This is a genomic window from Zwartia lucis (assembly GCF_965234455.1).
Classification (GTDB): domain Bacteria; phylum Pseudomonadota; class Gammaproteobacteria; order Burkholderiales; family Burkholderiaceae_B; genus Zwartia; species Zwartia lucis.
This window is the reverse complement of the sequence record NZ_OZ248472.1, coordinates 1,264,181-1,346,872: the sequence shown is the minus strand read 5'-3', so window position 1 is coordinate 1,346,872 and position 82,692 is coordinate 1,264,181. Positions and strand designations below refer to the sequence as shown.

Here is an 82,692-nt window from a genome sequence, read left to right as displayed (position 1 = left end):
GAAACTGATCCAAGCAGGTAAAGTCCTTGACCTTGTGATCGCCTCGATGCGCGGCGACGCAACGCCGAAAAGTTGTCAGTGGCAGATGCATCATGATCTGCGAGAAAACGAGTTTGCCTTGGTGCATGAGGGTTCCCCGCGAGAAGTCGCGAACAACCCTCAGTCTGCTCGAAATCAAAGTTGAAATCGAGACCAGACAAAATGACCGAATTAGGCAATAAAATCATTAACTTACAAGCTCTTGGCGTGCAAACGTTGGGACACTACTGAAAAAATATAAATAATTTACCTTGAGGAGACAACATCATGAAGCTCACTAAGCTTTTAGTCGGCGCTCTCGCCATCTTTTCCGCACTCCACACCTCCATCGCACTCGCTCAGGACTATCCCAACAAGCCGATCAGACTGATTGTCCCCTTCGCCCCAGGCGGAGGTGCTGACAATACGGCACGAATCATCAGCGATCCCTTGTCCAAACGTCTTGGTCAACCCGTCGTCATTGAATACAAACCTGGAGCCGGCGGTGTAATAGGCGCGGCGTTTGTCGCAACCTCCCCAAAAGATGGATACACACTTCTTTACGCTACACCGGGCCAGCAAATGACTGCACCCTATTTAATGGACAAGATGCCGTACGATGCTGCGACTGCGTTCTCCTCGGTAATCCAGCTGATCGACGGGAGCAATGTTTTAGTCGTCAATAAAGATCTACCTGTCAACTCCGTCAATGAACTGATCGCCTACGCAAAGGCAAATCCAAACAAAGTGAACTTTGCGAGTTCGGGCATTGGCTCCTCTAGCCATCTCGCGGGAGAACTCTTTAAAAGTATGGCGGGAATCAATATCGAACATGTTCCCTATAAAGGATCAGGCGCCGCCGTCACTGAAGTCGTAGGAGGCTCTGTACAGATGTCGATTGACTCACTGTCAGTCTACCAGGCCCATATCAAAGCGGGCACAGTCAAGGCACTGGGCGTGTCGACCCTGTCTAGAAATCCGGCGCTGCCCGATCTTGCACCCATCGCAGATACCTTGAAAGGCTACTCTGCCTCACCGATCAACTACATCACCGCACCTGCAGGCACTCCACCAGCGATCATCGCAAAACTCAATAAAGAACTCAATGAAGTTTTAAAAATGCCGGACGTGCGTCAACGATTAATTTCGACGGGGCTCGAAATCAAGGGTGGCTCACCTGCAGAAATGGATGAAATTATTCGTACGGAATCTGCGAAATGGAAAAAAGTCATCGAGCAATCTAAAGCATCCACAAAAAAATAAGCCCTGAAGGAGATTAAATAATGCGTACCCTCAACACATCCTTTAAAAAAATCATCCTTGCTGGACTGATTGCAACGTGTGCCGCTTCGGCTCAAGCCAAGTTCCCCGATAGACAAGTCACCATCGTTGTGCCCTATCCACCAGGCGGAGTCACTGACGTATACGGCCGCTCAATCGCTGCCGAACTTTCAAAACAATGGGGACAACCTGTTGTCGTCGATAACAAGCCTGGAGGTGGGACGATCATTGGCACTCAATTGGTTGCACGTGCGCCTGCCAATGGCTACACCATCCTGTTAACCAGCTATGGATTTACCTCCAACCCTGTCCTTAAAAAGTCTCTACCCTACGACCCAAAAGGACTCAGTCCTTTATTTTTACTTGGACGCTCAACCAGTCTTTTAGTCGTGAATCCAAAGGTACCCTTTAAAAACGTCAAAGAAATGATTGAGTTCGGCAAAAGTAATCCCGGCGGTCTATTATTTGGCTCTTCGGGTAACGCCTCAAGCCCACATATCGCCGCTGAACTCTTTGCAGCCGAAGCTAAGGTTCGCATCACACATGTTCCTTATAAAGGGACCAGCCCAGCGATGAACGATTTGCTTAGCGGTCAAATCATGGGGATTTTTGATGGTCCGTCTGCGATGCCTCGCGTGAACTCCGGCACTTTAAATGCGATCGCGATTTCTTCTGAAAAGAGACACCCTGCCGCGCCTAATGTGCCAACATTTAAAGAGCTTGGCGTTGATCTTGTTTTTGGAAGCTGGTTTGGATTCTTGATGCCTACGGGAACACCCCTTTCCGTTCAAAATGAATTGCTCGAGGGTATAGAAACCGCCATGAAAACGACGAATGTTTTGAATGCCATCAATCAAACAGGACTCTTCATTGAAGGGCTTAAAACCGAGGCCTTTGGGAAATTTCTTGCTAATGAAGAACAACGGCTTAGAAATCTCATGAAAGTCGAGGGCGTCAGTATTTCAGTTGAATAAACCATTATCAAAAGGTAGCCATCATGGATTTGCAAACTCTTGAACTCGACATCGCGAACGGTGTCGCGACCGTCACCCTGAACCGCCCTCCGCACAACGCTCAAAATGCACAGATGCGTAGCGAAATCATCCAGGTCTTCGATTATTTCAACGACACCCCAGAGGTCAAAGTCGCCGTTATTACGGGTAAAGGGAAAATTTTCTGCGCAGGCGCAGACCTAAACGAGCGCCCAGGTCTAAATGAAAAACCAGGTGCCTATTGGCACCACAATCGCTTGGTCCGAGAAGCAGGCAATTCGATCATCGAATGCAGCAAACCCGTCATCGCGGCAGTGAACGGACCCGCGATGGGCGCGGGCTTCGGGCTCATGACGCAGTGTGATATTTGGGTAGCCTCCAACACCGCTGTGTTTTCGATGCCTGAAATCAATGTTGGTCTCGCAGGCGGGACAGCCATGCTGCAAAGTATTTTCGGCAAATCACGTGCGCGTCGCATGTTTTTCACGGGTATGAAAATCGATGCCGATGAAATGTATCGACTCGGCCTGGTCGAAGCGAGCCTTCCCCCGGAAGAACTCATGCCCTATGTTATGGAAATCGCCAATGACATCGCCAGCAAAGCACCGATCGCACTGAGTTATGCCAAGCAAGCCGCGCAAGTGACGCTCGTCATGCCGCGCCGAGAGGGCTATCGCTTTGAGCAAAATATGACGGTCGCGCTCGGTAAAACAGAAGACACTAAAGAAGCATTGCTCGCATTTAAAGAAAAACGCAAGCCAGTCTACAAAGGTCGCTAATCGCACCGGGATATCAACAACAATGAACACAGATGTAAAAGCCTCGATTGACTACGACGCATTCAGAGCGGAAATTCATGCTTTTGTCAGTACGCAATGTCCGCCCGATATCAAACAAATCATGGCGCTCAATCGCAAGCTCTCGCGCGAGCCCTGGAGCCGCTGGCAAAAGATTCTGTTCGCTCGTGGCTGGGGCGCACCAAACTGGCCTGTGGAATATGGCGGCACAGGATGGAATACCAGGCAACAAGCTATTTTTGGCGAGGTTCTTGCTGAAAATGACTGTCCACCCCAATATCATCATGGTTTGAGACACATTGGTCCCGTTCTGATCGAGTTTGGCTCAGAAAGCCAAAAGGCACGCTATCTGCCCCCAATCTTAGATGGGTCGGAGTGGTGGTGTCAGGGGTATTCAGAACCCAATGCGGGCTCTGACCTAGCTTCACTGAAGACCCATGCGCGCATAGAGGGCGATGTGTTCATCGTCAATGGACAGAAAACCTGGACCTCGCATGCCCAAGAGTCCGACCTAATGTACACGCTTGTCAGGACGTCAGATGAGACACGCAAACAAGAAGGGATCAGTCTACTGATTATTCCCGTCCGCTCAACAGGCATTACGATCAGACCCATCCGAACGATCGACGGCTGGCATCATGTGAATGAAGTTTTTCTAGACAACGTCGAAGTTCCTTTGTCTGACTGTATTGGAGAAATCGGCGACGGATGGAAATACGGAAAATTTTTGCTGGCGAGGGAAAGACTAAACTCAGCCAATACCGCGCCTTTGTTTCAATACCTTAAACGCACACGTGCACTTATTAACGAGCGGTTTTTCAAGCCAGAACAGCTGCAGCGCAAACAAGCGCTTGAGTTTCGTCTCCTGAACGCCGAAGCAGAACTCAGGGCTCTTCAGGAACTTGGCTTGGAAGCCATCGATGCTGTGATGAATAAAAAACCAATTCGACTACAGCCCTCCGTGCTAAAACTCAACAGCGCAGGACTCTTCCAAACGATTACAGAAATCGGTATGGAAATCATGGGTCCAGAATATGCGGCAAGTATGCCTGCTGACGAACAGTCGGTCTTTGATGGCAATGCCCAAGCCGCGCTCTGGTTACAAAATTATTTCTATTCAAGAGTACGCACTATTTATGGCGGCAGCAACGAAGTTCAAAAAAACATGATCGCCCGCGAAATTTTTGGACACTAACTCCCATGACGTTTACCGTAACACCCTTATTTGGTTCCGAATTTCAGGAGTCGGCTTCTCGCTTTGCCAAAGACGCAGAAATCGAGAGTAGCGGTCTTCTTAATGCGGATCAGAAACGACAGCATCGCGATCAAAAGTGGAAGGAAATGATCGCGCTGGGTTGGTCTGCTTGCCTCATTCCGGAGGCCGATGGCGGACTTGATGGCTCCCTGCTTGATTTTTGTGCGCTCCTGGAGGGCATGGCGACGCATGCGCTACCACTACCGCTGAGTTCGGGTATGGGTTTGCCCGCGATTCTGCTCGCACCTCTGAGCTTCAAAGAAAAATCATCGCTCTTGTCTTCAATGGCCGACGGTTCGATACGACTGCAACTGATTTATCAACCTCTTGATCCATTTTTAAAACAAATGTCACATGAGATGACATTAAAAATCATCCAGCTTGCAGGTACATGCGTTTTAGAGGGTAAAGTCGCCGGCGTTGAGCGCGTGCCTGAGGCAACTCACCTCCTACTCTGTTGCCAGAATCAGGATGGCGATCCCTCTCTCTGGTTAATCCCGAGTAATGAAATCTCGCCAACAGTCAGTCATGAAATTCGTATTGATTCGCGCGATAGCCTCTCGTTCACTTTCAATACTCAAAAGCTTCAAAACGATTGGTGCATCGCCTCTGGATCATCATTAGAAACGTCCTTTGCACGCATGTTTAACTATGGCGCGCTTTTATCGTCCGTCGAAGCCGTAGCAAGCATGGGTGCCGCGCTCGAACAAACGATCCGCTATTTAAGCGAGCGACAGCAGTTCGGTGTCACCCTTTCTAGCTTTCAAGTGCTCAGGCACTATCTTGCGGATGTTTACGCGAAATACGACAGTATTCGCGCCTTTGTCAGCGCTTTTACCCGTAAAGTCAGCGACACGGGCGAAATACAAAATCGTGAACTCTCTTTACTCAAGCTTTATCTTTCTCAAGTCGGTCCAAAACTCGCGCACACCGTGATTCAAGTGCATGGAGGCATGGGGATGACCGAGGAGCTTTGGGCCACAAGACTTAATAAGCGGCTTCTCATGACAAACCTAGAGTTTGGCGATGGTCAATTCCATGCAGAACGCGCGTACATCACAACAAAGGCAGACTAAAAAAATGCACGATCTAGACGCACTTTTTAATCCCCAATCACTTGCGATTGTTGGAGCCTCAAGCGACCCTAAAAAACTAAGTGGTCGCGCCATTCACTACATGAAAACCTATGGTTTCAAAGGCAAACTCTATCCGGTAAACCCGTCGTCGCCAGAGATTCAAGGTTTACCTGCTTATCCTTCCGTGTCGGAAATCCCAGGCTCTGTTGATCAAGCCGTCATTATTGTTCCATCATCACGCGTTGAGGAGTCTCTCAGGGACTGCGCAAAAAAAGGAGTCAAAGTCGTTCAAGTTCTAAGCTCCGGTTTTGGCGAAATGGGTCCTGAAGGCAAACTTGCGCAAGACAAATTGGTCGACATCGCGCGACAAGCAGGCATGCGTATGGTGGGGCCGAACTCGCTAGGCGCACTGAGCCCTTCGAATGGTCTCTTCGCGACTTTCTCAACCTCTTTTGCGAGAGGCTCTGCGCCCAAGTCCGGCAAAGTCGCCTTTGTCACGCAAAGTGGAGCGTTCGGTTCCTGCACTTATGTCATGGCGGATCTTAGAGGTGTGGGCATGAGTCGCACACTTGCAACGGGTAATGAAGCCGATGTGGATGTTGCAAGCTGCATCGACTATTTAGCCGAGGATCCATTAACGGAGGTCATCTGCGCATCGATGGAGAGCTGTCGCAACGGAGATCAATTACGTGCGGCTATCCATAAAGCATCCCGCGCCGGTAAGGCGGTCATCATGATGAAAGTCGGAACGTCGGAGGCGGGAGCCGCTGCAGCCGCAACCCACACCGGCTCACTCGCAGGTGACGATCGCGTCTATGACACCATCTTGCGTGAAACGGGCGCCTGGCGTGCGCGTTCAATCGAAGAAATGGTCGATATCGCTTATTTACTTGTGAACGGTCAAATGCCCGTCAATAACCGTGTCTCGCTTGTGACCGTATCGGGTGGAATTGGTATCTTAATGGCGGACGATGGCGCGCGAATGGGCTTGGAGATCAAACCTTTTTCCAAAGCCTTGATGGAGGCCTTAGCTGTTGTACTTCCATACGGTGCCGGCCACAACCCCTACGACACAACAGCGCAAGTCGCCACGACACCTCAAATTGTTGTCGATGTCGGTCAATGTATTTTGCAGCATACGCAGGAGGACTCTTTAATTTTCTATCTCGCGAACAATGGACTGGCGCCACTTGTTTTCAAGGATACGCTGAATGCCTTGCTTCGCCTCAAAGAGTCTTGCAAAGATCGACTCATTGTCGTGATTATGCCAAGTGAAGCAGGCGTAAGAGCCGAACTTGAACAGGCAGGTATTCCTGTTTTCGAAGATCCCACAAGAGCTGTTGCCGCAATCAGCGCTGCGTGTGAAATTCGTCAACGCCGAAATGCGATGCCCGCTCTTGGCGTGGCCAAGCAAGCATCTCGATTAGCCATTCAACCATCGGACGAATCCAAAGCTAAACAATTACTTCGGCAAGAAGGTATTCCAGTCATCGAGGAACGTGTTTGTCTCACGGCGAAAGAGGCTATACAGGCTGCCAATGATTTCGGATACCCAATCGTTGCGAAAATCCTTTCTCCGGATATTCAACATAAAACAGAAATTGGCGGGGTATTGCTCGGTCTCGCTCATGCCGCGGAGGTGCAAGCGGGCTTCGACACTCTGATTCAACGCGCGAAATCAGCTAGACCTGATGCCCGTCTTGAGGGTGTGCTCATTTCCCGCATGGTATCCAAAGGAGTTGAGACACTCGTTGGCATGCATCGCGACCCTGTATTCGGACCCATGATTATGTTTGGACTGGGTGGCGTCATGGTCGAGCTATTCAAAGACGTTTCGATGGCGAGCGCCCCTCTTGATCAGGCGGGTGCCCACCAATTGATTAACTCTGTCAAAAGTGCCGTCCTGCTAAAAGGTTGGCGTGGCAGTGAGCCTTTGGATTGCGATGCCTTGGCCGAAGTTCTATGTAAGATCAGTACGATGGCCTGTAAGTATCCTGAAATTCAAAGTATCGATATCAATCCTTTATTGGTTCAAGCCTCTGGAGTCGTCGCACTGGATGCCGTTGTTTCGACCTAAGCTTAAAATGATTTTTTTTGTCATTTTCTAATATAAAAATGAGTGCGCCATGTTGAAGACTTTCAAGCTTAATGTTCATCAGACAGTTGTGTGTGTTCTGTTACTACTCACCAGTGCCTGCGTCTTTGCTCAAAGCAATCCCATTAGGCTCATGGTGGGCTTTCCTGCGGGAGGCGGCACAGACGCCATTGCGCGCATTCTGGGCGAGCACTTAAGTCAAAAACTAGGCACACCCGTCATCATCGAAAATCGGGCTGGCGCGGGTGGTCAGATCGCAGCCCTTGCCCTTAAGACCGCGACTCCAGACGGTTCAGTACTCTTTCTTTCCCACGATCACACGATTTCGATCTTGCCTTTGATCAATAAAAAAGCGGGCTATGAGCCGGCGACAGACTTCGTACCTGTGGCTGGGTTTGCCACCTTTGCGAACGGAATCGCCTTAGCGGGAGATTTAGCTGAAACAACACTTGACCAATTTGTGCGTTCAGTTCGCACACAACATCAAGGAAAAGCCGCTGTCGGCGTGCCTGCACCTCAATCAGTTCCAGAGTTTCTTGTCAGAATACTCGCTGCGCATTACAAGCTTGATCTCATCGCGGTTCCTTACAAAGGCAGCTCGCCCATGATCGCCGACATGCTTGGCAAGCAAATCCCTGCCGGAGTGGCTTCCGTAGCCGACTTTATTGAGTTTCAAAAAGCGGGAAAGCTACGTATGGTCGCCGTCATAGGCAATAAGAGACAAGAGATCTTGCCTGAAACTCCAACCTTCGCGGAGCTCGGTATCAAAGGTTTTGAAGACCTGCCCTATTATGGGATTTTCGCTCCCAAAGGGACGCCTGCAGCCATACTTGAACGCTATAGCGAAGCCTTGAAAAAAGTATTGGAAATGCCCAACGTGCAACAAAGACTTGTCGCACTTGGTTTAACTGTGGACTACATGAGTGGACAGACACTCTCGGAGCGCGAACGCACTTACTCAAAAAACTGGGCAAAGATCATTGCCGAGAGCGGCTTTATATTAGAGTGAGTATCAAACGTAGCCGCTAAATTTTTAAAGAAAAAATTTCCGTAAGCTTGCTTTCTGAACCTTACCGTTTGCGGTCCTCGGTAACTCATCCACAATTTCCAGGCGTTCTGGCCAATACTGTGTGGCGAGTTCACGCGAAGATAAAAATACTTGCATGTCGTGAAGAGAAAGTGTCGCACCTTTTTTTAATATCACGAAGGCACAGCAACGTTCGCCTAGACGCTCATCAGGCATCCCGACAATACTGACTTCCGCAATGCGGGCGTCTTCAAACAACACATTCTCCACATAATGAATGGGAATATTTTCGCCACCGCGTATAACGATATCTTTTAATCTACCCGTGATTTTGATGTAGCCTCGTGTATCAATCGTAGCCAGGTCGCCCGTGTCAAACCAGCCATCAAAATAAAACGTCTTCATTAGATCTGGTGAGTTCGCATAGCCGGGACTCATAAAAGCACCTTGAACCTGCAAACTTCCCTCCACACCAGTCCCTAGCTCCTGTTGATTGACATTCACAATGCGTAAGGCCATGCCTGGCTGAACACGTCCGTCTGTTTGGGCTCGCGTTTCAAGATCGTCATCCAACCTTGTGAGCGTCACCACCCCATTTTCAGTCTGTCCCCAACCGCGAAGCACCTTTAGATTTGGCAAACGAGACTCAGCCTCTTTGACCAACGCAACTGGAATGGGCCCCCCGCCAGCACGAAATACCCTAAGTGATGACACATCAAACGCCTCAAGGTTACTTGCTTTGAGAATATCCATCAAAAATGTCGCACTCCCACTCGACACTTCAATTTTATATTGAGCGACTAATTCAACGAAGGCCTCTGGCTTCCAAGTATCTTGAAGGACAACAGCGCCCCCGACCTGAATAGGCAAACGAATTCCATTTAGAAACCCAGTTTGATGACCTAGAGTTGATGCCATGTGCAATACGCTCCCCCTTCGCAAATCCAATGATTTGGACATCGCAACTTGAGGTGCGTAAAGAGTATTGTTAGTGTGCATCACCCCTTTGGGGTCACCCGTGGTGCCCGAAGTAAACACGATCTCAGTGACCTCATCTGGATGTGGTCGCATTTGATTAATTGTTTCGCGAAGATCGCGATCGCATGGCGTTTGGAGAATTGAATTCCATGGATAGACTTTGTCATATTCATCCAGAGTTTCTCCCTGCCCCGGATCTTCATCGACAAGAATCAAACCCAGATCTGCATGAGTTGAACGGAGCTGTAGCCCCATGCTCAAATAGTCAAAGTTTTTGAATGTCCCAGGAATGACAAGCCACTTGCATTGCGCAACACGAAGCATTCCTGATACGTCGCGCGCCCGACTCATCGGCGTGATCAAGCATGTCACCGCGCCAATACGAACAAGTGCACAGTGCAATACAACATACTCTGACCAGTTCGGTAGCTGGATTGCCACGCGATCATTTGGCTTGACACCCAGACTGAGTAAGCCAGCAGCAACCCGGTATGAACTATCTTGCAGTTGCGCATAGGTCATAGACTGCCGAGAGTCAATGACGACAACATGACCGGATCTGGATTTCGCATACGCATCCAGATCATCAGTGATCAGCCTATCCGGCCAGATACCGCTTGAGCGGTACTGTGACGCAAGCGACACCTCAGTGAGCGCCCCAGCCGGATTCATACGGGTCTTAATTACCTTCGAATACGGGAGTTTGTTTAGCAACAAAAGCGTTGTAAGCCCGCTCATAATCCTTGGTCTGCATACATATAGCCTGCGCTTGAGCTTCGGCCTCAATGGCCTCATCAATCCCCATGCTCCATTCCTGATGAATGCAGCGCTTGGTCATAGCATGTGCAAAGGTTGGACCATCCGCTATTTTTTTAGCCATTTCCTGCGTTTCAGCCAAGAGAGTTTCTGGTTGACAGACTCGGTTATAAAACCCCCAACGCTCAGCCTCTAGACCATCCATCGAGCGTCCGGTGTATAGCAACTCTGATGCGCGGCCTGCACCGATAATTCTTGGAAGCATATTGCAAGCGCCCATGTCAGCACCGGCCAATCCGACTTTCACAAAGAGGAAAGCGACTTTACTGGTCGCGGTACCAAAACGCATATCGGAAGCCATCGCAATGATGGCTCCTGCTCCAGCACAAATACCGTCAATCGCCGAAAAAATTGGCTGAGGACAGTTTCGCATTGCCTTCACCAAATCGCCTGTCATCCTCGTAAACGCCAACAAGCCACTCATATCATCCTGCTTTTGCATTTGAACTAGAGGACCGATGATTTCATGCACATCACCTCCAGAGCAAAAGTTGCCACCTGCACCAACTACGACGACAGTCTTTACTGACTTAACATACGTCAAATTAATAAATAAATCACGTAGTTCAGCATAGGACTCAAACGTTAACGGATTCTTTCTCTCGGGTCTGTTGAGGGTAATCGTCATGACCTTACCGACAACATCCATTTTGAAATGTTTAGGCTGATAGTGATCAAAGTCAAAAGTGGCGGGTTGAAATTTTGAAATTAAGTCAGACATAAATATTCTCAATAAAATTAAATAGGCTGCAATATAAAACTGTTTACTTCTCGCGCTAGCCGACCATTGTCAGTCCACCGCTCACACTCAAAATTTGAGCCGTCACGTAATTTGAATCCTCTGAAGCAAAAAACAGAATTGCGCTTGCTGTTTCCTCTGGCATCGCAAGTCGCTTAAAAGGAATCGCTTTGATGAGTGCTTCCTTGAGCTTGTCCGGCTGCGCATGAAACAACGGTGTATCTGTTGGCCCGGGACATACACAATTCACATAAATTTGGTAGCGTGCCATTTCTCGTGCAAGTGATTTAGTAAATGCGATCATTCCGCCTTTCGCAGCGGCGTAAACGGTTTCACCCATACTGCCAACTCGGCCAGCATCACTCGCTACATTCACGATCTTCCCTGATCCTGCTTGAATCATTGTTGGCAACAATGCCTGAGTCAAGGTAATGGGTCCCATTAAGTTGATTTGCATCACCTTATTCATAAACTCAGGAGTATTGTTTACGAAGGGCTCAATACGATCCCATCCTGCTGCATTCACGATTGCATCGACAGCCGGTACCTGTGCCAACATGCGCTCACAGGCACTAAGGATGGACGCCCTGTCACCAAGATCCACTTTGATATACGTGAATGAGCCAGCGCCATTTTTTTGATTGATCTCGGACTCAATATTGACACCGCCTACGGTATCAATATCCAAGCCAAAAACATGGTATCCCTTGTTCACAAATGCGATGGCTGTTGCTTTTCCGATACCAGAGGCTGCACCTGTCACAACCGCATTCTTTTTTACTGTTGTCATAGCTATTCCTTTGAGAGTAATGATTTATTTTCTTTTATTTTTTTCTAAAAATGATCGTACGCGCTCTTTTGTATCATTGGCCTTGTAGAGTTTCCTCGTTGCCTCAAGCTCCATTGAGAAACCACTCGGGCCCAATTGTGCTGCCGCCGCGATACACGCTTTACTTTCAGAAAGCGCCATTCGCGAGAGCCCCGCTAGACGCACTGCAATCTCTTGAGCGCGAACATTTAACTCCTCTCTCGGCACCGACCATTGCGCGATTCCAAATTGCTCGGCAGACTGACCGTCGATCACCTCTGCAGTCAGTATCAAGCGATTCGCAATACCTTGTCCACACAGACGAGTCAGCCGCTGCGTCCCACCCGCTCCCGGTATCACGCCGAGACTGGCTTCAGGCAACCCTAACTTGGCTTCATGAGCCACGATGCGCAAGTCACAGGCCAACGCGAGTTCTAGCCCGCCGCCAAGAGCGGCTCCGCTGATGACTGACAGCGTCACACCCGGTAGATTTTCAATACGAGAAAAAAGCGTCTGAAACTGGGTAATACTCTGCACCATTTTATCGGCGCCCTCTTCAGTCTCTATACATTCGCTCATTTGAGCGAGATCTGCCCCCGCACAAAAGACCTTCAGTGATGAATCAATCATCAACACATTCCAATCATCACGGCGCAATAATTCATCAATGGCGGCATGAAACTGCGTTAACAGTTCATCATTGATCGCATTGACCGGGGCGCGCGAAAGCGTTATTCGTGCAATACGATCAGAGACATTTAGCACTAACAAATCATTCCTCCACTTCCCAGCAGATGCTTAGAGAGATCAAGCGAAAGCAATACCCGCTTGTTAGTACTTTACAGAATGAATGATCGTTCAGTCAATAGCTAAAACTATTTGCTTAATTTTTCGTATGCACGCTTACCTTTTAAAGTGAGCGCAGCAGGCAGGATCAAACTCAGTCCTCGTTGAATATATTCTTCGACATCCATCTCCGGACGAAAGCGCCAAGACTTCAGCGCCCAAGCATGTGCGAACATCACAATTTGATAAGTCAGCATCTCTACATCAAGATCAGCTTTCATCGTCCCATCCTTGATGCACTGCGCAATACATTCCGTAATCAAGGCATTGGACTCAAGCTCTTTTTGCTGAATGATGACACGTCGCTCTTTAGGTAACGATTTTGTCTCCCTATAAGCCAAAACAGTCGCATTGACGTTCTTATCAATGATATTGATATACGCTCGGACAGCAGCATCAATTTTTTCGACTGGACTTGTTGGCTGCGCCAACACTGGGGGAATCTCCTGTATGTATTGGTCAAGAACTTTCATGAGAGCCAAAAACAAGATGTCTTCTTTGTCTTCGACATACTGATAGATGAGACCAATACTGACCCCGGCAGCTTGTGCAATATCCCGGATAGTGGTCACGTGATAGCCACGCTGACCGAACAAATCGATCGCGGAGTCTATGAACTGGGCCCGACGCTTTTCAACGAGTCCGGGCACATCCACTTTGCTTCTGACATGCGCAAGTGCGTTATTTTTAGATTGGGGCATGGAGCAAAAAAGGACACTAAGATATTAATTGTTTATTCATCAGCGATTTGATCGTACCATAGGATCACAAAGTCATTAGAGTGCATCAATGCAACGCACAAGGAGACATTATGGATTTGGGTATCCGAGGTAAAACAGCAATGATTACGGCATGCAGCTCTGGCTTAGGGCTCTCCATCGCCCAGCGTCTTGCCGCTGAAGGCTGCAATCTTGTATTGTTTGCCCGCTCAGCAGACAAGCTTGAAAACCTGGCCAGCACCCTGACAAAGGAACACGGAATTAAAGTGATCGCAGTCCCGGGAGACATGACGATTGAACAAGACATCGTTAGACTCACCAAAGAGACGGAGGATATCTTTGGGGGACCAGATATTTTAGTGTTGAATACAGGTCGTCCCCCTCTAAAGATGACGACTGTTCTGGGTGAAACCGATTCCAACAGGTGGGACTCTGCCTACAACACTCAACTTTTAGCAGCAACAATGGTTGTTAGAATCGTTGTACCAAAAATGATCGGTCGTGGATGGGGCCGAATTGTGGGTGTGACCTCAGCTTCCGTCAAGACCCCAATGCCCAATCACGCTCTTTCAACCGTCTACCGCGCCGGAGTCACTGCCTTACTTAAACATTTGGCCAACGAGGTTGCACAGCACCAAATCACCGTCAACACGGTTCAACCCGCATCCATCGGAACCGAAGCACTCACCTCCTCTTATGACATGAAGGAAAGGATCAAACGCGTTCCACTAGGTAGGCTTGGAACTCCAGACGAACTCGCTGCTGCGGTGGCTTTTTATGCATCGCAACATGCCGGTTTTATTACAGGGACTAGTCTAGCTGTTGATGGCGGGATGGCAGGAAACTTACAGTAACTTCTCTATTGACTTAAAAATCAATCGCGCAAATAATGTAAACATCTAACTGAACGATCGTTCATTCAACAATATCTGTACTTTAAACAGAAATTCATTAAGGGACGTCAGATCAAACTGGCGGGGCTAAAAGATGCAAGATGAGTTTTCAGCAGAACAGCAACAGCTTAGGAATATGTTGCGTCGCGTTGCGAGTGAGAAAGTAGCGCCTCGTGCCAATGACATCGATCGAAGTGGAGAGTATCCACAAGACATGTTTGAATTGCTGTGCGAGCTCGGACTGTTCGCCTTACCTTTCCCCGAAGAGCATGGTGGTACCGGCAGTCTTGTCAGTGCGTGTATCGCCATCGAAGAACTCGGTGCAGTCTGCTATAACACTGCATATTTGCTCGCTGTTCAATGGACGCCCTTTGGTGCAGTGCTAGCCGGTGGAACAGACACTCAAAAAAATACCTTATTGCCCGAATTGGCTTCGGGGAAAGTCCGCGCATCGATCTCGATTACTGAATCTCAAAGCGGCTCCGACGTCCGCGGGATCAAGACCAGAGCTAAACGCGTCAAAGGCGGCTATAGCATTTCCGGCAATAAAGCCTGGTGTACCGGCGCTTCCATATCCGATTACATCTTTGTGGCAGCCAAAACTGGGGATGACGATACCGCTGCAGGGATCAATTTTTTTAAAGTCCCTCGCAATGCGAAAGGTCTTGAAATTGGACGAAAAGAAGAAAAAACAGGCGCGAGAGGCATACCATCGCACCCATTATTTTTAGACGAAGTCTTTGTTCCGACCGATGACTGTCTGGGTGCAGAACAGTCCGGTGGCTTTAAGTTAGTCATGGAAGCAATGAATACCGCACGGCCTTTACATGCGATGAGAGGTGTGGGACTTGCACAGGGTGCGATAAACCATGCAATTGATTTTGTCAAAAGTCGGAAAGCTTTCAATGAACCTGTTGAGAACTTTCAAGGCATTCGTTGGATGCTCGCAGATATGGAAATGCAAACACAGGCCGCAAGAAGCCTTGTGTATCGGGTCGCACATATGGTGGACTGCGGCCTCTCGGGAAAGGCACTTGCACCGATGGCTGCTACAGCCAAATGCTTTGCGACAGATGTCGCGATGAAGGTCGCCATCGATGCCGTTCAAATTTGTGGTGCAGCAGGCGTGACCTCAGACTTTGCTATCAATCGTTACATGCGCGATGCGAAAGTCCTTCAGATTATCGAAGGTACGAATCAAATCCAACGCAATATCGTCGCCAATAGCCTACTAGGACCTGTCAGAAAGTCCACCTAAGATTGATCATTTATCAAATATGCGCTCGAAAGAGCGCCGCGCGGTTGGAGAGAGAAAAAAATGGAAATCGTTGGACTAGGCTTTTATTTCGAAGATCTTCCCCAAGGGAGAAAATATCAGACTATTGGTAGGACGATCACTGAAACTGACGTCATGAACTACGTCAACTGTCTCGGTTTGGTGGAGGTGCTATTCACTAATCAAGAGTTTCGTGAACATGGCTCGGATATCAAAGGTCGTATCGCACCTGGCATGCTCGCGCACGGTTTTATAGAGGGCTTGCTGATTCAGGCAACCATGCAAAACACGGCACTTGCTCTAATCAATATGGAAATCACGATGAAATCACCCGTTTTTGTGGGCGACACCATTCATGCCGAAGTCGAAGTCCTGGAGGCGCGCGTCTCAAAGAGTCGCCCTGGTCGAGGACTCGTCCGCTCAAGAGTCAGCATTGTCAAACAAGATGGAACCGTTGCTATTACCTACACGCCACTTCGTATGGTTAAGTGTCGTGAGGCCGCTTAATCATGAGTGACAAAGCGCTTCCCTCCGGTCCTCTTTCACGCATTCGTGTGCTGGACATGAGTCAGTTCATTCTTGGCCCGGTCGCCACCCAAATCATGGGAGATATGGGTGCTGATATCATCAAAGTTGAATCACCTGAGGGAGACGCCAATCGCTATATCGGCCCAAGACAGTATGAAGGAATGGCCGCACTGTTTCTAGGCATGAATAGAAATAAGCGCAGTATCGTTTTAGATTTACATCGGCCCGAAGCGCTTGAAGCGCTACTCCAGATGGCAGAAAAATGTGATGTTTTCCTTCACAGCATGCGTCCGGATTCAGCCAAACGCCTTGGAATCGGTTACGAAGCACTTCGTCAACGCAACCCAAGACTCATTTACGCCAGCGCACCAGGCTATCGTTCAGACGGCCCTAAACATAACGATCCTGCGTATGATGATGTCATTCAAGGTGAAAGTGGTATTGCCGGAATCAATATGCTGGCATACGGAGAGCCTAGATATTTTCCAACAGTCATCGCTGACAAATTTTGTGGACATGTCTTGGCCACACATATCAGTATGGCTTTGCTTGAACGAGAGCACAGCGGTCTCGGGCAATGTGTCGAAGTTCCCATGTTTGAAAGCATGCTGGCGTTCAATATGATCGAGCACATGTGGACCGCGCAGCTAGATGATCCAAATGGAACAATAGGTTATCCGCGCGCTCTCATGCCAGAACGCAGACCATTTAAAACACTGGATGGCTATATCTGTTTGATGGCGACTACTGACCAACAATACGTCAATCTATTTAAAGCGTTTGAGCGATCCGATCTGATTGGCGATCCAAGATTTGACAGTGTCACAGTCAGATCACAAAGATTTGCGGAACTCTATGGCTTGATCGGCGAAGAACTTGCCAAACAAACAAACGAGACCTGGAAAGAGCGACTCAAAATCGCGAAAATCCCCCATGCTTCGGCACGCATGCTCAGTGACCTGCAAAACGACCCTTATTTAATAGAAACAAAATTTTTCCAAACCCTCGAGCACCCGTTGGCGGGAAAGATGCATACGCCTTCGATTCCTACTCGTTATTCTAGAACGCCAGGACAATTGCGCATGCCTGCTCCTACGCTTGGAGAACACACCGCCACCATCCTGCGTGAATTTGGATTTACGGACGACCTCGTCCATCAATTATCAAAATAGCTTGCTTGTTAGCAGAGACGGATACAACATGTCACCCCAGCCCACTTCTCAACAATCGAACGGTCCCCTTAAGGGGCTGAAAATCGTTGAAATCGCCGGCTTAGGACCGGCTCCGATGACAGCCATGATGCTGGCCGACATGGGCGCGACCGTGATTCGTATCGATCGAAAAGTGGCAGTTGATCTGGGTGTCAAGCGGCCAAGAAAATATGATTTGCTTTTGAGAAACCGGGATGTCATCGGCGTCGATCTAAAAGATCCTCACGCGATTGAGCTCGTGCTGGAACTCATCGACGGTGCAGATGGTCTCATTGAGGGCTTTAGGCCAGGCGTCATGGAACGTCTAGGCCTTGGACCCGATCTTTGCCTGCAACGGAATCCAAAGTTAGTCTATGGACGGGTCACGGGGTGGGGCCAAGAGGGACCGCTTGCTCACTCCGCTGGTCACGATCTGAATTATGTTGCGATGACGGGTGCAATACATGCCTTGGGTAGAAAAAATGAGCCCCCTGTCGTTCCACTCTCCCTCATTGGAGACTTTGGTGGTGGTGGCATGTATCTCGCATTTGGCATGCTGGCAGCCATCATTCATGCTCGAACCACCGGGATCGGTCAGGTCGTTGATGCGGCGATGGTGGACGGCGTCATATCACTTCAAACCATTTTTCTTGGTATGCATGCGGCTGGCCTATGGAATCCAGAGCGGGGAACAAATCCGATCGACTCAGGATCTCATTTCTACAATGTGTATGAATGCTCAGACGGCAAATGGATTAGTGTTGCCGCCTTAGAAAAACGTTTTTATGATGAACTGCTCACGCTATTAGAAATTAATCCTAATGATATCGGAGATCATCTCGCACCTGCAAACTGGGATTTAGGTAAAAGAATATTTACTCAAAAGTTTTCTCAGCACCCGAGACAATACTGGAGTGAAAAACTAGAAGGTCGTGACGCATGCTATGCGCCCATTCTTTCTTGGAATGAAGCGATGGAACATCCTCATATCAAGGCAAGGAATAGCTTTTGCACTATTGATGGTGTCACTCAACCTGCTCCAGCGCCCAGGTTTAGCCATAGCACACCAAGTCTGCCGAGCTTACCCAAGGAAATCAACGCGGAAAACAATACCCTCGCCTTGTCTAGTTGGTTGAGTACAGATCGAATCGCTACGTTACGCAACAAGGGAATCATCGCCTAGGATTGATATCAATGATCACCTACAACACTTTGCGCAACTGGAGGTTCGGCGTCATCACACATCAATACAGAGAAACAGATGTGATGCGTTATGCGCTTGGGTGTGGCCTTGGCGCAGATCCTATGGATTTCAGACAACTTCAATTTGTATACGAACAAGATTTAAAAGTACTCCCCAGTATGGCTGCTGTGATAGGAAGTCCTGGTTCGTGGTGGCGGATCCCCGAAACAAAAGTATCTTGGCAACATGTTTTACATGCACAACAAGATGTCATTTTTCACCAAACGCTTCCTGTGCGTGCGACGATGCAAGCACATAATCAAGTTACTCATCTTCATGATCGCGGTGTTGGCAAAGGAGCCGTTGCAGGCTTGAAAAGAGAAATTTATGACGAAAATGGACGGCATATTGCGACCGCATCACGGATAGAAGTTCTCAGAGCAGATGGTGGTTTTTCAGAGCATGACGGAATCAATGATGACGCACCTGAACGGCTTTCGAACGTCCCAGAAAACTTAAGCAATGTTATAGAAATCGACTTGCCCATTCTCCCTCAAGGGGCGCTACTGTATCGACTCAATGGTGATCCGAATCCACTGCATGCAGATCCTGTTGTTGCAAAACAGGCAGGCTTTGAGCAACCGATTTTTCATGGTCTGGGAAGCTTTGGTTATGCAGCACACGCGATCTTGAAGAGCTGCTGTCAATTTGAACCTGACGCCCTTAAGCGCTTGGCACTGCGCTTTACCTCTCCGGTTTATCCTGGAGAAACATTGAGATTTTTAATATGGCGACGAAATGCTCGACTCGTGAATTTTCAAGCTTATAGTAAAGAAAGAGGAGTACTCCTACTGGACTGTGGTCTAGCGGAGTTAGGGTGAAATGTAGGATCTAACAGTCATCGCATCAGCGATACCCAATAAACCAAGGAGACGAAAATGAAAAGTAGCAAAATAATTAATAGCTTAATTGCAGCAACCCTCGTAACCTCAGCGATGATCGGCGGCGCGGTTCAAGCTCAATCCTATCCCAATAAGCCCATTCGATTTCTGATTGGATTCGGTGCGGGAGGATCAACGGATGTAACCGCTCGCATTCTCGGAAATGCGATGTCTAAAATTCTGGGACAACCTATCGTCATCGAAAATAGGCCTGGTGCGGATAGTTTGATTGCGACCCAGGCTGTCGCGCGCTCGGCTCCCGATGGATACACTATTCTTGTTGCTTCTGGCAGTCACTCCATTAATGCCAGCCTTTATCCAGAAACTAAAGTCGATCCAGTCAAAGACTTTACGCACATCGGCATGATTGGCGATGCCGCAAACTTTTTAGTTGTTCATCCTAGCGTTCCGGCCAACACTGCTGAAGAATTTTTAAAACTTTTACGCGACAATCCCGGTAAATACAATAGCGGAACAACTGCCAGCACAACGCTATTAGCGACCCAACTTTTTCAGACAATGTCTGGTGTGAATACTGAAAATATTCCTTATAAAGGTGCCGGCCCAGGAACACTTGCACTTGTTGGCGGTGAAATTCAGATGTCTATCACGAGCTTGGTAGGCATGTTGCCACAAGTCAAAGCTGGAAAAGTGAAGGCCTTAGCAGTCACCAGCGCTGTCAGATCCCCACTTGTTCCACAGGTACCAACACTCACGGAGAAAGCGCTTCCTGGCTACGTTGCAAGCACATGGTACGCAATGTTTGCGCCTGCTGGCACCCCTACCCCGATTGTTGATCTGCTCAACAAAACGCTCAACACTGTTCTGAAAGATCCACAGGTCAATCAGCAATTAGTAGAGCAAGGCATGGTGACTGAAGTCATGACGCCCGCTCAACTTGAAAAATTTGTTGCACAGGATCAAGTGAAATGGGCAAAAGTTGTAGCGGAAAGCAAAAAATAATGACGGCTGCACAAAAAGATACCAATTCCACATCGTCTGATCTAAAAGTTGCCCTCGTGACAGGGGCAACGACTGGACTCGGGTACGACATTGCAAAACGACTCGCAAGAGATGGATTCTTTATTGTTGCGACCGCTACAACAGAAGCGAATTGCAAAAAAATTATTGAGAGTTTTCATGAGGAGGGGCTCACTCAGATTCGTGCTCTTGCTCTAAATGTCACTCAAGAGGAAAGCGTCATCAATGTCATGGCAAAAATCGATCAAGAATTTGGTCGACTCGATGTGCTCATCAACAATGCGGGTGTGGCTTTGCGCGTGAATGGCAAAAAATCACTTGTCGTTGATACGCCCCTTAAAGACTGGCAACAAACAATCGACATTAATTTGACTGGTACGTTTCTTGTCAGCAAGCATGCCATCCGTCTCATGCAGCGACATAAATGGGGCAGGATTATTAACATGAGCTCTCGGGCTGGCCGAACCAGAACGATTTTGGCCGGCGCTCATTATGCTGCATCCAAAGCTGGCATTATTGGTTTTACGCGTATTTTGGCTGATGAATTAGCACCACACGGCATTACCGTTAACGCCGTTGCACCCACACGCATTTCAACCCCCATGGCGAAAACTGTGAGTAATCCAGCTGAGATGGATGCACGTTTTATCGCTGAGACTCCAGTTGGGCGACTTGGACTACCCAGAGATGTCAGCGCTGTAGTCGGATTTCTAGTATCCGATGAAGCTGACTTTTTAACTGGTATTACGATCGATATTTGCGGTGGTCAATTCATGCCCTAAGGATATAAAAATGGCTCTTCTTGGCCGTGCTATTGTTTTCATTCTCTTCGATCGTGCCCCTGGGACGGTTGAAGACTTTTATATCTGGCACGATGGCGAGCATATGCCCGAACGTGTAGCCATACCAGGCTTTCTTCGAGGGCGAAGGTTTCATATCGTCGGTGATGGTCCACAATTTATGACGCTTTATGAAGCGGCAGACATCGATGTCTTTACAGGTCCCGACTATCTCCAGCGTCTGAACAATCCAACGCCCTTATCCAGAAAAGTGGGTCCGCTCGCGAGAAACAACTCACGAGGCGTCTGTTCCGTGATCAAGAGCATCACGAACCAGGGAACTGGTTCGGCATTTGTTTTGATCCGCTTCGCAAGCCACGACTTGCATGCACTTGAGCACCAACTCAGTGACTTAGAAACCATCCTACACAACAAAATCGGTTTCTACGGGCTCCACTTGTGCTCAACAAGTCATGCTGCCAGTACGATTGAAGTTGAAGAGAAAAAGAATAGAGAGATCTCTATTCCCGATTCATTTCTTCTGATTGAGGGCAATCAAATCGACAATGTCCTAAGCATCTCAGATCAGATCATTGAAATAATCAATTCAAAATATCCCGATACGCTTACTAATATTGAAAAATTGACTTATTTACTTGAGGTGACTCACTTACCTCCAAGCATAATCAATCATTGATTTAATACACCGTTGTCAGTCGACGAATCGTCAAGGTGCAGCGTTGCGCTATCAGTGCATTGATTCGCTCTACCAAAACGCTATTTGAAAAACAATATTGCGCATCAGACTGTAAGGAACGTGCTTTCAATGGAAGCAACTCTGCTATTTCCAAAATTCTTTTTTTTGCTTGCGCTTTGGCAAGTCCGACACTTTCTGCCAACTGTTCCCAGTGTCTCGCTTGAACTTCACTGAACTTATATTTGCTTCCTATTTTCATCGCCATCTTTGGTGTCAGCGTTGGATAGACTGCTGTCGACAGGGCATCATACAGTGGTGCTAAAGCAGGTGAACGACCCGAATACAATAATTTACCGATCGGTAAATTATTGATCAAAACCGCATTTAATGTAAGGATTATTCCCGAACAGGAATAAAAAAGATTACTCATACTCTTTTACAATACATATCCCGATCGGGGTATTTAATGTAAACCGTTGCGAGAAAGCCCCACTCGATCAATGATCCAGTGGATTGCCCATCGCGGCATTCGCCTCTTGGGCCTTGGCAGGACCACGTAAAAACCTCGCAATCCCTACAGCGGCCAACACACCTATCAGTGATCCACAGGGATAGATCCAATACGTAGAAAAATCACCACGTGCAAAATCTGGCCCAAACGCTCTAGCCGGATTAAAGGCCGCGCCATCAAACGGTCCGCCCATCGTGCCCATTGCCATAACGTACGCCCCCACGGCAAGTGGTACTGAAGGGCCGAGTAGCTTGGGACCATTCGTCATGGACAAGATCAACAAGACCATACCGAACGTCAAGATCGCTTCGAAGATCACCGCCTGAAGATGCATGTCTGGCTGCGGCACAGTGGCGGCAAGATTTCCGCCTGTGCCAAAGAGTGCGGCAGCGGTTACAGAACCCGCCGTAGCCGCAATAAATTGCACCACCATGTAGCAAAGCGCCATGGGAAAACCCATGTCGCCTCGCAACGCAAAACCAAGCGTCATTGCAGGATTGAAGTGGGAGGAAATATCGCCCAAAAAATACACCGCAACCGTCAACCATAAAGCAGAAATAGCTGACAAAATAAAGGCATATTGATAAGGGGCTAAATCCCCACCACCATGTGCTGCAAGAATAGCTGCCCCACCCGACAAAACAAAGGTCAAACCCGAGGTACCAATAAACTCAGAAACGAGTCTCCTGGCACGATGATCATTGCTTTTCCAGTCAGCATAAGCACGATCACCGACTTGTTCTCTTAAAGCCTGATTACCGGCAAGGCTAGCCTGAGATTTCGAGTCCAAGATTAAGCCTTCTTTGCAGGAATATCAGCTGAACCAGGTTTTGTCATGTTAATCGGCACCACAACGCGGTCATACAGCTCCTCGTCCACACCGCAGGCCAAGGCCGCAGCCTTGAGTGAGGTGTTGTGATCAATCGCGTAATGTGCAATGACCGAAGCTTTGTCGTAACCAATCACGGGCGACAACGCTGTCACCATCATGACAGAGTTGTCGATGTTGGATTTCAACTGCTCTTCGTTGACGACCGCACCTTCAATCATGAACTCACGGAAGTGATCCGACATATCGGCCATGATCAAGGCAGAGTGCAAGTAGTTGCTGATAATGATCGGACGGAAAGCGTTGAGTTCGAAATTACCCTCTGAACCGCCCATCTGCACCGCTACGTCAGAACCCATGATTTGAATACAGACCATCAACATGGCTTCGGCTTGGGTCGGATTGACCTTGCCTGGCATGATCGATGAGCCAGGCTCATTGGATGGGAACGTCATTTCCATCAGACCGGTGCGTGGACCGGAACCCAACCAACGCATATCGTTGGCGATCTTGAATAAGGTGACAGCAGCAGTCTTGAGTGCAGCGTGCGCACGCACCATACGATCGAGCGTGCCCTGCGCAGTGAATTTATTATCCGCGGTCTTGATCGCAAAGCCAGTCAACGCAGTCAGCTCTGCAGCGACGTCATCACCGAAACCAACCGGAGAGTTCAAGCCGGTACCGACCGCCGTGCCGCCCATCGCAACCTGCAATAAACCTTGCGTCGCATACTCAACATCAACAATCGCGTCATTCAACGCACCCACATAACCCGACCACTCTTGACCAACCGTCAAAGGCGTCGCATCCTCGAGGTGGGTGCGACCGATCTTGACGATAGTGGCCCACTGCTTTGACTTCGCATCCAACGCATCGCGTAAACGCTTCAAGGCAGGAATTGTTTTTTCCGTTGCCATCTTGTAGGCAGCGATATGCATCGCGGTTGGAAACGTGTCGTTACTCGATTGACCCATGTTGACATGGTCGTTGGGGTGAATGGGCTCTTGCGCACCCAACGTGCCACCGACCAATTGAATACAACGGTTAGAAATCACTTCGTTAAGGTTCATGTTGGACTGTGTGCCCGAACCTGTTTGCCACACATACAACGGAAACTCAGCGTCCAGTTGACCGCTGATGACTTCATCGGCCACCTTTTGAATCAGCTGACCCTTCCAGGCGGGCAGGCGCCCAGCTTTTGTGTTCACAATCGCGGCTGCTTTTTTAACAAAGCCATACGCGTGATAAACCTCTTTGGGCATCTTGTCATGACCAATATTGAAGTGAATCAAGCTACGCTGTGTCTGCGCACCCCAATAATGATCGGCCGGCACTTGCACCTTGCCGATACTATCGAACTCTTGGCGCAAGCCTGTTGCGGATAAGCCAATTGGCAAATTCAGGATAACTGGGGTGGTATCTGTAGGCATGGTGATGTCCAAAATTTGGGTGGGTATAAATATTGAGCGACTGCGGCGAAATCGACGAAAAGCTATACGCCTTTGGTATTAGTCGCATGTTGTATTTTCACACACAAAAACTACAACTAGACACAATCATTTTGCTCTTTTCCTAATAATACCTTTAGGCCTAATCCGCACGAGGTCTTGTATGAGGTCTTTTGAGAGCAGGTGCGTTCTCAGCTAGACTATGAGCTCTGAACATAGGATCTCGCTCGCCATGGATGGCATTTATTACATCGTCGCCTATCTTTGCTTTGTCGCCTGGTTCAGCTGGCTGCCTGTCAAAACAACGTATCACTATCATCCGCCCTTCTTCTGGCGCTGGACGACCTTGCTGACCTCAAGCGGCCCTGTGCTTTCAATATTGATTTTGATTGGTTTTCTACTTTCGGCGACCTCTGACGAAGCCTACGGCAGCTTTATGGCAACGGGTTTCTTTATGCTGGTGGCGCTCTTGCCGTTTCAAATACTCATTGCAGTCACTGCCTATTTGTTTATCTGTAGCTCACTCAAAGAACGTCAACTCTTGCTCGATCACGAATCTGCCTCCAGCGATGGCTAAGTACCCTTCTTCATGCAAGCACAATTATTTGAGCGTGATCCTTCACATCTAGCACACAATCTTCTTGGTAAAGAAGGCGATGTGCGTTACTACCCCGCCGTCATGAAAGCAGAGGAATGCTCAGTAATCTTTACTGCGCTATTGGACTCACTGAATTGGCAGGTCGATCAACTATTTATGTTTGGCAAACTAATCACAACCAAAAGAAAAGTTGCATGGGTGGGAGATAAAGGCTGCGCTTATACCTATTCAGGTGTCAAAAAAGAACCCCAACCTTGGACGCCCGAATTACTACAAATCAAAAGCAAACTAGAACAAATCGCGCAATGGAAATTTAACTCCTGCTTGCTAAACCTCTATCACGATGGCAGCGAGGGAATGGGCTGGCATAGCGATGATGAGCCTGAGCTCGTTCAGACCGCCCCCATTGCGTCCATGAGCCTCGGCGCAGCACGTAAATTTTCTTTTAAACACAAAGCCGACAAAACAAATGCTTCGTTGATGTTGGAAAACGGCAGCGTGTTACTCATGCATGCACCGACGCAGACTTTCTGGAATCACAGCCTTGTGAAAACGACACGTCCGGTCGGTCCTCGCATCAATTTGACGTTTCGAGCGATTCAATTCTAGTCTCGCTAAACAGCGTATTAAATATTCACATTTTAAAAATAAATTGACCAAATCTAGTCAGGATTTTTTCTAAGTCCGGTTGTCCACTGTAGTACAGCGCTGAAGTCTTACGATACTCACTTTCAAACAAGGCTTTCTCCTGAGGATCATTCAAAAAAAATGCTGGATTTTTTGAAATATTTAGCTCGTCACTACCTCTAAAGCGCCGCACTTTGCGCGATTGATATTCCGATGTGCCAATAAAAGATTGGATCTCCTGTAAATCTAATAAACAATACAGATCGTAGTAATGGCGCATAAAGTTGCGCGGAAAAGACCGACTGATCTTTCGCAATCGATACTTCGTAGATATTGTTTGCAGTTTCTCAACAAACGTGTAAGTGGGTAAGTAGCACGGAATATTGACAGCTCGATTATCGTAAGCCGTCACTCCCGCTGAAACAGCTGTCTCATAGGCCCATGACGAAATAGTCACTTGGCGATTCGGCGCAGTGTCATCAAAGCCTAGCTCTAGCAAAATTCCGTCTTTTATCCCAGTTTGTTGTGCTGCTCTATTTGAGTAACGTAAACGAATTCCAGCACTACGCATTTTTTCTTCATCGAATGCAGTATCTCTCTCAACTGCACTGATACCGGGAATACTAATTTTCTTTGAGAGCCATTCGTAGTATGTACGTCGAGATTCGACATGAACATGCTTGTCGTGATTGCGCCCTACTTTTACATTCATAGCCAGTGGTGGATCAATTCGGATATCAATATCCTCCGAAAAACGATGAATCACGCCAAAGCCCTTAGATAAAGAAGTACCCCCCTTAAGCTCAAAGTGAAATCCCGCAGCCTTTAACCCCCAAAGGCAATGCATGATCCAGTAGTCTTTTTCAACCAATATTGGATCAATGCCGCGCTGCTCAGCAACAACGGCTAATAGTTCTTTGAAGTCGCGTCTGTCATGCAAAAAATCAAGCATTCAGCCAACGCTTGAAACGTTTACGCGTTGCAACTGACCCAAAATCCTCAATGGCACGACATAACTTCACTTGATCATAATCGACAAGCTTTTGCTCTACTCTTTTTAAAATACTATCTTTGTCTTCGGCCAACGAATCAATGTTGTTGAGTGCATCAACCATCAAGAACTCAGGCGTCAGTCTCTTGGGAAAACGAGGCTTAACCCTAAAGTCAAATTCGCGATTACCAAAAGAAAACAAACCATGACGCTTATGGTTATAAACAATGGTTTTGTTATAGAGCTGTGTAGTTCCAAAACCTAGCGTGTTGTAGCTCGAAGGAGAAAACACTAAAAAATCTTGATCATTTAGAAATTTTTTAACTAATGCTTGATCTGCGGGGGGGACGATACCGAATGCAGATTTTTTAGGGGCGTAGTAGAGTCCTTGGGCAAGTTTTTGTAGTAGGCCAGCCTTGACCAACATACCGAGGTGCCTGTCCACCGCATTGGAAACTTGTACCAAATCCTCACGCCGATAAACACACCCCGATTGCAACGTTTTCGCGACCAGTTCCAAGGAGCTCTCCTTGACCGGTGGAGGTGCGTTTAGGTTAGGCTCAGAATAATGTTTCATTGCATGAATATTAATTGACATTTCATGCAATTATAGCAAAAAAATTAACTCGATTTTTTCAATAAAACCCGACCGACTGGATCCAGAGATCCGCCTCATAGTCCTTGCCGAAAGCCACGATACCTAAGGAGCGCACAGAAGTCGGGCTGGGGGTTTGCCACAACATGCTGCCGGAGGCCTTAAAGTCTGACCAAGGTAATTGGATCGTCTGCCACTCACCAGTCGTATCAAAACCCGCTTGGTAATACTGCCAGGGCAACAAGGTCCAAGACGTGCGCAGATGCACAAAATATCGCTCGCCGTTGCCCTTGACCGTGATCTGCACACCAGTAGCACTCTGAGATAAAGATTCTTTGAGTGCTGTACGAAACTGAATAAAGCCCCCGCGATTGGCCGTACTCACGGTCCCTGACAAGTGGGCGACAGGACGACCATCCATGGTTTCAAAGCGCATCTGGCCCGTCGACACCCCTCCCATCACCTGATCCGTCAGAAACTCCCAGCGGGCTTCAGGTTTCCCGGAAAAGTCATCCATCATTGGGTTTGCTCCCGCCACCAGCGTGACATTCAGGAATAATAATAAGGCTGTGATCATTGCTTTCATGACGTCCACTCTTGCACCAGGGTTGGCTGAGCACCCAAGATAGCACCGATCAATCAGTTAGCGGGCATTCGATCATCGAACATTTGTTGATGCAGGATAAAATATACGTATATTAATATACGTATATATTTATGCGTATATTATCTGCACACGGAGAGAAAAATGCCTGCAGTTCAGTCCGAGCAACGCCCGCGATCCGCCGTCCCAGGCAAACGCGCAACCAATCTGACGCTCAGCACTGACGTCCTTGATGCGGCACGGGAGATGAAAATCAATATTTCAAAACTGTGTGATGCGTACCTCAGAGAGGTCGTTCGCCAAGAACAAGCGCGACGGTGGCGTCAAGATCATGCAGACTTCATCACCGCCTACAACGCAACGATTGAAAATGAAGGCTTGCCCTTAGATGAGTGGAGAAGCTTTTAATGGCGCGTTTTGACGTGTATGCCAACCCCGGCAACCAATCCGCATCCACCCCTTACCTGCTTGATGTTCAAAGCGATTTACTAGACGGGCTTGACAGCCGAGTGGTGATCCCCTTGCGACGCCTCAAAGACTTTCCCGACGTCAAAATTTCCAATCGACTCACGCCCATCATCAGAATCGGGCGTGAAGACTATTTGTTAGAAACACCAAAGATGGGGGCTATTCCAATGCGCCTGTTGAAAACACCCTTGCAATCAATCGCACACAAGCAAACAGAGATCATCTCGGCTCTTGATTTCTTGTTTCATGGTTTCTAAATAAAAGGGACTTTATTCAGCACCAAATGCTCTATCAATGCCCTTCCACCTTTTGGACAAACAAACATCTCCCTAATGTGTAATATGAAACATTGTTCAAACACCGAACACCCTCAGTACGGAGACAATCATGAAAAAAATAATATCGCTTGCGGTGACTATCGCCTCTTTGATGACTGCACCCTTAGTTGGCGCACAGTCCGCAGCTCAATCCTTTCCTAACAAACCCATCCGCTTTGTCGTACCCTTTCCACCCGGTGGCGGAAACGACATCCTTGCCCGTGCGCTTGCTCCAAAAATGTCTGAGATCCTTGGCCAACAAGTCGTCGTCGACAATCGTGCCGGTGCCGGCGGTAACATCGGCGCAGACTTTGTTGCGAAGTCTCCCGCAGATGGATACAACATTGTGATCGCCTCTAATCAAGTCACGATGAATCCATGGATCTATTCAAAGCTGCCTTTTGATATCGCCAAGGATTTCTCGCCAATCGCACAAATTGCCTCTGTCCCCATGCTGTTGGCCATTCACCCCGAAGTTCCAGCAAAAAATCTTCAAGAATTTATCGCGCTTGCAAAAGCCAAACCAGGTTCACTCAATTACAGTACTCCAGGCTTGGGCACACCTCAACACATTGCTTTCGAAGTCTTTAATTTCGATGCTGGCGTCAAAGTCACCCACGTTCCTTACAAAGGCACTTCGCCCTCCATTGTTGATTTGATTGGTGGTCAGGTCCAAGCGACGATTGGCACCATGGCTTCACTGGAACAACATGTCAAAACAGGTAAGGTGCGTGCGATTGCGGTCTCAACCCCGCAGCGCTCACCCACCATGCCAGATGTTCCAACCATCGAAGAGGGTGGACTCAAAGGGTATAACGTTCCACTCTGGTACTCCGTCCTCGCGCCCGCTAATACACCCAAAGAAATTGTCGCCAAAATTTCTGCCTCTATTCGCGATGCATTACAAGATCCGCAAACCAAAGCACAATTAGCGAAACAAGGCTTTGTAGAAAGCTATCTTGATCCCGCGCAAATGACCGCACTGATCAAGCAAGATCTGACGTACTGGCAAAAAGCCATTAACAATATCGGCCTCAAACTCGACTAATTAGAGATCACTATGTCTAAACAAATGCCCACGATTAACAAGGCATTAGAGGGCATACGTGTCCTCGACTTTACACAGATCGGTGCGGGCCCCCTGGCCGGTATGCAAATGGGCGATATGGGCGCCGAGGTCATCAAGGTCGAAGCGCCCAGCGGAGACATCGGTCGAAAGCTCGGCCCCCCTTGGCAAAACGGCGAGTCCGTGGTGTCAATGTCTTTTAACCGCAATAAACGTTCACTGATTATTGATTTAAAAAAGCCCGGAGGCGCTGCTTTAATTTTGCAATTGGCCAAGACCACGGATGTCGTGCTTGAGAGCTTTAGACCGGGCGTCATGGCGCGCCTCGGCATTGGCTACGAAGCACTCCGCGCAGTCAATCCGAAAATTATTTTTACCTCTGTCTCTGCCTATGGTCAAACAGGTCCTTGGCGTGACAAACCAGGCGTAGACGGGATCGTGCAGGCCGTCTCTGGTTTGATGAGCAACATCGGTAATGAAGACTCACCACCGATGAAAGTCCTCGTGCCCGCAGTCGATATGGTGACAGGCTTTTTAACGACAAGTACGGTGATGGCGGCCCTACGTGTTGTCGAAGCGACGGGTCAGGGACAGCATCTAGATATGTCGCTCTACAACAGTGCGATTATGTTTCAACAGTCTGCGATCGCATCGTATTTGTCGAGCGGTGAAAAACCCATCCGGATTGGTACCGCTGCGCCCTACTCTGCTCCGAATGAAGCCTATCCAACAAAAGATGGCTGGCTCATGATTGCGGCCTACCATGATGATCGTTGGCCCGCACTTTGTCAGTTACTCAACAAACCAGAGTTAGCATCGCACCCAGACTTTGCCACGATTGCCCTACGCGTGACCAATCGTAAAAAGCTCATGACAGAACTGACCGTCTTGCTTGCGTCAAAAACCTCTACAGCGTGGCAGACGCTCATGGAAGCGCAAGACATCATTTGCGGTCCAATCGCTGATTACGACATGGTAATGGACTCACCACAACTCAAACACAATGGGCTGATCGTCGACACAGCAAACGCGATCGCAGGCAGTGTCAAGATGCCAGGACTCGCCGTTGGGGACAGAAACGCGCAGTCCCGCGTGCGCTACGGTCCGCCTGCCTTGGGCGAACACAGCTGCGAAGTCCTTGCTGAGTACGGCTTGGATCAAGCTCAAATCGATGCTTTGTTGGCTGATGGTGTCATCGTGCAAAGACCAACATAAAATATTTCGGAAGAAAGAAGATGACGTTCAAAGCGATCAGACAATATCTTGAGGGCGATAAAAAAATTAGTCGCCTCGTGGAGCAAACGATTGACGATCTTGATCCAGGAGAGGTCGTGATCAAGACGCAATATGCAGCAGTGAACTACAAAGATGCGCGAGGCGTCATGGGTGTGGGAAATGTCATCGGACGATTTCCTTGCATTCCAGGTATCGAAATGTCGGGCACTGTTGTCGAATCCAGTCACCCTGACTTCCTGACAGGAGATATAGTCACTGTTCAAGGCGGACGCGACTTCGGGATGAAACGTGATGGTGCCTACAGTGAGTATGTTCGCGTACCTGCCAAATGGGTTGGGCGCATTCCTGCCGGAATGGATGCCTTTGACAGCGTTGCAATGGGACTTGCCGCCTATACGTCCGCTGTCGCCGTTGTTGAGATTGAACGTCGCGTCAAAACGACGGATGGTCCGATCATTGTCACAGGTGGCACAGGAGGAAGCTCTTCCTTTGCAATCGATATGTTGACGGGTTTAGGTTATGAAGTCGTCGCCAGCACGGGCAAAAAATCTGAAGAAGACTATTTAAAGTCTATTGGGGCGAGTCGTGTCATTGGACGAGAGGAAATCGCTGGCGGTGATAAACCGCTAGAAGAACAACGCTGGGCAGGCGCGATCGATGCCGTAGGAGGCGCGCCTCTCGATGCCGTGCTCCGCTCCGCCAAGAAACACGCTGTGATTTGCGCCTTTGGCAATGCCGCTAGTGAAACCTTGACGACGTCCATCTATCCCTTCATCTTAAGATCCGTTTCCTTAGTCGGTATCAACGGCAATCATCCTGTTCCAGAGCGCGGTGAGATTTGGGCGCGTATGGCCAAGGGTGGTGATTTACACCCCAAGCATCTGCATCAGATTGCCTATCCAATCAAATTTGAAAACTTACTCGACCATTGCGCTAAAGTCATGCAAGCGGGGATTCGAGGTCGTGCAGTCGTCACTTTTGAGTGATGACTATTGCGATAAAGGTTATATTTAAACGGTGTTGTTGTTTGTGTTAGATTGAAATGCAGCCAATCAGTATTTGGGCTGATTTCTAAAGGGAAGTCATGGATAGCAAACTTAAAGAGCTCGATCGACTCGGCAATCTCTGTGTTGGCATTTTTCACAGATTTGCGTTGTTCGCTATCGGTGCAGCCACATTTTGGGCTGCTGGATGGACATTTTTTGATTTGTTTCAAAAACATCACGCAACGATTCCAGATCTTTTGTTGCTGTTTATTTACCTTGAGATCGGCGCGATGGTGGGGATTTACTTTAAAACCAATCACATGCCCGTGCGATTTTTACTCTATATCGCTATCACGGCCCTGACCCGACACATGGTGGACATCATGAGTCATGTTCCCATCAACATCACAGAAATGCTTGCTGTGGGCGGCACGACTCTCGCAATTGCCTTATCTATTTTGGTTGTTCGCTTTACCAGCACGCGCTACCCAAGCGATAAAAACAGCGATATGAGTTAGGATCACTTCACTTTTCTGAGGGAAACAACGCCTGGGAAAGCAGAAACATCACTGCCGTACTCCAGCCAAACGAGAAAAACCCGGAGCAAGCCATAATGACGGTGATGAGTTGCCAGTGGTCTGATAGAGGATCCGTCACAAAGCCGACTGTGGTGTAGGTGCTACCGGCAAACACCATCGCCTGATGTTGATTGGGAATAATATCGAATAGGTTGAGCGATAAACCCCATATATAAATTTGCACTAAATGTGAAATCAACAGCAACAGAATTCCAGCAAAAAATACGCTTTGCGCCATCACCCAACGGCCTTCGTTCACGAGCTTACTCACACCATTTTTAAATTTAGTGGTGACAAGCATCACAAAAAGAGCCTGTACGATCAAGCACAACACGATCGTGACGCAACCGAGTATCAGCGCATCAAAATTAAAAACATAATTGGTTGCTATCACATTCATACTTGAAAAACTTTTTATTGTTTGTAGGCTGACCAAGCATCAACAGCGAAACCAGATGTTTTCTTCCATTGTTGTAATGCTTTGGACTGTATTGGAAAAACTAAAGGCGATGCCAGATCGGCCCGACGTCCGCCGATCAGTTTGCTTTGATTCATCCAAAAGGCATTGCCAAGAGTCGTGAACTTCAGTGACACCACCTCCTCGTTATCGATCGATCCCACCACGGGGATTTCGAGCGAATCAATGGGATTGATCGTAAACACCCCGCTCGATCCCATACAGCCATTTCCAACTGAGTTGGCCACCACGGTGTAGGCTTGCGACGTTTTAGCGGCCGCATACCAAAACACCATGGTATTGGCGGCATAAGGATGGTCGAATAATCCCGCAGCATCCTGCAAACGACCGCCATATTGACCTGACCAACTCACAGGCGCAGCAATGATGTCCGCGCGACGCAAAGACAACATGCCAGACGCTTCTGGAAAACGGAAATCATCGTTAAGCAAGAGTCCGATCTTGCCAATCGACGTTTCAAACACGGGCAAGTCATCGCCAGCGCTTAAAAACACGGCATTAACGGGATCAAGATGCGTTTGACGATAATGACCGAGCACCTTTCCATCAGGCGCGAGCAAAACCGCCGTATGGAAATAGCGATCCCCATCCTTTTCAATAAAGCTAGCGACTAGATGCGATTTCAAACGCACAGCAAAATCACTGGCAGCCTGCGTAGATTTTCCAAGCGCTTTTTCGGAGATACGATCAACGTTGTCCTTAGATACAGGACCGCTAAATGAAAACGCAGGCAAGACTACTAAATTAAATTCGGTAGAGCCGTTCTGCATGTCTTGAATCAAGGTCGTACAACGATCTAAATTACCCTCGAAATCATTGGCGTCTAAACGATATTGAACGGCCGCCGCCGTGACTTCGTGAGGCTTTTTTGAAGCAGCCGAATCTGTCGGTGCACGATAAAACGCAAGCTCTTTATAAAGCTCGGGTCGACGTCGCTCAAGGGTTTGCTTTTGTTCGTTATCAAAACGGGCTGGATCGATCATGCCGTAAATGATCGAAGGCTTGTTTGTCATTGTTTTACTGTAGTCCGTTGCAGACGCATGCGCAATCCGCTCGCCATCGGCCTGCCAAATCGAAGCCGAGCCACCATAGGTCACGGTCACGCCGGTTGTTGGGTTGCTCTCCGCATTGTTACGATCCGCCGCAATCATAGCCAAACCATTCCAGGCGCTCTGATGCTGAACCGCGGCGATCGTCGAGTGTTTTCCAGCAGCCTGCTCACCGAGCTGCGGCAACAAGCGATCTGATGAGCAAATATAGGCGATCAAGTCACAGCCCTTGAGAGCCGCCACGCGTGCAGGCTCCCAATAGGTATCGTCGTAACAAATAATCATCGTGATGCGACCGAGCTCGGTCTCAAACACAGGATAGCCAGTATTGCCAGGCACGAACCACAACACATCGGATGGGTTCAAACCATTTTTACGATATTTACCGACCAGACCATTAGGGCCCACCAGCGCTCCGGTGTTGTAGGTCAAGCCCGTGTCACGATCGATTTCTGCGATGCCGATCGCAATGTAGCAGTTGTATTGTTTTGTCACCCGTAACAGCGAATCGGTGGTCTTGCCTGGCACCGTGTCCATGTAAGGCAAAAACTGTTCGAGATCACGGTAGATGTAGCCCGAGACAGCCGCTTCAGGCATCACAATCAAACGGGCACCATTTTTAGCCGCATCTTCAGCAATGGCCGTCGCAGCCACAATATTTTTATCCAACTCCATAAACTCAGGGTTGAACTCAATCGCAGCAACTTTAAAAGCTTCTTTTACAGCAGTCATATTTTTTTCCTAACAAATCAAATCAGGCGGACATATCGGTGTCTTCTTTAGGCCACGTAGGGGATGGCCAGTCTCGGAGCACGCTGGTGACATACAGCACAGCAGCGGTAAGCGCGGCACCCACTGTCGCGATATAAAAATTAGTGCTGATTGTGAGTCCGTAAAACACAAGACTTCCAATAATGAGCGCGGTGGCAAACCAATGCGCCTGACTAAAGACCGCAGCACGATGCCGCGTCAAGGTATCAATCGCCATCCCACCCACGGTCGCCGTGAGAACTCCACAAAGAATAATTGACACAAACGGCACCTGGTGGATGAGTGCTTTTTGGCATCCAATCGAAATCAACAAACCAATCGCAACGCCTTTCAACACAAGGTATGGGATTTTTGAAGAAATAAATTTATAAAAAAAGAAGGCGCCAAAAACAGCTGCCAGCAGAATCCAGGGGAAGTAATACGGACCTGTAATCGCAATGGGCTCAAGTCCAAGTAGCAAGTCTCTGACAATGCCACCCGCCGCACCGCCCAAAATCCCCGCGAACAAGGTTCCTGCTATGGGAACGTTTCGACTACGGGCTGTCGCAGCGCCGTACATAGCCGTTGTCGACATCGCGGTGACATCGACCCATAACGGCAGCGTCGGTAACGTCTCAACCATTGTTTATCTCTATAAAAGAATTTTTTAATCAGTGCGAAAGTTTGAAGCACACCGAAACTTTACAAATTTTAACAAATCCCCTTGTCGTAGAGAGAATTAAATATTGCAACCGATTGACAACATGACCTATGCTTTGTATTCTTACTAAAATACAATCGATATGGATTAAACCAGAAATGTCCAACACAGCCACTCTATCAAGCAAGTTTCAAATTTCTATTCCCAAGGCGATCAGAGAAACGATGCACTGGTCTGCCGGACAGGAGTTTGTCTTTCTACCCAAAGGTGACGGCCTGTTGGTGATGCCCGTGCCCGAACTGAATCAGCTCCGTGGGATTGCCAAAGGTGCCAACCCCGACAATTACCGAGATCGCAAGGATCGTTATTAATGGCATCCAAGCAGCTTTATGTCGTAGACACCTCAGCTTGGATCGAATGGCTCACAGATAGTCAGCACGGCAAAAAACTCAGTAGCAAATTTCCATCCAAAGAATTTTGTATCGTCCCTACTATTGTTCAACTTGAACTGTCGAAATGGCTCACCAGAGAGCTTGGAGAGGAGCGTTCCGATTCTGTGATTGCTTACACACAAAAATGTATCGTGACTCCGCTCGACACTGATATCGCATTAATGGCATCAGAGTGCCACCGCAAGCACAAGCTTGCGACAGTCGATGCCATTGTGTATGCCACAGCTCAATATCATCGAGCTCAGCTAATGACGTTTGATGCGCATTTTGCCAAGCTAGCCTCTGTGACTTATTTAGCGAAATAATATTGATTCAAGCTCAGCTGAGCTGGTTTCTCAATTCTTCTGGAGTCAAATGTTGAAAATCTACGTCGCAGGCTATCAGCACGAAACCAACACCTTTGCGCCCACAAAAGCTGATTGGGCTGCGTTTAACCGTGGCGAATCCTTTCCGGCCTTCATTACTGGCCAGCCCATGTTGGACAGCTTGCGCGATGTCAATATCCCTATCGGCGGATTTATAGAGGCGGCGCGTCTCGAGAGATGGCAGCTCGTACCCGGTTCCTGGTGTGGTGCGATTCCATCTGCGCACGTCACGCGCGACGCGTTCGAACGCATCAGTGAGGCGATCTTGGTTGATATTCGTCGTGGCGGTTTTGATGCGGTATATCTCGATTTACATGGTGCCGCGGTTGCCGAGCATATCGATGACACTGAGGGCGAGCTCATTGCCCGCATCCGTGCAATCGTCGGTCCCAAGATGCCCATCGTCGCGAGCTTGGATCTGCATGCCAACGTCACGCACCGCATGTTGGCCGAGGCCGACGCCCTCGTTTCCTACCGCACCTATCCCCACGTGGATATGGCCAAGACTGGCGAGCTGGCAGCAAAGCTTTTAAAACGGCGCATCAAGCGCGGAGCGAAAGAGCCCATGGCGTTCCGTCGTCTGCCTTATCTGATTCCACTGAATGCACAGAGCACTTGGCTCGAACCCGCACAGTCACGCTACGCCGAGCTCGCTGATCTGGATCGCGAGTTCGACACCTGTCTGAGTTTTTGTATGGCGTTTCCAGCCTCGGATATCGAAGAATGCGCGCCAATGGTCTGGGGCTATGGTGACCGCGCCGAGGCTGCGGTGCAGCGACTGTACGCAAACGTAAGCGAACCTACGCAGTGGGCACTCGACATGTTTTCCGCACGCGATGCGGTCGAGCGTGCCTGTCTGCTTGGCGAGACTAACGAAAAGCCTGTAGTGATCGCTGACACGCAAGACAACCCAGGTGCCGGCGGTGACAGCAATACAACAGGTCTGTTGCGTGCCTTGCTTGAAAAAGGCGCAGGCAAAAGGCTGCCTGGCAAAGTTGCGCTCGGACTGTTGTTTGATCCGAAGACAGCCACCCTAGCTCATGAAGCCGGTCTTGGCGCGTCCATCACAACGTCGATCGGCACAGCCGTACCGACCTTTACAGGACAACTCAGCGACCCCCCTGTACAGGGTACCTATAAAGTCAAAGCACTCTCGGATGGCAAGGTGACACTAAAAGGCCCCATGATGACGGGCTCACGGATTGCGCTTGGGCCCTGCGCCTTGCTAGAAATCGAAGGTGTCCTTGTTGCGGTAGCGAGCGGTAAAAAACAACTCTTGGATCGCGAACTTTTCAGAATGTTGGGCGTACATCCCGAGACGATGAAAGTGCTGGTTGTAAAAAGCTCCAACCATTTCCGGGCGGATTTCACACCCATTGCCTCCCATATTTTGGTGGCGAAAGCGGCGGGTCCGATGGCTGCCGATCCAGCGGATTTGCCTTGGACGAAGCTGGCGAAAACGACGCGGACGAGGCCTTGATTCACCGCATTTAAAGCGGTGAATAATTGACTTTGCGGTGAATAAAGCCTATAATCACCGCATGAAAAGCGGCGATTATATTTATGTCTGGCAACTTCCAGACTGGCCTCAGTGGCGCTACAACGCAAGCGCGTTGGCACCTCTGCTCGCTCAAGTTCACCAAGCATTAGGTCAACTGCTCGGTCGCATGCGCGATCAAGGTGTCAGCGCCAAGTCCCATGCCACGCTTGAGGCCTTGACAGAGGATGTACTCAAAACAAGTGAAATCGAAGGCGAGCATCTCAGTCCGGACTCTGTTCGCTCCTCAATCGCCACCAGACTCGGAGTTGATATCGGTGCAATCGCGCCTGCGGATCGACACGTCGATGGCGTAGTAGAAATGATTCTTGACGCCACGCGCGCTCACCACACGCCTCTCACGGCTCAGAGACTCACCGACTGGCACACTGCTTTATTTCCCACAGAACAACGAAGCCAGTCAGAGATCAATGTGGGCGTATGGCGCAATGATGTCCAAGGCCCCATGCAAGTTGTTTCAGGCGCTACATACAAACGACGCGTGCACTTTGAGGCGCCACCCGCCGCTCGATTGCCCTCCGAGATCGCTGATTTTTTGCTATGGTTTGAAACTTATCAAGAGCTTGATCCCTTGATCAAGGCCGGTCTGGCGCATCTTTGGTTTGTGACGGTCCATCCCTTTGACGATGGAAACGGTCGTATCGCACGCGCTATCGGCGATCTCTCTCTGGCTCGAGCGGATCAGAGCGAACAACGTTTTTACAGCCTCTCCGCCCAGATTCAAAAGGAACGTAAAGACTATTACGCCCTACTTGAGAAGACGCAAAAGGGAAACCTAGAGGCAACCGAGTGGCTCAGTTGGTTTCTCGCCTGTCTGTTACGTGCGCTACAAGAAGCTGACAGTGTCCTATCCAACGTATTGAGCAAAGCAAACTTCTGGACGCGCTGGGCAAGCACGCCCCTCAATGCGCGACAAATCAAAGTGCTCAATCGTATGCTCGATGGTTTTGAAGGAAAACTGAGCAACAAAAAATGGGCTGCGATCAGCAAATGCTCTTCCGATACAGCGCTGCGAGATATTAATGATTTGGTGGAGCGCGGTATTTTACGTCGGACAGAGACAGGAGGACGCAGTACCAGTTACGCCTTAACCTAACACGAAAAAAATTCAGTCAACGCAAAAAAAAGCATTCGTCATTTAAATGGGTCATTCGTTTATTTCAATGAGCGCTTTAAGTCCGCGCAATAGTCTTTAAATGGCACAGGAGGTGTTTGCCAAACAATATCCGCTACCGAGGATCCATCAGATCCAATTGGGCCAGCGTGCATCCAGACAACCAGAACTTGAGTTAATGCGTCTGCAGACATCATCAGCGGGACGCCGCGATCTTTTTTGACATGCTCAGCACCTGCAAGTAACACAACCGTTTTATCCCTCTGTATCAAGCGATTAACTGTTTGAGCCATGCGTTCATTACGCGCAATTTGAATGCGCGCCATCCCGGGTACCTGAGCCTCAGGCAAAAGACCGCAATGGCTTGAGATCATGCTTTCCCGCGTTTCTTTTAGAACAGCTTCAGGTACTGATGAGTCCCATCGTGTATCTTTCATGACTTCACTCATTTCAGAACGGGGTAGGTTTGCGCCCATCACAGGGACACCTGCGCGCACAGCTAACATCACGATAGAGCCGTAACGCTGCCATGGCCATCCCGAGTCATTCCACTTTAAGGCATGGCGCACCATCGCTTCATCCGCCTGTGGAGAAATATCTCGGGTACTGAAACCCTCATCTACCATTTCCAATGCCAAGGCAGCAAGGCGCTGCGAGCTCACGAGTAAAGCTAGATTGAGCTTAGCAAGCGTTTGATGCTCGGAAGCATCGTGTTGCTCGCCTAGCAAAACAACGTGAGACGCGGGTAGCGTCAAGACGTGGGAACGCCAATCAGCCTGACCCCATGCAGGTGAGAGAAAAAAAAGTAATGTCAGAAATTTAAAAATCAATACATTCACTATTTTTTTCATGCGCTCATAATTCAAGCGTACTTAACCAAAATTAAAACGGTCAATACATTGGACTACGGATTTTGTAATACACCACAGCAATCCTCATCATCACTCCACCCACAATCACAATAGCCACCGCGAGCGTCAAATGAAACAACTCATACTTGGGTTGTAAAGAATACCAGTTTAAAAACAGCGACAGAATCAATCCCCAAATCAGGGCGACCTCAGCATAGAAAGAACCCTTAAGCCCTGGATTGTTCGCATCGGCGCGAATCACATCGCGTAATATGCCGCCCCCAGCTCCGGTCAACGCAGCCATTAAGGGCCCCCACATCCACAGAGGCTGAACCTTGGCTTCGACTGCAACGATCACGCCCACCACCGCAAAAGTCGACAATCCCAGAGCGTCGAAAAACTCAATCGCCGCATGATTAGAAATTCGTCCGATAAACATGTTTTTTTGACCATAGGTCGTTTTTGTTTTTCGGCGATACCGATCTTCTATATGGAACACCAAATAGAAAAACATCACCGTCGCAAAAATAGTCGCTAAATAAACAGGGGATCTCACAACAGAGAGCGTCTCGCGATTAATTAAAATATCGCGCATGATACCGCCACCAATCGATGGGAGTGCTGCAAGAACAAGTGCGCCAAACAGGCTGTAATTGCCCTGACGCGCGAGCAATAAGCCTGAGATTGCAAACGCAATCGTACCAATGATATCGATAATAAAAAACCAAGTTTGTCCTGCGGTTTGCCCAAGTAAAATAGGCAACAGATAATCTCGTATCACCTTGTTGTATTCACCGCTCTTTTGCATCTGAAGCAGCGTTTGATTAAACTGCTCGACCAACTCGGGACTCATCGTTTTCTTACTAAACAACACATGAATTGAGTCTTCGAACACTGGGTTTGGCATTTCCACTACCTGATTTTGCCACCCATGCCGCCATCCTAAGGTCCCTCCGACGAGATGATCAATCGGAAACGCATCAATCTTATGCTCCAACAAATTGGTGAAATTCGCCAGATCGTCTTTGGCCTTAATGATCCTGTTAGCGTAGCGAGGATCATTGATGTATTGCATCAACGTGGTACCGTAAAAAAATCCGTCAATCACACCTAGCTTATACGTGCCAGACTCAAGGATCTTGACGAGCTCCTCAGCAGAATTGAAGTTAAACTTTTTCTGCTCGCCCTTTCGTACGAACAACACATCTTTTTCAGAGCGATACGGGATCGAATAATAGGCATATTCCTCGCGCTCTTTGCTTCTGAAGGCGCCACCCGCAATATCGCGTGTCCCGACTTTAATATCCTGCTGATGTTGACGCCAGCTCACCGGATCAATCTGCAGTTCGATACCCATTTTGCCAAAAACGGTCCTGAGCAACTGCACGTCCAAACCCGTCAAATACTTGAGTTGGTATTTAACAGCTTCGTACTGATAAGGGTCCCACTGGTACCATCCACTTCGCAAGACCTTGGACTCTTGCTGGGACAGTGCAGGATACGCCATCAAGACCAATAGAAGACCTAGCAAGAAACGCCAAAATTGCGTTAAGGGGGTAGCGCTTTGGGCGTAGATTGTCATGTCATTTTCTGGTAATTGAGCCAACTAGACAAATGCATCATATTTTAGTCATGATGAATAAAGCAAGCTTTTGCGAGAAAAGTGCATTTACATTGGATACATTGATGATTAGCCAATACTATGTTTATCTAGGGGCTTTCGAATACTTTTAATTACAACGAGATACCATTTACTAAGGATCGAAATGAAACGTTTTTTATCACTAGTTGTTGTCACCTTTGCTCTAGCTGCACCAGTCGCGGCTCAGCAATCCCTAACAATCAATCACGGACCTGTCCCCACCCCAACCTTCATTGACCTTGGAGTGCCGGGTGACTCAGTAGGTGATCAGCGCATTTGGCAATTTAACGGGCAAACAACCGACCAACAAAAAGTGGTGATGGATTGGGTGATGACGACCGTTGGCCAAGGCAATTCGGCCTCAAGCATTGAAAGACGTATCACCATGGCTGTATTTTCAATCGGCCCTGACGAAAAAGATACCATTCTGATTCAAGGTGTCGGACTTTACCCAAAGGCCGATTCGACACTGAAGGGTAGCGCAGTGTTGCAAAGGGCAGTCATTGGCGGCACAGGCAAATATGCGGGCGCAATGGGTACGGTTACCTCGACACATCTGTCAGATAACTCATGGCAGCACGCGATTAACCTGAAATGATATTTTAGTGAGGAGGCACAAGGTTCGAACTTGTGACCCCAGCCCTCTCATCCACCCTAATTTAATGCCAGTCTTTTAGAGGATTTGCTCATGCAATCACGTACCTACCATTTTTCATTTCTGAGTGTCGCTACGACGACCCTAGTCCTCTTTGCAGCCCCAGCATGGGCTCAGCTCAAAATGGGTTTCAACGTCCCTTTAACTGGTCTCGCTGCTGCCGATGGCAAATCAGCACTAGAGGGTGCCAAGCTGGCAGTCGAACAGGCCAATGCAAAGGGTGGCGTGGCAGGTCAAAAAATCGAACTGATGGTCTACGATGATCAAGCATCGCCCAAGGAGGCCGTCACTTCGGCCACCAAGATGGTTGAAAATGATCGGGTGGTCGTCGCCGTTTCTGGCTCTTACTCCGCATCCACGCAAGCTGCAGCACCAATCTTTCAGCGTGCACAGGTGCCCTATGTCGTAGCCTACGCCATTGACCCTGACATTACCTTGACTGGAGACTACATGTTTCGAGTCTCGGCCATGGGAGAAGTTCTAGGTCGAGGAGGTGCTCAGTTGGTGCAAAACCTGGGTAAAAAGAAGGTTGTCCTAGTGACGTTGAAGAATGACTTTGGTCGGGCTTTGGCTGATGGTTTCAAAGACGCCGCCCCTAAATTGGGTATCAACATCGTCACTGAATATGAATACGAAATGTCCGATCGCCAGTTTGAGTCGCTGGTGCACAAGATTAAATCCGATAATCCAGAGGTGATCTATGCCACAGGCTACTTTTTTACTGCCGGTCCGTTGGTCAAACAGTTGCGCGCTGCAGGAGTGACAGCGCAAATCATCGGTCAGGTAGGTTATGACTCCGACAAGTTCATCGAAATTGCCGGGCCAGCGTCCGAGGGTACCTTGGTGACGACCTCGCTAGACCGAGACTCTAATGCGCCTGCAACCAAGGCGTTTCTGGCTGATTATCGCAAGGCAACAAATGCAAATGCCGTCCTGGTGGCTGCCGCGTCTTTTACAGCGACAGCAGTGGCGATTGAAGGCTTGAAGAAAACCGGCGGAAAAGGTGGCTCTGCATTGCGAGATGCCATTGCCGCAGGCAACTACGACATGCCGATTGGCAAACTATCGTTCAATGATCTGCACGAAGTGAAAAAAGATATTCAGGTGCAGATCGTAAAGGATAAGGCCTTCCGACACCATTCGGTCATTTCTGATCCAATTCTGCTGGCCCCGCCTAGCAAGGCTAAGTAAGTACGTAACGTCAGTAAGAAGGCCATGGTGTAACTATTCACAACAACATTAATGATCACTTTTACTTCAAAGTAAAAAAGGCGCCTAATGTCCGCATTCAAGTCCGCTTGCCGCCTCGCCCTCTTCATTTTCTGTGTTGTTCAATTAGCGAGTTGTAGTGACGGAGGTGGCACGACTAGCGCCGTCACACCAAGAATTTCTGTCGATCCAAAGATCGTCGCGATAGAAGTTGAATGCATGAAGCAATACGCCGCAGTTTCGACAAATAACTATGTCAACTATGCGGCTGCGATAGGCGCACCAGAACATACTGACTCAATCCACAGCGGCGTTCAACCGTGCGCAACTTTTACTGGCTCGTTTAACGGTTCAAATCAAGCAGCTCAGTCGAAATCAGAAAGCACATGGAGTTCAATTCAGTTTATTGTAAATGATGGCCCCACAGGAAGTTATCTTTTAGGTGGAGGGTTAGCATCAGACACAGCGGGTCAATTCGTCTCTAAATTCAACCCCTTAACGGGGCAACAAATTTGGCTGACATACATCAATGCAGTGAATCCGCTACCCGCGGATCAGTGGAATGCATTCGGTAGCATTGGCGTGATTGCAGATGGGACGATTATTGCCGTCGCAGGCACAACAATTGTGAAGCTTGATCCATCAACGGGGTCAATCTTAAAGTCGGTTCAGTTGGGAGTATCGTCCACTCTCTCAAGTCCAATCAATGCGAATTTTGATGGCTTCTTAATCGCTCCTAACGCATCCGGCGTAATTTTATTAAAAAGTCAAAATCGACCTATTGGCTGTACGACCCAAGGAAATGCTGCGATGACTTCCTGTCAAGCAGACTATGGGTTACCGCCAAATTCAACAGCGGTGGCGCTTGATTCCCGCACACTCAAATTGATTGATTCGATTGAACTCAATCAAATGGTAGCAACGCGAGGAGTCGTGACAGAGCACAATAATCGCACTTATTGGTATCTTGCCGGCCTGAATAATTTACAACGCATCATTGTTGATTCCCTCACGGGTCAATTAAAAGTTGATGCAGACTGGCTTCCCGAACCATATTTGCTGCCTGGCCAAACTGCCGGAGATGCTGTCGCAGTATTGGGAAACTGGGTGATTGCAAACCAAAATAGTTTAGGTTCAAAAGTCACGCCGATCACTCCTTTGGCAGTAAGCCAAGATATTAATTTGAATGGTTCTGTTACGTCTGTGCGCGCAACGCCATGGGGCAATACTCTTGCGTCAGGAGGTTATAGCGGATCGCTAGCGAGTTTTGGAACAGATTCGCAAAATAATATGATTTACGCTCAAGATACTTACCATGGAGTATTGGGTATGAGCTTAAATCAAACAACGGGTGTAATGACGACTGTTTGGAACAGATCAGATTGGCGTACAACGGATTATTTTTCTTTAGTTGGCCCAGCTAACCAGAGGGTATTGATTTCTCAATACCTTAATCCTGACATCACATCTTCGGCGGGTGCGTTGCAAACTGCACTTAACAGTGGCAAATATACCGAAACGGTAGAGTGGGCAAATGCAAGCACCGGAGCAACTATTCTTCGTCCCGAATCTAGCGCTTACACGGAATCAACTGCGCTAGGATCGCTGCCAAATCTTGGATATGGTGGATTAATTTATATGATGGGGAATTCGGGGACCGTTTACTTCTATAAACCTGAAGTAATCACTGATTAGCACCCTTTCACTATAAATCTAAGGGGTCGTCGCCGTCGCTGCCAGACGAAAACCAACGTTGATTGCGGTCGAATAAGGAACCGTTCCTAAATAATAAGACTTGGCTAAATACGATTCCAATGAAGTCCAAGCTCCACCACGGATACCAACATTTTTAGATCCAGCACCTGTTAAGGAATTTAACTCCCAAACGTTACCGTTCATATCAAATGCACCGTAAGGGCTGGTGACGCTGGAGAATGTTCCTACCGGGACGAGGTAATACTGAGTCGTAACAATTTCTGCCGCCTGAGTCACTGAGTAAAGATAGTTAGCACCATAAATATAATTGGCTTGATTTGTAACGGGCTCCGTAGAGAAGGTACTGCTCCCTGGGATTGCGTTTCCTGGAGGATTATTGTGCATGGTGGCGTACTTGTAATAACCACCCGCACCGCCATTTAGACCCTGATCGTGAAAAGCAGCTTTGTACCACTCATTTTCAGTAGGCAAATAAAAAGTAGGCGCGCTACCTGTATTTGGGTTGATTGTGTTCTTACCAGGTGCTGCGCCCTTTGTGTTTGCGCCACTTACTTTATAAGCACCGTCCTCGGTAGTGGTCGCATCTTGTGCACCCACAGGCTGACCATTCGCCATCCAATTCGCAAATCTTGCGGCATTAAACCAACTGACATACGTAATTGGGTAATTCGCGCTATCTTGTCCTAGCACCGTTCTAAAGGGTGGCGTTCCGGTCGGACTGTATGCATCCGTTCCTGATTCTTTTGCCATCGCCGCATAAACATAACTTCCCTGCGAACCTGACCGAGTAATTCCGGCAATATTAGCCGAGGCTTGCATCGCATTATTCCAAAGCCCATACGTATCTGTTTTTGCCACAGCATTCAAGAATGCGGCATAGTTCGCAACTGTTACCTCATACTTGCCGATTTTATAGACATAGGGTACGGATCCAAATCCTGTTGTATCACTTGCATTGTTGGCGTTGCCGACATCGACTAGTGAATACGTCACGCTTTGCGCCTGGGCAAAATGCATGGCTACAAAAACGACAATACCTAAGAGCAATCTATGCATCACTGGTTTCAAATATGGTTTAAACATCATTTCGTTAACGGACTCTATGGCTAGTTATTCAAAACGCTCATTTGAGTGTTGCTGCCAATCTAAATCCAATGTCATTCCCCGCAAAGGTGGGTGCAGTCGCTGCATAAGTAATGGATTGTGCGGCTTGTGCACCGGCGAACCAAAAACTACCTCGTATTCCACGGTAAGCCCCTTGTGTTCCGTCTAAATCATTCCACTGATACAAGGCGCCATTTTGGTCGAAAGTTCCGTAATAACTGGGGCTTCCGGTGTATGCACCAACATCAGTTAAATAATTTTGACTCAGTTCAAGAGTAGCCGCCTGTGTGACAGAAAATAGTAAGTTGATAATGACATTCATTTGGTTGCTGGTATTACCAACCAAATTACCTGGAGAGGCGTCACTTTGCGTAGAGTATAGGTAATAACCTGAAGAGCTTGTGTTGTTATAGCTAGGGCTAAAGTAAGCAGCCTTGTACCATTCGTTTTCTGTAGGAATCCAATACGCCACTGACTTGCCGGTGTTGGGGTTACAAATATTCTTGGCTACAGCCTTTTCGTTAATGGTTTTACTTAAGTCATAAGCCCCATTTTCAGTCGTCGTCGATGATTGAGGTCCGACAGGCTGATTATTGGACATCCAATTTGCAAAACGCGCGGCATTAAACCAACTCACATAAGCAATAGGCCTGTTTGAACTATCTCCCGAGTTATTCATCGCGGTGTAAACATAACCAGAAGTCCCTGGACCTATAGACCTGGTAATACCGGCAACATTTAAATCAGTAGCCATCCTAGGGTCATAGAGCCCATTAGGATCTGTTTTGGCAACAGCATTTAAAAACGCAGTGTATTGCGCAATGGTGACGTTATATTTACCCATATTAAAGGTGTAAGACACAGCGCCAAAACCATTAGCGTCATCGGCATTCCCAGAGTTACCAACTGAGACTACGCTGTAACTCACTAAGCTACCAGAGGGCGTCGCCACACCACCAACGCAGTTGACTGCATTGCCGTCGTTACTAGACGAGCTCGACTCAGAGCTGCAACTAGCCAAGACAGCAATGGCACCCACGCCAATCATATAGATCAGCCCTTGCCTAAAGAAATGGAAGACTTTAAAAAACAAGGCTGTGTCCTATATTGAAAAAAGTAGAATGTGTGTAACACGAGAAATCGTGAAAAGTCCATCACAACTGTAATTCGATTTTTTATTCAACAATTTGAATCTGTTTTTTTTGGTGGGCGGTACAAGTTTCGAACTTGTGACCCCTGCCGTGTGAACAGTAATCAGACACTTCACCTCAACCTGCATCGACGGTGTTCTCCGAGATTTTTCAGCTCAAAGTAGCCAAGCAGTAGTCGCCAACTGTTTTGCCATACAAATTCAGCACGAAAAAACCTGCTGGTCGCTGTCCGAACGTGTAGGTCCGTAGACTTCATTTTTGAACTCAACCGGCGTCAACATCTTACATCTCAGAATTAATCAAATCTATATTCAATACCAGCAGTCACTAAGTTGTAGGCCTGTCGGCCTACATTCACGTTCCAATTGGTAGTAGGCAGATGGACACCCGGATAGCTTGTCGCTCCAAATGTGTAACTGGAAGACTGAATTGAAAGATACCTATATTCCATAAATATTGCCAAATTTCTATTAATTTGTCCGCGTATGCCAGCCTTAGCTTGCATCGCTAGGGCAGAAGTCGATGCATTTGGATTGGAATTAAAGTGATTAATTCCAGGCTCTGTGGGATTAGTAGAGTTTGAGCCTCTCACAGAGAGCCAAGCACCACCTACTCCGCCACCAATATAGGGAATAAAAATATCTGAAAAAGGGGTTTTTATACTCAACAACGCATTAGCAAGCACAATTTTTGCGCTCAATGGCAGCGATACATACTGCGTGCCTAGAGCGTACGGCGTAATGTCTAAAACACTATCAGAAGTGCTATTTAGGTAGATGCCTTCTAGTTCTGCGGCCGGCCTTAAAATCCACTTAGAATTCATCGAGCTCCAGCCACTCCATTCATAGCCTAACTTCAAGCCGGCAACAGAAGCTCCAGCAGACCCATTGAAGCCATTGGCATTGACATTGATGTCAGGAACTCTTGGGGAGGGAGTGATGACAGTTCCAACTTGCTGAACGCTAGAACCCATAGAAGAACCGGTGCCACCAAATACACCAAAGTAAGTCCCTCTAGTATTAAAAGTATCGCTAGCAAGACAGTTACCACCAAAAAAAAGGAAGCTAGCCATCATTAAAGATAAGATAATATTTTTTTTTATAACTACCATGTCTATTACCCCAGACGTTAACAGGATCACAACATAAGAGTAAATCAAAAAATCAAGCGAATACTTACCAAGTCTATTGATATCTCAACCGTGATATTTTAAATGCCCAGCATGACATAAAGTAACCCTCAAATGACACAACCTCGTCTTGTATCTCCAAAACTTTCTAGAGCTTAATTATAATTTTTCATCTAATGAGGTAGGTTTAATAATTATGTCAAAAACACTCCGATTCATCATCGTTCCTAAAGTTGCAAATCATCCCTGGTTTAATGAAATTGACAAAGGTGCAAAAGCACAGGCAAATTTACTTAGCCGGGAGCTCAACATTGAAATACTAGTGGAATCCATAGCACCAGCTATTTGTGACGTCAATGAGCAAAACATTATCTTAGATCAAATTCTCAAGCTTAAACCTACTGGCATCGCAATAGATCCCGTTGATGCATTAAGCCATATATCTGCAATTAATCGCATCAGAGCAGCAGGAATCCCAGTTGTTCTTTTTGATTCCCCATCTGAGGATAGCTCTATAACAAGTATTGGTAACAATTTCGAAGAGCAGGGAACAATAGCGGCTGAACGTCTTGCAAAACTCATTGGTCATACCGGCAAGGTAGCTGTGATGCAAGGCTTTCCACTCGCGCCAAATCATAAAGCTAGATATGAGGCTCAATTAGCCGCATTAAGTAAGTACTCTGAGATTTGCGTTGTAGACGGAGGAGTTGATAACGATGATATTGAAACTGCTCATCAACAATGCGCAATGATTCTAAAAGCACATCCAGACCTTCGAGGTTACCTGTGCTGTGATGCCTCCGGACCGATAGGCATTGCTAAAGCTATCAAAGAAGCCGGAAAAATTGGGGAAGTAGCCGTTGTCAGTATGGATGGAATTAAACCAATCCTTGATGCAATCAAAGGGGGAATAATTGAATCGTCTTCAGCCACAAAACCACGAATGCAAGGTTCTATGTCTGTTCTGATGTTATGGCAAGCATCTCTGGGGATCCCGATACCCCAATCGATTGATACGGGAATTGATGTCATCACTCAAGATAACGTTGATCAATACCTATCGGATTTGCATTAGAAAAGCTTATCTGTATGCGTCTGGGAAAGTCGCCTAGACTATGGGAGTCAGGGTATTTCACAGCATCGTGACCGATGATTTCACGAAAGCGTGACCGTTTCGGATAAGATTAATCGTTAATTGTGCAACCTAACCGCAGCGGTAACGCTTTCGCGAAACCACCGGTCACGTTCAGCGAAATACGCAATTTATCGCCCGTTTTAGATCTTTATAACGGAGAAATCGTCGCCTTCGAAACCTCGAGGAGACCAGTGTTTGAGATGGTTGGTTCAATGCTTCAACAGGCGATGACCAAGCTTGGCCCTCAGGACAAACCGATCATTCACTCAGACCAAGGCTGGCAATACCAAATGCCTGCCTTTAAGAAAATGCTTAAGCAGCGCCAAATCACCCAGAGGATGTCTAGAAAAGGTAATTGTTTGGATAATGCCACGATGGATAGCTTCTTCGGTACGCTTAAAAGCGAATTCTTTTACTTGAATAAGTTCAGTAGTTATGAAGAGCTGAAAGCAGGTCTAAAAGAATATATTCATTATTACAACAACCATCGTATTAAGCTAAAACTAAAAGGACTGAGTCCCGTTCAATACAGGAATCAGTCCATTAGTACACTAGCAACTTAAACTGTCCAACTTTATGGGGTCAGTTCAGTTGGGGGTGCGGCCGAAAAATTGGATCAACGTCAACAGATTAGCGTAGACAAATGGGCAAACACCAGATCTTTTCAGCTGCCCGAAGGATGGCTGTCGTCACCAAACTGGTCTGACGACTTTGAAGATAAATCAACTGCAGCATCGTTGTTGCACGCCCTTTTTCCCAGATTACTAACTCGCCCGATACACTTGCGGCCGCGGCAACCTCCTCTCGAACGAGGCTAATGCCGACGCCTGATTGCACAAGACTAATGATCGTGGACTCCTGATCAGCCTCCACTACAGTCTTGGGTTGTTGACCTTGCTGCCTAAGCATGCTCTGGACAAGCTGGTAAAAGGATCCTTCCCGCGAGGTCGTCACCCAAGGCATTGCAGCAATTGTGTCCCAACTCGCATCGCTGATGCGGTCAGCCCATGAGCGTGCCGCAACCACGACGTACTGAAGTGGACGCAATTTCAAGGACAACAGGTCTACCGGGACTTCATCACCGAGCCAAAACCCAGCATCCAGTTCATGCTGACGAATTCCCTGTAAGACCTTATACGAGTTGCGGTGGCTGATGTCGATTTCTAAAGATGGGTGCTTTAGAAGAATTTCATTGATCATCTCACCTAGTCGGATAACTGATGGGTTGAGGATCGTGCCGATCGAGATACGTCCGACAACTTTACCTGTCAGTGTCCTAGCCACTGTGGTCATTTCGTCAACGGAGGCGAGCACCGACGCGGCATACTGCAGCAGCATTGCGCCCGCTGCTGTCAATTCCATCCCGCCGTGGTGTCTCTCAAAAAGTGTCAAGCCGAGCTCTGTTTCAAGGCTCTTGATTTGTCCACTCACGGCGGGCTGACTGACATGGAGACGCTCTGCAGCGCGCGTCAAATGCCGCTCGCGCGAAACGGTGATAAATGCACGCAGTTGATAGATCTCCATAGAGTCATCTTAGCAGCATCAATTCATTTTCCTGATATTTTCGATCGGAAAATATGATTTGACTTGACTTCTCCCTTTCAAGATGATGGGCCATAAGTTTGGATCTTGTCACGCCAATGGCGCTTGCTATAGCCACCAAGGGATTACCCCAGGCGTTTTTTGCATGGTTTGGAGTGCTATTTTGAAAATTCTCGATTTTCGCCTTCGTCCACCGATAAAGTCGTTTCTAAAATGCGGATTCTTTAATGAGGAGTCCAACCCATTTGCTTGGCACAGTCCATGGCCAAAATCCGCACTCAAACGTTCGATGCCTCTGCTGCTCAAAGAAGTCAAGAGCGCCGGCGTAGGCAGCGCTGTCGTTTGGGGGCGCACGACCCTTGATCCTGAGCGTAGCACCAGCAACGATGACGTTGCAGAGATTGTGCGAGAACATGGAGATCTTTTCTTGGCGGGCTTTGGCGGCATTTGCCCTGTTAGCGGAAAGATCGGAGAAAGTGTTCGCGAGGTCGAACGTTGCGCAAAAACGCTCGGGCTAAAAGGAATCACGCTTGAACCTAGCTTCGGCATGCGCCCACTCGCCTTTGCAGATGACCCAATCCTATATCCCATCTATGAACTTATGCAGGATCTTGGGTTAATTCTAGCACTCACCATCAGCCGCGGCAGCCCACCGGGACAAACGTTGCGACACTCAAACCCGGAAGCAATTGACCGCATGGCCGGCGAATTCCCACGCATGAAAATCGTGATTTCGCACGCATGTTGGCCGTGGGTTGAACAATCGTGCGGGCTGGCATTTCGTCGACAGAACGTTTATCTTCAACCCGACCTTTATGGGATGGGAATGCCTGGGACGACAGAGTGGGTCGAAGCCGCTAACAGCCACCTTCAGGATCGAATGATCTTTGGTAGTGCCTACCCCTATCAAGGAGTGCCGGAAATGGTCAATGCATACCTCAACTTGCCTTATCGACCAGAAGTGATGGAAAAAGTCATGTACAAAAATGCGGCGCGCTTACTTGAAATCGAGGACTAGATAATGCGACGTCGCTCATTCGTTGCAGCAGCAGCATGCTCACTTGCCTTCCCGGCAGTCTTCGCGCAATCGTCGAGCGCACGTTCTGTACGGATCGTCGTTCCCTTCGCCCCTGGTGGTGCGACTGATACATTAGCACGTGCAATTGCGCAACGCTTTACTGAGTTAACAGGCCAAACTGCGTTTGTCGAGAACCGTGCAGGCGCAAGCGGTAACATCGGCACTGAATTCGTTGCGCACGCAAAACCGGACGGACTCACGCTACTACTAACAATCAACTCCCATGTGGTCAATCCCAGTCTCTACAAAACGCTACCCTTTGACTCGATAAGGGACTTTCAGCCACTGACCCTAGTTGCCACCGCACCGAACGTTTTGATTGCACGGCCAACATTTCCAGCAGACTCCATATCTGCTCTCATTACGCTGGCCAAACAGAAACGCGGCCAATTGACTTACGCCTCGGCAGGGATCGGATCCGGCTCGCACTTGGCGGGGGTGCTCTTTGACAGCATGGCTGACGTGAAGATGATTCATGTGCCTTACAAAGGCGTAGCAGTCGCTATGACGGACATCATGGGCGGGCAAGTCGACCTGTGTTTTTCAGTGCTCTCCGTCATTTATCCGCTCGTTACAGCGAACAAAGTTAAGCCCATTGCAATCGCGGCCTTAAAGCGGTCTGCTCTATTACCCAACCTACCGACTGTTGATGAAAGCGGTTTGCCTGGGTTTGATGTTTCTTCTTGGTTCGGCCTATTTCTTCCGGCAAATCCTCCATCCGATGTACTGAATCGGTTACAGCAAACGCTTGAAAAAATCACACAAGCTAGTGAATTTCAGCAGAGTTTCGCCAAACAGGGTTTAAATATTATTGGTAGCACGCCGCAAGAGTTTGCGGCGTTTTTACGCAAAGACCAAGCTCTATGGACAAGAATCATTAAGGACAACGACATTCGAATCGATTAAAGAATGTCAAATACACCCTGTGTCAAACTACATAACGTGTAGTCTGACACAGGGTGTGATCGAGCACGATTGAATACTTAATTGACTACATTACAGTCACCCCATTTTATACCTACGCATGATTTGATTCTTAGTGCGGCGACGGCCTCCTTTTAAAGAATCTATATGTATCCGAAGTCAGTACGTGTGCGCGTAGTGATTTTAAAAAAACGACAAGACTCAATAGGTTCGTATTCCAAAAGACCTCTCTATAAAACTGGCTACTTCTGTTTTTAATTAGTTGGTTGATACTTAGGTCGGTGTCAGCCGTTCTGTGGAGGAGAAACAAGATGCTAGACAGTCATGCCTTGAAAAACTGGCCATTCAAAGAGGCATTGCAGACTTATACCGAGGCCGATACGATGCACTACGCACTTTCGGTAGGCTATGGTGCCGATCCAATGGATACGCAGCAACTAAAGTTTGTCTATGAGAATGGCCTGATCGCAGTCCCGACGATGGCAGTCGTGCTGAGCTACCCGGGGCTTTGGATCTCTGATCCCCGCACAGGAATCGACTGGCTTAAGACCGTACATGGCGAACAGTCAGTGCGGTTTCATCGACCCCTACCAAGCTCGGGTGCGGTGACTGGGTTAACCAGCGTGAGCGCAGTCACTGATAAGGGTGAGGGCAAAGGTGCAATATTCGTACAACGCCGAACACTAAAAGATGCCAACACTGGCGACGAACTTGCCACCTTAGAACAAGTTAATTTTTGTCGAGGGGATGGCGGCTATAGCCTGAAGGGCGGAGCTGACGAAAGACAAGTGTCTGATCCACCACCTGCAGCGCCGCATACTCTTCCTGAAGGCCCGCCTGACTGGGTGCACGACATACCGACCCTTTCACAACAAGCGTTGCTATATAGATTGTGTGCCGATCGACATCCGATTCATGCAGATCCGGCGGCGGCGGCGCGCGCGGGATTTCCTCGCCCTATCCTTCATGGCTTAGGCACTTATGGCATTGTCGGACATGCGATTTTGCGAACGTGTTGTGATTACAACCCAGAGCGACTAAAGTTTTTGCGTACTCGCTTCTCTGCGCCGTTTTTTCCGGGTGAGACCTTGCGCACTGAAATCTGGCGCAATGGAAATGTTGTTTCGTTTCGCAGTCGCAGTGTCGAGCGCGACGTGGTCGTGCTCAATAACGGCTATGCCGAAATCACCTCTTAGCCCTCCTTCAGGAGCCAAGCATATGGGACCAACCCCAACAACATCCTACACAGACGTTGGACCAGAAAAAAAATGGTTCGAGTATTTGGCTCAGGGTGATTTTATGATTCAGCGCTGTGGCGCTTGCGATGCCCATGTGTTTTACCCTCGCCTATTTTGCACGCACTGTAGCTCTCGGACACTGCACTGGATGGCACCAAGCGGGCAAGGAACAGTCTATGCAACGACCGTTGTTAGACGTTCTCTCGAAGAAGGGGGGGATTACAACATCGCGCTGATTGATCTGGCAGAAGGTCCGCGAATGATGAGTCGAGTAGTGGGGTTGGCACCAGACGCAATAAAAATTGGTCTGAAAGTTTCGGCTCGCATTGAACGTGAAGGTGAACAGAATCTTGTCGTGTGGCAATTGCATGAGGGCTCAGTGCCATGAATCAATCCCCGCTCCGTGGTTCGACAGCGCTCGTCGGTGTTGGCCTGGCGGGTTGCGGCGAAGCGCCTGGGTGCACAGCTCTTGAGCTGGCGGCTGAAGCTGTCGGCAATGCCATCGAAGATGCAGGCCTGAAGATCAGTGACATCGATGGCATCCTCACTGCCTCGGCCTTTAGCACTTCGCCATCGTTGCAGATGGCAGAGTATCTCGGTATCAGACCCACTTTCATGGATACGACCCGCCTTGGTGGCGCCTCATTCGTTGATCATCTGACCCACGCGGCCTTAGCACTTGAGTTTGGTCTGTGTAATGTCGCAGTGATCTGTTACGGTAGCAACCAACGCACGGCGCACGGTAAGCTCAAGTCGATGTCTGAACTGAGTCGATTTGAAGCCCTGTACCGACCTCGTTATCCTGTTGCGATGTACGCACTTGCGGCGAGTCGACACATGCATGAGTTTGGTACCACTGCCGAACAACTGGCGCAAGTTGCGGTATCGGCGCGGGGTTGGGCACAACTTAATCCAGAGGCTTTTTCTCGCAACGCACTAACAGTCGAACAGGTTTTAACCGCCAGACGTATATGCGATCCGCTCGGCGTACGCGACTGCTGTCTCGTGACAGACGGAGCAGGCGCTGTGGTGATGGTGCGCGCCAATCGCGCTCCGAGTCTGCGTCAAAAACCCGTGTATCTCTTGGGCAGTGCTAGCGCGACGACGCATCTGTCTATTTCTGCAATGCCAGATCTCACGGTAACCGGTGCGGCGCAGTCGGGCGAGCGCACCTTCACGATGGCGGGTGTCACACCTTCAGAAATTGACGTGATTGAACTCTACGACGCCTTCACGATTAATACCATTTTGTTTCTAGAAGACCTTGGGTTTTGCGCTAAAGGCGAGGGCGGTCCGCTGGTAGAGAGTGGAGCGATCGCCCCTGGGGGTCGTCTGCCTGTTAATACGAATGGTGGCGGTCTTTCTTGTGTGCATCCGGGCATGTATGGCGTGTTCACAATGATCGAGGCCACGCGTCAACTGCGCGGAACCTGCCAAGAACGACAAGTCGCCAAGGCCGAACTCGCGCTCTGTCACGGCAATGGCGGCGTGCTATCGGCCCAGGTGACGGCCATCTTGGGCAGCGAAGCGACGTTACATTAAGAGGATTCACGAAGTCTTGGTATTTCGCGCTTACCTGTTCGCTCTGTACAACCAGGTGTTACGCGCCGTTTGATCAACAAAAGGATAACAATGAGCGATGCTGAAACTGAGGTGCTGCAAGAGATCGAACAGGCGGTAACTGCTTTTGCAAGCAGAGAATTAGGCGCTGGGCGTGCGCGCAAGGTTCGCGACATGCCCGGAGGGTTTGACCGCAATCTCTGGAAGCAAATGGCAGAACTTGGTTGGGTCGGTGTACTCGTACCAGATAGGTATGGTGGAATGGGTCTGGGCCTGACCGAAATGACACTCATTTGCAGACACCTTGCCTCGGGTCTGCTGACTGAGCCTATGACAGGTTGCGGTGTTCTGGCGGTCGGGGCGTTGCTGCTTGCCGAGACAGAAACACTCAAGACCTCTTTTTTGTCAAAGCTATGTACCGGAGATTTTCTGCCCACCTTGGCGTGGCAAGAGACCGTCGGAGAAATTGAAATCACGGGTGCGACAGTTCAGGCTAAATCAACCCCTACAGGCATGGTCGTGTCCGGTACAAAGTGCTGCGTGCCCTATGGGGACGTCGCAGACGGTTTCATCGTCACCGCCACCACCTCGCAAGGGGTGGGTCTATTCTGGGTCGAAGGTGGTGCGCGCGTCACCATCAATGCCGTTCGCCTCGCCGATTCGAGCACCCAGGCTTTTGTAATATTCGACGACGCCCCGGCCCAGCAGTTATGCGCACCCACTCGGGATCTGAATGCGCTAAATGAGGTGCTTGATTCGGGCCGTATGGTCACCGCGGCTGAGTTACTAGGCGTTTCTTCAGCTTGCCTGGACCGGACGCTGGCCTACCTGCGCACCCGCGTGCAGTTTGGTAAACCCATCGGTAGCTTTCAAGCTTTGCAGCACCGCGCGGTCGATTTGTATATACAGAAAGAACTCAGCCTGTCAGCGCTCACTGACACTCTGTCCAAATGGCCCTTGGTTGCCAGCACAACAGCCCGCTGCTCCCTCGCGAGTCGCGCAAAGGCGCGCTGTTCGCAAGCAGCGCTAGAAATCGCGCGTGAGTCAATTCAGATGCATGGCGCGATCGCTTGGACCGACGAGTGTGATATCGGTCTGTATGTAAAAAGAGCATTGCTTCTATCAGCATGGTTAGGCAACGCGACGCTCAACCGGCGACGTTATTTGCAACTTGCACCCAATGCTTCACGCCAATCGGGGACAAAATGATGATCGACTGGAATGCGATGAACGATGACCTCTTTCGCATAGAGGTACGTGAGTTTTATCAAAAAAATTATCCACCAAGATTACGCAATATCTGGAAGTATCTTGACTGGGACGATACCGCCGAGTGGTGGAAGCGACTGTACGAAAAAGGTTGGGCAGCGCCAGCGTGGCCGATACAGTATGGCGGCATGGGTTTAGGCGCGAACAAGCAACTTATTTTTCATGAAGAACGACTAGATGTTTCACGAGGGCCAGACTTTGGTGGCATCACGATGCTTGGCCCCGTGCTGATTGAGTTTGGCACCGAACAGCAAAAACGCGAGCATCTACCTAAGATGCTAAGCGGCGAACAGCGTTGGGCACAAGGCTATTCTGAGCCAGGGTCTGGCTCAGACTTGGCCAGTCTGCGCACCGAAGCCGTGCTCGAAGCAGATCACTTCATTGTAAACGGACAAAAAATCTGGACAAGCTGGGCTTTAGGATGCACCCATATCTTTGCGCTCGTTCGTACCGACAAGACGGTCAAGAAACAAGAAGGTATCAGCATGCTGCTGATCGATCTGAAAGAGCCAGGCGTAACCGTGCGCGGGATTCGTAATCTTGCAGGGCATCAATCTTTCTGCGAAATATTTTTTGATAATGTCAAAGTGCCCGTAACGGCACTTGTTGGCAAGATGAATAGTGGTTGGACAGTCTCCAAAGCACTTGTGGGCTTTGAACGCTTAATCGTAGGCAACCCAAGACACTGTCTCTTCGCACTGGAGCGTTTACGCGCGATTGGAACTGCCAACGGCTTGATGGAGGACCCTGTCTTTATTGACCGTTATGCGTCCTTGTGTCTGGATGTCGAAGATCTCGGCGCGTTATATGAGCGCTTTTGCGAAATCGTGCGCCGTGGCGAATCACTGCCCCCAGAGATTTCGATGCTCAAGCTCTGGGCAACAGAGACTGTCAAGCGCCTCAGTGAAGCGATGCTCGAGGCCGCGCAGGGACTCGGTGGAACACAAGGTATGCACGAATTTGATGGGATTCCGATCGATCTCTTAGGCGTCTATTATCTAGCGCGCCCAACCACTATCGGGGGCGGCTCAAGCGAGGTCCAACGTAACATTTTATCGAAGCAGGTGCTCGAACTCCCCTCTGGCTGACTGCTATCGTGGAAGGTGCTCGGACTAACTGCCTGAGGATTGTTAGAGCATCTATCTCGATAAACGGTCACTTTAACAAGTAGTTTTTTCAATGAGTCCCACACCAACCATAAATAAGGCGGCCCACTATGAATGATACTTCGCAACGATTGACCGCACATGACCTGTTACGCCGTCGTTTAGTCGGTGGTGCACTTCTGACTGGTTTTAGTTCTGGCGTTCTTGCTCAGTCAAGCACTCCGTTTCCGAACCGTCTTGTCAAACTGATCGTACCCTACTCCCCGGGCGGCCCAGTCGATAACTTTGCGCGACCGTTTGCCCAACGGTTGACTGAAGTCTGGGGACAGCCCGCGATTGTTGAAAACAAAGCGGGGGCTTCTGCAACCATTGGTAGTTTGCTAGTATCCAGGGCAACGCCCGATGGCTACACCCTCTTGGTATGTAACGCGAGCGAAATCGTCATCTTGCCAGTGACAACCACGAATCTGCCTTATGATCCGCTCGAAGATTTTTCGCCCATCACCCAACTTTTGTCAGGCCCAATGGTGCTGGTAACCCCTGCGAGCAGTCCGTTCACGTCGCTTCAAGATTTGATTACTGCAGCCAAGCGTCGTCCCAAGGTTTTGACCTATGGGTCGGTTGGTCAGGGCAGTATCTCGCATGTCGCGGGCGAACTGCTCAACTCTCTAGCCGCCATCCAACTTCTGCACATCCCATACAAAGGTGCGGGCCCGGTCATTACAGACTTGTTAGGTAATCACATAGATGTCGCTTTCGTCGGCGTATCGGTAGCCGCGAACCTGATTACGACAGGTAAGCTTAGAGCGCTAGGGGTCACGACCACAAAGCGGTCTATGCTTTTTCCTAAGGTGCCAGCGCTTAGCGAGCAATTACCGGGGTTCGAGGTGAACTCTTGGTACGGTATCATGGCGCCCCCCGCTACGCCAAAAAACATCATTCAAAAAGTATATGAAAGTGTCGTCACGGTGATGAAACAGCCCGACTTTGCCGAGATGCTACGCGGCCGTGGCAGTGAGATCGAGGCCTCCACACCGGAACAGTTTTCCGCAACCATAAAAGCCGATATCGCACGGTTTGCCGCCACGATCAAAGCGGCTGGAATAAAACCTGAGCCAATCAACTGACATGCTGACTTCTTCGCTTCTTACGCTTTTAACACCACGCTCAATCGCTATTGTCGGGGCGTCTTCTGATCCGTCTAAGTTTAGTGGGCGAGTGTTAGGTGCACTGGTGCGTCACGGCTTTACTGGAAAAATTTATCCAATTAATTCAAAACAAGACAGTATCGCTGGCTTGCGTGCCTACACAAGTCTGGATGACATTACTGAGCCGATTGATTGCGTACTATATTCGATTGCGGCTTCATCCATCAGCGAGGTACTAAGCGCCTGTGAACGCAAGGGTCACGTCAAGTTACTGGTGGTGACGAGCGCGGGCTTCGCCGAACGTAATGACGAACAGGGACACGCTTTACAGGCCTCTTTAAGCGCGTTTGCCGCGCGCACCGGTACGCGCGTAATGGGGCCAAATTGTCTCGGCTTTTTGAATACGATTGATGCGACCGCTCTTGCAGCAGGCGCGGTTCTCGAAGTACCTGATTTGGGTGTCGGTCGTATCGGCGTGGTGAGCCAGAGTGGGGGCTTAGCTTTTGGAACCATCCTGATCGGCGGTCATCAACGCGGCATTGCCTACAGCAGAATGATCACGACTGGTAACGAGGCCGATCTGGATCTTGTGGACTGGTTTGCGACCTTGCTCGACGATGACGACACCGATGCGATCGCGCTCACGATTGAAGGGGTGCGCGACGGCAATCGCTTCTTAGCCTGCCTCGCTAAGGCGCAACACCTAAACAAACCCGTGGTAATTCTGAAGACCGGGCGCACTTCGCTTGGCGAAACGATGGCAATGTCCCATACCGGTTCAATCGCCGGCTCTCAGGCCGTTTTTGCGTCAGTCTGCGCGCAGTATGGCGCAACTTTGGTCAATGACTTAGAAGCGCTGATAGAAATTTCTGCCATGTTTGCAAAACTGCGTAAAAGCGGCAAACTAGTAGCCGGTGCTCCAAGGGCCAATCGTTCGGCAGGTTGTGCCGCCTTATCGATTTCGGGTGGTCACATTGGTCTCTTTGCCGATCTCGGCAGCGAGGCGGGTCTGCGCTTTCCTGTCCTGTCACTGGATACACAACAAAAGCTTGCGGCTGAACTCAAGGTGACTGTACCCGTCATCAATCCTGTCGATCTGTCTGGTGGCAGTGTCGCCAACCCTGGCCTGTGGGGGCACTGTGCGCAAGCACTGCTAGGTGACGAGCAGGTGGATATTGTTCTGCCCATCATGACGATTGCACGTAATTACGACTCAGTTTCTAACGATCTATTGCGTACCGACGCGAGCAGTCGAAAAATCGTCATGGCGGTCTGGCCGGGCAGTTGGCTTGAAGGGGAAGGCAAAGCACTGCTGCGTAACAGCGTGATGCCAATCTTTGATTCACAGACGGTTGCCGCGGCGGGAGCGGCCGCACTTGTTTCATATTGGCGCGTGGCTGCACAAGCGTCCCGAGAGTCTTACGCTAACGCGCAAGCTCAGGCCAACACCACCACCGACGTTCAAACTCAACTTCGCACTGACGCGCACACCCAAACACAGCTGACTGCGAGCAATTCAAATATGCGTGAAGATCTGCTTGCTTTGGCACGCAAGTCTCGCATCGCGAGTGAACGTGAAAGCAAGCAGCTACTAGCTCGTATCGGCCTGCCTGTTGTAGGCGATATCTTAGTGACAAGCTTGCAGGATGCCGTCGCAGCAGCGCACAAAGTCGGTTTTCCAGTTGTACTCAAGGGACTGCATCCCGACATCACACACAAGTCTGATGCAGGTCTAGTCTGGTTGAAACTTTCCTCCTCTGAGCAGGTGCAAGAAGCCTTCGAGGCCATCACGACCGCCTTGACGCGACTAGGCACTAAAGACTTGGCAAAGACCAGTGTACTCGTGCAAGAGATGATTCCCGAAGGGATCGAAGTGTTGCTCGGTGTGCGACGCGATTCGACCTTTGGGCCCTGCGTTGTCTTTGGACTCGGAGGAATCTACGTCGAAGTCTTGAAAGACTTTGCAGTGCGCAAGGCGCCGTTAATGCAAGAAGAGGCGCTTGAGATGATCAACGAGATAAAGGGGATTGCTTTACTCAAGGGTGCCCGAGGACGTGAACCGGCTGATCTGAACGCGATCGCGGCCCTACTGGTAGCGTTGGGCGACTTTGCCGTTACCTATCAGGATATTGTTTCTGAAGTCGAAATCAACCCACTCATTATCGTGAATGGTAAACAAACGATGTTGCGAGCCGTCGATGCCTTGCTTGTGTTCAAAGACGATACTGCTTAAGCAGTGGTTGAGGCTAGCGACAAGAGGCTCGCCACTTGAGGATGACAGCTAGGCACCCACTCAGCAGCCCGCTACCCTTAGCCACTCCGTTTTCTCAAGGCAAATCATGCAATCAGTAAATCAAGGTACTAAGCCGCAACCGCTTTCACCCATCATGCAGAGTCACAATACTTTTGCATATTTAAACTATTTTTTCGCGCCGCGTAGTCAGTCTGTGAGCGCAGGTCAGTGCCAGGCGCTCGAATTGTCAATACTTTGGTGATCCCCTAATGTTGAATAATGTCTTAATAAACGGCGTACTCACGCTGACTATCAATCGTGCCTTAGCCGCTAATGCCTTAAACCTAGCTGTGTACGAGGCGATGCATGAAGCCCTGACACGCGCAGCTTCGCAAGACGAGGTCAAGGTCCTTGTTATCACCGGCGTGGGCACACGTGCCTTTTGTTCTGGTGTTGATCTTAAAGAGGTTACCGAACTTTCGGCCTCTCAAGCCTCGCAGCACCGACTTGAGCTATTGCTGCGATGTTTCTTAGAGCTTCTAGATTTCTCAAAACCTGTGATTGCGGTGGTTCAAGCGCCTGCTGTCGGCGCAGGCCTGATGCTTGCAGCTATTTGCGATGAAGTATTGATGGCCGATCACGCCTGGGTCTCGTTACCCGAGGTTAAGTTGGATATGCCAACACCAATCGGTGCGGCCTTAATCTCTGCGCGTGCCAATCGCTCACTCTGTCACAAGCTGGTGCAACTAGGCGAACGGGTGAGCGCACTTGAATGCTTGCAAAGCGGTTTGGCCGAACGCATAGTGCCCGCAGTAGGTCTTTCAGAACTATGTCTGCAACGCGCGCAAGTACTGGCTGAAATCCCAGCTTATGGTTATGCAGTGAATAAAAAATGGATGAATCGAGATGTTCGAACGACACTCTTAGAAGCAGGACAAGTCGCCGCCGAGGCGCATCGTCGGCACGATAAAGACTAAGTACTGCTAGCATTCATTATTGCCATTTAACACATTGGAATCACGGTATAAACAAGTCTAAGTTTTACGCCACACCCCCTCTGTTTCGCCAATCGGCAGACTGTTACCGTCTTTTAATAAACTAGGAGTTTATAAATGCGAATAATCCTGGCATTTCTTCTTTTCTGCAGCATCGCTGGCGCTGCAACAGCACAAACTTGGCCGTCTCGTCCGTTGCGGTTAGTGATTCCATTTTCTCCGGGTGGTGGTGCAGACCTCGCGGGCAGGGTGATCGCGCGAGAATTGAGCGACGAATTAAAGCAGCCCGTGGTGGTGGAGAATCGGGCCGGCGCCGGAGGGACTATTGCTCCTGACAACGTGGCCAAGTCGCCAGCCGATGGCTATTCAATGGTCCTCGCCCATGTCGGCGGAATTGCCATTGCCCCGCACATGTACAAGAAACTGCCCTTTGATCCGATCAAGGATCTGGCTCCGGTCACGCCGGTGGCGAACGGGTTGAGTGTTGTGGTCGTCAACCCGGCGCTACCTGTCAAGACAGTGCGGGAACTCATCGCCTACGCGAAGGCGAATCCAAACCAACTGTCATTTGGATCCGCCGGTACGGGAACGGATACGCATCTGGCTGGCGAACTGTTCAAGACCATGTCCGGAACCACCATGACTCACGTTCCGTACAAGGGCGGTGCGCCGGCGGTGCTGGACCTTATCGCCGGGCGCGTGCAACTCAGCTTCGCGTCGGTCGCCAGCACCATCGGCCACATCCAAACCGACCGTCTGCGTGCTATTGCGATGACAGGAGTCAAACCGTTTGAAGGTCTCCCTGGCGTGCCGACCGTTTCGGAATCGGGTGTTCCCGGTTACGAGATAAACAACTGGTATGGCATTTTCGTTCCGACAGGAACGCCTGAGGACATTATCCAGCGACTCAACGCCGCAGTCATCAAAGCGGTGCAAAACCCTGAAGTGCGCGCCAAGCTCATCGCGGCGGGGCTTGAGCCGATGTGGAGCACGCCTGCGGAGTTCTCCGACTATGTGCGTTCCGAAACGACAAAGTGGGGCAAGATCGTGCGAGATTCGGGGGCTACAGCAGAATGATGACCGGGTGTTCACACCAGCTTGCGGCATAAAAATATCCCGAAGGTTGGATTTGACCTTGCAAGTCATTAATATTGTTGAGGTTTTTGGTGGGCGGTACAAGTTTCGAACTTGTGACCCCTGCCGTGTGAAGGCAGTGCTCTACCACTGAGCTAACCGCCCAATCGGGACGCGAGTTTGCAATCGCAAGATTGGTGTGTGCCTTATATGGCAAGACACGCATTATACACAGGACCCTCCACAACAAAGCCTGCTCTACCATTGAGCTAACTGCCCAGCCTTGTGCGCGCAGGACACAAAGAGAGTAAAAAAGCTGCGATAAGTAATGGCTCTACCATCCAGTTGAACTCTGCACCTGGGGCAACCCCTTCGGTTATCACTGGTTTTAGATGGCCTTCGAAAGCTCTCATGGCAGGCTCAAGCATAAAAACAAGAAGTACAAGCGGTACTAATCCTCGATAACGCAGCAAAAGCACCCAGAGCAGCAATGCTAACAGTAGCTGGCTGGCGCCCCATTGACCAAAAATGGCAATAATATTCGCACCTCCTGCAACGGATACGTCAATGGTGGCAATACTGTGTGCACCACCATCGGGAGCAAGCATATGGATCAAACTGCGCGCAGTGACCAAGCTCAGATACAAAAAAGCGATCCACCAAGCTAACGCTGGACCGCCTGCCGTTGAAGGATTGGCAGGAAGTAATGCGGCTAGATCAGGTCGCCAGACTTTGGGAAGCATATTATTCACAAGTGCTCCATCAATTTAAGCCTCACATTGGGCAAAGAGTTAATAATAAGTCCACACGGCTCGTTGTACGCACTAAATTGGCCGATAAGACTCCCCAGATCCACCTAAGGCAGCAGTGGTCTGACTAAGTTGGACAGGTTACTCTTGTCATCCGCTAGTCATTATTGGCCGGTGTAGTTAGCAGCGATGAAATTACCCGGTGGAGTGAAGAACATGAAAAGATTTTTTTTGTTTTGATCTGATGCACTAGGGTTTATAAAAATCACCTTCCATTCTTTACCCTTTTTTCCATCAATGTACTCAATGGACTCTTGCTTGATTGGCGACCAGCTTTTATCAAGTTTTCCATTTTTCACAAGAGCGTCCTTACGTTGGTTCGCACATTGAGTGATCGTAGATTCTGCAGCTGGTTTTGATCCGTGAAAATGGCAGCTGTCACCTGGCCCTGCGTATGAAACAAGTGGGGTAACAGCAGTAAGAGAAAATACGATTGCAAGGATAAGTGATTTCATATTGATTCCTAGTTTTCATTAAAGGGCGTTGCGACTGTTATCCGTCGTATTTTTGATGTCAAGATCTTCATGCGCGTGGCGATGTTCCTCGGAAGGAAATCTGAAAGACTCGCCGTGGACATCATGTTGGTATCCATGCAACTGCACAAAAAGCAAATAAATGCCCGCAAGAATAATACCTAAATTTGCTGTGTGGCTGAACCTTTCAAAATGCGCGGTTTTTCGCCAGAACGACAGCACGGCTACCATCACTATCAATGCCAAAATCTGACCTAGCTCAACACCCAAGTTGAAGCTCAAGATCCTGATGATCATATGAACGGGGTCATCTCCAAGTGGCAATTGCTGTAGGCGTGTTGAAAGGCCAAAGCCATGCAATAAACCAAAAGCAAAAACCATCTTAATTAAGTTTGGTGACGACATGTTGAAATGACGTTGGAAGCCGCCGTTATTATCAAAGCCTTTGTAAATCACGCTAACAGCAATGATTGCGTCGACTAACCAGAAATTCCAAGTGATTTTGAAATATGTAGCAAAGATTAATGTGAGGCAGTGTCCAATCGTGAAGACTGTGACAAATTTCACAATATCTTTAAAGTTGGTTAGAAAAAAAACAACGCCAAGTAAAAAAAGAAGATGGTCGTACCCAGTCAACATGTGACTGGCGCCTAATAAAATATATTGGACATAACCGCCATCCAGCATGCGCTGTTTGTCTTCATCGCTGATGCCATGCGCTAAAGCAATCAGCGGCAAAAGAGCGAGCAACAACACCCCAAGACGATAGGGAGAGAGGTATTTCATTTAAATTCCTCAATAAGTCAAAAGGATCGAATAGGACTGAGATGTCCTATGTTTTTTCAATCTAGACTAATGAGCGGGGTGGACGTAACAAACCGTCTATAAAAACGCTAGGAGGCTCTTTGAGCCCTAAAGAAGGCCTCAAATCTGATGTTGCGCTAGCTGAATCTGAATCTGAACCGGAGACCAGAGCCAATGACTGAAAGCTATCAGATACATGCTGATGTGAGGCATCACTACTGCCGTGATCGAAATGTGTAGCAAATGCGTCGTGGTGATGATGATCTATAGATTGATCATGAGAAAAAGCCTGATGAACTTCTTGTGATGCACTGTTGAAACTTTCAAAAGCAGAAGCCAACAAAAGTTGGCAGCTTAGAAAAATCATAACAATGGTTGTAAAAAAGCTCTTCATGCATAAATTATAGGGTAGATGACATAGGGTTTATGAAACATTTTTTGTAAGAATTGCCTAATAATTAAAACTGCACCTTCAGTCCCACGTTGATCGCACCCAATGCCTGGCCACTGCGTGCCTCGCCTGAGATGCCTGCATACGCAAACGTGTTCTCTGACATCTTGGCTGTGCCGTACAGTCCTGCTTGCACAAACGCCATGCCCGCATTCGGTGTGGTGATGTTGGTGTTTATCCCTCCAAGCGAGGCGTTGAGCGTCGGATTCAACAGTCCCGAGGAGTCCGCACCAATCCCGATATAAGCGCGGTAGGTGTACTTGGCCGTCATCGGATTGTTGGCCTTTGAACCCGCAGCCAAGCCAATCACCCCACGCACGCCATTGCCGGTGTAGCGATTGACGCTCAGCGCCGAGGCCACATCACCCTCATTGACGCCAGACTGCGAGACCATCTGCCAGGTGACCCGAGCAAAAGGCGTCAGACGCATGCTCTCTGTCTCAAACGGGCGGCTCAGCCCCAGACTGACCATCACATCGTTGCCCGAGACCGAGTTGTTTCTAAACCCTGCGCTCAGACCCGTGAGGTCACCGCGCTTGATGTCGCTTGAGCTCAAACCGACGCTTGCCATCGCATCGAGCACGAAACTCTCGACGGGCATCTTGCCGTAGGCAAACAAAGAGCCTTGTTGGATGGTGGAGGCACCATAGGTGGGATTGAGCGTGGTACTCGACAGTGCTAAGCCCGCACCCGCGACCGTGCCGTTGGAGGCGTAAAAGTCCGAACCAAACGTCAGCTGATACAGGTTGTTGCCCCAGCCACCGGACTGGCTGTCGCCTGCGCGATTGCCGCGCTGGTAGGCGAGCTCGCCCCAGACATTGCCCTTGGAGAAAGCCTTGGCCTCAGCATTGGGGTTGACGCTCGGGTTGGAGCTGACCGCTGCGCTCGGAGCGCCTCCCACCTGAGTGCTCATACTCGCGCTGGCCATGGGCATGTTCAGCCCCAGACCCGCCGTGTCGCCTAGGCGATTCAGGACCGCCTGTTGCGTGCGTTGGGTGGTTTGCGCCATCACTGCGACGGTCGCCGCATACACCTCACCGGACATACCTTGTGCAAGGTTAGCCATGCTCTGCGCAGAGGTCTGCCCAGAGATTGAGTACAGCAACTGGTCTTGGGCTACGGTTGCGGTTCCCGCTAAGCTCGCCTGTGCGAGTTGCGTCAACGCGCCACCCACGGACTGCGCATTGGCATTGCCCGAGGCTGAGGCGATGGTGGTCTGATAAGAGGTCGGGATCACTGCCAGATCGATACTATTGCTACCCGCCATGTTGTAAAACGGCAGGAACTGCGTGCCCGCGGCAAGCTCAGCAGGTTGCGTGACGGTCGAGAACCTGCCCGAGATGCCGCCATCGGCTGTGACAATACGCAGACGATCACCCAAACCCGGCACGTAGATCGCACTGCCAAAGCCAGCCTGACCATTCGTAAAGAGATTGGACAGTTGTGGTGAGAGGGTAGAACCTGGCTGGATCACGAACTGACCGTTGGTCACATTCAAGAAAGAGTAATAGCCTGTGGCGCCCACAGGTGAGGTGCTGCTCGCTTGGACCGTGCCGGCAATATCTTGCAGGTAGGTTGAACCTGCATTCATCGTGACCGTGGAGGTCGTCGACAGATAGCCCGGCGAGTTACCGGGCTTGAGTACACCCGAGACAATGGAGTTACCGGTGATCGTGCCCGTGCCCATCAACGTGGCGCCCGAGGCGACGAAGACATCGCCCGTGCCGGTGGGTGAGACGCCTGCGACTGACAAGGTGCCTGAGGCGATCGTGGTGCCGCCCGAGTAGGTGTTGGCACCAGTCAAAACCGTCGTACCTGTGCCATTAAATGTCAGCCCACCAGGCCCAGAAAACATACCCGACAATGTCGCGGCACCTAATGTAGGCGACGTGATCGTGCCACCTTCGGCATTCACGGTGAAATTGATGCTTGAATTGTTGCCGTTCGCGGTTGTGAGCGTACCACCTGCAAAGACAGCATTCACATCGCCAGATGAAATTTGATCGATGCTATACGTCTCACCCGTGGCGATATATGCTGAACTAACGCCTGAAAGTATCAAGTCCCACAGGGTGCCAGAGGCATTGACTAAATTCCAAACACCGTTAAAAAACGAGCCTGACGTTGCTAAAAAATTACTTAAATCAAGACCCTCTATGACCGAGACGTAAGAACCATTCGCGACTGTCGAGTCAGGATAAATACCGAAACTGAGAGGCGATGATCCTTCCACATTAAGGAAACTAATCTTCCCATAATGCGAAGGTGATCGAATGATGATGTTGTAGTTGGTGGGTAAATTACCGACATAAATGAGTGTTCCACCTGTTGTACCCTGCAGGTTATTTAACGTGGTGATCGTACCTGCGTTTGCTATTCCAAAAGCCTGAGCTTGAATCCCAAGCTCAGGGTCAACAGCGGCGGTCATTGTCCCAGTGTTGGTAATCGTATCAATAATACCGACTGAGTTAATACCGTCTGAGTTAAAGATAGCTGCAGCAATACCAGCCCCATTGAGTTCAGCTGTAATGGTTCCAGCATTAGATATATGACTGATCTCTCCAGAAAAATTTAAAACTCCCATCGCATATCCACTTTGACTATTCTTAGCAGAGATCACACCGCCTTGGTTATTAACGAGATCGGTAATTGTTCCTATATTTAAAATTGAGGCAGAGACTGCCTGAGTCGAAGTATCTGTTGAAACTGTGCCGTTGTTAATGAGCGTGGTCATTAAGCCAGCATTTGAGATGGCTCCACCACTAAAGACTTCAGTATTTAAACCTGCTCCGTAAATCGAGCCATTATTTGTTAAAGAGGATATGGCACCGCTAGTGTCATTATAAATTCCAGCGCCGGTTTCGCCATCGTCTCCAAAACTAGCGGATAAGCCGTTGGATGTGCTATCAATGCCATAGGATCCGCCTGCGCCACCATTACCGCCTGTGCCACCATTACCTCTTACATCACTTGCCCCAGGAATGCCATCATTACCCTTAGGCTTACCAGGACCACCAATACCGGCTAGACCACCCACAAAGCCTGCACCACCATTACCACCTCGGCCACCAGGACCGATGTCTATTAATGAAATAATCAAACCCTGGACACCTTCGCCACCAAAACCACCATTACCACCGTTTCCGTCGCTACCATTAAGCCCGGCAGTACCACCATTACCGCCTCTTGCCCCTGCTCCTCCGGCACCGCCAACAATCGTCCCAGTAATGACTAAGTTGTTAATAGTCCCACTATTCAGGAGTCCAACACCTCCATTCGCACCATTGCCGCCTGAAGTGGCATTGCCGCCCGCACCACCATTACCTCCATTACCACCATCACCACCATTCCCACCTGCACCCCCATAAGGATCCACAAAGTCGCCATTAGCGCCAGAGCCGCCATTACCGCCATTACCCCCATTACCACCAGTGCCACCGTGACCACCATTACCGCCTCTTCCTCCTGCTCCTCCAGCACCGCCAACGATGCTCCCAGAAATAGTCAAGTTTTGTACAGTGACACCGACATTGATTGTTACGCCAGCACCTCCAACAACACCATTCGAACCAGGCGTCGATGCATTGGTGCCAGCACTCGCATCTGCACCTCGGCTACCGTTAGACCCATCCTGTCCAGCATTGCCTGGGTTAACACCAGCACTGCCTGCGGAACCGTTTGCTCCATAATTCCCATCTACACCCGCAGAACCATCCAAACCTGGAGCACCATCCTCACCCGCGGTCCCAACACGACCATCATAAACTTGCCCAGAATAACTTGCCGCATTGATGGTCTCTGTATCAACACTAATGACGAGAGCTGATAAAGGTGCTGCCAGCATCGTAGGCGTGACCAGAGATAAAACAGCTGCAATAGCCGTTTTTTGAAAGCGAATTGGTCGCATTTAATCGATGCCCATAGTTATAAAATACTTAAATAAGTACTCACATAGACTCACTTATACGCTTTTAAGACTACCAAAAGCAAACATTTTGAGGGCTTTCAATAGGAAGAACCTCTCTTGCCTAGTTAGTCGATATCAGAGCTAAAGTGCATGGATAGAAAATCAAGTTGCCAGAGTCGCTTAAAAAAGGCTTTTGCAAAGGACGCCAAGACAAGAGGATCCTCGTGCGCCAAGTTTCCAACATTTGAGACATGAGAAATAATGTCAACGATCGAATTCCGTCCATCAACCTGCTGCAATAGCAAGCACTCCAAAGGACTCAGCGTCGTACTCCAGTTGTAGCGATTGAGCGTGTCATTATTAAAAGTGCAGCGATAACGTAACTCTGGTATGCAGTGATCAACAGTCTGAGCGTCAAAGTTGATGTGATAGGACTCTTTGGGACGCTCTTGCCGGCACGCAGTAAAGAAATGGCAGGCATTATTGGTGTTGATTCTCTCCATCACGGACCATTGCTGATGCTCATTTAATGCTGCAACAGAATGCAAGAACGCGTTGTCAGATTGCGCGGGAGGGTAATAAGGACTTTTTAGAAACAAATCCTGAAAAACAAGTCCTGCAGCCTCGACCAAACTGAAACAATCTTGAATCGAATAACTTCGATCCCGTCCGTGTAAAAAGGTATCCACGAGACCAGCATCAAAACCCAAGTCTGGTGCAATATCCAGATAGCTCTTGATGGGATGGTTTGGCGACAGAGCACTCAGCATCTCTCTGACGATCTTGAGTGACTGTTCATTTTGCTCTAACCCCAGATCACGGGCGACGGATTGCAGCATCTCAACGCCGATCCTTCCGTATTTAGCGTAGAGCATGAGCGCCATGACACCCTCACGCCGCAGGCATTGTGCGAGTGCGTCGATTCCTTTTTGAGGATCATTGAGGTGATGTAGCACGCCTGTGGAAACAATCAAGTCGAATTCACCGCTCAGTTCAGGTGCTTGTTCAATTGGGAGCAAGTGAAGTTCGAGATTCTTCATCCCATACTTGTCTTTAAGAAACTGATGATGATTGAGCGAGGGTTGACTGACATCAATCGCGACAACTTTGGCCTCTGGATTATTAAAAGCAAATATCGCAGCCTGATTAGTGCCGCAACCTGCAATCAAGATATCCAGATCAGCTTTTTTATGACGGTCTGGCCAGAACATGCCGTGAGCATGACTAGGGTCAAACCATTGCCAATTATTTTTTATCCACAGTTCGAGATCAATAATCGGTTCGGGATACATCCATTTTTGATACTGGCTAGAGACGATATCTGATAAAGGATTTTGCATATTCATTGAAATTAATCAGTCCTCGATAGACATCACAGCTTAATCAATAAGGGACGAGCACAATCGCATCAAACGTTTGACCACTATGCGTCAAGATTAACGTAGGCCCAGAAGGCGGCGCAGATAGAGTGATGATAAAGTTTAGGCGGTCAGTGACAAGATCATGAAAAAAATCTGATTCGATTTTTCTTGGTGAGCAGATACTTGTGTAAACAAGTGATCCTTTATTTAAGTTGCTCTAATTTCTTTAATGCCCCACTAATGGCATCGCCAGCTAGATTCACGGCAGGAATACCCCTAAAGACAAAAGCAATTCCGGCAACCGCTTGTAACTCCGCAGGCGTCGCACCCGCTCTCAAAGCAGCAACAGCATGGTTTTCCGCGGCTTGTGAGAGATTCATCAACAACATACCAAAAGCCATTAATTGGCATGTTTTATGATCAAGCTCAGCGGGCTCAAGCAACTTACCACGTGCCTCTTCAACGGCCAAGGTCATTTCAGGCGCGGTTGCCATGCCAAGCGCAAGTCGATTTTTAATACGCTCAGGAACAAAGCCTAAGCTATCAATATAGCCAGCTTCAATTTTTTCAATTGGTGACGACATTTACGCTCTCCCTTTAAATGGAGCAAAGTCATAAAGTTTTTCGGGGTTGCTCACAAATAGTTTGGTACGCACACTTTCGTTCGGGACCCAAGTTTCAAGAAGATCCGCCAAATCAATATCATTAGGCATGTCTTGGTGGATACCAGGATGAGGCCAATTGGTGCCCCACACACACTGATCGGGAAACTCGGTCAGCAAGGTTTGCGCAAAGGGTTTCATGTCCAGATAGTCTGGTGGTGCCGCATCGGAGCAACGATACCAACTCGAAATTTTTACCCACGTGTTGGGTTTACGTGAGAGAAGCCTTCGAACCACAGAGAACTGTTCAGAATGAATCGTTTGGCCACCCCTGACGCGCCCCATATGATCAATCACTAAACCGACTGGACACTGCGTCAGACGTTGCTCGAGGCTGAGCCAGTCTGCGGCGTCTTTGACATTGATTTCGATATGCCAACCCACTTCAGCGCAAAGGCGAGCGATGGCTTCGAGATCCTTGGTGGTGGCGCCTGTCGGGAACTGATCCATCAGCCGCGCAGCACGAAATCCTGCCGCATGCAGACGTTTTAAATGCTCAACACTATCGTGAGGCGATATCGCAGCAACCGCCCGGAAGCGGTCTGGATCAGTTTGTATGAAGTCTTCAGTAATGCTGTTGTCAAACCCATAAGCAGAGCCATGCACCTGTACCCCTCGATCAACGCCGAGAGCAGCATGTAAGCGCAGCCATTCTTCCCTTGTACAGATGGGAGGCGTGTATTTACGACCAGCGTCTAGCGGATATTGATCGAACAAATCGAAGATATGCGCATGACAATCAATCGTGCCTGCAGGCAAGCGTCTTTGAGGTGCTCGAAGATTTGAGTCGGGAGGTAAAGGTGTTTGATTCATGGTGAAAGTGTTTGATTAGTTATTGAGCTGAATATTGGCGGCTTTACCAACAGCTTGAGAGTTTGCAAAATCTTTGTTCACATAATTTTGAAACTCTGCTTGATCCATATTCAAAATCTCAACACCGAGAGATTCAAATTGTTTTCTGATCTCGGGTCTTTGCATCGCTTGTTTAAGGGCAGCATTGATTTGTTTAACGACGGCAGGTGGCGTCCCAGCAGGCGCGAAAATACCTGTATATGTTGTCATGTCAATGTCTTTGACGCCCAGCTCCTGTAGCGTGGGCACATTGGGCAGTCCAGCAGAGCGCGCTTTAGTCGTGACAGCCAGTGGTGTGATGGCACCGCTTTTGATATGCGGCATGGAGGCTGTCATTTGATCAATCATGGTTTCAACTTGACCGCCAATCAGATCAGTAATAGCTGGGCCACTGCCTTTGTAGGGAACGTGATTAAGTTTTGTGCCAGAATTGAGTCCGATGAGCTCAATCGCTAAATGTTGTGTTGAGCCGACGCCTGCGGAGGCGACGTTCAGCGCACCTGGATTGGCTTTGGCTTTAGCAGCGAAGTCGGCATAGTTTTTAATTGGACTTTTGCTAGAGGCTGACAAAACGAGCGGAACAGAATGAATCGGTCCCACCGCGATCAAATCTTTCGTTGGGTTGTAGGGTGGGTTGGAAACGAGTGCGGGGCCGATTGAGATGGAACCGCTTGAACCAAGCAACAAGGTATAGCCATCGGGATTGGATTTCGCGACGCGCGAAGAACCAATAAAGCCCCCTGCCCCAGGTCGATTTTCAACAATCACGGTCTGACCCAGTATCTCGGACATTGCGGGTGCGATCGCTCGTGCGGTGATGTCCACGTTACCGCCTGGTGCCCAAGGCACAACGATGGAGATAGGTTGACGCTTTGGAAAATCCTGAGCGATAGAGGGGCTCGTCATCAGGGCAAAGCTTGCGAGTGCGGCAACAGCATAAAATTTATTTTGCATGAAAAGTCTCCAAAATAGCCAAGGTCAGTAGGCAAGATATTGTTGTTAATTGCGATTCTTATACCATGATCATAGTCTTCTCTTTACAAGCTTGGCGCACCTAGGTACAACAACAGACTATGAATAATAAATAGAGGAATAAGAATGTCTTATGTTCACGCACAAGGGGCAAAGTTATTTGTTCAAGACACTGGAGCTGGCACGCCGATCGTGTTCGTGCACGAAATGGGTGCAGACTATCGCGAGTGGGAAGCTCAGGTTCGCTGGTTTTCCCGTAGGTATCGATGCCTTGCCTTCAGCGCGCGCGGCTACCTTCCCTCGGAAGTACCCACCGATCCGAATCTTTATGGGCTCGAATTTGCTGCCGATGATATTGCAGCCGTCATCCGCGGTTTGAATTTAGGTCAAGCGCATGTCGTAGGTTTGAGCATGGGCGCCTATGCTGCACTCCGGTTCGGGATGAAATATCCCGAGTTGGCTCGTTCGCTCGTGGTGGCGGGTGTGGGTTCAGGATCACTCGCTCAGGACCGAGAAGAATTCGTTGCCAAATGCCGAGCGCAAGCCGATCTATTTTTAAAATCAGGTTCTGCTGCCGTGGCGCCGCAAATTGGCAATGCACCGACTCGGATTGGCTTGCTTAAAAAGGATCCCCTAGGTTGGCACAGTTTTGTCAACCACTTGTCCGAGCATGATTCGGCCGGGATGGCGCATACTTTGAACATGTATCAAGCAAGTCGCCCATCGATTCAAAGTTTTGACGCAGAGATTCGTCAGATGAAGGTGCCAACACTTTTAGCGGTAGGTGATTTGGACAATCCTTGTCTTGATACGAATATTTACCTCAAACGCGCGCTACCCAATGCGCAGCTTTGGGTGTGTCCCAATACAGGTCACGCGATTAATCTTGAAGAGCCCGCTGCCTTTAATGAAGCTATTCAGAACTTTCTTTGTGGCTTGGGTTAGTGGCGACTCACTACTTGATAGAGGGCAAGAGGATGGAGATGCACAAGCCAAACACGCTGATGCAAATTGTTGCTAAACCGCCCCCAATCCAAAGGACGTACTTATGAGAATTAGTCAACACGGCAACATCTGCGCGTAATTTGGAAAATTCAGTTTTACATTCGTTTGTATTGGTATTTGTTGTGGCTTTTAAATCCGCCATCTCTGATGACATTCGCGCTTCGAACAAAGTGACTTTGTGATCAAGGTGATCGACCTTTGCCTCAAGTCGATCTGTCTTGGTCTCAAGTCGTCCGGTTCTCAATTCCAGCCGCTCTGTTGCCTCCTCTAGTCGATCCGTCTTCTTTTCAAGACGATCCGTTTTTTCCTCAAGTTGATGAAGATGAGTCTTGACTTCATGACTCAAGATTTTAAAGTCTGCCTTTGTTGCGTACTGACTATGTCTATGCAAAATACCCACTACTCTTCCCTTTTAATAAACGCTTAGATTCAAATTTTTTACAGCCTCCACTTTGAACTCAATGAGTCGCTAACTCAATAGTTTGAGTTAGACTATTACAAACATTTACACGCAAAAAAGCGGAGACAATTTTGAACATCACTGCAATTACAGCGATTCCGCTGTCATTTCGCCTCGACCAGGGTAAAACCGTCACGATGGGAATTGGGAGCACCACCAAGCGAGATGCGATTATTGTTCGCGTCGAAACTTCGGAGGGCATCACCGGCTATGGCGAGGCGCATCCGGGACGCAGTCCAGGTGCGGTAGTCAGCTTGATTCACAACACACTGGCTCCGATGCTAATCGGGATGAAAGCCACTGACTGTGTGGGTGTCTGGAAACGCGTGCACCGGATGCAACTCTCGAGTCACGGTGTGGGCTCAGGTGCCTCTCTCGCCTTGGCTGGTATCGATATGGCGATGTGGGACATCCGAGGCAAGGCTGCGAACATGCCTCTCTATGAACTGCTTGGCGGGAGTAAACGGCGTTTACCAGCGTATGCAGGCGGGATTTCCTTGGGGTATCAGCCAAAAGAGTCGTTAGCAGAGGAAGCCCAAGAGTACGTGGCGCGAGGCTACAAAGCCATCAAACTCAGGCTCGGGGATACGGCTGCTAAAGATATCGAACGCGTGCTGCATGTGCGCAAGGTGCTCGGGGACGATATTGACATTTTGACGGATGCGAATACAGCCTACACGATTGCAGATGTGAGACGTGTCTTGCCCGTACTAGCCGAAATCAAAGCGGGCTGGTTAGAGGAACCCTTCGCCTGCAGTGATTTTGCATCTTATCGCGAAGCCGCAAAAATCACCTCACTGGTGCCGATCGCGGCAGGTGAGAATCACTACACACGTTTTGAGTTTGCTCAACTCCTCGAAGCGGGTGACATCAGGATTTGGCAACCCGATCTCTCTAAGTGTGGGGGAATCACAGAAGGTCTGGCGATCGCTGCCCTCGCCTCCTCACATCGCATCCCCATGAATACGCATAGCTCTGCGACGGGCTTGAATCATGCGGCGACGATTCACTTTGCTTCAGCCATCGAAAACACACAGTATTTCGAAGCTTGTGTATCGCATTACAACCCGCTGCGTGATATGTTTGGTGCCAGCTTTGAGATTGGGCAAGACGGCTGTGTCGAGCCTCTGGACAAGCCAGGTATTGGTATAGAAGTCGATGAATCGATCTTTAAAAAGTACCCACTGATCGATGGTCCAGGTTATGTCGTCAAATTTTAAAAATCGGAGACAAAAAATGAATGCTTTTTCAAAAAAATTATTAATCGCACTCGGCTTGTCTGTGTGTATGGCAAGTACGGCCATCGCTCAAACATTTCCAGAAAAAACGGTACGAATCGTCGTCCCCTATCCTCCCGGTGGATTTAATGACACACTCGCGCGCATATCCAGCGACAGGCTCGGAAAAATTTGGAGCCAACCCGTTGTGGTTGAAAACCGCCCAGGCGGCAACACAACGATCGGAAATAGTTATGTCGCCAAGGCCCCCGCCGACGGCTATACGATTTTGGTCACACCTCTGCCGTTTTCAGCGATGCCTGGACTCTATGGCGCAAAACTTCCTTATGACGCACTCAAAGACTTTCGTGCCCTGATTCTGGCCGGCTCCACTCAAAACGCGCTGGTCACTAAAAAGGGGCTGAATATCAAAAGTGCCAAAGAGCTCGTTGAATACGCAAAAGCGAATCCTGGCAAACTCAACTATGGCTCAACTGGATCAGGCTCATCGAATCACCTTTCGATGGAGTTGCTGATGAACATGACTGGTGCCAAGCTCACGCACGTCCCTTACAAAGGCAGTGCGCCAGCTGTGGCGGCCCTCATGGCGGGTGAGATTGATGTGCTTTTTGATAATGTGCCAAACGTTGTTCAGCAGATCCGTGCGGGCACCATCAATGCGATCGGTGTGAGTGGTCTTAAGCGCACCGCGCTTTTGCCAGATACACCTACTGTCTCCGAGTCGGGCGTACCCGGCTTTGAGGTCAGTGTTTGGTTTGGCATGCAAGTCCCCGGCGCCACCCCCACTGCCATTGTGAACCAAGTCAACCGTGAGCTCGCTAATATTTACCGCCAACCTGAGGTGACTAAACGCTTTAATGATCAGGGTGTTGAGGTGATTGCCAGCACGCCTGAGGAATTCAGCAAACTGCTACAAAGCGAAGTCACGAAGTGGAGCAAGCTGATCAAAGAAGCCAACATTCGGATCGAGTAAACATGAAGATTCAAGACGTCACGCTCACGCTTTTTAGCTGGGACGATATTCCCTCCACCAGCTACGGTGCGCATACGGGCCGTTTTTCTGGTGAGAGCAAGCTCGGCTTATTGGCAATCACAACGGATCAAGGCATCACCGGACATGCCTTTCTGGGCTCTGCTTTTTTTCCAGCAGATATGGATGGCGGCAGTCTGATTCGTTACCTCAAGCCGATTTTGCTTGGTCAACATCCTCTTGACCGCGAACGTCTTTACAAAGCCATGTGGAAACGTGTGCGCACCACCACCGCGCGTTCGATCGGCGCGGTGGATGTCGCGCTTTGGGATATCGCAGGTAAAGCTGCAAACCTGCCGATTCATCAGCTGCTTGGCTCGTATCGCGATCGCGTGCCCGCCTATATCAGCTCGGCAGTGCTCGCAAGTCCGCAAGCCTATGCCGATGAAGCCCAGCATTACAAAGCCCTCAATCTAGCCGCCTACAAAATCCATCCGCCGCAAGTGTGGCGCGAGGATATTAAGGTCTGCGAAGCCGTTCGCAAAGCAGTCGGTGATGAATATGTATTGATGCTGGATTCGGTCTGGAGCTATGACTATCCGCAAGCGCTGCGTGTGGGGCATGTCATCGAAGAGCTCGATTTCTATTGGTACGAAGATCCTCTGGCCGATGCGGATATCTACAACTATATTGAGCTCAAAAAACACTTGAGTATTCCAATTATGGCGACCGAATATCCCGCAGGTGGGCTTGATTCATACGCGCCTTGGATCAAAGAGCGGGCGACTGACTTTTTAAGAGGTGATGTGGCAGTAAAAGGCGGCATCACCACGCTGATGAAAACCGCGCATCTTGCCGAGGCGTTTCACCTGAACTATGAAGTCCATCACGGTGGGAACTCGCTGAATAACTTTGCAAATTTGCACGTCATTATGGCGTTGCAAAATACGGAGCTCTTCGAGGTCTTGCTACCGTCTGAGTCGCAAAAGTATGGGCTGCTGCAGGATCTTGAGATTGATAGTCAGGGAATGATTCATGCCCCGACAGGTCCGGGTCTAGGTGCTCAAATCGATTTCGATCTAATCAAGAGAAAAACTCTGGGTGTATTGAGCTAGTCAGAAGTCGTTATTGACTCGGCTCAAACTGTCGCCACAAGCAACTGCCCTTGACCGATTCATCCAGTGTCGCCAGATATTCCTCATGCGCGAGTAGCTCCTCGGCGCTAGGCAAAATCACGGGTAAGCCGAGCGCATCCTGCTGATGCCCGCGGGCCTCGGCACTTTCTGTTTCGGGTACATCATAGGTATCGATCATCAGGCTGTCTTGACCGCGCGTCATGGCGAGCCAGACCTCAGCGAGTAGTCGCGAGTCAAGCAATGCACCGTGCAAGGCACGATGGGCATTGGAGATACCATAACGCTCGCACAAGGCATCAAGCGAATTGCGCTTGCCCGGGTGCAATGTCTTGGCGTGGACGAGTGAGTCGGTCACACCACTGCAAAACTCGGTCACCGGCTCACGACCAACTTTGGCGAGTTCGGCATTTAAAAATTTCAAGTCAAAAGGTGCGTTATGGATAATTAACTCAGCACCTTCGATAAACTGTAAAAATGCGTCGGCTTGATCTTTAAAACGGGGCTTGTCCGACAGAAAATCCGTCGTCAAGCCGTGCACCCCTAGCGCGCCAGGATCACTCTCTCGATCAGGATTGAGGTAGGTATGATAATGATTGTCGGTGACACCACGATTGAGCACCTCGACAGCACCAATCTCGACAATGCGGTGCCCCTGAGCCGGATCGAGTCCGGTCGTTTCAGTATCAAGAATGATCCAACGCATGGGTGCAGTCGCCGTAAAAGAGGTGTGAGTGTTGGTGTGAATTAGAGGCTCATTTTAGCGCGAGCTTCTTCGACCCCGCGGTTGGCAAGCAAGTCTGCGCGTTCGTTACCCGGATCGCCAGCATGGCCTTTGACCCACTGCCAGCGAATCTCGTGCTTGGCGACCTCATCTGACATTAACTGCCAGAGATCCGCGTTTTTGACGGGCTTTTTATCGGCGGTTTTCCAGCCTCGCTGTTTCCAGCCATGGATCCACTCGGTCATGCCTTTCATCACATATTGAGAATCGACATGGAGAGTGACGTTGCAAGGACGCTTGAGCGCACGCAACGCCTCGATGACCGCCATCATTTCCATACGGTTATTTGTGGTGAGGGACTCACCGCCGTGAAGGGTTTTCTCGATTTGTCCGAGTTTGAGCAAGACGCCCCAACCACCTGGACCGGGATTACCTTTACAGGCGCCGTCGGTCCAAATTTCTACGTTTTCTTTAGTTTGCATCGTTCGCTTTGTGAGTGACAGTCTTGTTTACTTTTTTGTCGGGTTTGAATTTTGTTGCATGGCCACGCCGGCGGCGCGACGTGCACTTTGCTGGACGGTCTTGCTTTTCCATTTGGGTTTGAGCAGGGTCATCCCATGGACCCGCTTGACGGCCGAGACTACATAGACCGCTCCACAAGACGGCCACCAACGATCACCAGCGGACTCGAAAAAAGCCGTGCGCTCGAGCCACTTTTCAGTGCGACAGGGCGGTATATAGCAGCCAAAATGGCCTAACTCTATCTCAAAAGACAATAACTTGAACCAATCCTTCAATCTGGAGAGGGAAACGTGCTGACGCACTTCGGCGGGTAACCAAGGCTTGAGGAGGGGCGCACGTTGACGCAGTCCCCACAAACTCCAAGGGTTAAATCCGGAAATCACGACCCTTCCCTCGGGCACAAGCACACGTTCGACCTCGCGCAATACCTGATGAGGGTTGCTTGCCGTCTCTAAAATGTGGGGTAAAACCACTAAATCCATGCTTTCTCGGTCAAAAGGCAAGAACTCGGGCTCAGCGAGCACGACGCCTGCCCAATCATAGATTTGTTGAGTTTCTGGGATGACTTGACCTGCAAAGGCTTTAAAGGGCATTCTGTTTGCGCGTAGCAGATCGAGTTCGGGCAATCCTATCTGTAGCGCTCGGTAACCAAACACGTTATCGACCATGCCATCAAAGCGTGTTTGCTCCCAATTACGGACATATCGACCCGGATCGGTGTTTAACCACGCACTCAGACTTACAATGGCAGATTCTTGTGTAGACACGCTGTTCCTGAAAAAAATATAAATGCCCGCTTACTCAAACCTGCATTGCTCCGCCAAAGGCAGCACATCGCCTGAACAAACGACAGAGATCGTTCCTCTGAACGCGTTTAACGACAACTATATCTGGCTGATCACCAATGGCAAGGATGCCATTGTGGTTGACCCGGGTCAGGCTGGCCCTGTGCAACAAGCGCTTGCCGAACGCAATTTGCTGCTTACCGCTATTTTACTCACCCATCATCACCAAGACCATGTTGGCGGTGTCGCTGACCTTGTTTCTCAGACCGGAGCTATGGTCTATGGTCCTGCGGGTGAGGTATTACCGCTCTGTGATGTCGCCTTGGTCGAAGGCGATGTCGTGTCGGACTCCAGCATGCAATTCTCCCTGTCGGTCCTCGATGTCCCAGGTCATACCGCCGGACATATTGCCTTTGCGGGTGAGATCGCAGGTCAGTCGGTCTTGTTTTGTGGTGACACGCTGTTTGCGGCCGGTTGCGGTCGTCTGTTCGAGGGAACGGCTGCCCAGATGGACGAGTCTCTGGCCAAGCTTGCCGCCCTACCCGCCAATACAGCGGTTTACTGTGCGCACGAATACACGCTATCAAATATGCGCTGGGCTCGTGCGGTCGAACCCGCCAATCAACACCTCAAACATTGGCAAGCTCTCGCTGAACAACAGCGCGCCCAAGGTCAACCTACATTGCCAAGCTCGATCGGGCAAGAGTTATCCTGCAATCCTTTTTTACGCGCTCGACAGCCTGACGTCGCACACGCTGCCGCCGTCTGGGCCGAGCGTGCCCTCAATTCACCGGTCGAAGTTTTTGCCGCACTTAGAGAGTGGAAAAACAATTTCCGTTGATGTTGATGCCTAATATTCAAGTGTTATTCATGCGTTTTCTCGTCTTGTTTACTGTCCTGGTGCTGGCAGGTTGCGCCGGGCTGTCTGGGACGGGCTCTCGTGAGGGCGCACAAGACACGTCGATGACGATCGACTTAACCGTCCCAGCACCCGACGCCTGGGAACGTATTCGCCGGGGCTATGCCATCCCCAACCTCAACACGCCCTTGGTCGACAAGTGGACGGCCTACTACGCCAGACACCCAGAGGCGATGAACCGCATGGCCAACCGCGCGGGTAAATATCTGTATTACATCGTCGAGGAAATCAATCGACGGGGCTTGCCCACCGAACTCGCCCTCTTGCCGTTTGTTGAAAGCGCCTACAACCCAATTGCTTACTCTCACGCAAAAGCCTCCGGCCTGTGGCAATTTATCCCCAGCACGGGCACACAATTCCAACTGAAACAAGATTGGTGGCATGACCAACGAAGGGACCCAATCGCTTCGACTAACGCTGCCCTCGACTATCTAGAGTATTTGTTCGAATTTCAAGGCGACTGGTATCTGGCACTTGCCTCCTACAACTGGGGCGAAGGCGCGGTTCAGCGTGCGGTCAAACGAAACGCTGCGGCTGGCAAACCGACGGATTATCTGTCGCTCAATATGCCTGACGAAACGCGTAACTATCTGCCTAAATTGCAAGCGATTAAAAACATCGTCGCCGATCCTAAAAAGTACGCAGTGGTGCTGCCCGATGTCGACAACTCCCCGTATTTTGTCGCGATCA

Annotated in this window: 83 protein-coding genes, 1 tRNA gene and 1 pseudogene (1 of these 85 running past the window's edge); 50 read left to right on the top strand and 35 right to left on the bottom strand. The window is 49.3% G+C overall.

Annotated elements, in window-relative coordinates; translation table 11 throughout:
* On the bottom strand, positions 1-127 hold a 127-nt coding region (locus tag AC8GE9_RS06380), incomplete at its 3' end, for a DUF4372 domain-containing protein (RefSeq protein ID WP_506676325.1).
* A gap of 179 nt (positions 128-306) precedes the next feature.
* Here AC8GE9_RS06380 and AC8GE9_RS06375 point away from each other — a divergent pair.
* The 7 genes from AC8GE9_RS06375 to AC8GE9_RS06345 are packed head-to-tail and all read left to right on the top strand — an operon-like array spanning position 307 to position 8,523.
* Positions 307-1,281, top strand: a complete 975-nt coding sequence (locus AC8GE9_RS06375) for a Bug family tripartite tricarboxylate transporter substrate binding protein (RefSeq protein ID WP_506676272.1) — start codon at positions 307-309, stop codon at positions 1,279-1,281.
* Between the two features lie 20 nt (positions 1,282-1,301).
* The gene (locus AC8GE9_RS06370; RefSeq protein ID WP_506676271.1) at positions 1,302-2,273 is read left to right on the top strand and encodes a Bug family tripartite tricarboxylate transporter substrate binding protein; all 972 of its coding nucleotides are present in this window, start codon (positions 1,302-1,304) and stop codon (positions 2,271-2,273) included.
* Between the two features lie 23 nt (positions 2,274-2,296).
* Positions 2,297-3,070, top strand: a complete 774-nt coding sequence (locus AC8GE9_RS06365) for an enoyl-CoA hydratase/isomerase family protein (RefSeq protein WP_506676270.1) — start codon at positions 2,297-2,299, stop codon at positions 3,068-3,070.
* Positions 3,071-3,092: 22 nt separating this feature from the next.
* The gene (locus AC8GE9_RS06360) at positions 3,093-4,283 is read left to right on the top strand and encodes an acyl-CoA dehydrogenase family protein (RefSeq protein ID WP_506676269.1); all 1,191 of its coding nucleotides are present in this window, start codon (positions 3,093-3,095) and stop codon (positions 4,281-4,283) included.
* Positions 4,284-4,288: 5 nt separating this feature from the next.
* Entirely contained in the window at positions 4,289-5,419 is a 1,131-nt protein-coding gene (locus tag AC8GE9_RS06355; protein ID WP_506676268.1) for an acyl-CoA dehydrogenase family protein, read from the top strand.
* Positions 5,382-7,496, top strand: coding sequence for an acetate--CoA ligase family protein (locus AC8GE9_RS06350; protein ID WP_506676267.1), 2,115 nt, complete (start codon positions 5,382-5,384; stop codon positions 7,494-7,496). Before AC8GE9_RS06355 ends, AC8GE9_RS06350 begins: the two co-directional genes overlap by 38 nt.
* A 49-nt stretch (positions 7,497-7,545) precedes the next feature.
* Positions 7,546-8,523: a Bug family tripartite tricarboxylate transporter substrate binding protein gene (locus tag AC8GE9_RS06345; protein WP_506676266.1), complete on the top strand. Its 978-nt coding sequence runs from the start codon at positions 7,546-7,548 to the stop codon at positions 8,521-8,523.
* Between the two features lie 24 nt (positions 8,524-8,547).
* Here the strand turns inward: AC8GE9_RS06345 and AC8GE9_RS06340 are convergent, their stop codons facing one another.
* The 5 genes from AC8GE9_RS06340 to AC8GE9_RS06320 all read right to left on the bottom strand — a co-directional run bounded on the left by AC8GE9_RS06340 (position 8,548) and on the right by AC8GE9_RS06320 (position 13,429).
* Positions 8,548-10,191, bottom strand: coding sequence for an AMP-binding protein (locus AC8GE9_RS06340; protein WP_506676265.1), 1,644 nt, complete (start codon positions 10,189-10,191; stop codon positions 8,548-8,550).
* A gap of 7 nt (positions 10,192-10,198) precedes the next feature.
* Positions 10,199-11,056, bottom strand: a complete 858-nt coding sequence (locus tag AC8GE9_RS06335; RefSeq protein ID WP_506676264.1) for an enoyl-CoA hydratase family protein — start codon at positions 11,054-11,056, stop codon at positions 10,199-10,201.
* Positions 11,057-11,111: 55 nt separating this feature from the next.
* Positions 11,112-11,864, bottom strand: a complete 753-nt coding sequence (locus AC8GE9_RS06330) for an SDR family NAD(P)-dependent oxidoreductase (RefSeq protein ID WP_506676263.1) — start codon at positions 11,862-11,864, stop codon at positions 11,112-11,114.
* Between the two features lie 24 nt (positions 11,865-11,888).
* Positions 11,889-12,647, bottom strand: a complete 759-nt coding sequence (locus tag AC8GE9_RS06325) for an enoyl-CoA hydratase/isomerase family protein (protein ID WP_506676324.1) — start codon at positions 12,645-12,647, stop codon at positions 11,889-11,891.
* A 110-nt stretch (positions 12,648-12,757) separates the two neighbouring features.
* Positions 12,758-13,429, bottom strand: coding sequence for a TetR/AcrR family transcriptional regulator (locus AC8GE9_RS06320; RefSeq protein WP_506676262.1), 672 nt, complete (start codon positions 13,427-13,429; stop codon positions 12,758-12,760).
* A 110-nt stretch (positions 13,430-13,539) separates the two neighbouring features.
* Here AC8GE9_RS06320 and AC8GE9_RS06315 point away from each other — a divergent pair, with 110 nt between their 5' ends.
* From AC8GE9_RS06315 to AC8GE9_RS06275, 9 genes are all read left to right on the top strand, one after another.
* Positions 13,540-14,301: an SDR family oxidoreductase gene (locus tag AC8GE9_RS06315; protein WP_506676261.1), complete on the top strand. Its 762-nt coding sequence runs from the start codon at positions 13,540-13,542 to the stop codon at positions 14,299-14,301.
* Between the two features lie 133 nt (positions 14,302-14,434).
* Positions 14,435-15,598 (top strand): acyl-CoA dehydrogenase family protein, encoded by a 1,164-nt coding sequence (locus AC8GE9_RS06310; RefSeq protein WP_506676260.1) that lies wholly within the window; start codon positions 14,435-14,437, stop codon positions 15,596-15,598.
* Between the two features lie 60 nt (positions 15,599-15,658).
* Positions 15,659-16,123: a MaoC family dehydratase gene (locus AC8GE9_RS06305; protein ID WP_506676259.1), complete on the top strand. Its 465-nt coding sequence runs from the start codon at positions 15,659-15,661 to the stop codon at positions 16,121-16,123.
* Positions 16,124-16,125: 2 nt separating this feature from the next.
* Positions 16,126-17,316, top strand: a complete 1,191-nt coding sequence (locus AC8GE9_RS06300; protein WP_506676258.1) for a CaiB/BaiF CoA transferase family protein — start codon at positions 16,126-16,128, stop codon at positions 17,314-17,316.
* A 28-nt stretch (positions 17,317-17,344) separates the two neighbouring features.
* On the top strand, positions 17,345-18,517 hold the full coding sequence (locus tag AC8GE9_RS06295) for a CaiB/BaiF CoA transferase family protein (protein ID WP_506676257.1): 1,173 nt from the start codon (positions 17,345-17,347) through the stop codon (positions 18,515-18,517).
* 11 nt (positions 18,518-18,528) lie between these two features.
* A complete protein-coding gene (locus AC8GE9_RS06290) occupies positions 18,529-19,398 on the top strand; it encodes a MaoC/PaaZ C-terminal domain-containing protein (RefSeq protein ID WP_506676256.1) in 870 nt (289 codons plus the stop codon).
* Positions 19,399-19,455: 57 nt separating this feature from the next.
* Complete coding sequence (locus AC8GE9_RS06285) at positions 19,456-20,421, top strand: Bug family tripartite tricarboxylate transporter substrate binding protein (RefSeq protein WP_506676255.1); 966 nt, start codon at positions 19,456-19,458, stop codon at positions 20,419-20,421.
* The gene (locus tag AC8GE9_RS06280) at positions 20,421-21,221 is read left to right on the top strand and encodes an SDR family NAD(P)-dependent oxidoreductase (RefSeq protein ID WP_506676254.1); all 801 of its coding nucleotides are present in this window, start codon (positions 20,421-20,423) and stop codon (positions 21,219-21,221) included. The genes AC8GE9_RS06285 and AC8GE9_RS06280 overlap by 1 nt, the downstream gene beginning before the upstream one ends.
* A 10-nt stretch (positions 21,222-21,231) precedes the next feature.
* The gene (locus tag AC8GE9_RS06275) at positions 21,232-21,915 is read left to right on the top strand and encodes a hypothetical protein (RefSeq protein WP_506676253.1); all 684 of its coding nucleotides are present in this window, start codon (positions 21,232-21,234) and stop codon (positions 21,913-21,915) included.
* 1 nt (position 21,916) lies between these two features.
* Here the strand turns inward: AC8GE9_RS06275 and AC8GE9_RS06270 are convergent, their stop codons facing one another.
* The 3 genes from AC8GE9_RS06270 to AC8GE9_RS06260 form a co-directional block, all read right to left on the bottom strand.
* A complete protein-coding gene (locus AC8GE9_RS06270; RefSeq protein ID WP_506676252.1) occupies positions 21,917-22,345 on the bottom strand; it encodes a HipA domain-containing protein in 429 nt (142 codons plus the stop codon).
* Between the two features lie 67 nt (positions 22,346-22,412).
* Entirely contained in the window at positions 22,413-23,216 is an 804-nt protein-coding gene (locus AC8GE9_RS06265; RefSeq protein ID WP_506676251.1) for an MIP/aquaporin family protein, read from the bottom strand.
* A 2-nt stretch (positions 23,217-23,218) separates the two neighbouring features.
* Positions 23,219-24,685: a class II fumarate hydratase gene (locus AC8GE9_RS06260; RefSeq protein ID WP_506676250.1), complete on the bottom strand. Its 1,467-nt coding sequence runs from the start codon at positions 24,683-24,685 to the stop codon at positions 23,219-23,221.
* A 220-nt stretch (positions 24,686-24,905) separates the two neighbouring features.
* Here AC8GE9_RS06260 and AC8GE9_RS06255 point away from each other — a divergent pair, with 220 nt between their 5' ends.
* Together AC8GE9_RS06255 and AC8GE9_RS06250 are read left to right on the top strand one after the other, a co-directional pair.
* Positions 24,906-25,280 (top strand): hypothetical protein, encoded by a 375-nt coding sequence (locus AC8GE9_RS06255; RefSeq protein ID WP_506676249.1) that lies wholly within the window; start codon positions 24,906-24,908, stop codon positions 25,278-25,280.
* A gap of 12 nt (positions 25,281-25,292) precedes the next feature.
* A complete protein-coding gene (locus AC8GE9_RS06250) occupies positions 25,293-25,910 on the top strand; it encodes an alpha-ketoglutarate-dependent dioxygenase AlkB family protein (protein WP_506676248.1) in 618 nt (205 codons plus the stop codon).
* A 25-nt stretch (positions 25,911-25,935) separates the two neighbouring features.
* Here the strand turns inward: AC8GE9_RS06250 and AC8GE9_RS06245 are convergent, their stop codons facing one another.
* From AC8GE9_RS06245 to AC8GE9_RS06235, 3 genes are all read right to left on the bottom strand, one after another.
* Entirely contained in the window at positions 25,936-26,880 is a 945-nt protein-coding gene (locus tag AC8GE9_RS06245) for a nucleotidyl transferase AbiEii/AbiGii toxin family protein (protein WP_506676247.1), read from the bottom strand.
* The gene (locus AC8GE9_RS06240; RefSeq protein ID WP_506676246.1) at positions 26,873-27,439 is read right to left on the bottom strand and encodes a hypothetical protein; all 567 of its coding nucleotides are present in this window, start codon (positions 27,437-27,439) and stop codon (positions 26,873-26,875) included. Before AC8GE9_RS06240 ends, AC8GE9_RS06245 begins: the two co-directional genes overlap by 8 nt.
* 115 nt (positions 27,440-27,554) lie before the next feature.
* Positions 27,555-28,100: a CIA30 family protein gene (locus tag AC8GE9_RS06235; RefSeq protein WP_506676245.1), complete on the bottom strand. Its 546-nt coding sequence runs from the start codon at positions 28,098-28,100 to the stop codon at positions 27,555-27,557.
* 162 nt (positions 28,101-28,262) lie between these two features.
* On the opposite strand from AC8GE9_RS06235, the gene AC8GE9_RS06230 reads away from it, so the two are divergent.
* From AC8GE9_RS06230 to AC8GE9_RS06205, 6 genes are all read left to right on the top strand, one after another.
* Complete coding sequence (locus AC8GE9_RS06230) at positions 28,263-28,526, top strand: type II toxin-antitoxin system CcdA family antitoxin (RefSeq protein WP_506676244.1); 264 nt, start codon at positions 28,263-28,265, stop codon at positions 28,524-28,526.
* Positions 28,526-28,843 carry a CcdB family protein gene (locus AC8GE9_RS06225; protein WP_506676243.1) on the top strand — a complete coding sequence of 106 codons (318 nt, stop codon included), beginning with the start codon at positions 28,526-28,528 and terminating at the stop codon, positions 28,841-28,843. Before AC8GE9_RS06230 ends, AC8GE9_RS06225 begins: the two co-directional genes overlap by 1 nt.
* Before the next feature lie 130 nt (positions 28,844-28,973).
* The gene (locus AC8GE9_RS06220) at positions 28,974-29,951 is read left to right on the top strand and encodes a Bug family tripartite tricarboxylate transporter substrate binding protein (RefSeq protein WP_506676242.1); all 978 of its coding nucleotides are present in this window, start codon (positions 28,974-28,976) and stop codon (positions 29,949-29,951) included.
* A gap of 12 nt (positions 29,952-29,963) precedes the next feature.
* Positions 29,964-31,184: a CaiB/BaiF CoA transferase family protein gene (locus AC8GE9_RS06215; protein ID WP_506676241.1), complete on the top strand. Its 1,221-nt coding sequence runs from the start codon at positions 29,964-29,966 to the stop codon at positions 31,182-31,184.
* A gap of 20 nt (positions 31,185-31,204) precedes the next feature.
* Positions 31,205-32,191, top strand: a complete 987-nt coding sequence (locus AC8GE9_RS06210) for an acrylyl-CoA reductase family protein (RefSeq protein WP_506676240.1) — start codon at positions 31,205-31,207, stop codon at positions 32,189-32,191.
* Between the two features lie 98 nt (positions 32,192-32,289).
* The gene (locus AC8GE9_RS06205; RefSeq protein ID WP_506676239.1) at positions 32,290-32,709 is read left to right on the top strand and encodes a phosphate-starvation-inducible protein PsiE; all 420 of its coding nucleotides are present in this window, start codon (positions 32,290-32,292) and stop codon (positions 32,707-32,709) included.
* A 7-nt stretch (positions 32,710-32,716) separates the two neighbouring features.
* On the opposite strand, the gene AC8GE9_RS06200 is transcribed toward AC8GE9_RS06205, so the two are convergent.
* The 3 genes from AC8GE9_RS06200 to AC8GE9_RS06190 are packed head-to-tail and all read right to left on the bottom strand — an operon-like array spanning position 32,717 to position 35,689.
* Positions 32,717-33,169: a hypothetical protein gene (locus tag AC8GE9_RS06200; RefSeq protein ID WP_506676238.1), complete on the bottom strand. Its 453-nt coding sequence runs from the start codon at positions 33,167-33,169 to the stop codon at positions 32,717-32,719.
* Positions 33,170-33,183: 14 nt separating this feature from the next.
* Positions 33,184-35,028 carry a nitrilase-related carbon-nitrogen hydrolase gene (locus AC8GE9_RS06195; RefSeq protein WP_506676237.1) on the bottom strand — a complete coding sequence of 615 codons (1,845 nt, stop codon included), beginning with the start codon at positions 35,026-35,028 and terminating at the stop codon, positions 33,184-33,186.
* Positions 35,029-35,050: 22 nt separating this feature from the next.
* The gene (locus AC8GE9_RS06190) at positions 35,051-35,689 is read right to left on the bottom strand and encodes a trimeric intracellular cation channel family protein (RefSeq protein ID WP_506676236.1); all 639 of its coding nucleotides are present in this window, start codon (positions 35,687-35,689) and stop codon (positions 35,051-35,053) included.
* 176 nt (positions 35,690-35,865) lie between these two features.
* On the opposite strand from AC8GE9_RS06190, the gene AC8GE9_RS06185 reads away from it, so the two are divergent.
* The 4 genes from AC8GE9_RS06185 to AC8GE9_RS06170 all read left to right on the top strand — a co-directional run bounded on the left by AC8GE9_RS06185 (position 35,866) and on the right by AC8GE9_RS06170 (position 39,178).
* On the top strand, positions 35,866-36,078 hold the full coding sequence (locus AC8GE9_RS06185) for an AbrB/MazE/SpoVT family DNA-binding domain-containing protein (protein WP_028817278.1): 213 nt from the start codon (positions 35,866-35,868) through the stop codon (positions 36,076-36,078).
* On the top strand, positions 36,078-36,464 hold the full coding sequence (locus AC8GE9_RS06180) for a type II toxin-antitoxin system VapC family toxin (RefSeq protein ID WP_506676235.1): 387 nt from the start codon (positions 36,078-36,080) through the stop codon (positions 36,462-36,464). Before AC8GE9_RS06185 ends, AC8GE9_RS06180 begins: the two co-directional genes overlap by 1 nt.
* 49 nt (positions 36,465-36,513) lie before the next feature.
* Positions 36,514-38,004: a M81 family metallopeptidase gene (locus tag AC8GE9_RS06175; protein WP_506676234.1), complete on the top strand. Its 1,491-nt coding sequence runs from the start codon at positions 36,514-36,516 to the stop codon at positions 38,002-38,004.
* Positions 38,005-38,065: 61 nt separating this feature from the next.
* Positions 38,066-39,178 (top strand): Fic family protein, encoded by a 1,113-nt coding sequence (locus AC8GE9_RS06170; RefSeq protein WP_506676233.1) that lies wholly within the window; start codon positions 38,066-38,068, stop codon positions 39,176-39,178.
* A gap of 59 nt (positions 39,179-39,237) precedes the next feature.
* Here AC8GE9_RS06170 and AC8GE9_RS06165 read toward each other — a convergent pair whose 3' ends face one another.
* A complete protein-coding gene (locus AC8GE9_RS06165; RefSeq protein WP_506676232.1) occupies positions 39,238-40,047 on the bottom strand; it encodes a ChaN family lipoprotein in 810 nt (269 codons plus the stop codon).
* A 40-nt stretch (positions 40,048-40,087) separates the two neighbouring features.
* A complete protein-coding gene (locus tag AC8GE9_RS06160) occupies positions 40,088-41,629 on the bottom strand; it encodes a TRIC cation channel family protein (RefSeq protein WP_506676231.1) in 1,542 nt (513 codons plus the stop codon).
* A 184-nt stretch (positions 41,630-41,813) separates the two neighbouring features.
* Between AC8GE9_RS06160 and AC8GE9_RS06155 the strand changes: the two genes are divergently transcribed.
* From AC8GE9_RS06155 to AC8GE9_RS06145, 3 genes are all read left to right on the top strand, one after another.
* Positions 41,814-42,287 carry a hypothetical protein gene (locus AC8GE9_RS06155; RefSeq protein ID WP_506676230.1) on the top strand — a complete coding sequence of 158 codons (474 nt, stop codon included), beginning with the start codon at positions 41,814-41,816 and terminating at the stop codon, positions 42,285-42,287.
* Between the two features lie 90 nt (positions 42,288-42,377).
* Complete coding sequence (locus AC8GE9_RS06150; RefSeq protein ID WP_506676229.1) at positions 42,378-43,535, top strand: ABC transporter substrate-binding protein; 1,158 nt, start codon at positions 42,378-42,380, stop codon at positions 43,533-43,535.
* Between the two features lie 237 nt (positions 43,536-43,772).
* Positions 43,773-45,248: a hypothetical protein gene (locus AC8GE9_RS06145; protein WP_506676228.1), complete on the top strand. Its 1,476-nt coding sequence runs from the start codon at positions 43,773-43,775 to the stop codon at positions 45,246-45,248.
* A gap of 18 nt (positions 45,249-45,266) precedes the next feature.
* Here AC8GE9_RS06145 and AC8GE9_RS06140 read toward each other — a convergent pair whose 3' ends face one another.
* The 3 genes from AC8GE9_RS06140 to AC8GE9_RS06130 all read right to left on the bottom strand — a co-directional run bounded on the left by AC8GE9_RS06140 (position 45,267) and on the right by AC8GE9_RS06130 (position 48,635).
* A complete protein-coding gene (locus tag AC8GE9_RS06140; protein ID WP_506676227.1) occupies positions 45,267-46,325 on the bottom strand; it encodes a formylglycine-generating enzyme family protein in 1,059 nt (352 codons plus the stop codon).
* A 67-nt stretch (positions 46,326-46,392) separates the two neighbouring features.
* A complete protein-coding gene (locus AC8GE9_RS06135; RefSeq protein ID WP_506676226.1) occupies positions 46,393-47,466 on the bottom strand; it encodes an SUMF1/EgtB/PvdO family nonheme iron enzyme in 1,074 nt (357 codons plus the stop codon).
* Between the two features lie 353 nt (positions 47,467-47,819).
* Positions 47,820-48,635 (bottom strand): outer membrane protein, encoded by an 816-nt coding sequence (locus AC8GE9_RS06130; RefSeq protein ID WP_506676225.1) that lies wholly within the window; start codon positions 48,633-48,635, stop codon positions 47,820-47,822.
* A gap of 214 nt (positions 48,636-48,849) precedes the next feature.
* Between AC8GE9_RS06130 and AC8GE9_RS06125 the strand changes: the two genes are divergently transcribed.
* Complete coding sequence (locus AC8GE9_RS06125; RefSeq protein WP_506676224.1) at positions 48,850-49,728, top strand: substrate-binding domain-containing protein; 879 nt, start codon at positions 48,850-48,852, stop codon at positions 49,726-49,728.
* Positions 49,729-49,916: 188 nt separating this feature from the next.
* Positions 49,917-50,351, top strand: a pseudogene (locus AC8GE9_RS06120) (IS3 family transposase); the annotation flags it as partial.
* A gap of 67 nt (positions 50,352-50,418) precedes the next feature.
* Here the strand turns inward: AC8GE9_RS06120 and AC8GE9_RS06115 are convergent.
* The gene (locus AC8GE9_RS06115; RefSeq protein ID WP_506676223.1) at positions 50,419-51,312 is read right to left on the bottom strand and encodes a LysR family transcriptional regulator; all 894 of its coding nucleotides are present in this window, start codon (positions 51,310-51,312) and stop codon (positions 50,419-50,421) included.
* 181 nt (positions 51,313-51,493) lie between these two features.
* On the opposite strand from AC8GE9_RS06115, the gene AC8GE9_RS06110 reads away from it, so the two are divergent.
* From AC8GE9_RS06110 to AC8GE9_RS06060, 11 genes are all read left to right on the top strand, one after another.
* On the top strand, positions 51,494-52,348 hold the full coding sequence (locus AC8GE9_RS06110; protein ID WP_506676222.1) for an amidohydrolase family protein: 855 nt from the start codon (positions 51,494-51,496) through the stop codon (positions 52,346-52,348).
* 3 nt (positions 52,349-52,351) lie between these two features.
* Complete coding sequence (locus AC8GE9_RS06105) at positions 52,352-53,314, top strand: tripartite tricarboxylate transporter substrate binding protein (RefSeq protein WP_506676221.1); 963 nt, start codon at positions 52,352-52,354, stop codon at positions 53,312-53,314.
* Positions 53,315-53,643: 329 nt separating this feature from the next.
* Positions 53,644-54,528, top strand: coding sequence for a MaoC family dehydratase (locus tag AC8GE9_RS06100; protein WP_506676220.1), 885 nt, complete (start codon positions 53,644-53,646; stop codon positions 54,526-54,528).
* Between the two features lie 22 nt (positions 54,529-54,550).
* Entirely contained in the window at positions 54,551-54,958 is a 408-nt protein-coding gene (locus AC8GE9_RS06095; RefSeq protein ID WP_506676219.1) for a Zn-ribbon domain-containing OB-fold protein, read from the top strand.
* Complete coding sequence (locus AC8GE9_RS06090) at positions 54,955-56,112, top strand: thiolase family protein (RefSeq protein WP_506676218.1); 1,158 nt, start codon at positions 54,955-54,957, stop codon at positions 56,110-56,112. The genes AC8GE9_RS06095 and AC8GE9_RS06090 overlap by 4 nt, the downstream gene beginning before the upstream one ends.
* Before the next feature lie 90 nt (positions 56,113-56,202).
* Positions 56,203-57,339, top strand: coding sequence for an acyl-CoA dehydrogenase family protein (locus tag AC8GE9_RS06085; RefSeq protein ID WP_506676217.1), 1,137 nt, complete (start codon positions 56,203-56,205; stop codon positions 57,337-57,339).
* Positions 57,336-58,487: an acyl-CoA dehydrogenase family protein gene (locus tag AC8GE9_RS06080; protein ID WP_506676216.1), complete on the top strand. Its 1,152-nt coding sequence runs from the start codon at positions 57,336-57,338 to the stop codon at positions 58,485-58,487. Before AC8GE9_RS06085 ends, AC8GE9_RS06080 begins: the two co-directional genes overlap by 4 nt.
* Before the next feature lie 128 nt (positions 58,488-58,615).
* Positions 58,616-59,632, top strand: a complete 1,017-nt coding sequence (locus AC8GE9_RS06075; RefSeq protein ID WP_506676215.1) for a Bug family tripartite tricarboxylate transporter substrate binding protein — start codon at positions 58,616-58,618, stop codon at positions 59,630-59,632.
* 1 nt (position 59,633) lies between these two features.
* Complete coding sequence (locus AC8GE9_RS06070; protein WP_506676214.1) at positions 59,634-61,886, top strand: acetate--CoA ligase family protein; 2,253 nt, start codon at positions 59,634-59,636, stop codon at positions 61,884-61,886.
* 269 nt (positions 61,887-62,155) lie between these two features.
* Positions 62,156-62,863, top strand: coding sequence for an enoyl-CoA hydratase/isomerase family protein (locus AC8GE9_RS06065; protein WP_506676213.1), 708 nt, complete (start codon positions 62,156-62,158; stop codon positions 62,861-62,863).
* Between the two features lie 135 nt (positions 62,864-62,998).
* The gene (locus tag AC8GE9_RS06060) at positions 62,999-63,958 is read left to right on the top strand and encodes a Bug family tripartite tricarboxylate transporter substrate binding protein (protein ID WP_506676212.1); all 960 of its coding nucleotides are present in this window, start codon (positions 62,999-63,001) and stop codon (positions 63,956-63,958) included.
* Positions 63,959-64,045: 87 nt separating this feature from the next.
* Here AC8GE9_RS06060 and AC8GE9_RS06055 read toward each other — a convergent pair.
* The 10 genes from AC8GE9_RS06055 to AC8GE9_RS06010 form a co-directional block, all read right to left on the bottom strand.
* Positions 64,046-64,120: transfer RNA gene (locus AC8GE9_RS06055), tRNA-Val, on the bottom strand.
* A gap of 104 nt (positions 64,121-64,224) precedes the next feature.
* Positions 64,225-64,707 (bottom strand): hypothetical protein, encoded by a 483-nt coding sequence (locus AC8GE9_RS06050; protein WP_506676211.1) that lies wholly within the window; start codon positions 64,705-64,707, stop codon positions 64,225-64,227.
* 161 nt (positions 64,708-64,868) lie between these two features.
* Positions 64,869-65,219: a DUF6488 family protein gene (locus tag AC8GE9_RS06045; RefSeq protein ID WP_506676210.1), complete on the bottom strand. Its 351-nt coding sequence runs from the start codon at positions 65,217-65,219 to the stop codon at positions 64,869-64,871.
* A gap of 18 nt (positions 65,220-65,237) precedes the next feature.
* Positions 65,238-66,023, bottom strand: coding sequence for a HupE/UreJ family protein (locus tag AC8GE9_RS06040; protein ID WP_506676209.1), 786 nt, complete (start codon positions 66,021-66,023; stop codon positions 65,238-65,240).
* A 61-nt stretch (positions 66,024-66,084) separates the two neighbouring features.
* Positions 66,085-66,435 carry a hypothetical protein gene (locus AC8GE9_RS06035; RefSeq protein WP_506676208.1) on the bottom strand — a complete coding sequence of 117 codons (351 nt, stop codon included), beginning with the start codon at positions 66,433-66,435 and terminating at the stop codon, positions 66,085-66,087.
* A gap of 64 nt (positions 66,436-66,499) precedes the next feature.
* Positions 66,500-70,399 carry a hypothetical protein gene (locus AC8GE9_RS06030; protein ID WP_506676207.1) on the bottom strand — a complete coding sequence of 1,300 codons (3,900 nt, stop codon included), beginning with the start codon at positions 70,397-70,399 and terminating at the stop codon, positions 66,500-66,502.
* Positions 70,400-70,524: 125 nt separating this feature from the next.
* Positions 70,525-71,745, bottom strand: a complete 1,221-nt coding sequence (locus AC8GE9_RS06025; RefSeq protein ID WP_506676206.1) for a class I SAM-dependent methyltransferase — start codon at positions 71,743-71,745, stop codon at positions 70,525-70,527.
* Positions 71,746-71,963: 218 nt separating this feature from the next.
* Complete coding sequence (locus AC8GE9_RS06020) at positions 71,964-72,344, bottom strand: carboxymuconolactone decarboxylase family protein (RefSeq protein ID WP_506676205.1); 381 nt, start codon at positions 72,342-72,344, stop codon at positions 71,964-71,966.
* A complete protein-coding gene (locus tag AC8GE9_RS06015; protein WP_506676204.1) occupies positions 72,345-73,235 on the bottom strand; it encodes an amidohydrolase family protein in 891 nt (296 codons plus the stop codon).
* Positions 73,236-73,250: 15 nt separating this feature from the next.
* The gene (locus tag AC8GE9_RS06010; protein WP_506676203.1) at positions 73,251-74,228 is read right to left on the bottom strand and encodes a Bug family tripartite tricarboxylate transporter substrate binding protein; all 978 of its coding nucleotides are present in this window, start codon (positions 74,226-74,228) and stop codon (positions 73,251-73,253) included.
* A 144-nt stretch (positions 74,229-74,372) separates the two neighbouring features.
* Here AC8GE9_RS06010 and AC8GE9_RS06005 point away from each other — a divergent pair, with 144 nt between their 5' ends.
* Complete coding sequence (locus AC8GE9_RS06005) at positions 74,373-75,191, top strand: alpha/beta fold hydrolase (RefSeq protein ID WP_506676202.1); 819 nt, start codon at positions 74,373-74,375, stop codon at positions 75,189-75,191.
* A gap of 10 nt (positions 75,192-75,201) precedes the next feature.
* Here the strand turns inward: AC8GE9_RS06005 and AC8GE9_RS06000 are convergent, their stop codons facing one another.
* Complete coding sequence (locus AC8GE9_RS06000) at positions 75,202-75,651, bottom strand: hypothetical protein (RefSeq protein WP_506676201.1); 450 nt, start codon at positions 75,649-75,651, stop codon at positions 75,202-75,204.
* A 131-nt stretch (positions 75,652-75,782) separates the two neighbouring features.
* On the opposite strand from AC8GE9_RS06000, the gene AC8GE9_RS05995 reads away from it, so the two are divergent.
* Genes AC8GE9_RS05995 through AC8GE9_RS05985 form a run of 3 tightly spaced genes read left to right on the top strand, consistent with a single transcriptional unit; the run spans position 75,783 to position 79,034 of the window.
* Positions 75,783-76,931 carry a mandelate racemase/muconate lactonizing enzyme family protein gene (locus AC8GE9_RS05995; protein WP_028817262.1) on the top strand — a complete coding sequence of 383 codons (1,149 nt, stop codon included), beginning with the start codon at positions 75,783-75,785 and terminating at the stop codon, positions 76,929-76,931.
* A 16-nt stretch (positions 76,932-76,947) separates the two neighbouring features.
* Complete coding sequence (locus AC8GE9_RS05990) at positions 76,948-77,922, top strand: Bug family tripartite tricarboxylate transporter substrate binding protein (protein ID WP_506676200.1); 975 nt, start codon at positions 76,948-76,950, stop codon at positions 77,920-77,922.
* Positions 77,923-77,924: 2 nt separating this feature from the next.
* Positions 77,925-79,034, top strand: coding sequence for a mandelate racemase family protein (locus tag AC8GE9_RS05985; protein ID WP_506676199.1), 1,110 nt, complete (start codon positions 77,925-77,927; stop codon positions 79,032-79,034).
* A gap of 10 nt (positions 79,035-79,044) precedes the next feature.
* On the opposite strand, the gene dnaQ is transcribed toward AC8GE9_RS05985, so the two are convergent.
* Genes dnaQ through AC8GE9_RS05970 form a run of 3 tightly spaced genes read right to left on the bottom strand, consistent with a single transcriptional unit; the run spans position 79,045 to position 81,065 of the window.
* Complete coding sequence (dnaQ, locus tag AC8GE9_RS05980; protein WP_506676198.1) at positions 79,045-79,758, bottom strand: DNA polymerase III subunit epsilon; 714 nt, start codon at positions 79,756-79,758, stop codon at positions 79,045-79,047.
* A gap of 41 nt (positions 79,759-79,799) precedes the next feature.
* On the bottom strand, positions 79,800-80,258 hold the full coding sequence (gene rnhA / locus AC8GE9_RS05975; protein ID WP_506676197.1) for a ribonuclease HI: 459 nt from the start codon (positions 80,256-80,258) through the stop codon (positions 79,800-79,802).
* A 27-nt stretch (positions 80,259-80,285) separates the two neighbouring features.
* Positions 80,286-81,065 carry a class I SAM-dependent methyltransferase gene (locus AC8GE9_RS05970; protein ID WP_506676196.1) on the bottom strand — a complete coding sequence of 260 codons (780 nt, stop codon included), beginning with the start codon at positions 81,063-81,065 and terminating at the stop codon, positions 80,286-80,288.
* A gap of 22 nt (positions 81,066-81,087) precedes the next feature.
* Here AC8GE9_RS05970 and gloB point away from each other — a divergent pair, with 22 nt between their 5' ends.
* Both gloB and AC8GE9_RS05960 read left to right on the top strand, forming a co-directional pair.
* Positions 81,088-81,924 carry a hydroxyacylglutathione hydrolase gene (gene gloB, locus AC8GE9_RS05965; RefSeq protein WP_506676195.1) on the top strand — a complete coding sequence of 279 codons (837 nt, stop codon included), beginning with the start codon at positions 81,088-81,090 and terminating at the stop codon, positions 81,922-81,924.
* Between the two features lie 29 nt (positions 81,925-81,953).
* On the top strand, positions 81,954-82,692 hold the 5' portion of the coding sequence (locus AC8GE9_RS05960) for a transglycosylase SLT domain-containing protein (protein WP_506676194.1). It continues 620 nt past the right edge of the window; the window shows 739 of its 1,359 coding nt (coding positions 1-739); it begins with the start codon at positions 81,954-81,956; the stop codon falls past the right edge of the window.

Bases quoted from the DNA above. Each gene is read 5' to 3' on its own strand.
- AC8GE9_RS06375 (WP_506676272.1), top strand. From the start codon at position 307: ATGAAGCTCACTAAGCTTTTAGTCGGCGCTCTCGCCATCTTTTCCGCA.
- AC8GE9_RS06370 (WP_506676271.1), top strand. From the start codon at position 1,302: ATGCGTACCCTCAACACATCCTTTAAAAAAATCATCCTTGCTGGACTG.
- AC8GE9_RS06365 (WP_506676270.1), top strand. From the start codon at position 2,297: ATGGATTTGCAAACTCTTGAACTCGACATCGCGAACGGTGTCGCGACC.
- AC8GE9_RS06360 (WP_506676269.1), top strand. From the start codon at position 3,093: ATGAACACAGATGTAAAAGCCTCGATTGACTACGACGCATTCAGAGCG.
- AC8GE9_RS06355 (WP_506676268.1), top strand. From the start codon at position 4,289: ATGACGTTTACCGTAACACCCTTATTTGGTTCCGAATTTCAGGAGTCG.
- AC8GE9_RS06350 (WP_506676267.1), top strand. From the start codon at position 5,382: ATGCAGAACGCGCGTACATCACAACAAAGGCAGACTAAAAAAATGCAC.
- AC8GE9_RS06345 (WP_506676266.1), top strand. From the start codon at position 7,546: ATGTTGAAGACTTTCAAGCTTAATGTTCATCAGACAGTTGTGTGTGTT.
- AC8GE9_RS06340 (WP_506676265.1), bottom strand. From the start codon at position 10,191: ATGAATCCGGCTGGGGCGCTCACTGAGGTGTCGCTTGCGTCACAGTAC.
- AC8GE9_RS06335 (WP_506676264.1), bottom strand. From the start codon at position 11,056: ATGTCTGACTTAATTTCAAAATTTCAACCCGCCACTTTTGACTTTGAT.
- AC8GE9_RS06330 (WP_506676263.1), bottom strand. From the start codon at position 11,864: ATGACAACAGTAAAAAAGAATGCGGTTGTGACAGGTGCAGCCTCTGGT.
- AC8GE9_RS06320 (WP_506676262.1), bottom strand. From the start codon at position 13,429: ATGCCCCAATCTAAAAATAACGCACTTGCGCATGTCAGAAGCAAAGTG.
- AC8GE9_RS06315 (WP_506676261.1), top strand. From the start codon at position 13,540: ATGGATTTGGGTATCCGAGGTAAAACAGCAATGATTACGGCATGCAGC.
- AC8GE9_RS06310 (WP_506676260.1), top strand. From the start codon at position 14,435: ATGCAAGATGAGTTTTCAGCAGAACAGCAACAGCTTAGGAATATGTTG.
- AC8GE9_RS06305 (WP_506676259.1), top strand. From the start codon at position 15,659: ATGGAAATCGTTGGACTAGGCTTTTATTTCGAAGATCTTCCCCAAGGG.
- AC8GE9_RS06300 (WP_506676258.1), top strand. From the start codon at position 16,126: ATGAGTGACAAAGCGCTTCCCTCCGGTCCTCTTTCACGCATTCGTGTG.
- AC8GE9_RS06295 (WP_506676257.1), top strand. From the start codon at position 17,345: ATGTCACCCCAGCCCACTTCTCAACAATCGAACGGTCCCCTTAAGGGG.
- AC8GE9_RS06290 (WP_506676256.1), top strand. From the start codon at position 18,529: ATGATCACCTACAACACTTTGCGCAACTGGAGGTTCGGCGTCATCACA.
- AC8GE9_RS06285 (WP_506676255.1), top strand. From the start codon at position 19,456: ATGAAAAGTAGCAAAATAATTAATAGCTTAATTGCAGCAACCCTCGTA.
- AC8GE9_RS06280 (WP_506676254.1), top strand. From the start codon at position 20,421: ATGACGGCTGCACAAAAAGATACCAATTCCACATCGTCTGATCTAAAA.
- AC8GE9_RS06275 (WP_506676253.1), top strand. From the start codon at position 21,232: ATGGCTCTTCTTGGCCGTGCTATTGTTTTCATTCTCTTCGATCGTGCC.
- AC8GE9_RS06270 (WP_506676252.1), bottom strand. From the start codon at position 22,345: ATGAGTAATCTTTTTTATTCCTGTTCGGGAATAATCCTTACATTAAAT.
- AC8GE9_RS06260 (WP_506676250.1), bottom strand. From the start codon at position 24,685: ATGCCTACAGATACCACCCCAGTTATCCTGAATTTGCCAATTGGCTTA.
- AC8GE9_RS06255 (WP_506676249.1), top strand. From the start codon at position 24,906: ATGAGCTCTGAACATAGGATCTCGCTCGCCATGGATGGCATTTATTAC.
- AC8GE9_RS06250 (WP_506676248.1), top strand. From the start codon at position 25,293: ATGCAAGCACAATTATTTGAGCGTGATCCTTCACATCTAGCACACAAT.
- AC8GE9_RS06245 (WP_506676247.1), bottom strand. From the start codon at position 26,880: ATGCTTGATTTTTTGCATGACAGACGCGACTTCAAAGAACTATTAGCC.
- AC8GE9_RS06235 (WP_506676245.1), bottom strand. From the start codon at position 28,100: ATGAAAGCAATGATCACAGCCTTATTATTATTCCTGAATGTCACGCTG.
- AC8GE9_RS06230 (WP_506676244.1), top strand. From the start codon at position 28,263: ATGCCTGCAGTTCAGTCCGAGCAACGCCCGCGATCCGCCGTCCCAGGC.
- AC8GE9_RS06225 (WP_506676243.1), top strand. From the start codon at position 28,526: ATGGCGCGTTTTGACGTGTATGCCAACCCCGGCAACCAATCCGCATCC.
- AC8GE9_RS06220 (WP_506676242.1), top strand. From the start codon at position 28,974: ATGAAAAAAATAATATCGCTTGCGGTGACTATCGCCTCTTTGATGACT.
- AC8GE9_RS06215 (WP_506676241.1), top strand. From the start codon at position 29,964: ATGTCTAAACAAATGCCCACGATTAACAAGGCATTAGAGGGCATACGT.
- AC8GE9_RS06210 (WP_506676240.1), top strand. From the start codon at position 31,205: ATGACGTTCAAAGCGATCAGACAATATCTTGAGGGCGATAAAAAAATT.
- AC8GE9_RS06205 (WP_506676239.1), top strand. From the start codon at position 32,290: ATGGATAGCAAACTTAAAGAGCTCGATCGACTCGGCAATCTCTGTGTT.
- AC8GE9_RS06200 (WP_506676238.1), bottom strand. From the start codon at position 33,169: ATGAATGTGATAGCAACCAATTATGTTTTTAATTTTGATGCGCTGATA.
- AC8GE9_RS06195 (WP_506676237.1), bottom strand. From the start codon at position 35,028: ATGACTGCTGTAAAAGAAGCTTTTAAAGTTGCTGCGATTGAGTTCAAC.
- AC8GE9_RS06190 (WP_506676236.1), bottom strand. From the start codon at position 35,689: ATGGTTGAGACGTTACCGACGCTGCCGTTATGGGTCGATGTCACCGCG.
- AC8GE9_RS06185 (WP_028817278.1), top strand. From the start codon at position 35,866: ATGTCCAACACAGCCACTCTATCAAGCAAGTTTCAAATTTCTATTCCC.
- AC8GE9_RS06180 (WP_506676235.1), top strand. From the start codon at position 36,078: ATGGCATCCAAGCAGCTTTATGTCGTAGACACCTCAGCTTGGATCGAA.
- AC8GE9_RS06175 (WP_506676234.1), top strand. From the start codon at position 36,514: ATGTTGAAAATCTACGTCGCAGGCTATCAGCACGAAACCAACACCTTT.
- AC8GE9_RS06170 (WP_506676233.1), top strand. From the start codon at position 38,066: ATGAAAAGCGGCGATTATATTTATGTCTGGCAACTTCCAGACTGGCCT.
- AC8GE9_RS06165 (WP_506676232.1), bottom strand. From the start codon at position 40,047: ATGAAAAAAATAGTGAATGTATTGATTTTTAAATTTCTGACATTACTT.
- AC8GE9_RS06160 (WP_506676231.1), bottom strand. From the start codon at position 41,629: ATGACAATCTACGCCCAAAGCGCTACCCCCTTAACGCAATTTTGGCGT.
- AC8GE9_RS06155 (WP_506676230.1), top strand. From the start codon at position 41,814: ATGAAACGTTTTTTATCACTAGTTGTTGTCACCTTTGCTCTAGCTGCA.
- AC8GE9_RS06150 (WP_506676229.1), top strand. From the start codon at position 42,378: ATGCAATCACGTACCTACCATTTTTCATTTCTGAGTGTCGCTACGACG.
- AC8GE9_RS06145 (WP_506676228.1), top strand. From the start codon at position 43,773: ATGAAGCAATACGCCGCAGTTTCGACAAATAACTATGTCAACTATGCG.
- AC8GE9_RS06140 (WP_506676227.1), bottom strand. From the start codon at position 46,325: ATGCATAGATTGCTCTTAGGTATTGTCGTTTTTGTAGCCATGCATTTT.
- AC8GE9_RS06130 (WP_506676225.1), bottom strand. From the start codon at position 48,635: ATGGTAGTTATAAAAAAAAATATTATCTTATCTTTAATGATGGCTAGC.
- AC8GE9_RS06125 (WP_506676224.1), top strand. From the start codon at position 48,850: ATGTCAAAAACACTCCGATTCATCATCGTTCCTAAAGTTGCAAATCAT.
- AC8GE9_RS06115 (WP_506676223.1), bottom strand. From the start codon at position 51,312: ATGGAGATCTATCAACTGCGTGCATTTATCACCGTTTCGCGCGAGCGG.
- AC8GE9_RS06105 (WP_506676221.1), top strand. From the start codon at position 52,352: ATGCGACGTCGCTCATTCGTTGCAGCAGCAGCATGCTCACTTGCCTTC.
- AC8GE9_RS06100 (WP_506676220.1), top strand. From the start codon at position 53,644: ATGCTAGACAGTCATGCCTTGAAAAACTGGCCATTCAAAGAGGCATTG.
- AC8GE9_RS06095 (WP_506676219.1), top strand. From the start codon at position 54,551: ATGGGACCAACCCCAACAACATCCTACACAGACGTTGGACCAGAAAAA.
- AC8GE9_RS06090 (WP_506676218.1), top strand. From the start codon at position 54,955: ATGAATCAATCCCCGCTCCGTGGTTCGACAGCGCTCGTCGGTGTTGGC.
- AC8GE9_RS06085 (WP_506676217.1), top strand. From the start codon at position 56,203: ATGAGCGATGCTGAAACTGAGGTGCTGCAAGAGATCGAACAGGCGGTA.
- AC8GE9_RS06080 (WP_506676216.1), top strand. From the start codon at position 57,336: ATGATGATCGACTGGAATGCGATGAACGATGACCTCTTTCGCATAGAG.
- AC8GE9_RS06075 (WP_506676215.1), top strand. From the start codon at position 58,616: ATGAATGATACTTCGCAACGATTGACCGCACATGACCTGTTACGCCGT.
- AC8GE9_RS06070 (WP_506676214.1), top strand. From the start codon at position 59,634: ATGCTGACTTCTTCGCTTCTTACGCTTTTAACACCACGCTCAATCGCT.
- AC8GE9_RS06065 (WP_506676213.1), top strand. From the start codon at position 62,156: ATGTTGAATAATGTCTTAATAAACGGCGTACTCACGCTGACTATCAAT.
- AC8GE9_RS06060 (WP_506676212.1), top strand. From the start codon at position 62,999: ATGCGAATAATCCTGGCATTTCTTCTTTTCTGCAGCATCGCTGGCGCT.
- AC8GE9_RS06045 (WP_506676210.1), bottom strand. From the start codon at position 65,219: ATGAAATCACTTATCCTTGCAATCGTATTTTCTCTTACTGCTGTTACC.
- AC8GE9_RS06040 (WP_506676209.1), bottom strand. From the start codon at position 66,023: ATGAAATACCTCTCTCCCTATCGTCTTGGGGTGTTGTTGCTCGCTCTT.
- AC8GE9_RS06035 (WP_506676208.1), bottom strand. From the start codon at position 66,435: ATGAAGAGCTTTTTTACAACCATTGTTATGATTTTTCTAAGCTGCCAA.
- AC8GE9_RS06030 (WP_506676207.1), bottom strand. From the start codon at position 70,399: ATGCGACCAATTCGCTTTCAAAAAACGGCTATTGCAGCTGTTTTATCT.
- AC8GE9_RS06025 (WP_506676206.1), bottom strand. From the start codon at position 71,745: ATGAATATGCAAAATCCTTTATCAGATATCGTCTCTAGCCAGTATCAA.
- AC8GE9_RS06020 (WP_506676205.1), bottom strand. From the start codon at position 72,344: ATGTCGTCACCAATTGAAAAAATTGAAGCTGGCTATATTGATAGCTTA.
- AC8GE9_RS06015 (WP_506676204.1), bottom strand. From the start codon at position 73,235: ATGAATCAAACACCTTTACCTCCCGACTCAAATCTTCGAGCACCTCAA.
- AC8GE9_RS06010 (WP_506676203.1), bottom strand. From the start codon at position 74,228: ATGCAAAATAAATTTTATGCTGTTGCCGCACTCGCAAGCTTTGCCCTG.
- AC8GE9_RS06005 (WP_506676202.1), top strand. From the start codon at position 74,373: ATGTCTTATGTTCACGCACAAGGGGCAAAGTTATTTGTTCAAGACACT.
- AC8GE9_RS05990 (WP_506676200.1), top strand. From the start codon at position 76,948: ATGAATGCTTTTTCAAAAAAATTATTAATCGCACTCGGCTTGTCTGTG.
- AC8GE9_RS05985 (WP_506676199.1), top strand. From the start codon at position 77,925: ATGAAGATTCAAGACGTCACGCTCACGCTTTTTAGCTGGGACGATATT.
- dnaQ (WP_506676198.1), bottom strand. From the start codon at position 79,758: ATGCGTTGGATCATTCTTGATACTGAAACGACCGGACTCGATCCGGCT.
- rnhA (WP_506676197.1), bottom strand. From the start codon at position 80,258: ATGCAAACTAAAGAAAACGTAGAAATTTGGACCGACGGCGCCTGTAAA.
- gloB (WP_506676195.1), top strand. From the start codon at position 81,088: ATGCCCGCTTACTCAAACCTGCATTGCTCCGCCAAAGGCAGCACATCG.